The sequence below is a fragment of the Neorhizobium sp. JUb45 genome, from assembly GCF_004343585.1.
Classification (GTDB): domain Bacteria; phylum Pseudomonadota; class Alphaproteobacteria; order Rhizobiales; family Rhizobiaceae; genus Neorhizobium.
Genome location: NZ_SLYW01000003.1, coordinates 692,057 through 806,848 on the forward strand (window position 1 = coordinate 692,057; position 114,792 = coordinate 806,848).

Below are 114,792 nucleotides of genomic sequence, written 5' to 3' on the forward strand. Positions count from 1 at the left end.
TCCACATAGTCGCCATCGATAAAGTGGCTGGCAATGGGTTGTGCGCGCATAAAATCATTCTCCTCGCGGGTAACGCTTGGAATCCTCGAGATTGTCGAGATTCATGTGGTTGCGCATATAGCGCTCGGATGCCTTTTGCAGAGGCTGGTGGTCCCAGGGGTAATAGGCGCCGTTGCGCAGCGCCTCATAAACCACCCAGCGGCGCGCCTGGCTTTCGCGCACGGCGGCGTCGAAGGCGCCCATGTCCCAGCGCTCCTCGCGTTTTTTGCGGAATTTTGCCACCACCTCGGCAAAGTCCGGGTTTCCCGCGAGGTTGGTCAGTTCCTGCGGGTCGCTGTCGAGATCGAACAAAAGGTCGGGGTCGAGCGTGCAGTGAACATATTTCCACTTGCCCTCGCGGATACCCACAAGCGGCGCATAGGAGGCTTCAGCGGCATATTCCATCAGAACAGGATTTTTGCGGACGCCGCCATCGATGACAGGCCGCAAACTCTCGCCATCCGTCCACGGCGCGATCTCGTCCATGGAAATACCGGCGAGGTCGCAGAGCGTCGGGGTGACATCGAGATTGGAGACCGGAGCGAGATGAAGGGCAGGGACAACGCCCGGTCCCGCAATCATCAGCGGCACGCGCGCAGACCCTTCAAAGAAGTTCATCTTGAACCACAGGCCGCGCTCGCCCAGCATGTCGCCATGGTCGGAGCAGAACAGGATCAGCGTGTCGTCCAGCTGGCGCGTGCGGGTCAGCGTGTCGATCAACTCGCCGACCTTTTCGTCGATATAGGAAATATTGGCGAAATAGGCTTGTCGCGAGCGGCGGACGTTGTCGTCGCTAATGGCGAAGCTCGCATAATCGCAGGATTTCAGGATGCGCGCCGAATGCGGATCCTGCTCCTCCAGCATGCCGACGTCCGGCATCAGGTGTTCGCAGTCGTTATAAAGATCCCAGAATTTTTTCCGCGCCACATAAGGGTCATGCGGATGCGTGAACGACACGGTCAGTGCCCAGGGCCGGCGCTCGGCATCGTCGCGCTCGCGGGAGAGATGGTAGATCTTCTGGTTGGCGAGGAAGGCGACCTCGTCGTCATATTCCATCTGGTTGGTGATTTCGGCGACGCCCGCGCCGGTCACCGATCCCATATTATGATACCACCAGTCGATGCGTTCGCCCGGCTTGCGATAGTCCGGCGTCCAGCCGAAGTCGGCCGGGTAGATGTCGGTGGTCAGCCGTTCCTCGAAACCATGCATCTGGTCCGGTCCGACAAAATGCATTTTTCCCGAAAGTGCGGTGTAATAACCGGCGCGGCGCAGATGGTGTGCATAGGTCGGGATGGAGGACACATATTCGGCGGCGTTGTCGTAAACCCGCGTGCGGCTCGGCAACTGCCCGGCCATGAAGGAAGCGCGGGCGGGCGCGCAAAGCGGTGACGAGGTGTAATTGTTGACGAACCGGGCCGAACGAGCGGCCAGCGCCTTCAGGTGCGGCGCATGCAGCCAGTCGGCCGGGCCGTCGGGAAAAAAAGTCCCATTCAGCTGGTCGACCATGATGATGAGAATGTTCGGGCGGGTCTGGCTCACGGCGTATCGGTGTCCTTCAGAAAGGGCTTGAGCTGCATGTCGATATAATCTTCGGTGAGCCCGATCGGTGCCGCATGTTGAAGCGGTGCGGCGTTCAGGCTCTGGCGGATATACAAGCCATCGATCATCGCCGCCACGCCTTCGGCAATCTTCGCCGCATCGTCCGGCGGGCACAGATGCTTGAGCGCATGCATGAGATTGGAGCGCAGCCGTCGCGTATAGATCACCAGCAGGCGGCGTACCTCGTCGGACCGTTGCGCTTCGACATAAAAGGCCAGCCACGCCGCCACCGTCTCGGCATCGAACTGATCGGCATGGAAGGACACGCGGATGATGGCCGACAGTCTTGCACGCGGCGTATCCGTGCTCCGCAGCGCCGCGACCAGATCGGCGCGCAGCCGTGTGAGCAGCGCCTGAATGGTGGCGATCACCAGCTGCTGCTTGCTGCCGAAATAATGATGCGCCAGTGCCGCCGAAACACCGGCCTCACGGGCGATTTCCGACATGGTCACGTCCAGCGAGCCATGGCTGCCGATCGTGCGCAACGCGGCATCGACAAGCGCCTTTCGGCGCAATGGCTCCATCCCGATCCGTGGCATCCGGCCTCCCGTTTTGCGAAAAGTCTATTTTTGATTGAGTGATCAATCAATATCCGGACGCGACATTTGTTGTTGTGTTTGGCGCGGTGAGGACTGATGTCACAAAGAGGTTCCGCATGTGCGTGCACTTCTCCGGGTTCATAATGCCGTAAACCACGAGCAGGGATGTGGCGCGAACGCAGATGCTTGGCCTCCGTCAAGTCCCTGAGCCATTTTAGAGAATCCTAGAATACCCTTTGAATAAAAACGGTTTTTACTGTCACAAAAGCTTCATAAAACCTTCATGTAAGGCTAAGCCATTCTTGACCATTTGCTGCGACCGTCCGGCCAGATTATTTTAGTGGTAATGCAGTGGAGATGCCGATGTCGGCAGCGACGTCACTCGAACCGGATATGTTCCGGCGTTATGCCAATGACCAGCTGGTCACGCTCGGCAAACTCGTTCTTGAAAATGCCTTCCAGCCCATTGTCGAGGTCGGCACCGGTACCGTTTTCGGTTATGAATCGCTGATGCGCGGTTGCGATCGGCTCGGGTTCGAAACGCCTTTGCAATTGCTCGATCAGGCGGCCGATACCGGGCAGCTTCTGCCGCTCGAGCAGATGATGGCCAGCCGCGCGCTTGCCAAATTCGCCACGCTGCCGGATTTTGCCTCCGCCACGCTGTTCCTCAATCTCGATGTCCGCCTCATTCAGCATGGTGAGGAATTTGTCGAAAAGCTCATCCAGCATTTGCGCAATGCGCATGTGCCGCCGTCTTCCGTCTGTTTTGAACTGTCGGAACGGTTCGACAATACCAGCGTGCCGGAATTCGCGACGCTGATGACCACCATGCGCAAGGCCGGTTTCAAGATCGCCATCGACGATTTCGGCGTCGGCCATAGCGAAATGAAGCTGCTCAGCGATTATCAGGTCGATTACCTGAAGATCGACCGCCATTTCATCGCCGGTTTCGACAAGAGTTCCCGCAAGCGTCATCTGGTCAAGAACATCGTCAGCATCGCCCATGTGCTGGGCGTGCGGGTCATCGCCGAAGGCGTGGAAACCGAAGCGGAATTCCTGTCCTGCCGCGAACTCGGCGTCGATCTCATTCAGGGCTGGTTCGTCGCCAAGCCCACCACCTTCATCAACGAGCTGCAGCCGTCCTTCGCGCATCTGGCCGATCTTGGTCGCACACGCCGCACCACCCAGTCGCTCGACGAAATCCTGATCCGCAAGCAGATCGAACGCCTGCCGACCGTTTACGAGCACGAATCCATCGACAGCGTTTTTGAACTGTTTCGCCGCAATCCGCGCCAGCCGTTCTTTCCGGTACTGAACGCCAATGGCGAGCCGCGCGGCATCATCCACGAATACCACCTGAAGGAATTCATCTACCAGCCGTTCGGCCGCGATCTGCTGAAGAACAAGGTTTATGAGCGCACGATCTCGCATTTCGTCGATCACGCCCCGACTGTCGGCCTCGATGCCAATGCCGAGCGGCTGATGTCGATCTTTGCCAATATGGATGGCAGCGATTGTGTCATCCTCACCGAAAACATGCGCTATGCCGGTATCGTGTCGGCGGCCTCGCTGATCAAGATCATCAATGAAAAGCGCCTGAAAAGCGCGCAGGACCAGAACCCGCTCACCGGCCTGCCGGGCAATCTCGCCATCCGCGATTTCATGCAGAGCGCCGGCCGCGACGACGAGCAGACGCGTTTCTTCTGTTATTGCGACTTCGACAACTTCAAGCCGTTCAACGACCATTACGGCTTTCAGATCGGCGACCATGCCATCTCGCTGTTTGCGGCGCTGATGAAGCGGTATTTCTTCTCCGAAGGTGATTTCCTAGGCCATGTCGGCGGCGATGATTTTTTCATCGGTGTCAGTGGCTGGACGATCGACGAGATCTCCGAGATTCTCGAGCGGCTGCTGAGCGATTTCCACGATGATGTCGTGCAGTTCTATTCACCGCAGGAACGCGCCGAAGGCCGCATCAAGGGCCATGACCGTTCGGGCATGGAGCGGTTTTTCCCGCTGCTGCGCTGCTCGATCGGTGCCATCGAACTGCCGGAAGGCCTGCTGCTCGATGATGTCGGTCGCGTCAGCGCCGAAATCGCCGCCATCAAGGCCTCGTCCAAGGAAAGTGAAGGCGGGCTGGTGTTCCGCGTGTTCGGTGGCGGTGAGCCGGACCTGCTCTCGACACTGCGCGGGGGAGCGACGTAACGCCACCTTCCCATATTTCAGTGACTGCTCTAATTCGGTGGTCGAGATGAATGGGAGAGCCTCCGATGCTGCCGAACCAGATGCGCTATATCGACTTGCCCTCCTTTGGTGGGCCCGAAGTCATGACCATTGCGACCGGGCCTCTGCCCGTCGCCCGCGCCGGTGAAATTCTCGTCAAGGTCGAGGCCGCAGGCGTCAACCGCCCGGATGTGCAGCAACGCAAGGGCGCCTATCCGCCGCCGAAGGATGCCAGCCCCATTCTCGGCCTGGAAATTGCCGGCGAAGTGGTGAGCGTCGGTGAAGGCGTTTCCGAATTCAAGGTCGGCGACAAGGTCTGCGCGCTCGCCAATGGCGGTGCCTATGCTGAGTATTGCGCGGTGCCTGCCGGTCAGGCGCTACCGTGGCCCAAGGAATATGATGCCGTCAAGGCCGCAGCGCTCTGCGAAACCTTCTTCACCGTCTGGGCCAACCTTTTCCAGATGGCGGGCCTCACCGAAGGCGAAAGCGTCCTCATCCATGGCGGCTCCAGCGGCATCGGCACGACGGCGATCCAGCTCGCCAAGGCTTTTGGCGCCACCGTCTACACCACGGTCGGCACGGAAGAAAAACGCATCGCCTGCGAAAAGCTCGGCGCCAAGCGGGCGATCAACTACAAGACGGAAGACTTTGCCGAAGTGGTGAAGGCCGAAACCGATGGCGCCGGCGTCGATGCCGTGCTGGACATGATCGGCGCCGACTATCTGGAAAAGAACCTTTCGGTTCTGGCCAAGGATGGCTGCCTATCGATCATCGCCTTCCTCGGCGGCAATGTCGCCGAAAAGGTCAATCTGGCACCGATCATGGTCAAGCGCCTGACCGTGACCGGCTCGACCATGCGCCCGCGCACGGCCGAAGAAAAACGCGCCATCCGCGATGATCTCAAAAGCCAGGTCTGGCCGCTTCTGGAAGCCGGCACCGTCGCCCCAGTCATCCATTCCGTACTGCCGTTCGATCAGGTGGCAGAAGCGCACCGGCTGATGGAAACCAGCAGCCATATCGGCAAGATCGTGCTGACGGTCTGATGTTCTTCGCAAGGGAAAATCGGGGAGCCTGAAGGAACGATCATCCTCAGGCTCGCGAATGCTAAGCCTAGCCGGCTCATTTTGCAACGCACATATATTCGCATCGCGTTACATAACTTGCCTTGCAGTGCACGCGGTTCGCACCTACCTTTTAATCATCATCAACGTAGTGAAAGGAAGGTGGTCCAATGTCTAATGAGATTTCGGTCTGTGTTACGGGCAATGGAAAGGTGGCGGTTTTGACGGGGCAGCCCTCGAACTGAACCACATCTTCCTTCGGACCGCAGCGATGCGGCCCGGGTTCGTTAAACCGGACCAAACCTCATGGAAGGGTCGCGCAAGCGGCCCTTTTTGCATTTCCGCATCGGCTTCTTCTCCTCTCTATGCAAACTTCACGGCATTCATTGATCTCCCGCAAGCACACCCATGCAAATATGCATGGGTGAGGTGATTATTGCGCGCTTTCAGTGCATCTTTTTCGGGCGTATATAAGGGTCATCGAAGACAAGAGAGCGCCAATCACCGGCAGCTAGGCTTCGAAAACCCACGGAAAGGGGATCATCATGAACGTCGTACGCACACTGAACAACTGGCGCAAATTCCGTCAGACCGTAACTGAGCTGGGCCGTATGTCCCCGCGCGAACTGGAAGACCTCGGCATCGAGCGTCACAATATCCGCCGCTTCGCAGGCACGGCCAACGGCCTCTAAGCCAAAATACTTTCAAGACCGTTCAACGCCCGCTCGTCCGCGGGAGTTTTGCGTTTCGTGCATGGCTCATGCGGCTATATACCGATCCGGCCGATGGCCGGCACCTTGATGCCCGGATCGTTTATGTCGATGCCGGCCACGAGCCCCAGAAAATGCAGTTCGAAGCCGCTGCGCATTCCGGCGGAAAAGCCGAGCAGGCCGCGCAGTGTCACATGCAGATCGCGGCCATCGGCATCGAGATGCCAGAAATCGCCATCCGGCAGATAGTCGCGGCCAACCGCATGCGGTGGTAAGACGGCGCCGAGTTCCGGCACATTGCGCAGCACGTAAGCCACAAAGGTGTTGGAGTTCGGTCCGGGCCAGATCGTATAACCGCCCGGTTCCGAATAGGGATAGGCGGCAATCGCCCCTTCAATCTTGGGGATCAGCAGTTCGGCTTGCGCCCCCTTCGCCTGCACCACCAATTGCGGCGGGTTGGAATACCAGTAGGCATCCGGCGGACGGTGGTTGCGGCGGATCGGGCTGCCCCAGCCGACCTTGTCATAACGAATATAGCCGCTTGCTCCCTTTTCCTTGGTGACGATCCAGGCATGGCTTGCGACGGATCCTTTGAGGCCGCCGGTGGCCGCCGAAAAGATATAGACGGCGGCCTCTTCGCTCTCACCGGCCTCCGGCAAAATGTGGGCGGAGCCCCAATTGGCTTCGCTCCACCGGCCCGGCCGTTCCTTGATCGCCCAGAAACCGGCCGATGCGAAGGTCGGCAACAGATATACGACGAAGATCAAAAGCAACATTCGCTTCAGATATTTCACCTAGTCTCCCCATCCGTTAGTGGAGTATGCGGATTTCAACAGTTCGTCCGCTCCGGGAGGATGACAGCAGCAAATGAGCGAGAGAGAAATGCAAAACCCCGTTACCGTCGAAGTCACCCGCGGCGATCGTGTCGAAAGTGTTCATCGCGGCCTGGCAGCCATTGTCGATGGCGATGGCAAGGTTGTGTTCTCCATGGGCGATATCGATTCTGCGGTTTTCCCGCGTTCGGCCTGCAAGGCCATGCAGGCGCTGCCGCTGATCGAAAGCGGTGCGGCCGATGCCTTTGGCCTGACCAACCGCGAGCTCGCACTCGCCTGCTCGTCGCATTCCGGCGAGGATGGCCATGTGGAAACGGCGGCCGGCATGCTGGCCAAGGCCGGTCATGATCTTTCCGTGCTCGAATGTGGTGCTCACTGGTCGAGTGATCAGCAGACGCTGATCCATCAGGCCCGTACACTGAGCGCACCGACGGCGCTGCACAACAATTGTTCCGGCAAACATTCCGGCTTCATCTGCACCTGCGTTCAGATGGGTTTCGATCCCAAGGGGTATGTCGGTTACGACCATCCGCTGCAGGCGGAAATTCGCGGAGTGATGGAAAATCTGACGGGCGCCGCGCTGGGCCATGAAAACTGCGGCACCGATGGCTGCTCGATCCCGACTTACGCCGCGCCGCTGAAAGGTCTTGCACACGGTTTTGCAAAAATGCTGACCGGCAATGGCCTCGGTGCCGAGCGCGCCAAGGCATCAAAACGTCTGTTCGATGCCTGCATGGCCGAGCCGTTTTACGTTGCCGGCACCAACCGCGCCTGCACGAAACTGATGGCGCTTGCGCCGGGTCGCATCTTTGCCAAGACCGGTGCGGAGGGCGTGTTCGTTGCCGCCCTGCCGGAAAAGGGTGTGGCGATCGCCACGAAATGCGAGGACGGCACCACACGCGCCGCTGAAGCCATGGTGTTTGCGCTGATTGCCCGCTGCCTCGACAAGAGCGACCCGCTGCGTGAGCAGCTCATGAGCATGGCCAACCGGCCGATGAAGAACTGGAACGGCATCCATGTCGGCGATGTGCGTGTGACCGACGCGCTGTTTGCCTGATCGCATGTGACGGCTTCTGCTCCTGTTGTGGCGGTGCTAAAACCATCGCGACAACAGGAGGGTTTTCATGTTCACGCTTCATCTTTCGCCGGGCGCCTGCTCACGCGCCAGCCATATCGCGCTGGCCGAGTCCGGGCTTGCCTATACGCTGAAACGGGTGAAGTTTGCGGAAGCTGAGCAACGCTCTGAAGCATTCCTGAAGGTCAATCCCAAGGGGCGGGTGCCGGCCTTGGAAACCGAGCATGGCGTTCTGACGGAAAACGTCGCCATCCTTGCCTATATTGCAGACACTGCCTCGAAAGCCGGTGCCTTGCTTGCGCCGGCGGATCCGTTCGCCTTTGCCCGCATGCAGGCCTTCAATGCCTATCTGGCATCCACGGTCCATGTCGCCCACGCTCATGGCCGCCGCGGCGCCCGTTGGGCCGATCAGGCTTCCTCGCATGCGGACATGCTGGCAAGGGTGCCGGGAAACATGCGCGACGGTTTCCGCCTGATCGAGGATGAGTTTCTCGCCGGCCCCTATGCCATGGGGGAGCAATATACCGTCGCGGACGCCTATCTGTTCGTGATGTCCGGCTGGTTGAAAAGCGACAATGTCGATATCGCCGAATTCCCGCGGGTCGCCGAGCATTTCGTCCGGATCGGTGCGCGGCCGGCGGTCAAGCGCGCACTGGAGGAAGAGGCGTCGCTTTGACGCCGCTTCTTTTCAGCCAACAGAATGCTGCAATCTAGCCCGGACAGACTCTAGGCCGGTTCCTTGTTGCGTGCATCCCACATGGCCTTGAAGCCCGGTCGGCTCTGGCATCTTTCCAGCCATGCCTTCAGCGCCGGGCGATCGTCCAGAAGCGGCGCGTGGCCCTGACCATAACGAACGCATTCGGCCACATTGATATCGGCAACCGTAAAGCGCTCGCCGACCATGAAGCTGTTGCTTGAAAGATGCTTTTCGAGCACGTCGAATGGCCGTTTCAGGCGACGTGCCGCGACGTCGATCACCGTCCTGCCTTCTTCGCTCTCCTGCTGCCCGCGGGCAATCGTGCCGGAAATATCCAGAGCCGGGGTTTCGATGCTGGTTGCGGCAAACAGCGACCATTGCACCGTCAGCGCTTCTTCGTCGATGTCCTTCGGGCCGAGATCGCCACCATATTTGCGTGCGATATAGATGCTGATGGCAAGCGATTCATGCAGAACAAAACCATCGTCATCCATTGAAGGGATCGAACCCATCGGGTTGACGGCCAGAAAATCCGGCGAAAGCGTGTTGAGTGGCGCTTCCGGCTGCAATGGCTCGCTGATGCGATAGGCCTGGATGACCGGGGCGAGGCGAAAGGGAAGGTCGAGTTCGGTGAGGAGCCAGAGCGGGCGCGTGGCGCGCGAGCGATAGACACCATAGATCGTCAGCATGCGAATCCTCCATGATTGCAGATGCTCAAGCTATGGGGCCAATGCCGCCAGGGGAAGATCAATCGGCGTGCGCAAACCATGAAATCTTGCGATGGTTTCGATATCGAGATGCGATATGATGGGCCTGACAGGAGAGCGCCATGAGCAAGATGCAGTCCATTACTGTAAGTCTTCCGATGGATATTGCGGAGCAGTTGCACGAGAAGGTTTCTTCCGGCGAGTATGCGACGGAGAGTGAGGCCGTCACCGAAGGCCTCAGGGAGCTGTTCGCCGAGGATCCGGCGATCCAAAAATGGATCGAGGACGACGTTCTACCCACCTTTGACCGTCTGCAGGCGGGAACTGAAAAGACGTTTACCGTGGATGAAGTTCGGGAGCGCCTTAATGCCCGTATGGAAGCATTGGTCGCCAAACACGCATGACGCACAAGGTGTTGTTCTCTGAAGCCGCGGATAATGACATTGCCGAGATAACGGCCTATCTGCTCCCCCTGGCAGGGGTGCGTGTAACGGATAGGTATGTGAAGCGCCTGCTGGACTATTGTCAGTCGCTCAACCTGTTTCCAAATCGAGGCGTAGCGATAGATGCGCGGTCTGGTCTCAGGCTGCTTGGATATCGCAAGCAAGCGACGATCGCCTTTTCTGTCGAGGGAGGATGCGTCACAATTGTCAGGATATTTCACCACGGCCGAAACATCGATTTCGACCTGGAGTGAGAGGGCGCCTACACCACCCTGTTGCCCATCACGGTCAGTTGCGGAAAGCCGGCTGCCTCCAGCGCCAGTTCGCGGCTGGCGACATCATGCCAGCGATAACCGATCACGCCGCCGCCCGGAACCTGCGCGAACAGGTTGTTGGTGATCACCGCACTGCCGGCACCTTCGGCCACCGAGACGGCACATCCGGTCTTTGCCTGCCGCACCACGTTTCCGGTAACGACGACATTGCGCAGATATGGTCCCCAGCCGAGAAGCAGCCCGAAACGCGGCGCGTTTTCAATGACGTTTCCCGACACCGCCGTATCCGCCTCCACGCTGATCCCGAGCCCGAAGAATGTATCGGACTGTTCGTAAGGCGCGGTCAGTGAGAGGTTGCGCACGACATTGCCGCTGACGGTTGCCAACCGGCCGCCCTCATTGAAATTGACGATCGAAATGCCGTTTGCGGCGCCATCCACCACATTGCCGTTGACGATAGCGCCTTCGAAACCGAATTCGGAATAGATGGCCGTCTCCCCGGATGCCAGGCACTGGTTGCCGGCGATCTGGACGTTCGACCCGGCATTCGACCGGATCGCAGAAAAGGCGGAACGGGCAATGTGGTTGCCGGTCACCTGCACATTGTCGGCGCGGTAGATGTTGATGGCATTGCCGTATTGTCCGGTGCCGCCGTTGGTGGCGCGCGTGCCGGTTATCCGGTTGCCGCTCACAAGCGTGCCGTCCGGCCCTTTGGTCCAGCGATGCACCAGAATGCCGCCATTTCCGCAATCGGTTACCGTATTGTTGGTGATGGCAAGACCGTTGCTTTCGATGGCAAGCAGGGCGTAGTCGGCAGCGTCGGCAATGCGGCACCGGTCGATCCGGCCCCCACACCGTTCCAGCTGGATGCCGGTCTTCGCCGAACCCAGGATCTCGCAATTGTCGATAATGACGTCGCCGACGTTGCGCATATGGACGATGGCTGCCGCGTTTTCGCCAAGCCCACGACCGGCGCCATCAAGCACGAGGTTGGACATCTCGATGCGGCGTGCACCGTCAGCGCGGAAAAGATGACCGCCGCCACCATACACAAGCCGTGTGGCGCCGCTGACGCCATGAAGCCGGGTGCCGTCCGGCAGGTTCATATTGGCGATGTTGTAAGTACCGGGCGGCAGAAAGACCGGCTGGTTGCTGCCGGCAGCTTTGGCGATGATCGAGGCCAGCTTTCTGCCCTGATCGTTAGCAACGCCGGGCGCCAGTCCCTCCGACCCGGCGTTGAGGCCGCCGCGCAGGTCTGCGGAGCCGATAACCGGTGGTGATGCAGCCATGGCGATTCGCCCACCCAGCATTCCGCCGGCTGCAGCCAGCGTCACGGCAAGCGCCTTTCTGCGAGACATTACTAAATTTGGGTTCATAACTTCCCGCCCGATCTCCGGCTGCCGTTTTCCGTATCAGTTCGATACACCCATAGGCCGATATTAAATTCGTTAGCCCGCAAAAGTTTCGAAATGTTCCGATCTTCTTAATTAAGGATAAGGACTTGTCGCCCATCATCTTCACGTTGGTGGTGGGACTTCCCGATAAAGATGGGTAGAAGGAGAAGCATGGATGAGCAGTGCCATGTTGCGGGAGGTCGTCTCGGAGGACCATCTCGATGGGCTGGATGAACTCCGCTATCAACTGCTCCGAATTTCCACCTCCGGTGAACTGGATGATGATCAAAGAGAACTTCTGAAGCGTGCGCTCGAAGCCGCCAGCATCCTCGATGATTTTCCTGAATATTTCTATATCAAGGACCGTCGCAGCCGTTATGTTTATGTGAACGCGGCGACAGCTGCGGCCAGCAGCAGTTATGCCAATGGTGGCATGCTCGGCACCACGATCTTCGATCATATCCGGCTGGAAAAGGCCGAAGAAATCTTCATGCTCGAGCAGCAGCTGATGTCGGTCGGAACCGGCGTCGTCGAGCGTGAAGAATTCATCGAAGTGCTGGATCGCGATCCCGTCTGGCTGCTGACCACAAAGACGCCGCTGCATAACGCGGCGGGCGAGGTGATCGGCCTGATCGGCGTGTCGCGCGATATCACCGAGCGGAAACGGCAGGAGGAGTTGCGGCGCTGTCATGCCACGCTTCTGGAAATGATTGCCCGCGGGCAGCCCCTTCCCAAAGTGCTGGATGCGCTGACCCATCTGGTCGAGCAGCAACTGAGTGATGTCTGCGCCTCCGTTCTCCTGATCGAGGAAGGTTCGGACCGGCTGCGCCATGGCGCAGCGCCAAGCCTGCCGGATACCTATGTGAAACTGATCGACGGCATAGAAATCGGCCCCCGTACCGGCTCCTGTGGAACTGCCGCCTGGCGCCAGTCACGTGTCGTCGTCAGTGATATCGAGAATGATCCGCTCTGGCATTCGTTTGCCGATCTGGCGCTTGTCTTCGGTTTTCGCGCCTGCTGGTCCAATCCGATCATGGCGCCCGATGGCGAGGTGCTCGGCACTGTTGCGCTCTATGCCCGTACCGTGCGCGAACCGACCGCTGTGGAACTGGAGCTGATGGCGGTTGCCACCGATATTGCCGGCATTGCCATCGAGCGCGCCCGCAGCGAGGAGCGTATTCGTCACATGGCGCATCACGACGCGCTGACGGGCTTGCCGAACCGCGCTTTGTTCTGGACGCAGTTCAATCGGGTGCTTCTGGAGGCCAAACGGACAAAAGCCAAGGTCACCGTCGCCTATATCGATCTCGACAATTTCAAGCAGATCAATGACCGGTTTGGTCATGCCGCCGGTGATGAAGTGCTGAAAGTGCTGGCGGGCCGCATGGCGGCTTGCGTGCGTGCCAGTGATCTTCTGGTGCGCCTGGGGGGAGACGAATTCGCCATCGTGTTCCCCAACAGCTTTCAGGATGAACCGGGCATCGTTCGCCGTTTGCAGGAATTGCGCATGGCTGTCTCATCTCCCGTGACCGTCGAGGACCATACGATCCGGCCGAGCTGCAGCATGGGTGCGGCGTTCTTCCCGCAGGACGGCGATACGCCGGAAGCGCTGCTGGCGAGCGCCGATCGGGCCATGTACGAGGCCAAGGAACTCGGTCGCGACAGGCTGCGCGTGTCGCATTCGCTGTTGATGGATGGATCGGGGATCTGAAGCGGGCACAATCCTTTGGATAGGTTCGCGGCGCTTCAGCCAGACACGATCTTTTCCGGGCCGGGCGGCAAGCCTGCCGGCTCACCGGTCTTGTCCGTCGACTGATAGATTTCTTCGAACCCGTCGACGAAGCGTGCAAACAGCCGCGCAAAGGCCTGCTGGTCCTCGTCGCTCCAGTCAGCGGTCATCTGCTCGATCAGGCCATGCTTGACGCTGCGGATTTCGTTCAACAGCTTTTCACCGAGTTCCGTCGGGGCGATCAGCGAGCGGCGGCCGTCTTCCTGTGAGGCGTCACGGCGCAGGATTCCGCGTGAGACCAGATCCGCCACCAGCCGGCTGCCGCGCGAAGGGTCGATGCGCATCGCATCGGCGATGGCGCCCACTGTGACCTCGCCTCCGGCTTGCGCAATACGTCGGCTGACGTCGAGCACATCGAGATCCGTCAGTTCCAGCCCCGGCGCCACATTGGCGATTGCGATGCGGCCGACGATACGCCGACCGATCAGAAAGCGCATGCGCGTCAGCGTCTGGCCAATGTCCAGGATCGCGGCATCATGCACCGGGCGCTCGGCCGGTGGTTTCGGTGAGGACGTGGTTGGTCGTATCGGCTTGGTCATGGCGGTCTTGTAGCAAACCCGTGCGTGCGGGAAAACATGTAAATGCGAAATGCAAAAGCATGCTGTTGACCATTATATGCAAATGGCACATGATTTGGAAAGTCACACGAAAGTTTTTCCATGGACATGTCCCAGCCGGCGTTTCAGCCGCTCGTCGCCGATCCCCGCCGGCGCCTGTTGCTTTTCTTCTTCCTGATGTTTTCCATGTTCATGGCGACGCTGGACAACCAGATCGTCTCGACCGCGCTGCCCACCATCGTCGGTGAGTTCGGACAGCTTGAGCGGTTTGGCTGGATCGGGTCGTCATACCTGCTTGCCAGCAGTGCCGTCATGCCGCTTTACGGCAAGCTCGGTGACCTCTTTGGCCGCAAATACGTAATGATCGCGGCGATCATGCTTTTCACCGTCGGCTCGCTGATCTGCGGCCTTGCGTGGTCGATGGAGTCATTGATTGCCGCCCGTGTTTTTCAGGGACTTGGCGGCGGCGGCATTCTGGTGTCGATCTTTTCGGTGAATGCCGATCTGTTCGAACCCCGCGAAAGGGCAAAATATCAGAGCTACACCAGCCTCGTGATCATGGCATCGGGCAGCGTCGGGCCGCTGCTTGGCGGCACGATGAGCGACCTGTTCGGCTGGCGCTCCATCTTTCTGATCAACCTGCCGATCGGCATCATCGTGTTGACCGGGCTGATCATTCTTCTGCCCTACAAGCGCCCGGAGCGTCAGCCGAAGATCGATTATCCCGGCGCCATTCTTCTGGCTGCCGCCATCTCGTGTTTCGTGCTGTTTGCCGATAGCGGCGAGCTTTTCGGGTCGATAATTTCCATCGAAAGCGCCATCGTCGTTGCCGTTTGCGCAGTCTGCATCGCGGCCTGGATCGCCGTGGAAAAACGGGCGGCAGAACCGATCGTGCCGCTGCGCCTGTTCAGGGATTCGACCTTCACGCTGTCGCTGGTCATTTCCGCCACCAGCGGCTCGGTGGCGATCGGCATGGTCAATTATTTCGCGCTGTTCCTGCAGACCACGACTGGTCTTTCGCCGACGGCGGCTGGCCTGTTTTTCGTTGCCGTCACGGTCGGTCTGGTCATCGGTTCCATCTCGGCCGGGCGTCTGATTGCCCTGACAGGGCGCTACAAACCTTTCCTCGTGCTCGGACTGTCGCTGAACTGCATTTCGCTTGGCATCTTCTCGCAGCTTCATCCCGGTACATCACTCTATGTGATTGCACTGGTCATGCTGTTTCAGGGCCTTGCCGTCGGGTTTGGCCAGCAGGCACCGGTCATCGCGGTTCAGAATTCGGTGCCTAGAGGCGATATCGGTACGGCTACGGGTACGGTCACACTGATGCGCATGGGCGGTGCGGCGATCGCGATTTCCATCTACGGCGCCATCATCGCGGCCGGGCTTAGAGGCGTGCAGATCAACATTCCCGGTATTTCCGACATCCATTCGCTGACACCGAAACTGATGGCCGCACTTCCGGAGGCATCACGCGCGGCCGTTGCCGAGATCTATGCGGGTGCCTTCACCAATATGTTCCTGACCGCGTCCGGCATTGCTGCACTTGGTCTGATCGCCGCCATCGCCATGAAGAATGTGCGGCTGCCGTTTCGCGGCTGAACCGCGCTTGACAAACCCTCGCCAAAACCTCGGGTTCGCCCTATCTCGTCATGATGAAACCCGAGGCCCTGCTTCATCCCACCCCCGCCGGGCTGTTCTGTCCGATTGGCGGTTTTCACATCGATCCGGTACGTCCCGTCGAAAGGGCGTTGATCACGCACGGTCATTCCGATCACGCCCGCGCCGGCCACAGACACGTTCTGGCGACGCGCCAGACGCTCGATATCATGCGCATCCGCTACGGCGAGGATTTTTGCGAGAGTGAGCAGGCCGCCGAGTTCGGTGAGGTTCTCGAAGTCGGCGGCGTGACGGTCAGCTTTCATCCGGCCGGCCATGTGCTGGGATCGGCGCAGATCGCCGTCGAAAAGGGCGGGCTTCGCATCGTTGCCTCGGGTGATTACAAGCGTGGTATCGACCCGACCTGTGCATCGTTCATGCCGGTCAAATGCGACGTCTTCATCACCGAGGCGACCTTTGGCCTGCCGGTGTTTCACCATCCCGAGCCGCGCGGTGAAATCGCCAAACTGCTGCGATCGATCGAACAGTTTCCCGATCGTACCCATCTGGTCGGCGCCTATTCGCTGGGCAAGGCACAGCGGGTGATCCGGCTGATCCGCGATTGCGGTTGGGAGGAGCCAATCTATATCCACGGCGCGCTGGCGAAGCTCTGTGATTATTATGTCGGGCAAGGGATCGAACTCGGCGATCTGCGCCCTGCGACGATCGACAAGAGTACGCCCGATCTCTTCAAGGGCGCCATCGTCGTCGGCCCGCCCTCGGCCTTTCAGGATCGCTGGGCAAGACGTTTCAACGAGCCGCTGATTTCGTTCGCTTCCGGCTGGATGATGGTGCGACAGCGGGCAAAACAGGGCGGCGTCGAGCTGCCGCTGGTGATTTCGGATCATTGCGACTGGCCGGAGCTGCTGGAAACCATCAGGGAGATTGCGCCCTCGGAAGTGTGGGTGACGCATGGCCGCGAGGAGGCGCTGGTGCGCTGGTGCGAGCTGCAGGGCCTGCCGGCCAAGCCGCTGCATCTGGTGGGCTATGAGGATGAGGGGGATTGATGGTGAGCGGCGTTGGTGATTGTGGCTTTACCCCCCTCTGCCCTGCCGGGCATCTCCCCCTCAAGGGGGGAGATCGCAGGGGGCATGACCTCCGCTCCATTGAGAAGACCGCTTTTTCGGAAACGCTTGTGAGTGAGGATGGACGGTGCGTCTATCCGATCTCCCCCCTTAAGGGGGAGATGCCCGGCAGGGCAGAGGGGGGGGGCTCGGCGCCGACCTATATGGCGGTGGCGCCATGAAACCATTCGCAACACTCCTCGATCGCCTCGTCCTCACCCCGTCGCGCAACGGCAAGCTCAAGCTTCTCGCCGATTATTTCCGCACGACACCCGATCCCGACCGTGGATATGGCCTTGCCGCCATTGCCGGTACGCTGGACCTCAAAAGCGTCAAGCCGGCCATGCTGCGCGAACTCGTGATGGAGCGCATGGACGAGGTGCTGTTCCGGTATTCCTACGACTATGTCGGCGACCTTGCCGAAACGATTGCGCTGGTCTGGGATGGCGGCGCCAAGGAGCGTGTCGATGATGCGAAACAACCGCATCTCGGCGAGGTCGTCACCCGCATGAATGCGCTTGGCCGCACCGAAGTCCGCTCCGCCGTTCGCGATCTGCTCGACCATCTCGATCCGTCCGCCCGTTTCGCCTTCCTGAAACTGGCGACCGGCGGACTGCGGATCGGCGTCTCCGCCCGCCTCGCCAAACAGGCACTGTCGGACATGTCGGGCAAGGATGTCACCGAAATCGAGACGCTCTGGCACGGTCTGACGCCGCCTTACGAACCACTGTTCGCCTGGCTGGAGGGCAAGGCGGAAAAGCCGGTTCTCGCCACGCCCGCCATCTTTCATTCGGTGATGCTGGCCAATCCGGTCGAGGACGGAGATCTCGAAAAGCTCGATCCCGCCGATTATGCCGCCGAATGGAAATGGGATGGCATTCGCGTGCAGATGTCGAGTTATGGCGGCACGAAAAAGCTCTATTCGCGTTCGGGTGACGATATTACCGGTGCCTTTCCCGATATCGTCGATGCCATCAATTTCGATGGCGTCATCGACGGCGAATTGCTAGTCGGCGGCACTGCCCGTTCCAACAACCCGACGCGCACCTTTTCCGACCTGCAGCAGCGCCTCAACCGCAAGACGGTGACTGCGAAAATGCTGGACGATTACCCCGCTTTCGTGCGCGCCTATGATCTCCTGTTCGAAGCCGATGAAGATATCCGCGCCCAGACTTTTCTCGAACGCCGTGGCCGGCTCGGCGACATCATCGACCGCGCCCCGCACGACCGGTTCGACCTCTCCGACCTCGTGCCGTTCAAGACCTGGGACGAGCTTGATGCCGTGCGCCGTGATCCGCCCGATCCCGTCATCGAAGGCGTCATGATCAAGCGGAAGGACAGCGTCTATCAGGCCGGGCGTCTCAAGGGGCCGTGGTTCAAGTGGAAGCGCGATCCGTTCAATATCGATGCCGTCATGCTCTATGCCCAGCGCGGCCACGGCAAGCGCTCCAGCTATTATTCCGATTTCACCTTTGGTGTCTGGGCCGACGGGCCGGATGGCGAACAACTGGTGCCGGTCGGAAAAGCCTATTTCGGCTTCACCGATGCGGAGCTTGAAGTACTCGACAAGTTCGTGCGCGACAACACGACCGAGCGCTTCGGGCCGGTGCGGGCCGTGAAGGCGCAGCCCGATTTCGGTTTCGTGCTGGAGGTGGCGTTCGAAGGCATCAATCGCTCCAGCCGCCACAAGTCGGGCGTCGCCATGCGGTTTCCGCGCATCGCTCGTCTGCGGCAGGACAAGCTGCCACGCGATGCCGACCGGCTATCGACGCTGACGGCGATGATCGATGCCCGCGAAGGCTCGGCACGGTAAAAACCGCAGACGCTAATCTATGGGTTGTCGATTTCGGCAGGCGCGCTATTTTGGCGCGTGGCTATTCTGCCGCTCCCCAATCGGGATGCCGTCGTTTTCCTGCCCGGTATCCCATCCCCGTCATTGGCAGTTCTGCCATCGCCCGCATTCCCGCACTTGCTGTGCGCATCCGAGACGTATCATGACCTTTTCCGAAATTCCGTTTCCCGACCGCCCGCTGGCCATAAAGGCTTCGTCGATCACCACGCCACGCAATTATGGCTGGGCGGCACCCTTCATGTTCGTGCTCTGCGGGCTGTTCCTCTACTGGCAGGTGCCCGATCTGTGGCGTGACTACGTGATCAGCCAGAATCCCGTCATCGTGGAAAATGGCCAGTTGCGTGATGGTGAGTGCCGCGTCAGCAAGGGTGTGCTGACCATTTGCGATGCCGAACTCGCCTACAGCTATAACGGCCGTTCCTATGAGGGCAAAACCACCTTCTTTTTCGTGGATTTCCACGCCGGCGCCTATGAAACGGATCTGGTGATCTCCGCCGATCATCCCGAATTGTCGACGGTCAGCCTTGGCATCGAAAAGATGTGGAACCGCGTCATCTCCTTCGCGGTGGTGGTGGCAGTACTGGCCGGCCTCTGCGTTACCTCGGTCTTTCTCGGCTTTCGTGTCGCCTGGGTGCGCAGCCGGCTGACCACACCTGAGCCGCTGAAGCCGATCCCGGTTGAAATCGTTACCTTCAAAAGCAGTTTCGGGCGTCTGTACGTCACCTATGCCGACAAGATTGCCGACGACAAGACCAAGCGCACCGCTTACACGACCTTCGGCAAGGGGCAGGAGCCTATCATCCTTGGCGAGGCCGATGGTTCCGCCGTGGCCCTTGCCGTCCGTCATGGCACGACATCACTGCCTGTTCTCCTGGATACGGGGCTGGAGCGCATCAAGATGACGGACGAGGAACGCGCTTCGGTTCTCGCCTCGATCACGGCTGTTCAGGCGACGGTGGAAGGGCCGCAATCCATACGCGAACCGGCAAAGAAGGGCAGGTTCCTGCGCACCATTCTTGGCTTCCTGGCCATCATCCTCGTCATCGTCGGTTTGGTGCTCGGTTACTGGTACTGGTATGTGACGGCCGGCTATACGCAGTTCATGCAGGCCGGCATGGAGATCAACAACATGCTGCCGGCGCTGATGAACGAATGGGGCTGCGACCAGCTGCAGAAACGTTTTGGTGACCAGAACGCGCCTTACGGCTGCACGGCCAGCGATTTCAAAAGCTGGAAATAAAAACTATGCCGCGCGGGTCCCCGGGGAAGGACCCGCGCGGCAGATCGGGGCTGGCTTCACGTCATTGCGGCAGACAATGAGGTGACCCCGACCGGGAAGCAGCTGTTACTCCGCTGGAGAGAGAGCGGGAGCTGCCTCCGAAGCGTGATGATCCTGATGCGGCGGCTCGTCCTTGTGCTGGATGAGCGGCCGGTTTCCGGTCACTGCACGTGCCAGCATGTAGAAGACCGGGGTCATGAAGATGCCGAAGAAAGTCACCCCGATCATGCCGGAGAACACTGCGACACCCATGGCGGCGCGCATTTCCGCACCCGCACCGGTGGAGATGACCAGCGGCACGACACCCATGATGAAGGCCATGGAAGTCATCAGGATCGGGCGCAGACGCAGACGGCTGGCTTCGACCGCGGCCTGCCATGGCGTTCGTCCTTCGAACTCCAGCTCGCGGGCGAATTCCACGATCAGGATCGCGTTTTTCGCCGATAGCCCCACCAGCACCACCAACCCGATCTGGGTGAAGATGTTGTTGTCGCCACCCGTCAGCCACACGCCGGTGAGTGCTGCCAGCACGCCCATCGGCACGATCATGATGATGGCAAGCGGCAGTGTCAGGCTCTCATATTGTGCCGCCAGCACGAGGTAGACCAAAAGCAGCGCCAGCGGGAAAACGATGATGCTCGAATTGCCTGCAAGGATCTGCTGGTAGGTCAGGTCCGTCCATTCATAATCCACGCCCGAAGGCAGGGTTTCGGCAAGGATCTTTTCGATTGCCGCCTGCGCCTGGCCGGATGAGAAGCCCGGTGCCGGTGCGCCGTTGATATCGGCCGCCAGAAAACCGTTGTAACGCGTGGTGCGTTCCGGGCCTGCCGTCTCGTCCACCTTCAGCAGCGCCGAAAGCGGGATCATCTGACCCGATTGCGAACGAACCTTCAGGTTGCCGATATCATCTGCCTTGGCGCGGAATTTGGCATCGGCCTGAACGCGGACGCTGTAGGTGCGGCCGAATGCGTTGAAGTCGTTAACATAAAGCGAGCCGAGATAGATCTGCAGCGTTTCGAAAACATCGGTTACCGATACGCCCAGCTGTTCGGCCTTGGCACGGTCGAGATCGGCGTAAAGCTGCGGCACGTTGATCTGGAAGCTCGAAAAGATGCCGGTGAGTTCAGGCGCCTGGTATGCCTTGGCGATCACCGCCTTGGTGGCTTCGTCCAGCGTCTGGTAGCCGTAGCCGGCACGGTCCTCGATCTGCAGCTTGAAGCCGCCGGTGGTGCCGAGACCGTTGACCGGCGGCGGCGAGAAGATGGCGATGAACGCATCCTTGATGCCGGCATATTGCCCGTTCAAGGCCATGGCGATGCCGTCGCCGGACAGTTCCGGCGTCTTGCGGTTTTCAAAGTCGTCCAGCACGGCAAACACGACGCCGGCATTGGAGCCATTGGTGAAACCGTTGATGTTGAGGCCCGGGAACGCGATCGCGTGTTTCACGCCCGGCTGTTTCAAGGCGATGTCGCTCATCTGCTTGACGACGTCTTCGGTGCGGTCAAGCGTTGCGCCATCCGGCAGCTGGGCAAAACCGACGAGATACTGCTTGTCCTGGCTCGGTACGAAACCGCCCGGAACCGCATTGAACATGCTGTAGGTGAGACCGACCAAAGCCACATAGATGACCATGACGAGGCTCTTGCGCGACAGAAGCCCGCCGACGGTGCGGCCGTAGCCATTCGATGCCCTGCCGAACACCCGGTTGAAGCCACGGAAGAACCAGCCGAAGGCAAAGTCCATGCCGCGGGTCAGCCTGTCCTTCGGGGCGTGATGGCCCTTCAGAAGCAGGGCAGCCAGTGCCGGGGACAGGGTCAGCGAGTTGATCGCCGAGATAACCGTGGAGATGGCGATCGTCAGCGCGAACTGCCGGTAGAACTGTCCCGACAGGCCGGAGATGAAGGCAAGCGGCACGAACACGGCGACCAGAACCAACGCAATTGCGATGATCGGGCCGGAGACTTCCTTCATGGCGCGATAGGTCGCCTCACGAGGATTGTAACCGTTCTCGATATTTCTCTCGACGTTCTCCACCACCACGATCGCATCGTCCACGACGATACCGATCGCCAGCACGAGCCCGAACAGCGTCAGCGCGTTGATGGAGAAGCCGAACATGTACATGACGGCGAACGTACCGATGACCGACACCGGAACGGCGATCAGCGGAATGATCGAGGCGCGCCATGTCTGCAGGAAGATGATGACCACGAGAACGACCAGCGCCACGGCTTCAAGCAGCGTGTCGATGACCTTTTCGATCGAGGAACGCACGAATTCAGTCGTGTCGTAGACGATCTCGTATTTCACGCCGTCCGGCATCGCCTTTTGCAGCTCGTCCATGGTGGCGCGAACCGTGTTGGCAATCTCGATCGAGTTGGAGCCCGGCGCCTGAAGGACCGGGATGGCGACGGCCGGCTGGCCATCGAGCAGCGAGCGCAGCGTGTAGTCGGACGCGCCGAGTTCGATGCGGGCAACGTCACGCAGGCGGGTGATTTCGCCGTTCTCGCCGGTCTTGACGATGATGTTGCCGAATTCTTCCGGTGTCTGCAGGCGTCCCTGTGCATTGACGTTCAACTGAAGGTCGACGCCCGGCAGGCTTGGCGACGCACCGATGATGCCGGCGGCGGCCTGCACGTTCTGGCCGCGGACGGCATTGGTGATGTCGCTGGCGGCCAGCGAATGTTCGGCGGCCTTCTGCGGATCGATCCAGATGCGCATCGAATAATCGCCGGAGCCGAATACCTGTACCTGGCCGACACCCTGGATACGCGCGAGGCGGTCCTTGATGTTGAGCGTTGCATAGTTACGCAGGTAGGTCAGGTCATAACGGTCGGTGGCCGACACGAGGTTGACCACCATGATGAAGTCCGGCGAGGCCTTGATTGTGGTGATGCCGAGCGAGCGCACTTCCGTCGGAAGGCGTGGTTCGGCCTGCGACACACGGTTCTGCACCAGCTGCTGCGCCTTGTCCGGGTCGGTGCCCAGCTTGAAGGTGACGGTCAGTGTCAGCACGCCGTCGGATGTCGCCTGGCTGGACATGTAGAGCATGTCTTCGACGCCGTTAATCTGTTCTTCGAGCGGTGTTGCCACCGTCTCCGCGATCACAGTCGGGTTGGCACCGGGATAGGTTGCGCGCACCACCACGGATGGCGGCACGACTTCGGGATATTCGGAAATCGGCAGCGCGCGCATGCCAAGCAGGCCGGCCACCACGATCAGCACCGACAGCACGCCGGCAAACACCGGTCGGTCGATGAAAAATCTGGAAATGTTCATGACGGAACCCTCTCTCCAGGGGTAAAGCGAGGCATAGAGGTCTCCATCCCGCAGTCAGGTGACAGCGGGCGACCAAAGCCTCGAGGGTGAAAATCCGACCGGACTGCCGCCGGTCGGAATGGTGTTATTTCGATGCCACTTTCGCTTCGTCCTCAGGTGCCACGACGGCACCGGGGCGAATGCGCTGCAGGCCGCTGGTGACAATGCGATCACCGGGCTTCAAGCCATCTTCGACGATACGCATGCCATCCACGGCTGAGCCGAGCTGGACAGGGCGATAGGCGACGGTATTGGCCTGATCGACCACGAAGACGAACTTCTTGTCCTGATCGGTACCGATGGCCTTTTCGCTGATCAGCAGACGATCCTCGGCCTTGGGCTGGCCCATGCGAACACGCACGAACTGACCGGCGATGAGGCGACCGTCACCATTGCCGAACTCGGCGCGCACACGGATCGTGCCACTTGCCGTATTCACCTGGTTGTCGATCAGCTGCAGCTTGCCGCGGATCGGCTCGGCATTGGTGGCAAGTGTCGTCACCTCCACCGGAACCTTGTCGAGTGCCGGAAGACCGTTTTCGACCGGCACTTCCGACAGGATACGGGCGATCAGTTCCTCGCCGGCGTCAAAGCTGGCATAGATCGGATCGATCGACACGATCGTCGTCAGCGGTGTCGAGGCGGAACCCTGTGCAACGAGGTTGCCGACGGTCACCTCGATCCGGCCGGCACGGCCGGAAATCGGCGCGCGGATCTGGGTATAGTCGAGATTGAGCTGGGCGACCTTCAGCGCTGCCTTGGCTGACTGAAGGCTTGCCAGCGTATCCTGCTGGGTGCTCTGGCGTTGGGCATAATCACTCTGCGAAATGGTGTTTTTCGCCGAAAGCGTCCGGCCGCGTTCCAGTTCGGTATTGGCCAGTTCCAGCTTGGCCTCTGCGGAAGCGACAAGGCCCTGTGCCTCGGATACGGCAGCCTCGTAAGGTGCAGGATCGATGCTGAACAGCAGGTCGCCCGCCTTTACCAGGCCACCTTCACGAAAATGCACCGACTGGATGGCGCCGGCGACGCGCGGACGCAGCTGCACCCGGTCGACGGCTTCCAGGCGGCCGGAAAATTCCTGCCATGTGGTGACGCTGCGTGGCTCGACGGCGGCAACCTTGACCGGCACGGCGGGTGCGGCTGATGTCGCAGGGGCCGCGATCGCACCTTTCGGCATGTCGAGGTAGAAGGATGCGCCTGCAATGAGCGCAGCCACGCTCAGTCCGGAACCCCACAGGGCCCAGTTCTTGATCTTCGATGTCATTTTTCTCTCCTGGCGGACGCGAGCCGCCTTTTTGTTCAATTCAAAATCGCGATGAGACCCCGAACCGGCAAAGACCAAGCGTCGGCGGCATGACGTGCCTCCGTGATTTCGTTGTCTTCGATGCCGGGATAGACCTGATGAAAGATCAGGGCCTCATGTTAAAATTCAAAATTCCGCACTGTTCATATGGGTCTCCTTCGACCTTGGAATTTTCACTGCCTGTATGGAATGGGTGCCGAAACTGCGTCAGTGCAGCGTTTCGACAAACCCGGTAAACTCTGAGCAAAGAGAAGGAAGCCATTTGCCGGTTCCCTCCTTGTAGACACTTGTCCAGCCGCAATCGGCCGAAAAGACATGCTGGCGCACCGTGACGCCGCTGGCTTTCAGACGATCGGAATAAGCGATCACCTCGTCACGCAGCGGATCGTCCTCGGATGTGACGATCAACGCCGGCGCCAGATTGTTGAGGCGCGAACACAGACAGGGTGCAGCGTAAGGGTGCTGGAAGAAGGAACCGATATAATGGCTCCATCCATCTGACCATTGTTCGCGCATGCCAACCTTGTCGGCCTCGCGAAACGACGCCGACGTCATCTTCGGATCGATCATCGGCGAGAACAGCATCTGGCCTTTCAATTCGCCGGGCAAAAGATCACGTGCCTTCAGCGCCACGCCGGCCGCCACGTTGCCACCGGCTTCGTCGCCGGCCACGAAAAGTGGTGACTTGGCGCTACCGAACTGTTTGCGCTTGCCCGAAAGGCAGGCCAGCGCCTGAAAGGCGCAGTCCATCGCCTTCGGAAACATGTTCTGCGAGGCAATCGCATAGTCTGCCTCCAGCACCACGGCACCGGTTTCCGCCAGCGCCTTGGCAATCGGTCGCTCGGCTTCGCCACGGTCGCGATCCAGAAAGGCGCGGCCGCGCAGGTAAAGCACGATCGGCGCAGCCTTGCCGGCGCGGGTCCCGTCATAAAGGCGCATGGGTACAGGCGGCGTCACCGACCTGTCGAAAACGATGTTTTCCCATTGCGCAGTCATGATTGCCTCGAGCCGCAAAACCAGGAATGCGGATTGGGTTGCCGAAAATTCTGTGTCTGATATTATTATCCCATTCAAACCGCACAAGCATGCGTTTTGCGGCATCACTATTCCGATTTCATGGATAATGCTGCGACGCACTCGGAGGAATGCTCATGGATCAGCTATCGGCAATGCGCGTTTTCGTCCGGGTCGTCGAAACCGGCAATTTTACCAGAGCCGCCACCGCACTCGACATGCCGAAAACGACGGTGACCAATATGGTCCAGTCGCTGGAGGCGCATCTGCGCACCACGCTTCTCAATCGTACCACCCGGCGCGTCATGGTGACAACTGACGGCGCACTCTATTACGAACGTGCCATCCAGATCCTGTCTGAAATCGACGAACTCGACGGCTCGATGTCGAATTCGCAGGCTCAGCCTTCCGGTCGGTTGCGCGTCGAAATGGCCGGAGCCTTCGCGGATCTGATCGTCATTCCCAACCTGTGCGATTTCTACAAACGTTATCCGCAGATCCAGCTGGATATCGGTGTCGGAGACCGGCTTGTCGATTATATCGCAGAAAACGTCGACTGCGCATTGCGCGGCGGCACGCCGACCGACCAGTCGCTGATCGCCCGCAAGGTCGGCGAGCTCAAGCTGCGCACCTTCGCCGCGCCCTTCTATCTTGAAAATTTCGGCGAGCCGACGCATCCGCACGAGTTGGAAGCCAAGCATTTTTCCGTGGGGTATCTCAATGCGACGCTCGGCCGGGTGATGAGCATGGAATTCTGCCGTGGCGACGAGACCATCGAGATCAATCCGCGTTATATCATTTCGGTCAACGATGCCCGATCCTATCTCAACGCGATAATTTCCGGGATCGGCGTCGGCCAGTCGCTTGGCTTTATGGTGAATGATGCTGTCGAGCGTGGCGAACTGGTCGAGATCATGACCGACTGGGATTGCGAGACCCTGCCGCTCTACATCGTCTATCCGCAGACACGCCACCTCAGCAACAAGGTGCGGGTGTTCGTCGATTGGCTGGCCAAGCTGGTACAGGGTCTGAAGGATGGCGATCAGGCACTGCCGCCGATGCGAAAGGCCGGCTAAAGCGGTTCGGGTACATTTGGCGAAGTGAGTAGATGCATGACATACGCTGTCGAAAAAACAGGCCTCGATGTCCCGCGCGATTGGGTCATTGCCGCGACGGTCAGTGCCGCGCGTGCCGCCTTTTCCGGCCTCCAAGCACTGAGCGATGTGGAAATTGCTCAAGGTGCCCGGTTCCTGCGATCCGAGGATGGTGAGCGTTACCGCGCGGCGCATCTTCTGAAGCGTCATCTGCTTGGGGCGACAACCGGAGAACGGCCGCAAGAATTGCAGTTCGATCGCGAGGTTAACGGCAAGCCGGTGCTGCGAGGCATCACGCCGCTTGATTTCAACCTGTCGCATAGTGATGACTGGGTGATTGCCGGTGTCTCGTTGACCGGCCGTATCGGTGTCGATGTCGAAGCAGAACGGCCCGAACCTTTCTGGCGAGAGATTGCCGGATCATTCCTGACGCCGGCCGAGCTGGTCGCTGCGCGCGACAGTGATTTTCTGAAATTCTGGACGGCGAAGGAAGCTGGGTTGAAGGCGCATGGCGCAGGTTTTGCCATCATGCCGAATGGCGTCACCGTTGCCGAAGACGGAGATGGCTTTGCGATGCAGGTGGAGAGCATGGTCTTGCGCTGCTCGTGGCAGGGGTTGGACGAGACGCATATGCTGGCTGTGGCAACGACAGGCGACATGCCGGAAATCGCCATCTGCCGGAATGCCGCAGAACTGACGGCGGCATTGGAGCGTATCAGCGTTCCCGTTTCGGCAGCGGCTTCAGGCTGACAAACCTCCTGCAGGCAGGAAAGGCCTGTCGGGCGTCAATGCCCGGCCATGCCGCCTCACGCCAGCTTGGCCACGGCATCTTTCAAGCCGACGCCGCTGACGCGGGTTCTGATGGCGGATTCGACCAGATCGGTGATCGCCTGCGCCGCAATCTCGCAGGACAGGCCGCCATCGCGGATGTTGGAGATGCAATTGCGCTTTGAATCCGGCGTGCCGATCAGCGGGTCATAGGTGATATAGGCGCCAAGACTGTCGGCGGCGGAGAGACCGGGGCGCTCGCCAATCAGCACGATCGTCAATCTTGCACCAAGCGCCTCGCCGATCGGATCGCCAAGCGCCACCCGTCCCTGTTCCGCAAGAACGATCGGCGCAAGAGCAAGGCCCAGCGCGCGAAGGCGGGCCGCCAGAGGCTCGATCAGCGCTACCGCATTCGTCTCGACGGCGCTGGAAGACAGGCCGTCCGCCACCACAATGGCGATGTCCGCGGTCGTTTCGCCGCGCAGTGTTTCAAGGCTGTTGCGCGAAGCCTCCGACAACTGGCGTCCAAGATCGGGCCTGCGCACATAGATGCTGCGATCGGTGGCGCAGCTTTCCACCGAAACGGAGGGCAGGCCGAGTTCCTGCAGCCGCTGCGCAAGATTTTCGCGATCGACCAGCGACCACACGGCTTCGCGGGCGCGGGCATGATCGAGCAGAAAGGACTGCGTGGCGCGGGTCGGCAGGCCGGCACCGAAGCGGCCGAGCGCCACGCGGGCATCGGTCATCTCCTTCAGATCGATCGGTGGTGCGATTTCCACCTCATCGGCCGGCGTCATGATGGCAGCGGTCTTGGACATGTCAGGCTCCGATGAGATTGGAATTCTGCAGATAGCCGGTCAGGGCCGGTGGTGCGCCCACCAGCGTGCCATGGGCATTGGTGAGGCCGACATTCATCAGCCATTGTTCGAATTCCGGTGCCGGCGGACGGCTCAGCGTTTCGCGACAATACACGGCGTCATGGTGCGACAGCGATTGATAGTTCAGCATGATGTCGTCGGCGCCAGGAACGGTGATGACGAAATTGACATTGGCGGCGCAGAGAAGCGTCAGCAGCGCGTCCATGTCTTCCTGATCGGCATCGGCATGGTTGGTGTAGCAGACGTCGACGCCCATAGGCAGGCCGAGAAGCTTGCCGCAGAAATGGTCTTCCAGTCCGGCGCGGATGATCTGCTTGCCGTTGAAGAGATATTCAGGGCCGATGAACCCGACCACGGTGTTGACCAGCAGCGGTGAGAATTCGCGGGCAACGGCATAGGCGCGCACTTCCATCGTCTGCTGGTCGACACCGAAATGTGCATCGGCGGAAAGCGCCGCACCCTGACCGGTTTCGAAATACATCACATTGGCGCCGGGCATGCCGCGCTTCAGTGAGCGGCCCGCATCATAGGCTTCGCGCAGCAGCGCGAGATCGACACCAAAACCGGAATTGGCCTTTTGCGATCCCGCCACCGATTGAAAGACGAGATCGACCGGCGCGCCCGCCTCGATCGCCTTGATTGCCGTCGTTACGTGGCCGAGGCAGCAGGTCTGGGTGGGAATGGCCAACCGCTCGCGCAACTCATCGAGAAGCGAGACGATGCGGATATAATCCTCGGTGCTGTCGGTTGCCGGGTTCACCCCGATCACCGCGTCACCCGATCCCATCAGCAAGCCGTCGATGGCGGAGGCTGCGATGCCGCGGCTGTCGTCGGTCGGGTGGTTGGGCTGGTTGCGGGTGGAAAGACGTCCGGTAATGCCGATCGTGTTGCGGAAGCGGGTGACCACTTCGCGCTTGGCGGCAACCGAAATCAGGTCCTGCAGCCGCATGATTTTTGATACAGCCGCCACCATTTCCGGCGTGAGACCATATGTGACCGCCTCCAACTGACGCTGACCGGTTTCGGGCCTGAGCAGCCATTCGCGAAAATCGCCCACCGTCATCGAGGAAATGGGGGCAAAAGCGCGGGCATCGTGCTGGTCGGCGATCAGTTGAGAAACCTCGTCGGTTTCGCAGGGGATCAGCTCTTCCGACAGAAACGTTTTCAGCGGCAGGTCGGCCAGCGCCATCTGCGCCGCCAGCCGTTCCACCGGCCCATCGGCGGCGATGCCGGCCAGCTGATCGCCCGATTTTTCCGGCGTCGCCTTGGCCATCAGCTGCTTGAGGTCATCAAAGCGGAAGACGGTATTTTCGATCGTGGTGCGATAGGACATGAGCTGCTTACTGGTTCAGGAATGCCAAGGCTTCGTCATGAAGCTTGGGTGTGGCGCTGGCCAGCACCCGGCCTTCCGAGTGGATCGAAAGCGGTTTTCCCTCCCAATCGGTAATGCAGCCTCCTGAACCCTGCACCACCGGCACCAATGCCATGTAATCGTACGGCTGCAGCCCGGTTTCAAGCACCAAGTCGCAATGACCGGATGCCAGCAGGCCATAAATATAACAATCGCCACCGAAACGTCGCAGTTTTGCCCCCCGCGACAGTGTTTCGAATTTTTGTGCCTCGTCGTCTGCAAACATGTCGGGTGAGGTCGTGTAGAAACGCGCCTCTGGAATGCTCTGGCATTCGCTGGTGCGCGCCGGCTTGCCCGCAAACACGGTTCCATCAGGTCCGCCCTGCCAGCGCTCGCCGGTGGCCGGCATGTCGATCATGCCGCAGAACGGCTTTTCCTCGAATGTCAGCGAGATCAGCGTGCCGAACAGCGGAAAGCCGGTGATGAAACTTTTCGTGCCGTCGATCGGATCGAGCACCCAGGTAAATGCATTGCCGGGCTTGATGCCCATTTCCTCGCCATAGATACCGTGTTCGGGAAAGCGTGCCTCAATCATATCCCGCAGATGTTTTTCGATCGTGCGATCGGCGATCGTCACCGGGCTTTCGTCGAGTTTCGAAATGATGTCGAGCGGCGTGCGAAAATAGGAAAGCGCCAACGGTCTTGCCGCATCGGCAAGCTCGGCTGCGAAGGCCAGATAGGTTTTCGCATCAGTCGCGGTGAGGTCTGACAGAGGCATTACAGGGCTTTCAAAAAGAGCGGCCAGCGCGGATCGTGAATGATCGAGCGTGCCCGCATGTGTTTCCAGATGCCGTATTTGTAGAAATCGAAATCGAGCGTGGAGATGCGGTTCTGCACCATCGCCCAGGTGCTCCACTTGATATCGGCCAGCGCCTTGTGGACGATGAAGCGGGCATGCTGGCCCTTGTCGTAGCGGCCGAAATATTCCTCGATGATCTCACAGTCGATATCCTCGCTGAAGAACATCTCGCCGCTCCAGATCGCGAGATCGTACAGCCGCTCGTTGTTGGAGGCATATTCGAAATCGATCAGCTTGATCGACTTGTCGTTGCCGACGAGAAAATTGCCGGGCATCGGGTCGTTGAAACAGGGCACGAGATCGAGGCCGGCGGCTTCCAGCGCTGCGCGGGCCTGTTTGTAGGAGCGGTAGAGCCAGTCATGATCGAGCGGCCAGTGTCCGCCGAGTTCGCGCACCTGCGCGTAATGCTCCTCGATCATGTCGAACACGGTTTTCGTCAGCGGCAGAGCAGGGGCCTCGTGAAACCGGCGATAGACCCGCACGGCCTCGGCGCGGATATGCGGGTCGGCAAAATCGCGATGGGTGGAGGGGCGCCGGCCATCGATGAATTCGGCGATCTCGATATCCATGTGGTCGAGATAATCGAAGGTTTTCGGCCCGACTCCGATCGTTTCCGCCTGTTTGCTGGCGGCGGCCGCTGCCTTGCGGTCGATGAACATTTCCGTGCCGCGGCCGGGGATTTTCAGGAAATAGCCGAGCGCGTCGCCCTCGACCTCGATGCGAAAATTGGTGTTGCTGATGCCGCCGGTGACAGGGCGATATCTCAGACGGCGTCCCTTCCAGGCTTGCACCTGAACGATGGCCGTCTCGACCGCCCGTTCGGCGTCGGACTTTGCCATTCCCAGTTCGTTCATGTCGTCGTTCCCATTTTTTGTTTTTGTGGGTCGTTTCAGAGATTGCGCAGCCGCCCTTCGAAATCGGGATGGCCGAGTGCCATGCGGCAGCGCAGGAAACGCCAGCCGGCATATTTCAGGAATTCTATGCCGCGCGGCGGCGAACGCATTTCGAGGATCAGGCTGCGCAAGGCCCAGTAGAAATCGTCGGCTGCGGCATAGATGCGGCAGCGGTTGAAGGCCTTTTCGCTGAAGGCACCGTCGTGGATTTCCAGAAGCGGCTTCATGGCGGTCTCGAACTGGTAGAGTTCGTTCATCTGCACGCCGAGCTGATAATAGGGGTCCATATCGCCGGCCATGTCGAAATCGACCAGTTGAAGCGCGCCGTCCGGTCCCAGCATGATATTGGAGGAATGCGGATCGCCATGCGCCGGGCGAATATCGACGCCTGCCGCCTGGATCGCCTCACGCATCGGCTTCATCCATGAGAGCATCCAGTCCGCATCGCCGGGCAGCGGGACCGGGCCGGTGGAAACGATGTGCCAGAGCAGGTCGATACCATCGAAGACGGACCAGCGCCGTCCGAACAGCTCACCGCCGGCAATGGTCTTCTGCATTTCGACAAGTTGCGCCGCTCGGTCGGGATGCATCAGGTCGTCTATCTTGGCCGAGCGCCAGTTTTCATCGAGACGGGCAAACAGGATGCTTTGCGTCTCATTGTCGTAATCGACGGGCTCGGGCGAAAAACCCAGCTGGTGAAGGCGATCCGCCGCCGCAAAGGCAATGTCGTCATCCACGAGTTCCTTCACCTCGTCTATCCCGAAGCGCAGGAAATAGGCGGGCGCCGCGCCATCCACGGCAACCTCGAAGGAGCAGGATTCCACCGCCTGGTAGGATGGAGAGGCAACGGCCGGCATGGCCGGCCGGTAGGTGACGCTGCCGTTTTCGAGGACGGAAAAGGCGCGCAGCGCCTGTTCCGCCCGGATTTCGAAAACATTGCTGGGAGTGCCCGGTGTCTTCATTCAGCCGCCTCTTTTATCTGCGCGACATTCACGCCCTCGCAGGCCATCCTGTAGAGCATGTCGGCAACGATCTGGGTTCCGAGGGCATGGTCCTCGGGACTGGTGAATTCGGTGGGGTGATGGATGACGCCGTCCCGGCTGTGCACGGCCAGCACGACAGACGGGCAGACGTCGTTGACGGCAACCGCATCATGGCCGCCGATCGTATCGAGATGTCGGGCGCTCTCGCCATGGCTCGCCGCTGCCTCTTCGGCCATGGCGATCAGATCGGCGGAAAAGCGGCCGGCCCGACGGCGGTCGATGGATCGCACTTCGTAGGAGACTTCTGCTTTCGCGGCAGCTTCCTCGATTTTGACCTTCATCTTGCGTTCGGCCTCGGCCAACACCTCCGGCGAGCCTGAACGCAATTCGATGAAAAGAACGGCTTCGGAAGGGACGGTGTTGGGTGAGTTCGGAAATACTTCCAGACGACCGACGGACGTATGCAGGTCCAGCCCATGTTCGCCGGCCATCTGCTTCAGGTCGGCGATCAGATAGGCAGCGCCCAGAACCGCATCCTTGCGCTGCGCCATCGGGGTGGCGCCGGTATGGGCCTGCCGCCCGAGGAAGGCGAGGCGGTATTTGGTGGCGCCCCAGTGGCGGGTAAAGATGCCGAACCGTTCGCCGACGCTGGAAAGCGTGCTGTCGCCCTCGATATGCAATTCGATCAAGGCATCGGGGATTTCCACCTTGTCCGTGCCGGCATAACCGATCGCTTCGAGCGACTGCCGCACGGTGATGCCATCGCCATCGGCGCGGTCAAGCGCCCAGTCCAGTTTCGCCGCACCGGTGAAGACGCTGCTGCCGAGCAGGCTCGGCTGGAAACGCGCGCCTTCCTCGTTGGTCCAGTTGACCACCTGGAAATTGCAGGCGGAAAGCCGGCCCTCCGCCTTCAAGCGTTCGGTCACGGCAAGGATCGCCTCGCAGGCGGAAATCACGCCAAGCGCGCCATCGAAGCGGCCGCCATTCGGCTGGCTGTCGATATGGGAGCCGACCATCACCACCGGCGCGTTGGCGCCGGCCAGCGTCATCTTGCCGAACTGGTTGCCGATCGCATCGACCTGCTGCACGAAACCGTTCTGCGCAAACCATTGGCCCAGCCAGTCGCGGGCCTCGCCATCGACCTTGGAGAGTGTCAGGCGGGTCATCGAACCGTCCGGCCCGCCGCCGAAGGTGGAGACGGTCTCCATCATCGTCTGCAGACGGTCGGTATTGATCGGGGCATTGGGGGATAAGGCGTCAGGCATGGATGACTTCCACATTCGATTGAGAAAACTGGTCTGAGAATTCGCGGCCGATGACGCCGCTGGTGATCACGGCATCGATCTCGTTGAGACCGAGCGTGTGAATGGAGCCGAGACGGCCGAATTTCGAACTGTCGGCGACGATCACCGACTTTTTGGCCTGCGTGCGGGCGATGCGGCGCAGCACCGCTTCGTCCTCGCCGAAATCCATGAAACCGCGCTCGATATGGATGGCGCTGATGGCGATGATGGCGAGGTCGAAAAAATGCTCCTTCAGCGCCGCAACCGTTTCATGGCCGTAGGTGGCCTGATAATCGGAGCGCATGCGGCCGCCGAGAACCCGCACGCTGGTTTCCGGCGCCGTGAAGAAATGCGATGCAACGGCAATCGAATTGCTGACGACGGTGAGGTCCTTGCGGTTTTCCAGATGCCTCAGGCAGGCAATCGTGGTCGTGCCGGTGTCGATGAAGATCTTCATCCCATCCTTGACCAGCGATGCCGCGGCCTCGCCGATGCGAGCCTTTTCCCTGGCGCCTACCCTCAAACGTTCGGCGAATGGCTGGTCGCTCTCGTGCTGATCGACCACGGCGCCACCATAGACACGCCGTGCATAACCGCGCGTCTCCAGTTCCTTCAGGTCGCGCCGGATCGATTCCTGGCTGACCTGCAACTGGTCCGCCAGTTCCTTCACATTGACCCGCTGCTGCTGCTTCAGCATGTCGAGGATCAGCTTGAGGCGGTGTTCGGTAAAACTCATCGGTGTTTCCTGCTTTTTTATAGCAAGGCCGGCAGTCCCAAGACGGCCGACCTCGCGCCTTTAATGCGCCACTGCCTGCCTGCCGCCGGCGATGGTCGTCAGCACCGGCGTCACCAGATGACAGGCGGCAAAATCCTGATTGCCGCGCACCGTCAGGCTTGGGTGGATGCTCGAACATTTGTCCATGGCACGCGGACAACGCGACTTGAAGCTGCAACCGGGCGGGATATCGATCGGGCTTGGCGGCTCGCCTTCCAGCAGGCAGTCTTCCGGCTGGTAACGGCGTGTCTCCAGCGTCGGCATGGCGCTCAGAAGCGCCATCGTATAGGGGTGACCCGGATCGAAGAACAGGCGCTCGTTTTCCGCCAGTTCGAACACCTCGCCGAGATACATCACCGCCACGCGGTTGCAGACCTTCCGCACCATCGCGAGATCGTGGGAGATGAAGATGTAGGTGAGGTCGTATTCTTTCTGCAGCTTCTGGAACAGGTCGAGCAGCTTGAACTGTTCGGTCTGGTCTAGCGCCGACAGCGTCTCGTCCATGATGAGGATTTCCGGTTCCAGCACCAGCGCCCGCGCCACGTTGATGCGTTGTCGCTGACCGGCACTGAGCCCATGCGGCAGTTCCTCGTAAAGCTCGGCGGCAAGGCCCACTTCATCCATGACTTTCAGAACCCGCTCGCGGATCTTGCCGCTGTCCTTCCAGCCATGCGTGCGCAAAGGTCCTTCCAGCATCTTGCCGATGGCGGTGCGCGGTGGCAGCGAACCGAAGGGGTCCTGCAGCACCATCTGCAGTTTCTTGCGGAATGCCAGAAGATTGCCGCCGGAAAGACGTGAAATGTCGTCTTCCCCGCACAGGACCTGTCCCGAGCTTGGCAGTTCCAGCCGGCTCAGCAGGCGCATCAGTGTGGACTTGCCGCAACCGGATTCGCCGACAATGGCAAAGCTGTCGCCGCGATGCACGTCGAAGGTGACGTTGCGCACGGCGCGGACCTGATTGAAGCCGCCGAAACCGGTCTTCTTCTTGACCTTGTAGATCTGCGAGGCGTCGCGCAGGCTGAGCACCACGTCGCGCTTCTCGTTGAGACGCGGCATCTCGGTCTTTTCCATCCAGATTTTTGGGGTCTGGGCAACGAGATCCCGCGTATAGGCGTAAGCGGGAGAGGCGATCAGCTGCTCGGTTTCCTGTTCCTCGACGATGCGGCCCTGTTCCATCACCAGAATGCGGCTGCAGGCTTCCCGGGCGACGGGCAGCGAGGAGGAAACGAACAGCACGGCGGTGTCGAATTGTTGCGTCAGCTCCTTCATCAGCCGGATGACCTGGGCAGCGACGGTAACGTCGAGCGGCTGGGTGACATTGTCGGCGATCAGCAGGGCTGGGTTGGTCACCAGCGCATCGACGATCAACGCACGCTGCATCATGCCGCCGGAAAACTGTGACGGGTAATCGTGGAAGCGGCTGCGGGCAGACGGAATGCGCACGGCTTCCAGCAGTTCGATCGTGCGTTTTTCCGCCTCCTGACGCGCGGTGCCCGGCACGACGGCGCGCAGTTTTTCGACGATCTGGGCACCGACCGGCAGTGTCGGGTCGAGCGCGCCCATCGGGTTGGCGCCGACATAGGCCACACGGCGGCGCAATGTGCGCATGTCGCCTTCGCCGAGCTGGTAAATGTCTTTGCCTTCGAACAGCACGGAACCGGAGCGCAGATGCAGCGGTGCATCCAGCCAGTTGACAACCGTTTTGGACAGCACCGTCTTGCCGGCACCACTGGCCCCGACCACGCCGACGATTTCGCGCGGTGCAAGCTGGAAGGACAGGTTGTCGAGCACGACCTTGGCGTTATCGGAACGGCCGGCGGTGACGCTGACATTCTTCAGTTCGAGAAGCGGCTGGTTCATCATTCGGACCCTCCGTGAATGGTGTTGCGGGCACGTTCGAGCGAGGCGCCGATGAGGTTGATGCTGGTGAGGGTCAGGCCGAGAAAAATGCCGGGCATGGTGGCGATCCACCAGGCATTCAGCAGGTATTTGCGACCATCGGCGATGATGTTGCCGAAGGTCGGCGTCGGCGGCTGCACGCCGAGACCGAGGAAGCCGAGAGTGGATTCGAAGATCATCATGCGGGCCACATCGAGCACCGAGGTAAAGATCACCGGCGGCAGCAGCAGCGGCAGAAGCAGGCCGACGATGATGCGGATATCGGTCGAGCCGCCGAGCTTTGCGGCCCGCACATATTCGCGCTGCCGCTCGGTCATCACGATGCTGCGCATGATACGGGCATAGACCGGCCAGCTGGACATGCCGAGCACCAGCACGATGGCGGGAATGGTGGGGCGCGACACGCCGAGGACGGCGATGGCCAGAATGATCATCGGGATCGACAGCTGCGCATCGGTAAGGCGCATGATCAGCGTGTCGGTGCGGCCACCGAAATAGCCGGCAATGGTGCCGAGCGCGCAGCCGATGACGAGCGTGACGGCGACGGAGGCAATGCCGATCAGGAAGGAATAACGCAGCCCGACGAGCGAGCGGACCAGCATGTCGCGGCCGATCTGGTCGGTGCCGAGCGGATGCGCAAAACTCCAGTTGTCGCCGGCAAAAAGCGGCGGCAGCAGGCGTGCGCGCACATCCATCTTGGTCGGATCGATACCGCTGATCTCCGGATAGAGTGCGGCGGCAAGCACCAGCAGCATGAAGATGCCGAGGCCGATGCGGAAGCCGGGTGTGGCAGCGGCACGATCGAAAATGCGGCGCGGAATGGAGCGTGGCACCGTCTTTTTCGGCAGGGGCGTATCGAGTGCGGAAGTCATGGACATCAGTATTCGAGCCTCGGATCGATGGTGGTTGCGGCGAGATCGACGATGATGTTGATCAGGACGAAAATGGCGCTGGTGACGATGGCGATGCCCTGGATCAGCGGGAAATCGCGCTGCAGGACAGCGTTGATGGTCAGAAGACCGAGGCCGGGGTAGTCAAAAATGTATTCGACGATGATGACGCCGCCGAGCAGGCTGGAGAACTGCACGCCGAGCAGGTTGAGAAGCGGCACGGAGGCATTGCGCAGCGCGTGGTTGGCAATGATCCGCTGGCGGCTGAGACCACGCACGCGGCCGACCGAGACGTAGGATTCCATCATCTGCCCGGACACGGAGCTGACCAGCGTGCGGATCAGCACCGGCGACAGTTCGACGGCGAGCACAATCGCCGGCAGGATCGTATAGGCAAAGCCCTTGTAGCCGATCGCCGGCAGCCAGCCGAGCTTGACGGAAAACAATAGCGCCAGAACGATGCCGAGCCAGAAATTCGGCAGTGAAATGAAGATCGACGATATGTAGAAGGCGAGCTTGTCCGGCCATCTGCCGATCGCAAGGCCCCCGGCAATGCCGACGATTGCGGAAAAGATCAGCGCGATTACCAGAGTCACGGCAGCAAGCTGCAATGTCATAGGCAGGGCTTCGAAAATCAGGTCGAAGACTTTTGCGCGTTCGCCGCGTGTGCTGTCGTTGAAGCTTGAGCCGCCGGTGGCCGCGCCATTGGCGGGCCGCACGAACGACTGGCCGAGATCGCCCTGCACGACGCCGCCCATGTAACGGCCGAACTGCACCAGGATCGGGTCGCGCAGGCCCATGTCGGTGGCGATCTTCTCGATCAGCGCCTCGGGCGCCATGCCGCCCGCCATCAGGCGAACCGGATCACCGGGCACGACACGCAGCAGCGTGAAGATCAGCAGCGATACCAAGAAGATGATGACGACACCCTGCATCAGGCGCCGCATCAGGAAATTGACGGCAAACATCGCACATACTCCGCTTCGAAACGTCGGTAGAAGATCCGCGCGCCGCCCGGTTGGGGTGAGGCGGCGCGCGGGTGATCACGTCAGGCAGCGGCCTTCGAGGCATCCATCGACCCATCGGGGAAGATGTACATGCCCTCGAAATCCTTCTGCATGGCGTGGATCATCACCGAAGTGAACAGCGAAAGGGCCGGCATCTTGGAGGCGATGAGCGGCATGGTTTCGGTCTGCAGGATCTTCTGGCGCTCCTCCAGCGTCGGTGCGCTGCGCTCCTTGTCGAGGCTGGCGTCGATATCCTTGTCCTCGATGCCGCAGATGCGGTGCGAGGAGGAGTGGAAGTGGGTGCGCAGGATCAGGTCCGGTTCGGGAGACGCGGTCGACCAGCCGCAATCCACCATGTGGCCAGGGCCACCGCCGGGGCGGTGGTAAAGCCGCTCGTTCCAGGCTGCCGGCTCAAGCACGGTCAGGCTGACATTGAAACCCTGCTCATTGAGCATGGCGGTGATGATCTCGCCATATTCCTTGGTCTTCGGGTAGAAACCGACCGAGGTGATGTATTCCAGCGGCGGCAGGCCTTCACCCTTCGGAAAACCGGCCTCGGCGAGCAGCGCCTGGCATTTTTCCGGATCGTATTTCGGATAGTTTTCGAGATCGACGTAGCCGAACTTGACCGGCGAGACGAAGTTCGAAGACGCGTGTCCGGCCGAGCCGAGCACTTCGAGCAGCATGTCGCGGTCGATGGCGTGGCATGCGGCCATGCGCAGACGCTGGTCGTTGAAGGGTTCCTTCGAGCAGCGGAACCACAGATATTTGTTCTCGACCGAAACGACTTCGTTGACGAAGATCGCCGGATTGCCCTTCACGGTATCCACCTGTTCCGGCTCAAGGCGCTCGACGATCGAAGCCTGGCCGTTCATCAGCGACAGCATGCGGGTGGTGGAATCGCCGGTGAAGGTGAAGTTGATGGCGGGAATGGCCGGCTTGCCTTTGAAATAGCCGTCGAAGGCTTCCATCACCGTGTCATTGCCGCGCTGGGCGACGAACTTGAACGGACCTGTCCCGTTGAGGCGCTGCGATAGCGGGCCGCCGGGGCCGCCGGCAATGTCCTTTGCCGACATGATCGGCAGGAAGGAGGCAAGGAACATGAACAGGTGAGCGGGATAACCGCCCTTGGATGTGTCGACGATGACGGTGTAATCGTCCGGCGTCTCGATGGTCAGCGTTTCCGTCGGGCCGGGATACCACTGCGCCGGGCGATCTGCCTGGGCGCCGTATTCGAAGGTCGCCTTGACGTCCTCGGCCTTGAACGGCTTGCCATCATGGAAAACGATGCCTTCGCGCAGCTTGATCTGCAGGCGGTTCGGATCGAGCAGCTTGATGTCGGTGGCAAGCTCGTAAACGACCTCGCCCGGATTATCGAGCTTCATCGGCGTGCGGGTGAGGAAACCCATCACGAAACCTTCGATATTCTTCTGCGAAAGCGTCGTGTGGGCGGTCGGGTCCCAGTTGCCCGTGATGTTTTCTGCCGAAAGGAAGGTCATCGTCTTTCCGCTTTGGGCATAAGCGGAGGAGAAGAAGAAATCGGGATTGATCTGCATGTAGCCGGCGGTGGCAGCAGCGCCTGCGGCTCCCTGCAGGAAACGGCGGCGGTTGAGGTCTGAGCGCATTGTGTTCCCCTATTGCTTTTTTGAACCACAAAACCGTCAAAACGGTCAGAATGGTCAAATGCAAAGGGTGTGCCAAGTGCGGGATGACCGGCTTTGTCGGCCGGTCATCCCTCGAAAAATGTGGTTTCTGACTAATTTGTAGCCGAGTGAAAATCTTTTGGGCGCCGGAATGCCTTCAACCTGATGGCGTCAGCAGGTAGTGGCCGACACCCCAGACCTCGCCATTGTCGTGACCGAAAAGGCCAGCGGTCGCCAGAAAGAACAACCGCCAGCGACGCTGCCACAGCACGGCATCCTTGCCGTAGACCTGGCGGAAGATCGGACGGATGTGATCGATCTCCCGGTCGAAATTGGCAAGCCAGTCCATGGCGGTGCGCTGGTAATGAGTGCCGGACCAGCGCCATTCATCCTCGACCTGAAACAGGTCGCCGAACCGATGCGGCAGGTCGTGTGCCGGCATGATGCCGCCGGTGAAGAAATGATGGGCGATCCAGTCGGCCGGATCGTCGCGGTCGAAGCGGTAGGAGCGGGTCTTGTGGGTGAAGACGTGGAGGAACAGCTTGCCGTCCGGCTTCACCCAGCCGCGCACCCGCGCCAGAAGATCACGCCAGTTCGACATGTGCTCGAACATTTCCACGGAAACCACACGATCGTAGCGCTCTTCTGCGGAAAAATCGTTCATGTCGCAGGTGATCACGGTCAGGTTGGTGAGGCCGCGCTGCTGGGCAAGGCCGAGAATATAGGCGCGCTGCGAGGCGGAATTTGACACGGACGTGATGCGCGAATTCGGAAAGTGCTGGGCCAGATACAGCGACAACGAACCCCAGCCACAGCCAAGTTCGAGAATGTTCATGCCATCCTCGATCGCGGCATGTTGGACTGTCTCGGCCAGCGCGTGGGTTTCCGCTTCGCTCAGCGTGGTATCGGCAGCCGGATAAAGGCAGCAGGAATATTTGCGCTGCGGCCCCAACGCCAATGAAAAGAACTCGGCCGGCACTTCGTAATGCTGGCGGTTTGCCTCGTCGGTATGCGTGGCAATCGGAAAATGCCCCATCGTTCCGGCAAAGGCACGTTCAGCCGATGCCGGCGTGGCAGAGAGCCGCCGTTTCGTGCGGCCGCAGAGGAAGTCGATGCCCGCAAGGGTGACGCTGTCGGAAAGCGGCGCGCGCTCGGCGGCGTTGATGGCGAAGGCCAGCATGTTCAAGGGCGTGTCTCCTCACGGTGTTCATGATCGGGTTTGCGGGGGCCGGGAAAGAAGGCGTTGACGCGGGCCTGCAGGGCGCGGAATTTTTCGCCGCGCGAGCGCAGCATGTGTTGCTCAAGCGGCGGGATGCCGGAAACATGCACCAGCAACCAGTACATCATCAGCGGCGCCAGAGCCGCGAGCCAGCTCCAGGCTGATCCCTGCAGGGCGAACAGAAGCCAGCTGCACCAGAACAGCCATTCGAAAAAATAGTTCGGATGCCGAGAATAGCGCCAGAAACCGGTCTCGCAAACCTCGGTTTTGGCCTGTGGCGTCTTGCGGAAACGGGCGAGCTGAAAGTCGGACAGTGCTTCGCCACCAAGCGCGACGGCAGCGATGATCATCGCGACGATATCGAGGCCATTGGCAAAGGGCGCGTCGTTTGTTGCGGCGAGATAGACGCTAAGAACCAGCACGAATGCGGCCAGTGCCTGGATCTGCAAAAAAAGGAAAAGCCGCAATGCGGCGCTGTCACCCCATTCTTCCGCCAGCTTGGCATAACGCGGGTCTTCATCATCACCGCGCGTGCGTGCGCCGATATGGCTGCCAAGCCGCAGCGCCCAGGCGGATATGACGACCAGAACGACCATGCGCCGGTCAAAATTTCCGTTGGCGAACAGGGCGGCAATCACACCGCCGAGACCGACCGCAAAAGACCAGATCGTGTCGATCCAGCCGCTGCGTCCCGTCCACCGCTGTATGGCCCAGGCACCAGCCATGGCCAGCGACAGCCAGAGCGCGATCACGATCAGAAGAACACTATCCATTGAGCCGCCTGCATTCGGGTGCGCATTATTTGCGCCATCAAGGCAAGTACGCGGAACGGCTTGAATTGGTTTCGCGTTGTCGCACAAAAATCTGCATCAAGCCGACAAAAGACGGTTGCGTGAAACTTATTGCGACCGGACCTCGTCAGTCTTTCAAAGCAGCATGAGTAGCAGTGTAAGTCGGCGAGGATTCTATGAGAGTTGAAGGGCGCGCAACGGGCGGCGATCGATTGAACATAGCCGTGGTGGGAAGCGGCATTTCCGGCCTTTCTGCCGCGTGGCTGCTATCGCAGCATCACGATGTGACCGTTTTCGAGGCGGGCGACCGGATCGGCGGCCACAGTAACACCGTCGCTTTCGAAAGTGCCGGCGGCCCGGTCGCGGTCGATACCGGCTTCATCGTTTATAACGAAGTCACCTATCCCAACCTGACAGCGCTTTTCTCTCTGCTCGCTGTTCCGACAGTCGCCTCCAGCATGTCGTTTGCCGTATCGCTCAACGAAGGGGCGTTCGAATATTCCGGCGGCACCGGCCTTGGCCTGTTTGCGCAGCGTTCCAACATCGTCAGCCCGCGTTTCTGGTCGATGATGCGGGACCTTCTGCGTTTCTATCGCAATGCGCCGCGCGATATCGAAAACATGGGCGGCATTTCGCTCGACGATTACCTGAACCGCAATGGTTATGGTCGCGGTTTCCGCGAGGATCATCTTTATCCGATGGCGGCCGCCATCTGGTCCACGCCGGCGGTCAAGGTCGGCGAGTATCCGGCGGCAAGCTTTGTGCGGTTCTGCTGCAATCACGGACTGCTGGAGCTTTGGAACCGTCCCATCTGGCGCACGGTGAACGGCGGCAGCCGCGAATATGTCTCCCGCCTCACACGACATTTTGCCGACAGGATCAGGCTCTCGACGCCGGTCGTGCAAATCCGCCGTGGAGACCAACAGGTCGAAATCCGCGATGTACACGGTCAGTTGCACATGTTCGACGATGTGGTGATCGCCACCCATGCGGATCAGGCGCTGCGCATGCTGGCGGATGCCAGCGAGCGCGAGAAACGCATCCTCGGTGCTTTCCGTTATTCTCGCAATGAGGCCGTTCTGCACGGCGATACCAGCCTGATGCCAAAACGCCGCGCCGCATGGTCCAGCTGGAATTATGTCTCCGATACGCGCGTCAGAACCGGCGAAGACGTGCAGCAGCCGTCGATCACCTATTGGATGAACCGGCTGCAGCCGCTGGGTTCGGCACCGGCAACATTCGTGACGCTCAACCCAAGCCAGCAGCCGCGCGAGGAAACGGTGATTCGCCGCGAGGTCTATGAACATCCGATCTTCGACCTTGAGACGGACCGGGCACAGCAGGAAATCTGGTCTCTGCAGGGCGTGCGCAACACATGGTTCTGCGGCGCGCATTTCGGCTCCGGTTTCCACGAGGATGGATTGCAGGCGGGTCTCGCGGTGGCCGAAGATCTGGGCGGTGTTGGCCGTCCGTGGCAGGTGGAGCAGGAAAGCGCGCGTATCGTCCGCAAGCCGGTGACCAGGCCTCTGCGCCAGCGTCTGTCCGAGGTGCCGGCATGAGCGCCGGATTAAAATCCGCACTGTTTCCCGGCCACGTCACCCATGCGCGACTGAAGCCGAAGGAGCACAGGCTCGCCTATCGCATCTATTCGCTGCTGATCGATCTCGATGAACTCGATGTTCTCGACCAGAGGCTGAAGGTGTTTTCGGTCGACCGGTTCAATCTGTTTTCCTTCTATCGCAAGGATCGGGGTGATCGTTCCGGTTCGGATCTGAGGGCGCAGGTGGAAGAGGCGATGAACGCCGCCGGGTTGCAGCCGGATGGCGGGCCGATCCGGCTCCTGACCATGCCGCGTCTGCTGGGCTGGGCTTTCAATCCGCTCAGCGTCTTCTTCTGCTACGGCAATGATGGTGCCTTGCGGGCAATCCTCTGGGAAGTCGACAACACGTTCGGCGAACGCCATGGCTACATGATCCCCGTCGCGGAGGGCGCCGGCAACGAGATCGTCCAGCATTGCGACAAGGCGTTTTATGTCTCGCCCTTCATGGACATGGACCTTCGCTACACATTTCGCGTTTCGCCGCCCACCGACAAGCTTTCCATCCGCATCGAAACACGGGACGACAAGGGGCTGGTGCTGACGGCCCGGCATCTTGCCAAGCGAACGGAACTGACCGACGGCGCGCTGTTGAAAGCCTTCTTCGCCATCCCCTTCCTGACGCTGCGTGTTGTCGGCGGCATCCATTGGGAAGCGCTGAAAATCTGGGTGAAGGGCGTGGGTTTGCGCGTTCGTCCCAAGCCGCCTGAAATGCCCGTTTCCCATATCCACGCCATTGCCTCCAGTCACAACGCATCTGCTAAAAAGGTCGATCTGAATGAGCCAGTCTGACGATTTCTCCGAGGTGATGTTTTCCGCACCGTCAGAAACCGCAAAGCTGGGCTTTGGCGGACGTGTCGCAGAAAAACTGATCCGCAATTTGCGCCATGGCCATCTGAAAGTGGTGTTGCCCTCCGGCACCGTGGTGGAGAAGATCGGCCCGGAGCCGGGGCCCGAGGCAACCATCGTCATGCGGCGCTGGCGGGCACTCCGCCGGGTCGTTGCTGCCGGTGATATCGGTTTTGCGGAAGGATTTATCGAAGGTGACTGGACGACGCCGGATCTGACGGCGCTGATCCGGCTGGCCGCCCGCAATGACGAGGCGCTGGCACCGGCGATCGACGGCAATGTCGCGCTGCGGCTCGTCAACCGCATCCGGCATATGCTGAATGCCAATACCAAACGCGGAAGCCGGCGCAATATCGAAGCGCATTACGATCTCGGCAACGATTTCTACAAGGAATGGCTCGACGGCTCGATGCTCTATTCCTCCGGCATATTCGACGATGACACGGCAACGCTGGAAGCCTCCCAGCGCAAAAAACTCGATCGCATTCGCGAAAAGCTCGATCTTGAGGGCGGCGAAAGCGTGCTGGAAATCGGCTGCGGCTGGGGTGCGCTCGCCCTCGATCTGGCAGCCCAAGCTGATGCGAATGTCGTCGGCCTGACACTGTCGCCGTCACAGCTGGGCTGGGCGCAAAATGTCGTTGCGGCGAACGGCAAATCGCAACAGGTCGACCTGCGTTTGCAGGATTACCGCGATGTTCAGGGCCAGTTCGACCGTATCGTGTCGATCGAAATGTTCGAGGCGGTGGGAGAAGCCTACTGGCCGGGTTATTTCGAGACCCTGAAACGCTGCATGAAGGCCGATGGCCGCGCGGTCCTACAGATCATTTCCATCGAGCAGGCGCGTTATGAAGCCTATCGCGGCAAGGCCGATTTCATCCAGAAATACGTCTTTCCGGGCGGTTTCCTGCCGTCCGACAAAGCGCTCGAGGCGGCAGTTGCGGCTGCCGGCCTGAAACTTCGCGAGGTCGAGCATTTTGGCAAATCCTATGCCCGCACGCTTCTTGAGTGGCGCATCCGCTTTCAGGCGCGTTGGCCGGCAATTGCCAGCCAGGGGTTTGACGAGCGCTTCCGCCGCCTCTGGCACTACTACCTCTGCTACTGCGAGGCCGGTTTCGAGGAAGGAAGCATCAATGTCGGGCTTTATACGATCGAGCACGCCTGAAGGCAGATCACCGGGGAGATCCGAAATGAAATCCAACCTCATCCTGTCCGGGCTGATTTTTCTCGGTTTTGCCGGCGCCTCCCAAGCGGCGGATGTTGATGGTGAATGGGCAAGGGGTGACGGCAATGCGCGGGTGATCGTGGCGCCCTGCGGATCGGACATTTGCGCCGTCAACACCTGGATCAAACCCGGTACGCCTAAGGAAAAGAAGGGCGACAAGCTCGTCATGTCCGTCAAGCCGAGTGGCGATGGTATCTATTCCGGCACTGCTTTCGATCCGCAACGGGACATGACCTACAAGATCACGGTGACGGTGAATGGCGACAAGATGACCACGAAAGGCTGCATCGTCGCCGGCCTTCTGTGCAAGGGCGTCGACTGGTCGAGGATCAACTGACCGGGCGGCTTCCGGTCAAAAGGAGTATTTCATGAAAACCTATGCCACCGCCTATGCCGTCACGCTGATCGTTTTTGTCGTGGTCGATTTTATCTGGCTCAGCGTCATGGCCGATCGCCTCTACCGGCCGGTCATGGGCGACATGCTGGCGCCGAAATTCCGGCTGGCACCGGCGATCGTGTTCTACATTATCTTCATTGCCGGCATGACTTTTCTGGCGGTGCGTCCGGGGATTCTGGCCCAATCTGTCTGGGTCGGCCTCATCCACGGTGCAGTTCTGGGCTTTACCGCTTACGCCACCTACGATCTGACCAGCCAGGCCGTGCTGAAAAACTGGTCTACGGCTCTGACGGTGGCCGACCTGATCTGGGGCACGTTCGTTTCTGCCATCGCAGCGGGTGCGGGAACATGGGCCGCGCTGTTCGTGAAAGCGAGATCGGGGGGCTGAAACGTCGACTGAAAGGCGCAGGCGTCAGAGGCTGATGGTGATGCCGCCATCGACATAGAGCGTGTGCCCGTTGACGAATGACGAGCCCTTACCGGACAGAAACACGGCGGCGCCGACCAGTTCATCGACATTGCCCCAGCGGGCAGCCGGCGTGCGCTTTTCCAGCCAGGCGGAAAATTCCGGATTGTCGACCAGCGCCTGATTGAGCGGCGTCTTGAAGTAGCCGGGAGCAATGGCATTGACCTGCAGGCCGTGTTTGGCCCAATCGGTGGACATGCCCCTGGTGAGATTTTTGACCGCACCTTTCGTGGCCGTGTAGGGCGCGATGCCGGGCCGCGCCAGTTCGCTCTGCACCGAGGCGATGTTGATGATCTTGCCGTGACCGCGGGCGATCATGTGGCGGGCCACCGCCTGGCCGACGTAAAACACGCTGGAAATATTGGTGGTCAGAAGCTGTTGCCACTTGTCGATCGGAAAATCCTCCAGCGGCGCGCGATGCTGCATGCCGGCATTGTTGATGAGGATGTCGATTGCGCCGATCTCGGCTTCGATGCGCGTGATGCCCGCCGCGACCGAGGCGGGATCGGTGGCGTCGAAGGCGACGGCTCGGGCGTTAAAACCGTCATCGGCCAACTGTCTGACCGCGGCATCGAGCTTGGTTTCGTCGCGGCCGTTGAGAATGACGCTGGCGCCATGTTCGGCAAGCCCACGCGCCAGCGCCAGACCAATGCCCTGGCTGGAACCGGTGATCAGCGCGGTTTTGCTCGTCAGATCGAACAGCGGAAACGACATCAAGGAACTCTCCCGGTTCAAAAATTTCATGGCGTTGACGCGCGGATGACAGCCTGTTGATCGGCTCAGGTCAAGCGCCGAGGCGAAAGGACGGTGCCGTTGTCAGGATGTCTGATTTTGGTCGGAGCTGGCCCGGTTCTGAAAATAATCCGCCTGCTGGCCGGTCAGTCGCTGGCGGTACCGGTCCTTTGCCGCAACCAGATGCGCGCGCATGGCATCGCGGGCGGCATCCGCATCGCCCAGCGAAATCGCCTGCAGGATGGCAAGATGTTCGCGCTGCAGGCCGTTCAGATAATCCGCCGACAGAACCTCCACCGAATACCATGGCGAACTGCGATCACACGGAATGGTGCGATCGCCCAGCGCATCGAGAATCTCGACATAAAACTCGTTATTGGTGGCAGCCGCGATCTCGCGGTGAAAGGCAAAATCCGCCTTGCCGGTCGGCTCGCCCTGTTTCAGTAGCGCCTCGAACTCGAAAAACGCCTCCTGTATGCGCGCTTCCTGCGATGGGCTGCGGCGCTGGGCGGCAAGACCGGCGCTTTCGATCTCGATGCCCATGCGCACTTCCAGTACATTGACGGCGCGGCTGATACGGTTGCCCATGTCGGCGGTGATCGCGCTGATCTTTAGCGTCGGGTGATCCACCACGAACACGCCGGCGCCGTGCCGCACCTCCACCATGCCATCGCCGGCAAGCGAGGCGACTGCCTCGCGCACGACAGTGCGGCTGACGCCGAACAATTCGGTCATGCGGGTTTCCGTCGGCAGTCTCTCGCCGACACCGAAGTCGCCGGCGAGAATTTGTGTGCGCAATTGCTGCGCAACATTTTCGAAGAGTTTTGGTCTTCGCTCGACACGCATATCCGAAGGGGTGGCAGGCATGTCCATCCTCCTATCGGAAGACGCTCGGCAGCCACAGCGACAGAGCCGGGATGTAGGTGACCATCAGCAGCACTACGAGGCCGGCGCCATAGAATGGCCAGATCGAGCGCATGGCCTCCCACACGGATATCTTGCCGACCGCGCAGGCGACGAACTGCACGGCTCCCACCGGCGGGGTGTTGAGGCCGATGCCGTAGTTGAGGATCATGATCACGCCGAAATGCACCGGATCGACACCATAAGCGACGGCGATGGGCAGAAAGATCGGGGTGGTGATGATGATGGTTGGGCCCATGTCCATGAACGTGCCGAGGATCAGCATGATCACGTTGAGCAGAAGCAGGATCATGATCGGGTTGTCGGACAGAGCCTGCAACCAGACGACCAGCGTCGCCGGCACGCGCAGGAAAGCCATCAGCCACGAGAAGGATGCGGCACAGCCGATGATCAGCAGCACCATGGCGGTGGTGCGCACCGCGCCCATGGTTGCATGCACAAAATCCTTCCAGCTCAGCTGACGATAAACCAGCGTGGTGATCAGCAGCGCATAGATGACGGCGATGCAGGAGCTTTCGGTGGCTGTGAAGATGCCGGAACGCACGCCGCCGAAAATGATGGCGATCAGCAGCAGGCCGGGAATGGCGACGGCGAGAAGATGCAGCGCCACCATCAGGCCCGGAAACGGCTCGGTCGGATAACCGCGTTTGCTGGCGACGAAATAGGCGGTCACCATCAGCACGGCGGCAAACAGCAGGCCGGGAATGACACCGGCGGTAAACAGGTCGGCGATGGAAATCTTGCCGCCGGCCGAGATCGAGTAGATGATCATGTTGTGCGAGGGCGGCAGAAGCAGGGCAATCAGCGCTGCCATCGAGGTGACGTTGACTGCGTAATCGGCGCCGTAACCACGCGCCTTCATCTGCGGGATCATCAACCCGCCAACGGCTGCCGCTTCCGCCACGGCCGAGCCGGAAATGCCGCCGAACAGGGTTGAGGTCAGAATGTTGACCTGCCCCAACCCGCCGCGAAGATGCCCGACGATGGAAGCGGCAAAGGCGACGATACGGCCGGCAATGCCGCCGCGCACCATCAGGTCACCGGAATAGATGAAGAAGGGAATGGCGAGCATGGAAAACACGCTCATGCCGGAGTTCATGCGCTGGAACACCACCAGTGGCGGCAGGCCCATGTAGATGACGGTGGCAAGGCTCGAAACGCCGAGACAAAAGGCGATCGGCGTGCCGATCAGCATGAGCAGCGTAAAGCTGCCGAACAGGATCCAGAGTTCCATTCTTCTATTCCCCCCTGGCCGTGCCGGCTGCGTTCCTGCGCGCCGCATCGGCCGCGTCCTTGCGGACGTCTTCGATGTTTTCGAGTTCGACTGCGATTTCCGGTGGTGCCATTTCGTCCAGCACTTCGTCGATCGGTGCGCCGCTGAGGCGGGCAACGATGCGTTCCAGCGAAAACAGCGAGATCAGCACACCGCCGCCGATCAGCGGCACGTAATCCCATGCGCCGGATATGCCGAGCGCCGGCATGGTGGTGGCGATGGTCAGCTGCACCAGGCTGGTGCCGTACCAGATCATGCCGATGCCGAAGGCGAAGATGACGATGTCGGAAATCATCCGCAGCCATTTCTTGGCGGCTGTCGGCAGCACGTAAAGCAGGACGTCGAAACCCATATGGTTGTTTTCGCGCACGCCGACGGCAGCACCGAGAAAGATGAACCAGCTCATCAGGATCACCGCGCCGGGTTCGGTCCAGCTGGGTGAATCGTTGAGAACGTAGCGGCAGAAAACCTGCCAGGCGACGATCGCCGTCATGACGACGAGCCCGACACCGGCAAGGTAGAGCACCAGCGTGTTGAGTTTGGTGAGAATGGGCAGGCCAGTTCTTAAGTGCGCATTCATGGGTAAGCGTCTCCTGACCTTTCCGGCAGCCGGAAGGGTTGGACGAAGGTCCTTGGGTCTTGGATTTCTCGGAAACGGCGATCCCACCCCGGCCTGAAGGACGGGGTGGGGCTGAAACTTACTTGGCGGCCTGAACGTCGGCGACGAGCTTTTTCAACACGTCGTCCTTGACGTGCTTAGCGTAGACCGGCTTCATCGCGTCGATAAAGCCCTGCTTCTCGACCTCGTTGATCTGGGCCCCGGCCTTTTCGACCGTGGCACGAGATTCTGCGGTCTTTTTCGCCCACAGCTCACGCTGCTTGGCAACGCTGTCTTTTGCCGCCTGCTTGAACAGAGCCTGATCCTCGGGTGTCAGCTTGTCGAAGGCGGCCTTGTTCATGACGAACACTTCCGGCAGGATGGTGTGCTGATCGAGCGAGAGAAATTTGGCGACTTCGAAATGCTTGGCGGTGTCATAGCTCGGAAAGTTGTTTTCCGCGCCGTCGATGACGCCGGTTTCAACCGAGGAATAGACTTCGCCATAGGGCATCGGCGTGGCGTTTGCGCCAAGCGCCGCAGTCATGTCGACAAAGATGTCGGACTGGATGACGCGGAATTTCAGGCCTTTCATGTCGGCCACGGTCTTGATCGGCTTTTTCGAATTGTAGAAGGAGCGTGAACCGGCGTCATAAAAGGCCAGTGCCACCAGTCCTGCCGGTTCGAACGCCGCCTTGATCTGGTCGCCGATCGGGCCGTCCATCACCGCGTGCATGTGTTCTTCCGAGCGGAAAATGTAGGGCAAAGCCGGAACGATGGTTTCCTTCACGGTACCGTTGAATGGCGCCATGGACACGCGGTTGAGTTCGATCACGCCGGAGCGAACCTGCTCGATCGTGTCCTTTTCCTCGCCCAGCTGCGCCGAGTGGTAAACCTCGACGCCATAACGGCCGGCGGTACGTTCCTTGATCAGTTCGCCGAAATATTTGACGCCTTCGACGGTCGGATAACCATCGGGATGGGTGTCGGACGATTTCAGCACGGTCTGTGCCGCCGCCGTTCCGAGCATCAGCAGCGACGCGAGCGCCACGCCGGACAACAATTTGGAAATATGCAACATTTTCTCCTCCCAGATCGCGGACGAGCGTCCGCTGTTGCGCTTTTGGAAAATCACACGACCAGACGCCATCGCGACTTGTCTGTCGCGATGCCTTTACGCATCAGCAGTGGATTGTTTCAGCCGTTCCTCCTACGGTTGAATGCAATTGGTAAAATGCAAAATTGATCATGTCAACATATCAAAAAGTATCAGATGTATGATGACTTTTCGGTCGCATGGGCACTGCGGCGCCGATAGTGTAGGCACTGACTGAAGCGACAAAGGGGAGGTTGTCTGTGTCCGGTTCCACCAAATTGCGCACCGCCATCATCGGTCTCGGCATGGCTTCGCCGCAGCATGCGCTGAGCCTGCTCGACCTGAAGGACGAGGTTGAGGTCGCCGCCGCATTCAGCCCCAGCGAGGCCCGGCGGGCGGCCTTTGCCGAGCGGTTCGGCCTGCCGGTGGTGGACAATGCCGATGCGATCTTCGAGGATGCCTCGATCGATTACGTCATCATTCTCACGCCACCCAACACGCATCTGGAACTGGTGCAGCGCGCCGCCGCCGCCGGCAAACATGTGCTGCTGGAAAAGCCGCTGGATGTCACATTCGAGCGGTCGCAGCAGATCGTCGCGGTGGCCGACAGGGCCAATGTCAGGCTCGGCGTGGTGTTCCAGCGCCGCTTTCGCCCGACATTTATCGAAACGGCCCGGTTGCTGGCAGAGGGTGCCTTGGGCGATATCATCTCTGTCTCGATGCGCCTCAACAACTGGCGGCCGCAAAGTTATTACGACGAGCCGGGACGCGGCACGATTGCGCGCGATGGCGGCGGCGTGTTGTTGACGCAGGCGATCCACACGATCGACCAGATGATCACGCTGGCCGGCTCGCCGGTGCAGGTCAGCGGCTTTGCCGTGACAAGCCCGGTTCACCGCATGGAAACCGAGGACCTCGTGCATGCCGCCATGCGCTTTGAAAACGGTGCGATCGGCTCACTCAGCGCCACCACCGCGGCCTATCCGGGTTATCCCGACGAGATCGAAATTCTCGGCACGAAAGGTTCGGCGCGGCTGAGCAGCGATAGCGGGGTGATTGCGCTGATGGATGGCCGCAGGATCGCGCTTGATGATGGGGCTGAGGGGGGCGGAACGGGCGATGACCCGATGGCATTCTCGCACAAAAATCATCTGGCGCTGCACAGAGCGTTTATCGACGCACTTCGTCAAAAGCGCCAACCGATGGCCTCGGGAGAGGAGGCGCTGAAAGCCCACCGGCTGATCGACGCCATCCTGCGGGCAGCAGATGAGGGCGTGACAGTCACGCTCTGATCGCCGCCCACGTCCTGCACCATCTCAGTCGGCGAATTCCGGTTCGGTGCGCATCAGCTGGCGGCGGATGCTTTCCATGTGCAGGCGTGCGCTTTCCGGATCGCCCTCGCGCATTTCCAGATAGGTTTTCCGGGCAATCTCCGGTGGCACCGCCTTGAGCTGGCGGCCGGTGGACATGGCGAGCAACTGCACTTCGGCGGCACGTTCCAGATAATAGAGATCATCATAGGCTTCGGCGATGGTCGGCCCAAGCACCATCACGCCGTGGTTTTTCAGGAATACGATATCGGCATCGCCCATGGCGCGGGCAATGCGGAGGCCTTCGTTATCGTCGAGCGCCAGGCCATTGTAGTTCTCGTCGATCGCCGTGCGGCCGTAAAATTTCAGCGCCGTCTGCCCGGCCCAGACCAGCGGTTCTCCCTCCAGCATGGAAAGCGCCGTTGCATAGGGCATATGGGTATGGAAGGCGGCGGTGGCGCGCGGCAGGGTCTTGTGAAGCTGGGCGTGAATGTAGAAGGCTGTCGCCTCCGGCTTACCGCTGCCGGCCACGACATTGCCGTTGAAATCGCAAACCAGAAGCTGCGACGCGGTGATTTCGGCGAATGCCCAACCGTAAGGGTTCACCAGAAACAGGTCGTCATGGCCGGGCAGGAGCGCGGAAAAATGGTTGCAGATGCCTTCCTGCAATCCGAGTTTTGCCGCCATGCGGAAAGAGGCGGCGAGATCGATGCGCGCCTCGCGGATGGCGTTGCTCTCAAGCGAGGCATGACGCAGGACAGAAGGGGCCGCGGAGACGCTTTTCAATTCATGGGCCATGACATTCTCCTTTTGCTTAAAGGGGGGATTTCTTGTCACCGGTGAACGGCGAGTGCGTTGTCGTAGAGGGAACAGAATTCGGCAGAAACATCCGATGCGATCGATGCGATCAGTGGCGCAAGTCGCGACGACGGATTGTCGAGATAGACGGCAAAATAGTCGGTTGCCGGAAAGGGATGGCGAACGTTCAAGACTTTCAGCGTGCCGAGCCGCAACTCGTTCTGAATGACGATCGGCGGCAGAACGGCAATGCCGATGCCGGCCGCGACCATGCTGATCGTCGTTGCCAGCGAGTTGGAATAATGCACCACACCCTGACCCAGCGAATTGGTCGGCAGATATTCGACCATGCGCTTGTAGGCCTGTGTGCCCACCTCATAGGAAATGATCGGGTTCAGCATCAGGTCGGCGCGGGTCATCGCCTCCTCGTCGGAGGGAAAGGCGCTGTTGGCGATCCAGAACATGCCGAGCGTACAGAGATCGACGACCCGGAATTTTTCCACCTGTGGGCCATGAAAACCGAGAATGATGTCGAGTTCGCGCTTTTCCAGCTTGGAAAGGATGGTGAGCGACGCATCGGTGGTGACGGACACACGTACACGCGGAAACCGCTGCCTCAGTGTTTCCATGATGCCGGGAAGGATCGCCAGCGCCATGGAGGGTACGAGGCCGATGCGCACCGTGCCCTCCACCGTTTCAGGGGGCGCGACATCGGCGACAAGGCGATTGTAGCGGGCGATGATATCGCGGGCACCGGAAACGAAGGAGCGGCCCTCGCGCGTCAGGTGCACGTCGCGGGTGTCACGCTCGAAAAGGCGGATGCCGAGTTCCTGCTCGATGGCCGAGATGCGGTTGGAAATGGCGGCAGGAGTGATGTTCATGCGGTCGGCGGTGACACGAAAACTTCGAAGTTCCGCAAGCCAGACCACGGTTTCAAGGAAACGAATATTCATCGCGTGAACGCGCCTCACCGTTTTGTCGACCAATCCTGCGCATTATTCGCGTCCAGATTGTCGTAAGCTGCTGTTTTTCACAGACTATGTTCCCTGCTGCCACGTTACACCGTGAAGATGATATGGCAACGGCGGGTCGGTTGAGTTTGCGTTTCATCGCAAAAATAAGGTCCGGGCTGATGCCCGGACCCTGGGTCGTCAGTGTCAAGCGAGCTTGGCCAGGACCTTGGCGGTCGCGCCGGTCATGTCACCCAGCTTCTGCACCTTGTCACGTACGCTGGCTTCGCGCTTCTTGCCGGTTTCCTGGCGCTTCAGGGCTTCCTCGGAAACGGCCCGCACTTCATCACGCGGGATGACCAGCACGCCGCTTTCGTCGGCAAGGATGGCATCACCCGGCATCACCACGGCACCGCCGCAGCTGACCGGAATGTTGAAACCACCGCCGAGATCGTAAAGCCGTGTGGTGATTGGCGAGAGACCGCGCGACCACATCGGGAAATCCGAATCCTGGATTTCCGTGAGGTCGGTGCAGGGGCCATCGACGATGCCGGCAACCGCGCCGGCAGCTTTTGCCGCAACGGTAACACCGCCGCCCCAGCAGGCGTATTTGTCATCGCCGAGACGGTCGACAACGAGGATGTCGCCGGGGCGCAACTGGCCGGTGGCGTGGTGCAGGAGCGTCGAGTCCGGGCCGGCGATCGCCAGCGTCACGGCGGTGCCGACAACGCGGCGGCCGGGAAGCAGCGGCTGGATCTGCCTGTCCATGAAACCGAACAGGCGCCAATGGCCGACGGTTGCCGTTTCGACACCGGAGAGAAGATCTAGATCTTCCTGCGGGATCTGCTCGGGCATGTCCTTGATGACGTACATGATAAAGCTCCTTATGCGCAGGCGATGCGACGATGCTGCGTCATCGGGATGAGGTTGCGCACGCGCTTGATCTCCTTGGCGTCGATGCGGGCGGTGACATAACCGACCGGATCGGAAGCGCGGGCGATCGTGTGGCCCCACGGGTCGCAGACCAGCGAGTGGCCGTAGCAGGCGCGCTTTTCACCGTTGACGGTGACGCTGCCGGTCTGGCCGCATGCGACGAAATAGGTCTGGGTCTCGATGGCGCGGGCGCGGGCCAGCACTTCCCAATGGTCCTTGCCGGTCTGCAGCGTGAAGGCGGCAGGCAGGACGATGATGTCGCAACCGGCCTTTTCGAGCTGCAGGAACAGTTCGAAGAAACGAATGTCGTAGCAGATGGCGCAACCGACCTTCATGCCGTCGATCTCATAGGTGACGATGTCCTCACCCGGCTTGACGGTGGCGGATTCCTTGTAGGCCGTGCCATCCGGGGCAACGATGTCGAACATGTGGATCTTGCGATAGGCGGCAACTTCCTTGCCTTCGCGGTCGAACACGAAGGAGGTGTTGTAGATGCGGTTTTCGCCCTCGACCTTTTCCATGATCGTGCCGGCATGGACAAACACCTTGTTCTCGCGGGCAAAATCCTGCGCCATCGTGTAGGCGGCGCCGCCGGCGGGTTCGGCCAGCGCCAGCTTTTCTTCGGTCGTCGTGCCGTAGACTTCAAAGTATTCCGGCAGGACGATCAGGTCCGGCTGATCGGTCTTCAGGGCTTCCGCCATCAGATCACGGGTGATCTTCAGGTTGGCGTCGCGGTCTTTCTGCGGGTTGGTCTGGATCAGGCTGATTTTCATGGGTAATCCCTCCAAATTGCGATGTCGCTCAGGCGACGATCTTTTCCTGCTTGAGTGCGTTGATGGTGGACATGATGCCGGCGCGCAGCGCCATGTTCTGGGTGGCGACGACCAGCATTTCGGCGCCTTCCTCCAGTGCGAATGTGCGCTCGGCCGGTGTCCAGGCCGGCATGATCCACTTCTTGCCGGCGTCACGGGCGGCCTTGGCGATGCGGGAAAGGTCGCGACGGTCTTCATCGTTGAAGGCGTAGGCGCCGCGGCCGCAGGCGAGCGCCAGATCGGATGGGCCGGGGAACAGACCATCGACCGTGTCGAGTGCGATGATCTTTTCGACATCGGCCAGGCTCTCGGCCGTCTCGATCATCGCGTAGCACTTGGTGCGCTTGTTTTCCTTTTCAAAGGCATCGGAGGACGGGCGGGAATAACCGAACACGCGACCACCTGCATAGGAGCGGATGCCGAGCAGCGGATATTTGGCCGCTTTCGTCACTTCGCGGGCGTGATCGACACCGAGAATGTGTGGCAGGATGACGCCGTCAGCCCCGAAGTCGAGAGCCTGCTGGATGGCTTCGGTGGTCGGCGCGATCACCTTGGTCAGGGCCGGGATGCCGAGCGACTTGGAAAAGGCCAGGAACTGGTCGAGCGTGGCGAGATCGAACGTGCCGTGCTCAAGCTCGATGACGAGCTGGCTGACGCCGCAGGTCTTGGCGATTTCCAGAAAGCCGAAATGCGGCTGCGACATCCAGAGCGCGATATTGTCCATTTCAGTAGTCTCCATTGCAATTTCAGTCACTTGCCGATGGTCTTCGAGAGGCCAAGCGTGCGTTCGATGAGAAAGATGATGAGAAGGGTGGCGACGACGAGGACGACGGATACGGCAGCCGTCATCGGGTCGGTCTGGCTTTCGACGTAGTCGAAGATTTCCACCGGCAGGGTGCGCAGGCGAGGGCCCGTGATGAACAGCGAGATCACCACTTCGTCGAAGGACAGAAGGAAGGAGAGGGCAGCGCTGGCGATGAAGCCCGGCATCATCAGCGGCAGGGTGATGCGGCGGACCACCGTGAAGGGTGACGCGCCGAGCATGGTGGCTGCATCCTCCACCGATGGCGGTATCGTGGAAAATGCCGTCAGCATGATGCGGATCACGTAAGGAGTGGTGATGATCAGATGGGCGATGATCAGACCCGTATAAGTGCCGAGCAGCCGTGCCTGGACGAAGACCAGAAGAATGGCGAGGCCGAGCACGATCGACGGCAGAAGGAGAGGCGCCGTGAACAGGTTAAGCAGGAATTCGCGACCGATGAATTTGCGGCGGCGGATGGCGAAGGCGGCGGGCACACCGGCAGCAAGGCCCAGCACCGTCACCGTGATGGCGATGACGAAACTGATCCACAGCGCCTGGGCAAAACCGGCATGCGAGAACATCGCGGCATACCAGCGAAGGCCCCAGCTTTCCGGCGGGAAGGTGATGTAGCTGTCATTGCTGAAGGACAAGGGCAGCACGATCAGGATGGGGGCGAGCAGGAAGAGATAGATGCAGGCGACGAGGAGCCTGAACGGAATGGTCAATTGGCCGATCATGTCAGGGTTCCTCCTTAATCGAAGCGCTTGACGACGCGGGAATAGACCGCGAGCGCAAGGCCGAAGATGATGAGCACGATGACGGAGATTGCCGCGGCCGTCGGCCATTCCAGCTGGATGACGGCCTGGTCGTAGATCTCGGTCGCCAGCAGGAACACGCGTCCGCCGCCCAGAAGCTTGGGAGTGATGAACGAGCTGATGGAGAGCACGAAGCAGAGCAGGCAACCGAGTGCGATGCCGGGTGCCGTCAGCGGCAGGATCACGCGGCGAAACCGCGTCCAGCGGTTGGCGCCGAGCGATGCGGCGGCTTCCTCGTAAACGTTTTCGAGACGACCAAAACCGGCGATCAGCGAAAGCGCCATATAAGGGATCAGCACTTCCACCATGCCGATGAAGACACCGAGCGTGTTGTTGGTGAGGCGCAGCGGGCTGTCGATAATGCCGGACGACATCAGGATGCCGTTGACCACGCCCTGATCACCGAGGATGACCATCCAGCCATAGGTGCGCACGACGCTGCTGACGAGAAGCGGCGATACGGTGATGACGAACAGCATGTTGCGCCATTTCGGCGAGACCCGGTGCAGGAAAAGCGCGATCGGATAAGCGCAGCACAGCGTGATCAGCGTGACGCCAAAGCCCAGGGTCAGCGAGTTGGCGACCAGTTCGAAACTGAAACTGTCAGTGAAGAAGCTGACATAGTTTTCCAGCGTGTAATTGTTGGTCAGCACGCCGCCGCTGCGGCTTTCGATAAAGGAAATCATGCCCAGCCGGACGACCGGCAGGACGAAGGCGATGAAATTGATGATCGCCATCGGCAGAAGCAGCGCAATCAGCAGAAAGGGAAACTTTCGGCGAGTTTGAGGCGCATCGGCAAGAGGGACGGATGAGGTGATCGCTGCCATGGTTCAGCTCCCTGAACCTTGGGCGAAAACCTGCATGTCCTGCGGCTTCCACTCACAGAGAAGCTTTTCACCGCTCTGGAAACTGTGGCCGGCGCTGGCGGTGTGCACTTCGGTGGTGAGCGTATTGCCGCCGATATCGATGTCGTATTGCACGACGTCGCCGATATAGGTGACGCGTGTGACTTTCCCGTGAGCAGCATTGGTGGCCATGCTGACGAGGCTGCGGTCGCGGCTCGGCGTCAGGCTGATACGGTGCGGGCGGATGGCGGCTTTCGCCTTGCCTGATGTCAGGCCGCGGGTGTCGCAGGGGTAAACGGAAGCACCGATGCGTACACGGTCAAGTGCTTCGATCTCGCAACCGAGAACATTGGTGCGACCGACGAAGTCGGCGACGAACAGGTCGGCCGGGCGCTCATAGATGTCTTCCGGCGTGCCGAGCTGGGCAAGCTTGCCCTTGTGCATGACGCCGACGAGGTCGCACATGGTCAGCGCTTCCACCTGATCGTGGGTGACGAACACGGTGGTGATCTGCAGGCGCTGCTGGATTTCGCGGATTTCAATGCGCATGTCGTCGCGCAGTTTTGCGTCGAGGTTGGACAGCGGTTCGTCGAGAAGTAGAAGACGAGGACGGATGACGAGAGCGCGGGCAAGCGCCACGCGCTGCTGCTGGCCGCCGGACATTTCCTTGGGCTTGCGCTCGCCGTAACCGGGCAGCCGCACCATTTCGAGCGCTTCTTCCACGCGGTCGCGGGCTTCCACGCGGTTGACGCCGCGCATTTCCAGACCGAAGGCCACGTTCTGCGCCACCGTCATATGCGGGAACAGCGCGTAGTTCTGGAACACGAGGCCGATATCGCGCTTGTGCGGCGGCTTGTGGGAAATGTCGTCACCATCGATGGTGATCTTGCCCTTGGTGATATCCAGAAGGCCGGCGATCATGCGCAGCGTCGTGGTTTTGCCGCAGCCGGAGGGACCAAGCAAACCAAGCAGCTTTCCCTTCGGTACATCGATGTCGAGATCGTCAACAGCCATGTAATCGGCGCCGTAGCGCTTGGTTATGCCTTTCAGCTTGAGAAAGGCCTGATCGCCGGGATTGGTTTCGGCGGCCAGAGGTTCCTGGCGCAGTTCCTGAGTTTGCATGTCGTCACCATGTGCGGATTTGAGGTCGTCGAGGGCAACGGGAGCAAAGCCCCGTCACGATGGCGTGCGTGCTCGATCACGCGCGCTGGGCGCGTGCCGCTGGGTATTTTTCTGGAAAGGGACGGAGCCCGGGCCTTTTCAGGCCCGGAACGTCGTGCTTAGCGTCCGGCCGGGATAATCTTGCGGCGCCAGGGCTGCAGGATGTCTTCGCGCATGGCGCCGATCGTCATCCAGTCGACGGGGATCAGCTTTTCGCGCTGAACCGGGTCCATCATCGGAATGCGCTTGGCGGTGGCTTCATCCACGACCGCCTTGGTGTTGACCGGGGCATAGAACATCGCCTTGGCAAAGGCTGCCTGTGCTTCCGGGCTGATCGCATAATTGATGAAGGTCTGGGTTGCCTCCGCCTCGGACGCCTTTTCGATGGCGCTGATGACGTTGATCTGCGAAGCGGTCCCTTCCGTCGGGCCGACCGAGCTCATGCGGCCTTCCGTCTGGTCGAAATAGAACTGCGAACGGGCGTTCCAGCCGATCGAAACCGTGGCCGTGCCGTTGGCAACCAGTGTATAGGCGTCTGGCTTCGGTTCCCAAGTCTGCACGCGCGGTGCCACTTCCACCAGCTTTTCGACGCCCGGATCAATGGTCTTCTTATAATCGTTTTCGCCGGCCATGCGGTTGGCGATGATCGTCAGAAGAATGGCCTGGATGTCACCGCCGCCCTGCGCCGGCAAAACGACCTTGCCGTCCTGCTTCTTGTCCCACAGCGCTTCCCAGCTGGTCGGCGCCGTCGGGAATGCCTTGGCGTTATAGATCAGCGACAGCGTGTCGTAGGTCAGCGGGATGGCGGCGCCACCGAGATCCTTGCCGATCTCGGAAACATCGGCGTAGTTCGACAGCTTGGATGTGTCGAGATCGGCGACAAGGCCTTCTTCCTTGGCGATCTTGGCGACCGAAAGGTCATAGATGACCGCGTTGACCTGCGGTGCGTCACGCTGGGCGCGCATGTTGCCGAGCGAATTTGCAGCGTTCTGAACGCCGTAATAGGTCACCTTGATGTCGGGATGGGCCTTCATGAAGGGCTGGATGACAGCCTTCGTGTAGTTTTCCTCGAACGGACCGCGATACCCCATGACGGTGATATCGGCGGCGTTCGCGTAAGCTCCCGACAGCATTGTCGCTGCGAAAAGCGTTGCAGAAAGGACTCGTGTGGAAATGCGTTTCATATCGGTATTCCCCTTTCGCCTTTTTGGCCTTGCTTGTTGTTAGGTGAACGATATGCAGCGTGCCGGTAGGGGTCCAACGACTAAAATCTACCGAGTGTTTAGAAATTCTTTCTGATAAAAATAATGTCTGCAGCGGCAATAAATCGCCATGCAAATCGATTTTGGAATAAAATTTTTCCATAAACATGCTCTTCCGGCATCGTATCTGCATCATTTTTCCTAAAGTCAGGCTGTGGTCATCCTTTGCTGAATACTCCTATAGGTAATCATCTATGCACTTATAGTGTCCATGGGTTGTTGCCCTTCGCAGTCGCGGCAAGAAATACCTTGAGAAGGAAAGTACGCACGATAGCATGAGGCATCGCAGTTCGACTGCACGCATTTGCGGAGTGCTTCATGACCACCAAATACATGCTTCTCACCGGCGCCAGCCGTGGCATTGGCCATGCCACGGTCAAGCTTTTCCAGGAACATGGGTGGCGGATTTTGACGGTTTCGCGGCAGCCTTTTTCAGAGGAATGCCGCTGGCCCTCCGCACGTGAAAGCCATATTCAGGCTGATCTCGAAGATATCGACAGCATTGATGCACTGGCCGCAACGGTGCGCGAGCGTCTGCCGGATGGCAAGCTTGCAGCGCTGGTCAACAATGCCGGCATTTCTCCTAAAGGTCCTGGTGGTTCCCGTCTCGGTGTTGCCGATACCGATGCCGCCACATGGATGCGGGTGCTGAACGTCAACCTGATCTCGACTGCCCTTCTGGCGCGCGCCCTGTTGCCGGAGCTGAAGGCGGCCCAAGGTTCGATCGTCAACGTCACCTCCATTGTCGGCTCGCGTGTGCATCCGTTTGCAGGTGTGGCCTATGCGGCATCGAAGGCGGGGCTTGCCGCGCTGACCCGCGAACTCGCCCATGAATATGGTCCGATGGGCATCCGCGCCAACGCCATCGCACCCGGCGAGATCGATACCGCCATCCTGTCTCCTGGCACGGCGGATCTCGTCAGTGCGCAGGTGCCGATGAACCGGCTGGGTACGACGCGCGAAGTGGCAGAGACGATCTACTTCCTCTGCAACGAAACGTCGTCCTATATCAACGGCGCGGAAATCCATATCAATGGTGGCCAGCACGTCTGATGGACTGGGCATCGGGCCGGCGCTAAAAATTGGGAAATCAACCTCGAAATTCGGGGTTGCAATAACAAGGGAACGAAGGAGCAGCATATGACCATCCAGCCGAACTCGGCGGAAGCCCGCGACATGGCCTACCAGATGCACCCGATGGTGAATCTCCGGAAATATGAAAAGACCGGCGGTCTGGTGATCGAAAGCGGCGACGGCATCTACGTCACCGATAATACCGGCAAGCGTTATATCGAGGGACTGGCCGGCCTTTGGTCGGTGGCGCTCGGTTTTGGCGAGAAGCGTCTTTCGGATGTGGCCAAGGCGCAGATGGACAAGCTGCCCTATTATCACAGTTTCGCCTACAAGAGCAGCGGCCCGTCGATCGATCTCGCCGAGATGCTGGTCAAGATGGCACCTGTTCCGATGTCTAAGGTGCATTTCACCTCGTCCGGTTCCGAAGCCAACGATCTTGCCTGCAAAATGGTCTGGTACCGCTCCAATGCGCTGGGCAAAAAGGACAAGAAGAAGATCATCGGCCGCATCAAGGGCTATCATGGTGTGACCATCGCGTCCGGCTCGATCACCGGCCTGCCGCGCAACCACGAGAGTTTTGATCTTCCGCTGGACCGGATGGTGCATACGTCCTGCCCGTCCTACACGCATTTTGGTCTTGAAGGCGAAAGCGAAGCCGATTTCACGACGCGCATGCTGAAGGACCTCGAAGACCTGATCCTCAAGGAAGGACCGGAAACGGTTGCCGCCTTTTGGGGCGAGCCGGTGATGGGTGCCGGCGGCGTGCTGGTGCCGCCTGCCGGTTATTGGGCGGGTGTCCAGAAGATTCTCAGGAAATACGACATCCTGCTGGTTGCCGACGAAGTCATCTGCGGCTTCGGCCGCACCGGTAAAATGTTCGCTTGCGAGACCTATGGCATCGAGCCCGACGTGCTGGTTCTCTCCAAGCAGATTTCGTCGTCCTACATGCCGCTCTCGGCAATCCTGATGAACGACAATTTCTATCAGCCTATCGCCGATGAGAGCGACCGTATCGGCGTGTTCGGTCACGGCTTTACCGCCTCCGGTCATCCGGTGGCGACCGCCGTCGGGCTGGAAAACCTGAAGATCATTCAGGAGCGCGATCTGGTGGGCAATGCGGCCCGGCTGGAGGAAAAATTCCTCGGCGGTCTGGCGGAACTTGCAAAACATCCGCTTGCCCAATCATCGCGCGGTGTCGGCCTGCTCGGCGCGCTGGAAATCAAGCCATGGGCGGATGCCAATCCCGGTGATGCCGCTGCCGCGATCAATGCCGTCCTGCAGGACGAGGGCGTCATCGTCCGCAATATCGGCGAGGCGATCTGCTTCTGCCCGCCGCTGATCATCACCGCCGAACAGATCGACGATATGTTTGCGGCGCTGAAGCGGGCACTCGACATCGTGCAGCAGGCCCGAGCCTGACAGGAACCGATGCGGGAAGACGTCTGACGTTTTCCCGCTCAGGCCCGGCGCTTTCTCCTGTGGGTATCGCCACGGGAGATCGCATGGCCGTGCCGGCGTAACAGCGAAAACGGAATATTGCCGTCATGACAAAGACTGCTGCATCAAGAGTCCTCGGTGCCGAACTGGAAACCGGCGCGGTCGCCGTGCCGCCGGATCAGGCAGAGATGATCGCCCGCGAACATTATGGTCTCGTCGGCCGGGCCGAATGGCTGTGGGGCGAAAAGGACAGCAATTATCGGCTCACACTCGAGGATGGCACGGCCTATCTGCTGAAGATCCTCAACCCGGCCGAGGATCCACAAGTCACGGCCATGCACAGTCAGGCATTGCTGCATGTGGAAGCCAGAGACCCCGGCATTCCGGTCCAGCGCATTATCAAAACACGGGAAGGCGCGGCTGACTTTCGTTTCGTAGCCGATGACGGCGGCGAACGTGGTGTGCGCATGGTGACCTTTGTGCCCGGCATGGCGCAACGCACGTCACCGCATTCGACGTTGCAGCGCCAAAAAATAGGCGCGCTGCTCGGGCGCATGCAAAAGGCCTTGAAAAGCTTTGTCCACGAGGCAGCATCCCACCGCATCACCTGGGACATGAAACATGCAATGGGCATGCGCGACCTCATGCCGGCCTTCACCGACATCAGCCAGCGGACACGGCTGGAAAAGGTGATCGACGATTTCGAGAGGGAGATCGTACCGGTGATGGCGTCGCTGCCATCGCAGGTGATCCATAACGACTTCAACATGGAAAACATTCTGGTCGATCCCGACAGGCCCGACGAGATTACCGGCATCATCGATTTCGGCGATATGGTGCATGCGCCTGTTCTTTTCGATGTCGGCGTGGCGGCCGCCTATCAGATCGGGTCCGAACCCGATCCGGTGGAAGCCATGTGTGATCTGATCAGGGGCTATCGTAGCGAATGCACCCTCTCCGATACGGAAATCGACCTCGTCTATACGGCCGCCGTCATGCGGCTGGTGATGCGGCTTGCCATCCCGCAATGGCGGGCAAAACTGTTTCCGGAGGATGCCGAACGTCTGACGATCCGAAGCGCCAGTGTCTGGGAACAGCTGGCGCGGCTTGACGCTATCCCGAAGCACAAGGCAATCGAACGCCTGCGCGCCGCCAATCGACAAGGATGAAGACCATGAACAAGCCCGTTTCCGGCAAGCCGACCGCAACCATGGTCAACGGTTTCGATGCCGCCCGGCTCGGCAGCCTGCCGGAGCGCGAGCGAAAGCTGATAGAGCGGCGGCAGGCGCTGCTCGGTCCGTCCTATCGGCTGTTTTACGAAACGCCGGTGCATGTCACGCGGGCTGAAGGCGTGTGGCTGTATGGACCGGATGGCGAGGCCTATCTCGATGCCTATAACAACGTGCCCTCGGTCGGCCATTGCCATCCGCATGTCACGCAGGCAATCGCCCGGCAGGCGGCCGAACTCAACACCCATACCCGCTATCTCGGCGAACAGATCCTCGATTACTCCGAACGCTTGCTGGCGACGTTTCCGGCCGAACTCGACCGCGTCATGTATACCTGCACCGGCAGCGAGGCGGTGGATCTCGCCTTGCGGCTGGCGCGCTATTACACCGGCGGCACTGGCCTCATCATCACCGAAAACGCTTATCACGGGGTAACCGCCTCGGCTGCGGAAATCTCGCCGTCGCTCGGGCCAAATATGCCGCTCGGCCAGCATGTGCTGACGGTTCCGGCACCCGATACCTATCGCGCCGAAGGCCGTGATGTCGGGCAGGCACTGGCGGAAGATGTGGCGAAGGCGATTGCCCATATGCGTCGGCGCGGCATCGTTCCCGCCGCCTTCATCGCCGATGGCATCTTTTCCACCGATGGCATTTTTGCCGATCCTGCCGGTTTGCTGAAACCCGTTGCCGATCTGCTGAAAGGCGAAGGCGTTCTCTACATTGCCGATGAAGTGCAGCCCGGTTTCGGACGTCTGGGATCGCATATGTGGGGTTTCATGCGCCATGGCGTCGTGCCCGATATCGTCGTCATGGGCAAGCCGATGGGCAACGGCATGCCGATCGCCGCCGCCGTGATGAAATCGGAGATACAGGAAAAATTCGGACAGGATATCCGCTACTTCAACACGTTCGGCGCCAACAACGTCTCGATTGCTGCAGCTTCCGCGGTGCTGGATGTGATCGAGGGTGAAGGTCTGATGCAGAACGCGCAGGTGACCGGTGATTACATGCTGGCCGGCATGCGCCGTCTGCAGGATCGGTTCGAACAGATCGGCGATATCAGGGGCGCCGGTCTGTTCCTCGGGCTGGAATTCGTGAAGGACCGGCAAAGCCGTGAGCCGGATGGCGCACTGTCTCTCAAGGTGGTCAACGCCTTGCGGGATCGGCGTGTGCTGATCAGCGCATCCGGCAGCGGGGGCAACGTGCTGAAAATCCGGCCACCGCTTCCCTTTATACAAGACAATGCCGATGTGTTTCTCGGCGCACTCGAGGAAGTGCTGTCCGAGATCGGCTCTAGCTGATGATGTTCTCGTCGCCCTGCGACAGCGGAAACCGTATGTCGCAGATCAGGCCTGTTGTGGCATAATCCAGCGTGGTTTCGCCGCGCAATTCGTAGCGGATGCTGCGCTGGATCAACGTCGTGCCAAAACCGTCTTCCTGTGGCGGCTCCACGGCCGGGCCGTCGATCTCGCGCCAATGCAGGGCAAGCCACGGCTCGCCATCGATCTCCTCGCGCGACCATTCAATGCCGACACGGCCGTCTGCATTGGAAAGCGCGCCGTATTTGATCGCGTTGGTCATCAACTCGTTGAAGGCAAGGCTCAGCGCCAGCGCGGCCTTGGGGTCGAGATGAATGACCGGGCCGGCAACGATCTCAAAACGGTTGCCCTGTTCATGCGGCGTGATCGTCCGTTCCAGCACCTGCAGCAGTTCGGCATCGGTCCAGTTGCTTTCAAACAGCAAGGCATGTGCATCCGCCATCGCGCGCAGGCGACCGCTGAGGTTCTCGACGTAACTTTCCACCGTGCCGCTGTTGCGGGCCGTTCGTCGCACGATCGACATCACCATCGCCATGGTGTTTTTCACCCGGTGGCTCAGCTCACGGACCAGCAGCTCTTTCTGGTGCTCGGCGCGGCGGCGCTCGGTGCGTTCGCGTGCCTCGGCCAGTGCCCGTTCGACCGCGGCCGGCAGGCGGATCAGCCGCTGCTTCAGCACATAATCGGTCGCGCCGCGGCGGAAAGATTCGATCGCCACTTCCTCGCCCAGCACGCCGGACACGAAGATGAACGGCACATCCGGCACCTGCGCGGCGGCCAGTTCCAGTGCCGACATGCCGTCGAAATCCGGCAGCGAAAAATCAGACAGGATCACGTCGAAGTCACGCTCGCCCAAGGCCTTCACATAGGCCGCACGCGAAGCCGCCCGGCGGATTTCCGGCACCGGCGAGATCTTCTCCAGATATTCGGCGATCAGTTCGGCGTCGAGCGGGCTATCCTCGAGCAGAAGAATACGTGGGCGCGCGGGGGCATGTTCAAGGGGCATTATCTGGATCCCGGTGGCGGTTCGTTGAGGATGGCCCAGAAGACGCCGAGGTCCTGGATCGCCTTGAAAAATTCGTTGAACTCGACCGGCTTCACCACGAAGGCGTTGACGCCGAGTTCGTAGGAGCGAACGAGATCCTGCTCCTCTCGCGAAGACGTCAGCATCACCACCGGAATGTGGCGCAGCTTCTGGTCCTTCTTGATCTTTTCAAGCACTTCCAGCCCGTCGATCTTGGGCAGTTTCAGGTCCAGCAGCACCACGGTCGGGTTGCCACCGTCCTTACCGGCATGGGGACCCTGGCCAAGCAGGTAATCCATCGCCTCGGCACCATCACGGGCAATGACGATCTCGTTGGCCAGCTGGCATTTTTCCAGCGCCGCAAGCGTCAGTTCAAGGTCGCGCGGGTTGTCTTCGACAAGCAATATCGGGCGCAGTTCAGGCAAGGATCTTTCCTTTCCCCTCTTTCGGTAAAACAAATAGGAAGGTGGCACCTTTATCGACTTCACCCTCACCACGAATGGTGCCGAAGTGTCGTTCGATGATTCGACGTACAAGGGCAAGGCCGATGCCCGTACCCTCGAAATCCTCCACCCGCTGCAGCCGCTGGAACACGCCGAACAGCTTGTCCACATAGGCCATGTCGAAACCGACGCCGTTGTCGGTCAGGGTGTAGGTCGTGCGGTCGTCTGCACTGCTGCCGGTGACGGAAATCTTTGCAGGCTGACGTGGGCGGGAATATTTGACGGCGTTTTCAACGAGGTTGAACCAGACCTGCCGCAGCAGCGTCGCATCGCCCCAGGCGGGCGGCAACACGCCGATCGACCATTCGATATCGCGGTCCTGATTGGTCAGCATGACGCTTCGCACCACTTCGGCGACCAGCTTGTTCATGTCCACCGTCTTGTGCGCAATCGCGGCACGGCCGAGCTGTGAAAAATTCAGGAGGTCATCGACCAGCCGGCCGGCCGCAAGCGCCGCATCGGAGATCGTTTCCAGATAGTGTTTCGACTTGGCATCCAGCGTGTTTTCCCGCTCGCGCAGCAACTGGGCAAAACCGACGATATGGCGAAACGGCGCACGCAGATCGTGCGAGACGGAATAGGAAAACGCCTCCAGCTCCTTGTTGGAACGCTGCAACTCGCTGCTCAGCTGTGCCAGTTCCTCGGCCTTGCGCAGCACGATGCCGACGATTGCGGCGCGCAGGTCGCGGGCGGCGGTGATTTCGGCATCGACCCATGCGACAGAATGCAGGCGCACCTGCTCGCTCCAGCGCTCGAAGGAAACGCGCGGATGAATGCGGCCCTGCTCGTGCACCACCTTGTGCGGATTGCCGCCCCATTCGACGGTGCTGAGCACTTCCGGACGGAACCAGATCAGCCAGCTTTCATGCAGTTCGGAAATGCGGATGGCGATGATGCCGCTGGCCACCGTGGCAAAATCCGTCGCCTCTGGCATTTCCGCCGGCAGCGTGTCGGTGGAATAGAGTTCGGTTTCGGCGCGATCCGCCAGCCAGTCGATGATCTGGCGGACCTCGTCCTCTGCAGGCGTCTCTCCGACGCTGTGGTAATCGCCGCCGCTGATGATGGCGGCCCCGGAGGCAGAAACCTGCGCCAGCAGGTCTTCCGGGTTGGAAATCAAACCATCCAGCCAATAGTGGCTTGCACTCATGGTACCCAGCAACCGGCCCTGAATGCGTGCAAGCGTCACGCTGTGGGCAGCGCTGCCGGCATGTTCCTGCGCGGCAATGCGCATGGCCAGCGTCTGGACAATGAAATCGCAGGCCTCGCGGGTGACGACAGACACGTTGTGCGGCTCATGACTGTGGCAGGCGATCAGGCCCCATAACTGGCCATCGACCATGATCGAGACCGACATCGAGGCCGATGTCCCCATGTTGCGCATGTATTCGAGATGGATCGGCGAAACGCTGCGCAGTTGCGCCGAACTCATGTCGAGCGGCGCACTTGTCTGCGGATTGACGGCTGGCTCCACCGCCACCGGGTTATAGTCCACATCCGGGATCATGCGGACGTGGTTGGAGGCGTATAACGCGCGCGCCTGCGCCGGAATGTCGCCGGCCGGAAAACGCAGGTCCATGTAGGACGGCAGACGCCCATTGCCGGCTTCCGCCACCACATGGCCGTTCCAGTCCCTGTCGAAACGATAGGCCAGCACCCGATCGAACCCGGTCAGTTTCTCGATCAGCCGGACGGTGGTTGAGAGCGCACCGGACAAGTCCTGCTGGCCGGCCAGTTGCTGGGCAAAACCGCGAAAGCGTAGGAAAACATGGTCGGCGAGACCGTCCGGCAGCTTTTCCACCTCGACAATGATCATGTCGCCGGAGCGATGAAAATCGAGGCTGAGATTGTCGGTCTGGATCTGCAGCCGCGGTTCTTCCGAGGCATGCCAGGCAAGAATGTCAGCGCGATGCGTGCTGATCACGCCACCGATTGTCTTGCCGGCTTCAATCGGATGGTCGAGAAAATCAGCAACATTGACGCTCGCCTGCAGCACGAGCATGTCGGACGCGCGCAGCACGATCATCGCACCGTGCGGCTGTATCGCTCCGGGGATGTGTATCGGTTCCTGCGCACAGGTCTCAAGATCAAGATCCGGCAGGTTCACACTGGTACTCCGAAGTTGGCGAAAGTTTCGCTTTGACCGGCCGCTTGATAATCATCAATTTTCCGGCGTCGTCAGGCCAACATAGGCAGGACGCGCTTGATGTAAACGCCCGAACCCGATTTCGGTTCAATGCTCCGCCACCACAACAGGCAAGGGCGCAGGTCTCCCTGCGCCCGTCATTCACATTTGATAATTGCCAGGTCAGAATTCTTCCCAATTGTCCTGAGCAAGTGCCGCATTGCCGTGGAAGGCGGGGGTAGCAGCGCGCTTCGGTGCCTGCTTCGGCATTGCCGGAGCGACGGCGCGCGGCTGTGCCGGTCTGGCTGCAGATCTTGCCGCCGGTGCTGCGGAGCGGCTGAACGATGCTTCCACGGCCTGTCTCTGTCCATGCACGGCATTGCCGACATTGAACTGGGCGATCAGCCTGAACAGGTCTTCCGCCTCGGCGGCGAGTGCCTGGGCTGCGGCGTTGGACTGTTCGACCATGGCCGCGTTCTGCTGCGTGCCCTGGTCGATCGTGTTGACCGCCTTGTTGATCTCGATGAGCCCAGTCGACTGTTCGCGGGCGGATTCGACGATTGCTGCGACATTGCCGCTGATCTGCTGTACCTGGATGACGATCTGGTCGAGAGCGGCGCCTGTGCGGTCCACAAGGGTCACCCCTTCCTTCACCTGGGCTGCCGAAGCGGTAATCAATCCCTTGATTTCCTTGGCGGCCTTCGCCGAACGCTGTGCCAGTTCGCGCACTTCCTGGGCAACCACGGCAAAACCTTTGCCCGCCTCGCCGGCACGTGCGGCCTCGACGCCGGCATTCAGCGCCAGAAGGTTGGTCTGGAATGCGATCTCGTCGATAACGCTGATGATGTTGGAAATCTCGCGCGACGAGTTTTCGATGGCACCCATGGCGGAGATCGCCTCACGCACGACCACGCCGGATTGTTCGGCATTAGTGCGGGTGGTTTCCACCAGTTTGCCGGCCTCATGGGCGCGGCGGCTGCTGTCGGCAACGGTGGTGGTGATCTCTTCAAGTGCGGCGGCCGTCTCTTCCACGGATGCGGCCTGATCGTCGGTGCGCCTGGAAAGATCGTCGGAAGCGCTGCGAACTTCGGCGGAAGCGGCGGCAATGCCACTTGCATTGCGGGCAACGGTCGTCATCGCTTCGCACAGGCGCTGTGCCGTCAGATTGAAATCCACCCGCAGGCGTTCCAGAGAGGGAATGAACGGCTGCTCAAGCCTGCTGGCCAGATCGCCGGCGGCCAGATGGTTAAGGCCGTCCGCAAGAATATCGACATTGTTGACGCGACCGGTAATGTCGGTCGCGAATTTCACGACCTTGAACACCTTGCCATTCATGTCGAAAATCGGGTTGTAAGACGCCTGAATATGGATGATGCGTCCGCCCTTGCCGACGCGCTTAAATTCGGAGGCGAGAAATTCGCCGCCCTGCAGCCGGGTCCAGAAACCTCGGTATTCATTTCCATGAATGTAATCGTTGTCGCAGAACATCGCGTGATGCTGGCCGATGATCTCGCTCAGCTGGTAACCCACTGTCTGCAGGAAGTTCTCGTTGGCACTGAGGATCTTGCCCTCGGGCGTGAACTCGATCACGGCCTGCGCGCGGGAAACAGCGGCAATCTTGCCGGCATCGTCGGCAGCCTTCAGCTTGGCCTCGGTAATGTCGGTCGCGAACTTGACGACCTTGTAGACCTTGTCGCCACGAAGGACCGGATTGTAGGAAGCCTCGATCCAGACTTCACGTCCGCCCTTGCCGATGCGCTTGTACTGGCGGCGATCGAAATCACCGCGACCGAGCTTTGCCCAGAACTGCCGATAGTCTTCGCTTGCCGCTTCTTCCGGCGGCACGAACAGCTTGTGATGCTGGCCGACGATTTCTGATGCGGCATAACCCATCGCGGCGCAAAAATTCTCGTTAGCCGCCAGCACACGTCCACTCGGATCAAACTCGATGATGGCCTGCGAACGGCTCATGGCCTTGAGGATGCGCGCGGCATCCGACGATATGGAAAGAGGCATGTGTGAGCTCCAGATAATTGTTCCAGCTCAAGTCACAGCCGTCCGGGTTCGTGCGAAATGATTGTTTTCGCAACCGGAAGCTTAGTGTGTTGATCTGGGACCCCCTAATTGCAATTCTGAATTTCGATATTCCGCAATATACGCGAAACTAATTTCGAAGCAGTGAAGCCGAATTGCTGAATTAAAATTGTCCGACTAGGAGGTTTTACTGTCTGAAATTGTGATTTTATATCACTGATGGAGAAATGCATTATCGCACCGCCTCGTGGTGACGCTGCATTATTGTTCTGGACGTTAAGGTGTTGCCGATAATTTCCTGTCGAACCAAATAGATCTATTTCGCTACGGCCTCGAACACATCGTTCAGCAGCAGATCAAGCTTCTGCGGGTTCCATGGTTTTGCCAGCAAGGGCAATCCGGTCAGCTTCTGTTTCAGTTCGGGAAGCTCGGCATAGCCGCTGCAAACGATCACCGGCACGCCACGTTGCCGCAACAGATCGATAACCGGCAACGATGTTTCGCCATGTAGGTTGAGATCAACGACCGCACCATCGAGATGCATGCTCTCCGCAGCCTCCAGCGCCTGGTCCACCCGTCCATAAGGGCCTGCGATACGATAACCCCGATCGTCGAGAAAATCTTCCATATCCATCGCCAGAAGCAGATCGTCTTCGAGAAGGAGGATGGTCGGTTTTGCTGCGGTCTTTCGGGCTATCTGCACTGCGTCGTCCTGCTTGTCATCCAATAATGTGTCGTGCGGGAGGTGTTAGGTGCGGCACAAAGAACAGAATTCAAGAGTTTTATGCCGTTCTAAAGTATTCGTGATTGCCGCTGCCAAACTCTGCGATGACGGCTTGAAAGCGTTTCGCATAGGTGCGCGGACGATGATCCGTCACGCGGGCAAAACCTTCAGGATACGAATTCTGTCGCCGGGGGCAAACGCCAGGATGCCATCCTGCTCCAGTGCCGACAGAACCGCGAGTATCTCGTCACGTGCATATCCCGCGGCATTCAGCGGCGTGCTGATGTCCACGAGATTGATGGTCTTTTCCGGTTTGGCCTTGAGGACGCGAAGCCGCTCGACAAGTGCGATCTCGATCTCGTTGAATCTGCTCATGCGCCAATTTTATCCGGGATGTGGTTGGTCTGGTATCGTCTGCTTCGAGCGAACGCGGCGGAAAGCGTAAAATTTCCAGGCGGTCCTATCACATTCCTTCATCCGGAATGTTGAGGATGTGGCCGCAGGCCTTGCAGTGGACGGCGTCTGCATCATGACGCTGCAAACCGCATTCCGGGCAAGGAAATGTGACCTTGTAGGGCCGCACCACCGCCTGCGCGAGGCGCACGAACAGCGATATGCCGATGATCATGGTCAATACCGAGGTCAGCTTGCCGATCGTGCCGGGCAGGGTGATGTCGCCGAACCCGGTGGTCGTCACGGTTGCAACAGTAAAGTATAGCGCATCGACAAACCCCTCGCCGCCCGGCCGATCGTAAAAGAAGCTCGTATAAACGAAGCCGGTCATGACGAAGAGAAAGACGAGGAAGTTGATGACGGCCCTGATGACGTCGTGAACATCGGCGCAGCCGGCTTTTCTCAGGATCGTCTTGAACAATGCACTGTTGCTGATCGCCCAGAGCCGCATGATGCGCAGGAAGGCAAAGTTGAACAGCGCGGTGGGAAACAACAGCGTCGCCAGAATGAACAGGTCGATCCAGGTCATCGGCCGTTTGGCGAATGTCCAGAACGATGGCGCGGCAATCGCGCGTGCCGTGAGTTCGCCGGCGATCCACACCGCGATCATGTAATCGATAATCAGGTAGCTCGGGCCGCTTCTCAAATACGGGCCGAGCAGGAAGAAGGCGAGAATGGCGAGGTCGATACAGGCCAGCAGCGCCTGCCAGCGTAGCGCCCAGTTATCGCGCCCACGTTCTATACGCTGCAGGTTCTCCCGCAGGTGGCGGGAGCGGGACGTGACATTCTGGCCGGATTTGCTGGTGCTCATGCCGCCCAGATAGAGACTTCTCGTATGCGGTCAAGCGGCCATGCAAAAGCTGTCAGGTTGCCACTTTTTCCAGCTCCGATGCGCGGTCCATCGAACCGAGAATACGGCTCTTGCCGACATCGATGACATGCTGCATGGCGGCGATCGCCTTGGCCGGATCGCGCGAGGCGATTGCATGGGCAATACGCAAGTGGTTGCTCGCCACTTCGTCGATCTTTTCCGGTGATGCGGCAGGCGACGAAAGCTGGAACGAGATCGCCAGCGCCGCCTCGATCAGCGCGCTGGCGGAGCGCATGAACGGGTTGCCGGACATGCGGGCGACGGCGAGATGGAATTCGAGATCGACCTTGGCGATGGTTTCCGGCGTGTGAGACAGATCGTCGAAGCGCGCTGCAATGGCATAAAGCGCAACGATGTCGTCGCTGGTTGCGCGCACAGCGGCGGCGGCGGCTGCCGCAGGTTCCAGCGCGTTGCGCATCTCGGCGATGTAATCGATGAATGCGTGATCAATGCCGGCATCGCAGCGCCAGCCCAGTACATCAGGATCGAAGAAATTCCAGCTGTCGCGCGGCAAAACGCGGGTGCCGACGCGTGCCTTCGGCTCGATCAGCCGTTTGGCGGTCAGCGTCTTCATCGCTTCGCGCAGCACGGTGCGTGATACGCCGAAGCGGGCGGACAGATCGTTGTCGCCCGGCAGGATGGAACCCTCCGGAATTTCGCCGGAAACGATGGCGCTGCCGAGGCCGGCAACCACATGCGCGTGGCTGCTGCGTCTTTTGCGTCCGCTAATCGTCGTTTCCAGCAGTCCCAATTCATACCCCCTTCAGGCGTGCGATATCGATGCGCCTGTTTGAATACCAGATGATGCCGCGCTGCAACACGATGAACACAAAGAGCAGGATTCCAATGACGATTTTCGTCCACCATGAGGACAAAGTGCCGTCGAAAACGATGTAGGTCTGGATCAGGCCCTGGATGAGAATGCCGATGAACGTGCCGGCGATCAGCCCGGTGCCGCCGGTCAGCAGCGTGCCGCCGATGACAACCGCGGCGATCGCGTCGAGTTCCACGCCCACCGTCGCCAGCGAATACCCGGAGGAGGTGTAGAGCGTGTAGGCAATGCCGGCGAGCCCGGACAGAAAACCGGATGTCGCATAGATGCCGATCGTGGTGCGCCCGACCGGCACGCCCATCAGTTCGGCAGATTGCGGATTGCCCCCGAGCGCATAGACATTGGCGCCAAAACGGGTGCGCGCCGCGATGATGCCGCCGATGATGAAAACCGCGATCATCAGCATCGACATCGCCGTCAGTCGTCCACCGCCGGGAAAGCGGAAATAAAAACCCTGGATCGTATCGAGGAACGGGTGCGAGATCGGCACGGACTGGGTCGAGATCAGATAGGCGGCGCCGCGTGCGAGAAACATGCCGGCCAGCGTCACCACGAAGGGCGGGATCTGCAAGTAACGGATCATCGCGCCCATGGCGCTGCCGAACGCGGTGGAGATGACCAGAACCAGTGCGAAGGCGGTGAGCGGATGCAGGCCGAGTGTGCCGACCGTGACGGCCACGAAGACGCTGGTGAAGGCGATGACGGAGCCGATCGACAGATCGATGCCGCCCGACAGGATGACAAAAGTCATGCCGACCGCCGCAATGCCGAGAAAGGCGTTGTCGACAAGCAGATTGCCGATCACGCGGGTCGACAGCATGGCCGGAAACTGTATGGCGCAAAGCGCGTAGGCGATGATGAAGATGGCAAGCGTGGTGACGAAGGGAAGGTTGCGGCTGTGGATCATCGTGCAGTTCCCTTCACGTCGGTATCATTGACCTCGCTTCGTTTGGTCGGAGGCATGATTTCTGGCCGCTTGCGCCAGAAGCGCAGGAAAGCGGTCAGCGTCAGCAGTGCCGGCGATTGCAGGGTCAGCACGATGACGATGATGACGGCCTTGATGATCAGGTTGAATTCCGGCGGAAAGCCCGAAACCAGAATGCCGGTATTGATCGACTGGATGATCAGCGCGCCCAGGAGCGAGGCGGTGATGGAAAATCGTCCGCCATTCAGCGAGGTGCCGCCGATCACGACAGCAAGGATGGCATCCAGTTCCAGCCACAGGCCTGCATTGTTGGCATCGGCACCGCGGATGTCGGCGGTGACGATCAGGCCGGCAACGGCGGCCATCAGGCCGGAAATGGCGTAGACGAAAAAGATCAGGAATTTGGCCCGCACGCCGGCAAGCGTCGCGGCGCGGCGGTTGATGCCGGTCGCCTCGATCAGAAAACCGAGTGCCGAGCGCCGCACCAGCAGACCGACCACCATCGCCATCGCCAGCCAGATCAGGATCGGCAACGGCACGCCTGCAAAGGAGCCGGAGCCGAGGGCGGCAAATGTGTCGTCGTTGAAGGTGAGGATGGCGCCCTCGGTGATCAGCTGGGCGATGCCGCGACCGGCCACCATCAGGATCAGCGTGGCGATGATCGGCTGGATGTCGAGAAGCGCCACCAGCATGCCGTTCCACAGGCCGCAGATCAGGCCGACGCCGAGCGACACGAGAATGACGACGGGCAGACTGTAGCCCTGTGTCACAAGGCTGGCCGCGACCGCGCCACAGATGGCGATGACTGCACCGATCGACAGGTCGATACCACGCGTGGCGATGACCAGCGTCATGCCGATCGTCAGCAATGCCACAGGGGCTGCGCGGACCAGCACGTCGATCAGGCTGCCATAGATGCGGCCATTGGCGATGGAGAGATTGAGAAAGCCGGGGGCGACGGCGGTGATCATTGCCAGAATGACGACAAGCGCGATCAGTTGCGGGGCAAGGCGTCGCAGGCGGCGGGTGACGCTGTTCATCATGCGGCCTCCGTCCGGTTCGGGGCGGCAATGGCGTGCATGATGTTGTCGGCCGTCACGTCTGCGCCGGAAAGCTCGGCAATGTGCTTGCGGTCGGAAAGAACGATGACGCGGTGGGCAATCGCCGTCAGTTCCTCCAGTTCGGATGAGATGACGACGAGCGACATGCCCTCGGTGCAGAGTTTTTCGATCATTTTCAGAATTTCCGCATGCGCACCGATATCGATGCCGCGCGTCGGTTCGTCGAGGATCAGCAGGCGTGGATTTGTGGCAAGCCAGCGGGCGAGGATCGCCTTCTGCTGGTTGCCGCCGGAGAGGAATTTGATCGGCCGGTCGGGATCGGCGGGGCGGATATCCAGCGAGCGGATGAATTCGGCGGCAAGCGCCTGCCGCTGGCGCGAGGGGATCGGTTTTGCCCAGCCCTGCCGCGCCTGAAGCGCCAGCGCGATGTTCTCGGCCACGGAAAAATCGCCGATAATGCCGTCGCTCTTGCGTTCTTCGGGACAGAAACCGAAACCGTTGGCGATCGCGGCTTCCGGCGAGGTGAGCGAGATCTCGCTGCCATCCACCGTCGCCGTGCCGCTGTCGGCGCGGTCGATGCCGAACAGAAGGAAGGCGGTTTCGCTGCGGCCTGAACCCAGAAGCCCGGCAATGCCGACCACTTCACCGGGCCGAATGGCGAGATCGAAGGGCGAGATGCTGCCGCGCTTGCCATAGTCGTTGAAATGGATCGCGGCCTCGCCGGTCGGCACATCGCCTTCGCTGGCCTGATGGTCGCGCGTCACATGCTGCAGCTCGCGGCCGAGCATCATCGAGATCAGCTCCATGCGCGGCAGACCGTCGATATCGCGGCTGCCGACCAATCGGCCGTTGCGCAGCACGGTCACGCGGTCGGCCACCGCATAGACCTGATTGAGAAAATGGGTAATCAGAATGATACCGAGCCCGTCTGCCTTCAACTTGCGCAGCACGGAAAACAGGACTTCCACCTCCTGCGCATCGAGGCTGGCGGTCGGCTCATCGAGCACCAGGACCTTGCCGGACAGGTCGACGGCGCGGGCAATGGCGATGATCTGGCGGATGGCGACGGAATAGGTGGAGAGCAGCGCATCGACATCGATATCCAGCCCGTAACGGGCCAGCAGGTCACGCGATCGGCGGCGCATTTCGCGGCGGTCGGTGAGGCCGAAACGGCGCGGCTGACGGCCGAGAAACAGGTTTTCCGCCACCGTCAGGTTTTCCAGAAGATTGACCTCCTGATAGACGGTGCCGATGCCAAGCACCTGCGCTTCGCCGACATTGGCGGGAGACACGTCCTCGCCATCCAGACGGATCGTGCCGCTGTCGCGGCTGTAGACGCCGGTAAGGATCTTGATCAGGGTCGATTTGCCAGCGCCGTTTTCGCCCAGCAGCGCATGGATCTCTCCACGTCGCAGCGAAAAATCGACATTGTCGAGCGCGACATTGCCGAGAAAGCTCTTGGCAATGGCTTTCGCTTCCAGAATGTTTTGGGGGTCTGACATGCTCACCTGTCCGCACGGTTTTCGGGCGAGCGGCACGTGGTCAAACGCGCCGCCCGTCTTGCGTCAGTGATGCGGGCAATTCAGCGAATGCCCGCTTTCGTTATGCCTTGAGGGCAGGGATCAGTAACCGAGGCCCTTCTTGGACTCGTACACCTTCATCGGGTCGTCCTTTTGGGTGTAGAGCTTGGATTCGGTCTGGATCCATTTTTTCGGCTCCTTCTTGTCCTTCAGATACGCATCGAGCGCATCGAAGGCGGGGCCGGCCATGTTCGGGGTCAGTTCAACGGTGGCGTTGGCCTCACCCTTTGCCATGGCCTGAAAAATGTCCGGCACGGCGTCGATCGAAACGATCTTGATGTCGGTACCCGGTTTCAGGCCGGCTTCCTTGATCGCCTGGATGGCGCCGACGGCCATGTCGTCATTGTGCGCGTAAACGGCACAGATATCCTTGCCGCCGCCTTCCGCCTTGATGAAGCTTTCCATGACTTCCTTGCCCTTGGTGCGGGTGAAGTCACCGGTCTGCGAGCGCACGATCTTGATGTTCGAAGCGGCCTTGATGCCTTCTTCAAAACCCTTCTTGCGGTTGATGGCCGGCGAAGAACCGGTCGTGCCCTGCAGTTCCACGACCTTGCAGTCCTTGGAACCGACATCCTTGGCAAGCCATTCGCCGGCAACCTTGCCTTCATGCACCTGATCGGAGGTGACGGCTGTCAGGTAAAGATCCTTTGGCGACTCGATTTCGCGGTCGAGCAGGATCACCGGGATCTTCTCTTCCTTGGCTTCCTTCAGGACTGCATCCCAGCCGGTGGCGACCACCGGTGCGATCAGGATCGCATCGACGCCCTGGGCAATGAAGCCGCGGATCGCCTTGATCTGGTTTTCCTGCTTCTGCTGCGCGTCGGCGAATTTCAGCGTCACGCCGCGTTTTTCGGCTTCCTGCTTGGTCACTGTCGTTTCGGCCGCACGCCAGCCCGATTCGGAGCCGATCTGCGAAAAGCCGACCGTCAGCGAGGCTGCGGAAACACTGGTTGCAAGGGAAAGTGTGAATGCGACGCCAAGCGCCGCGAATGCTGTTCTCATCTTAAATCCTCCCAGAGATGAAACTTAGCAAGTGCAAAGCTAACTGAGCATATAGTCATACTTTTGCAAGCGGAATTTTCTCAAAAAAGTAGCATTTTGCAGGGCGTCCCTACTCATGCGGGATATAAACGTTTGAAATCGCCTATAATATCAGCGATGGCTTGATCAATTTCGATGCTTATTGCCAATTTCCGCTGCTTGACAATCCGAGCCTCCATCCAATAGTCATATTTATCGGCGACGCGTCACTATGGCGCAGATGCCGGGGAGTGTTCGGCCCTGAGGAGGCGCCGGGCGGGAGTGAAACACCTACAGGTGATTTGTTTATGCTGCGAATTCTTCAGGTTGCGGATGAAACCGGCACGGTGCGTGTCGTTGCGTGGGATGGTGAAGGCGAGGCGCGTGTGGTGACGGGTGCCGCCTCCACATACGAACTGGCCCGACAGGCCATCGCGGCTGGAAAGTCCCTGGCTGAACAGATCAAGACGTCCGGTTTCGGCGACGCGGTCGATCTCGAAAAGGCAGCCGCCGAAAAGCGTATTCGTCTCCCAATCACGCATCCCGATCCAGCCCATTTCATCGTCGCCGGCACCGGCCTGACGCATCTCGGTTCGGCCGATGGTCGCGACAAGATGCACAAGGCGGCGCAATCGGCGGAAAAGCCGACCGATTCCATGCGCATGTTCCTGATGGGCGTCGAAGGCGGCAAGCCGAAAGCCGGTCAGGAAGGCGTGCAGCCGGAATGGTTCTACAAGGGTGACGGCTCGCAGTTGCGTGCCACCGGGGAGGATTTGCAATCGCCTGCCTTCGCGCTTGATGGCGGCGAAGAACCGGAACTGGCCGGCATCTATCTGATCGGCGATGACGGCGTCACCTACCGCGTCGGTTTCTGCCTCGCCAACGAGTTTTCAGATCACGTCACCGAAAAGGGCAATTACCTCTGGCTTGCCCATTCCAAGCTGCGTCAGGCAGGCCTTGGCCCGGAACTGCTGGTCGGCGATCTGCCGGAGCATGTGGAAGGTACGTCGCGCATTCTGCGGGATGGCAAGACCGTGTTCGAAAAGCCTTTCCTGTCGGGCGAGGCGAACATGTCGCACACGATTGCCAATCTCGAACACCACAATTTCAAGTACGATATTTTCCGCCGACCGGGCGATCTGCATGTGCATTTCTTCGGCACTGCAACGCTGTCCTTCTCCGAAGGCATCAAGACCGAACCGGGCGACGTTTTTGAAATCTCGGCAGCGCCGTTCAAGCTTCCCCTCGTCAATCGCTTGTCCGTCGCCGCGGCGACGTCGGTCGACGTGCGCAAGCTTTAAAGGAAGACTGGAATGGGTAATATTCGTCTCGGCATCGTCGGGCTCGGCAAGATCGCAAGGGATCAGCACCTCGGTGCCATCGCTGCGACCGACGGTATCGAACTGACGGCGGTGGCCAGTCGCAACGCCGCACTGGATGGTGTTCACTGTTTCCGCGACATCGAGGAAATGCTGGCATCGGGTGTCGAACTCGATGCGGTCTCTCTGTGCACGCCGCCGCAGGGCCGTTTCGCGCAGGCCAAGGCCGCCATCGAAGCCGGCAAGCACCTGATGCTGGAAAAACCGCCGGGCACGACCCTGTCGGAAGTCTATGCGCTGGAGCGCCTGGCGCGTGACAAGGGCGTGAGCCTCTACACGACATGGCATTCGCGTGCCGCCGCCGCCGTCGAGCCGGTCCGTGACATGCTGGCAACGCGCACCATTCGCTCCGTTGCCGTCGAATGGAAGGAAGACGTGCGTCACTGGCATCCGGGTCAGGCCTGGATCTGGGAACCGGGTGGCCTCGGCGTGTTCGACCCGGGCATCAATGCGCTGTCCATCGTCACCCGCATCATGCCGGACAGTTTTCACCTGACGTCATCCGATCTGTCCTTCCCGGCCAACCGGGCAGCGCCGATCGCCGCCAGTCTCGCATTCGAAACCGCCGGCGGCATTCCGCTGACGGCCGAATTCGACTGGCGCCAGACCGGACCGCAGACCTGGGATATCCGCATCGACACGGCGGAAGGCTCCATCGTCATGACGCATGGCGGCAGTCGCCTGATCGTTGATGGCAAGCCGCAGATCGTCGAGGAAGACCACGAATATCGCCGTCTTTATGAGCGTTTCGTCGAACTCGTGCCCAATGCCGGCATCGATGCCGATCTTTCACCGCTGGTGCATGTGGCCGACGCCTTCATGCTTGGCCGTCGCCTCACCGTCGAAGCGTTCGAGGATTGAGATGAACACTCGATCCGCCCCATCTTTCAATTCGAGAACCGCATCATGAGCAATTCCGAAAACCACGATCCGAAAGCCATCGTCGAAGCTGCAAAGGGCCGCAAGCTGCGCTCGCGCGCCTGGTTCGACAATCCCGACAATGTCGACATGACGGCGCTTTATCTCGAGCGTTACATGAACTTTGGCCTCAGCCAGGCAGAGCTGCAGTCGGATCGCCCGATCATCGGCATCGCCCAGACCGGTTCGGATCTTTCGCCCTGCAACCGTCACCATCTGGAACTGGCACATCGCCTGCGCGAAGGCATTCGTGAAGCCGGTGGCATCGCCATCGAATTCCCGGTCCACCCGATCCAGGAAACGGGAAAACGCCCGACGGCGGGCCTCGACCGTAACCTCGCCTATCTCGGCCTCGTCGAAGTGCTCTATGGCTACCCGCTCGATGGCGTCGTGCTGACCATCGGCTGCGACAAGACCACGCCGGCCTGTCTGATGGCGGCGGCCACCGTCAACATCCCGGCCATTGCGCTTTCCGTCGGCCCGATGCTGAACGGCTGGTTCCGTGGCGAGCGTACCGGTTCCGGCACCATCGTCTGGAAGGCGCGCGAACTGCTGGCCAAGGGCGAGATCGATTATGCCGGCTTCGTCAAGCTGGTCGCTTCCTCGGCGCCGTCCACCGGTTATTGCAACACGATGGGCACGGCAACGACCATGAACTCGCTTGCCGAAGCGCTCGGCATGCAGCTTCCCGGTTCGGCTGCCATCCCGGCGCCGTATCGCGACCGTCAGGAAGTTTCCTATCTCACCGGCCTGCGCATCGTCGACATGGTCCGGGAAGACCTGAAGCCTTCCGACATCATGACCAAGGAAGCTTTCATCAACGCAATCCGCGTCAACTCGGCGATCGGCGGCTCCACCAATGCGCCGATCCACCTCAACGGTCTCGCCCGCCATATCGGCGTGGAACTGACGGTCGATGACTGGCAGCATTACGGCGAGGAAGTGCCGCTGCTGGTCAACCTGCAGCCGGCCGGCGAATATCTCGGCGAAGACTATTACCATGCCGGCGGTGTTCCGGCCGTCGTCAACCAGCTGATGACGCAGGGTCTCATCCACGAGGATGCGATGACGGTCAACGGCAAGACGATCGGTGAAAACTGTCGCGGCGCGGTGATCGAGGACGACAAGGTCATCCGCACCTACGACAATCCGCTGAAGCCGCATGCCGGTTTCCGCGTCCTGCGCGGCAACCTGTTCAACTCGGCCATCATGAAAAAGAGCGTGATCTCGGAAGAATTCCGCAATCGCTACCTGTCCAATCCGAACGACCCGGAAGCCTTCGAGGGCCGTGCTGTGGTGTTCGATGGACCGGAAGATTACCATCACCGCATCGACGATCCGTCGCTCGCCATCGACGGCACGACGGTGCTGTTCATGCGCGGTGCCGGCCCGATCGGTTATCCGGGTGCTGCCGAAGTCGTCAACATGCGTGCCCCGGATTATCTGCTCAAGGAAGGCATCAGCTCGCTGCCTTGCGTTGGTGATGGTCGCCAGTCCGGTACATCCGGCAGCCCGTCCATCCTCAATGCCTCGCCGGAAGCGGCGGCAGGCGGCGGTCTCGCCATCCTGCGCACCGGCGACCGCGTGCGCATCGATGTCGGCCGCGGTACGGCGGATATCCTGATTTCGCCGGAGGAACTGGAAGCGCGTCACAAGGCACTCGCGGCCGATGGTGGCTACCAGTACCCCAAGCATCAGACGCCATGGCAGGAAATCCAGCGTGGCATCGTCGGGCAGATGGAATCCGGTGCGGTTCTCGAGCCGGCGATCAAATACCAGCGCATCGCCCAGACTGCAGGTCTGCCGCGCGACAACCACTAGCATTCCCACTGAAAATCAGGGGTGGTTTTCGGGCGATGCTGCACACAGACTGATTGAACGGCGGCGTCTCGCGCGCCGCCGAGGAGCACGAGGAATTGGTGACGGCCGCCGGCCGTCATCTGGAGGATCAAGCGGCTCGTTGGGAGCACGCTTTTTTTGGGAGAGAAGCCATGACTATATTCAAATATCTGTCGACGGTGGCGATCGCTGCTGCCGTCGCCTTTGCCGCACCGGCATTTGCGGCCGACAAGGGCCTCGTCGGCGTTGCCATGCCGACCAAGTCCTCGGCGCGCTGGATCGCCGACGGCGACAACATGATCAAGGTTCTGCAGGAGCGCGGTTACCAGACCGATCTCCAGTACGCCGAAGACGATATCCCGAACCAGCTTTCGCAGATCGAAAACATGATCACCAAGGGCGCCAAGGTGCTCGTGGTCGCCTCGATCGACGGCACGACGCTGTCGGACGTCCTTGCCCAGGCCCATACGGCCGGCATCAAGGTCATCGCTTATGACCGCCTGATCCGCGACACGCCGAATGTCGACTATTACGCGACCTTCGATAACTTCCAGGTTGGCGTTCTGCAGGCAACCACGCTGGTCAAGGCCCTCAAGGCCGACACCGAAAAGGGCCCGTTCAACATCGAACTGTTCGGCGGTTCGCCGGACGATAACAACGCCTACTTCTTCTATGACGGCGCCATGAGCGTTCTTCAGCCGCTGATCGACAAGGGCACGCTCGTTGTCGGCTCCGGCCAGACCGGCATGGACAAGGTCGCCACCCTGCGTTGGGACCCGGCAACCGCACAGGCTCGTATGGACGCCATCCTGTCCTCGACCTATTCCGACAAGAAGCTGAACGCTGTTCTGTCGCCTTACGACGGTATCTCGATCGGCATCCTGTCGTCGGTCAAGGGCGTTGGTTACGGCTCCGGCGACTCGCCGATGCCTTTCGTTTCCGGTCAGGACGCTGAAGTGCCTTCGGTCAAGTCGATCATCGCCGGCGAACAGTATTCGACCATCTTCAAGGACACCCGTGACCTTGCAAAGGTCACCGTCGACATGGTCGATGCCGTCATGAACGGCAAGGAACCGCAGGTTAACGACACCAAGACCTACAATAACGGCAACAAGGTCGTACCGTCCTACCTGCTGAAGCCGGTTGCCATCGACAAGACCAATGTCGATCTTCTGGTCAAGAGCGGTTACTACACCGAAGCACAGATCAAGTAATTCGATAATGCCGCGCGGCGTTTTAGCCGCGCGGTTCCTTTATATTGGGAGTTGTCATGCTTGATCCCGTAATATCTGCTGCGGAAAAGCCGCCTATTCTTGAAATGCGCGCCATTTCGAAAAGTTTTGGCGCCGTGAAGGCGCTCTCCGATGTCAGTTTTGATGTCAGGGAAGGCGAGATCCACGCGCTCGTCGGCGAAAATGGCGCCGGCAAGTCCACCTTGATGAAGGTCCTTTCGGGCGTTTACCCGCACGGTTCCTACGAGGGCTCTATCCTTTTCGGCGGCGAAGAACGGCATTTTCGCGATATCAACGACAGCGAAAAGCTCGGCATCATCATCATCCATCAGGAACTTGCGCTGATCCCGCTGATGTCGATTGCGGAGAATATCTTTCTCGCCAAGGCGCCGGCAAAATTCGGCGTCATCGATCGCGATACCCGCTATCGGCGCACCCGCGAATTGCTCGCCAAGGTGGGGCTGACCGAAGCGCCGGAAACGCTGATCACCAATCTCGGCGTCGGCAAGCAGCAGCTGGTGGAAATCGCCAAGGCGCTGTCGAAAGACGTACGCCTGCTGATCCTCGACGAGCCGACGGCCTCGCTTAACGAGACCGATAGCGCCGCCCTTCTGGAGCTTCTGAAGGAATTCCGTCGCGCCGGCATCACCTCGATCATGATCAGCCACAAGCTGAACGAGATCACCGAAGTCGCCGACCGCATTACGGTTCTGCGCGATGGTCGCACCGTTGGCACGCTCGATTGTCACGAGGGTGCGGTCGATGAGGACGAGATCGTCCGCCGCATGGTCGACCGCGATCTCGAAAGCCGCTATCCGGCCCGCACGCCGAAAATCGGCGAGGTGATCTTCGAGGTCGAGAACTGGTCCGTATACCATCCGCAGCATTCCAGCCGGCAGATGGTCAAGAATGTCTCGATGAAGGTTCGGGCCGGCGAAGTCGTCGGCATTTCGGGCCTGATGGGCGCCGGACGCACCGAATTCGCCATGAGCGTGTTCGGCCGCGCCTATGGCCGCGATATCACCGGCACCGTGAAAATCCACGGCAAGGAAGTGGATACGTCCGACGTTCACAAGGCCATCAAGGCGGGCCTTGCCTATGTCACCGAAGACCGCAAGCATCTGGGCCTGATCCTGGCGGAGGATATCCGCAAGAATGTCTCGCTTGCGCATCTCGGCGGTGTTTCGAGCTCGGGCGTGATCGACGACATCAAGGAAATGAAGGTGGCGCAGGAATTCCGCACCCGCATGCGGATACGCAGCCATAACGTCTATCAGGAAACCGGAAAACTTTCGGGCGGCAACCAGCAGAAGGTGGTGCTGTCGAAATGGCTGTTCACCAGCCCGGATATCCTCATCCTCGACGAGCCGACACGCGGTATCGATGTCGGCGCGAAATACGAAATCTATTCCATCATCAACGAACTTGCGGATGCCGGTAAGGCCGTCGTCGTGATCTCGTCGGAAATGCCCGAGCTTATCGGCACATGCGACCGGATCATGGTGATGCACGAGGGCGAATTTGTCGGCGAAGTGGCCGGCGAAGAGGCTACGCAGGAAAATATCATGCGCGCCATCATGCGCCGCAAGGGGAGATAAACCCATGAGCACTCCACAGGAAGCAACTATCGCTCCCAAAGCGGCGACCGGTTTCTGGAAGGAAAACCTTCGCGACTACGGCATGCTGATCTCGCTGGTCGTCATCGTCATCTTCTTCCAGTTCGCCACCGACGGCATTCTTTTGAAGCCGCTCAACGTCACCAACATCATCCTGCAGAACTCCTATATCGTCATCATGGCGCTGGGCATGCTGATGGTCATCGTCACCGGCCATATCGACCTTTCGGTCGGCTCTGTGGCTGGCTTTATCGGCGGCCTTGCCGGCCTGTTGATGGTCCGCTGGGGCGTCGATATCTGGCTCTCGATCATCGCCTGCCTTGTGGTTGGTGGTGTGATCGGCGGCGTCCAGGGGTATTTTGTCGCCTATTTCAAGATCCCGTCCTTCATCGTCACGCTCGCCGGCATGCTGGTCTTCCGTGGTCTGATGATCGCCATCCTCGGCAGCCAGGCCATCGGCCCGTTCCCGCCGATCTTCCAGAAACTGTCCTCCGGCTACGTCGTCGAACTGATCTCGTCGGATGGCGGCATCTATCTGACCTCGTTGCTTATCGGCCTCATTCTCGCAGCCCTGCTCGTCTGGCAGAATGTTCGCAGCCGCTCGCGCCGCGTCATGCATGAGGTCGAAAGCGAGCCTTTCGGTTTCTTCATCGGCAAGAACATTCTCGTTCTCGCCGCCGTCGGTTACGTCGCCTACCTGATCTCCTCGCATCGCGGCCTGCCCAACGTGCTGATCATCATGGCCGTGCTGATCGTCGCCTATGGCTTCTTCACCAACCGCACCATTCTCGGCCGGCAGATCTATGCCGTCGGCGGCAATGCCCGCGCAGCCGAACTGTCGGGTATCAAGACCACGCGTCTGGTGTTCTGGACCTTCGTCAACATGGGCGTTCTGGCAGCGCTTGCCGGCCTCGTTGTTGCCGCGCGTTTGAACAGCGCCACGCCAAAAGCCGGTACCGGCTTCGAGCTTGACGTCATCGCGGCCTGCTTCATCGGCGGCGCCTCGGCTTATGGTGGTGTCGGCAAGGTTACCGGCGCGGTCATCGGCGCCTTCCTGATGGGCGTCATGAACAACGGCATGTCCATTCTCGGCATCGGCATCGATTACCAGCAGGTCATCAAGGGGCTTGTTCTGCTCGGCGCTGTCTGCGTGGATGTCTACAACCAGCGTCGCTGATCGTTTCCGATCGTCACGACATCGATACCGGCGCCGTCATCTCGAAGACGGCGCCGTTTTCGTTTCGCAGTGTATGGGTACCGTGCAACTGCTTCACGAAACTGCCGATCAGCTTGCTGCCCATGCCGACGCGCCGCTCGGTTTCCACGACAAGTCCCGGTCCGTCATCACGGATGCTCAGGCTGAATTCGTCGCCCTGTTCCTGCAGTGAAACAGTCAATGTTCCGGCATTTCGTCCGGCAAAGGCATATTTGAATGCGTTGGATACGACCTCGTTGATGATCATGCCGAGTGGCAGCGCCTGCTCCCGGTCGACCGTTACAGCCTGCAGATCGAGATCCAGCTTAACCGGTGTGTCATATGCCGAAGCAACATCCTTGATCAGCTTCTCCGCATAGGCTGCGACGTCGACCCGTTCGAACTGGTCGTTCTGGTAGATCTGTTCATGCACGGCAATCATCGCGCCCACCCGGCGGCTCATGTCGCTGCGTGCTTCCGGCGGCAGCGGCTGCAGGCGCACCAGCGCCAGCACCGCCTGCAGATTGTTCTTCACGCGGTGGTGGATCTCGCGCAGCAGAAAGCGGTTGCGCTCGAGCGCCTGTTCCAGTTCCTCGTTGCGCGCGGCGTAACGATAGAGCAGCCGCGTGATCCAGAACGATGCCAGCACCAGCACGAACATCAGCGGCACGGCAAACAGCGCGTCGGACCAGACATTGTTCCAGAACTGGTCCAGCACTTCCTGTCGCTCGATGGCGGTCAGCGAGATCAGCGGCCAGCCATTGACCTTCCAGAAGCCGACAATGCGGGAATAACCGTCGATCGGCGAAACCGGGCTGTGATAGACGCCCGACTGCGCGGTGCGCGTCATCGGGTACCATTCGGTGGTGCTGAGATCGACCGCCTTTGCGGAGACCGGGCGGCGCGCCACCAGCCAGCCGTCGTCGCGCACGGCAGAAACGGTGGAATGCGGACCAAGCCCCATCGAAGCCCAGAAACGGTCCATTGTCTCGTTCGGAATGGCGATCGTGGCAACGCCGACGAATTGCGCATTGCGGGTGATCCGGCGTGCGATCATGAAGGCCGGCTTGGAGGTGCGCTCGTCCTCGAACAGCCGCGATACGGTCATCGGTTCGCCGTCGCGCAGGCGCTGGAAATAACCGCGATCGCCATGGTTCAGCGGCGCGGCATTCGGAATGCTTGAAAGGCGCTGCAGGCCGTTTGCATCGAAAACCGAATATTCGAAGCCGGAAGGCAGGTCTCCGACCGCTTCGGCAATGTTGGCCAGCGCGTTTTCAGGTGAAGCGATCGGATCGTCGCCCAGCGCGGAATCGATACGGCGTAGCGCCTGGTTGCTGGCTTCCATCATCCATTCGACATGGGCTGCCACAACATGTGCAGAGGATATCGCCCGTGCTTCGCCGGCGGCCAGCGAACTCTTGTAGTTCTCCAGCAGGATCAGGCCGGTGACGGTGGTAATGGCGAGGAGGAAAATGCCCGTCAGCCACAGGGGCAGCGTCGGCATGGCGCGAAGCGAACGCGGCGATGCGGGCATTGATTCGTCAGACACGACCGCGATTCCCCTTCTTGTCCCGCAGTCGTATCATGTTGGTGCGGAAGTCAAAACGCCATTCCATTCAATGCTTAACCAAATTTTAACCGCAGGAGTCAAAGGGCCATGCAATTTATGATTGCATGGCCCTTTGGTGTCATCCATAGCGAATATGGTCGGCAAATACGAGCGTTTTCCAACGAATGCTCATATTCCACGGTGCGTCAGTTCACCCCATGCGTTCCGACGCGTAGCTGCCGGGGCTTGGCGGAAACACGATCGTGCGGTTGCCGTTGATGAACACGCGGTGATGGATATGTGCATGGATGGCACGGGCCAGAACCTGCGCCTCGACGTCACGCCCCAGCGAGACGTAATCTTCCGGGCTCTGGGCATGGGTCACGCGCACCGTGTCCTGCTCGATGATCGGACCTTCGTCGAGATCGGCGGTGACGTAATGCGCCGTGGCACCGATCAGTTTGACGCCGCGCGTATAGGCCTGCTTGTAGGGGTTGGCGCCCTTGAAGCTCGGCAGGAAGGAATGGTGGATGTTGATGATCCGGCCCGACATCTTCTTGCAGAGCGCGTCCGACAGCACCTGCATGTAGCGCGCCAGAACCACCAGCTCGGTGCCGGAATTTTCCACCACTTCCAGAAGTTGCGCTTCGGCCTGCGGCTTGTTTTCCTTCGTCACCTTGATGTGGTGGAAGGGAATGTCGTGGTTGACCACCAGTTTCTGGTAATCGAAATGGTTGGAGACAACGCCGACGATATCGATCGGCAGCGCGCCGATCTTCGAACGGTAGAGAAGGTCATTCAGGCAATGGCCGAAACGCGACACCATCAGCAGCACTTTCATGCGCTCCGATGCGTCGAAGATTTCCGCTTCCATCGCGAATTTTTCCGCAACCGGCGCAAATCCATCGAGCAGGGCCTGACGGTCGACGCCTTCCTCAGAAATGAAGCTGATGCGCATGAAGAAGCGCTTTGCGTCCAGGTCGTCGAACTGCGAACTGTCGACGATATTGCAGCCTTTTTCCGCCAGATAGCCGGAAATCGCCGCAACAATGCCGCGGCTGGTGGGGCAGGACACGGTCAGGACATAGCTGCTCATGATCAATTCCTCGTTCGCTGGGCACGCATCATGCTGCGGCGCACCCGGTATGGTGACTGGCGGCGGACCATATCGATGGCCCCGCCGGAATGGAAACAGGTTTTTTGACCCTGCAGCGAATTTTGCCGGCAAGACATTGCTGCCCATGTCCCGACGCCTGACGAATGTAAGGTGGCGGCGTGGCGATGCCGTTCTCAAAGCGTCGTCTGTCCGCAGATCAGCGCCAAGCCGGTTGCGCAACCACCGGCGATCGGACAATAACGGCTTCATAAGGCTCGGCTGATATCAGCAATGCCGCAGCGCAAAAACGGGGAAGCGGTTTCATGGCAGATCTGCAGGCGATCCTGGATGATATTCACGCGGAGCTGAAGCCGCGGCTGGGCGAGGGCAAGGTCGCCGATTACATTCCCCAGCTTGCCCATGTCGATCCGAAAAAATTCGGCATGTCGCTGATTACCGTCGATGGCACCGTCCACAAGGTCGGTGATTGCGATGAGCCGTTTTCCATCCAGAGTATTTCCAAGGTTTTCACGCTGACCATGGCGCTTGGCAAGCATGGCGAAACCACCTGGAACCGGGTCGGCCGAGAACCGTCCGGCTCGGCCTTCAACTCCATCGTCCAGCTGGAAAACGAAGGCGGCAAGCCGCGCAATCCGTTCATCAACGCCGGTGCAATCGCGGTCAGCGACCTCGTGCTCGCCGGCCATACGCCGCGCGAGGCGATCGGCGAAATCGTCCGGTTCGTGCGTTATCTCGCCGATGACGAAACGATCGCCATCGATCCGGCCGTTGCAAAATCGGAGGAGGCGACCGGGTTCCGCAATGCGGCGCTGGCCAATTTCATGCGCGCCTTCGGCAAGCTCACCCATCCGGTCGAACACGTGCTCGGCGTTTATTTCCACCACTGCGCGCTCGCCATGACCTGCACGCAGTTGGCCCATGCCGGCCTGTTTCTGGCGGCCGGCGGCACCAATCCGCTCACCGGCCATTCGGTCGTTTCCAGCCAGCGGGCCCGCCGTATCAACGCGTTGATGCTCACCTGTGGCCATTATGACGGCTCGGGCGAATTCGCCTATCGTGTCGGCCTGCCGGGAAAAAGCGGTGTCGGCGGCGGCATTCTCGCCGTCGCACCCGGCAAGGCTGCCGTCACCGTGTGGTCGCCGGGCCTCAATGAAAACGGCAATTCGCAGCTGGGTTCGCTGGCGCTGGAAATGCTCGCCGCCCGCACCGGCTGGTCCGTGTTCGGCCCGGCGTGAAGCGGGCGTAGATCAGGCCTTGCGTCCGGCCTCCATTCCCGCAGCAATGCCGGCGCCGAGATAACGCGTGTCGCTGCCCAGGATGAAAAATGTCATGCCGGCCTCGGCCCATTTGCCGACATCCCCCGTGGTCGGGCGAAAAATACCTGCCACCTTGCCGGCGCGGCGTGTTGCCTTGGCAATGGTCATGATCGCCGCATCCAGTCGATCGGCATCGGCGGGCGTGGTGGCGCCCAGTGATGCCGCCAGATCGGACGGCCCGACAAAGATCACGTCGATACCGTCCACCGCGACGATCTCGTCGATATTGGCCAGCCCTTCGGCTGTTTCCACCTGAATGGCCAGCACCAGTCGCTCATTGGCGGAGGCCAGATAATCGGGGATTTGATAGCCATAGGATGTGGCCCGGCCCGGTCCCAGCCCTCGCTCGCCGATCGGCGGAAAACGTGTGGCCTTCACCGCCGCCCGTGCCTGTTCGGCATTGGAAATGCGCGGCACCAAAACGCCGGCCGCTCCCGCATCCAGCACGGCGGCCGTCCATTCCGAAGCGTGGCCCGGCACGCGCACCATGGCCGGCACCTGCCGCACATCGGCGGCGCGCACCAGATCCTCGATCCGTTCACGGCTGATCTGCGCATGCTCCCAGTCGATGCAGAGAAAATCGGGGCCTGCGGCCGCCGACACCTCGATCGCGACCGGATGCGGAATGGCGCAAAAAATGCCGACAACGCGATCCTGTGCAACGCAACGCTTACGAAAATCAGTCATGCTTTCCCTCATGCGATATCGGCATCTGCTGCACCAGGCATGCCGTCGCAGATCCTGAGCGCCGAGTATGCGCACAAAGGTCAGAACGACAAGCCGTGATTGCCGGCTATTGCGCTTTCTGCCGCGGACGATAGGTATGGAATGCGCAGCCGTGGTCGCGTGCATGTGGAATGGGATTTGGAGTTGGAATGACGCCGGAAGAGGATGCAGAGACCGCAAGACTGGCCTTTCGTGATGCCATGTCGCGCCTTGCCGCCGCCGTGCATGTGGTCACCACCGATGGTCCTGCCGGTCGTGCCGGCTTTACCGCATCCGCGGTCACCAGCGTTACCGACAGGCCGCCGACGCTGCTCGTCTGTCTCAACCGGGCAAGCTCGGTCGCCGGCCTGTTCGAAAAGAACGATGTGCTTTGCGTCAACACACTGACATCGGCACAGGAAGAGATTTCCCGCGCATTCGGTGGCTCCACCCCGCAGGCAGACCGTTTTGCCGCCGGCGAATGGACAACGGGTGATACCGGCGCACCGATATTGAAGGACGCGCTCGTTTCCTTTGATTGTCGTATCGAAAGCGCTGTCGCCAGCGGCACACATCATGTGCTGTTCTGTCAGGTGCTGGGCATGCAGACCGGTGCGGATGAGGATGAGGCGCTGGTCTATTTCCGCCGCCGTTATCACCGTATCGGCTGAATTTTTCCCAACGACAGTGCGTGCGGTCTTGCCAGTGCTGCGGCAAACGGCAAGATTGGCTGGATGGTGTTTTGGCACCGCTTCTCGCCCACGAAAACGCGCCGGGGAATTTCATGACCGACATCGCAATGATCAGAGCCGCCCGTGATCGGATCGGCAACCATGCCCGCCGCACGCCCTTTCTGTCCTCGCCCTTTCTCGACGAAATCGCCGGGCGCCGCCTGTTCGTGAAAGCGGAATGCCTGCAGCTGACCGGGTCGTTCAAGTTTCGTGGTGCATGGTCTGCCATCTCGGTTCTGGACGAGGAAACGCGGGCGCGCGGCGTCATCGCCTTTTCCTCCGGCAACCATGCGCAGGGCGTGGCACTTGCGGCGCGCATGCACGGCGTGCCGGCCGTCATCATCATGCCGGCGGATGCACCGCGCATGAAGATCGAAAATACCCGTGCCTATGGCGCCGAGGTCGTTCTCTATGATCGCCAGAAGGAAGATCGCGATGCCATCGGCGAACGTCTGTCGGCAGAGCGCAATCTCACCCTCATCCGCCCCTTCGATGAGCCTTATGTCGTGGCCGGTCAGGGCACGGTCGGTCTGGAAATCGCCGAGCAGGCGAAGGAGCACGGCATCACCCGCGCCGAGGTTCTGGTGCCCTGCGGCGGCGGCGGCCTGACATCCGGCATCGCGCTGGCGCTGGAAGCCGAAGCGCCCGATTTTCTGGTTCGCCCGGCCGAGCCACAGGGTTTTGACGATACCGCGCGATCACTCGTTTCGGGCCGGATCGAGCGCAATCCGGCCATGGGCGGATCGATCTGCGATGCCATCCTGACGCCCGCTCCCGGCAACGTCACCTTCCCCATCACCTCGCGCCTGTGCGGCCCCGGCCTCGTGGTCAGCGATGATGAAGCTCTGAAGGCGATGGTGCTGGCATTCACCCGCCTCAAGATCGTTGTCGAACCCGGCGCTGCCGTGGCGCTCGCCGCCGCGCTTTTCCGCAAGGACGAGGTGAAGGGCGATACGGTCATCGCCGTCACGTCGGGCGGCAATGTCGATGCCGATCTGTTCGCCGAAGCGCTGCGCCGGTTTGGTTGAAGCCAAGCTGCGATGAGCTGGGTCGAAGGACGGGCGAGTATTTGCTCGCCCTGAATATATTTGCCCGGGATATTTTGCGCTGCAAGTAAAAATGCTGCGACGCACAATATAAATTGGCTGAAATCTACCACTTGTCCCCGCAATCATTAGGGGAAATTTAGTCAATATTGAACATTCATTTTGCAATGCGAGATCGCCACGGTCGCGCGGAGGATATCGGGTCGACGCACGCAATGGGGATTGCGTCCCGTCGGTCCCTTTGGGGGCGTTGCAATGAAGTTTTCGGTTCGCAATATTCTGGTCACCGTTTTTGCGGTTCTCAGTCTGACGGTCATGGGCTTGATGGGGCAGCAATTGCTGCGCCAGATCGACGCCCAGCACACATCCAGCCAGCTGGCGGGTCTCGCATCACTGGACAAGGCTCTGTTCGATGCGCTGCTCGGCATGCGCGGCGAGCGTGGTGCCATCAACTCGGCGGTCAAGCTGGAACCGGTCGACATGGCCTCCACCCGCAAAAATATCGATGACGGTCGCCGTGATCTCGATGCCGCCTTCAAGGATGCCAAATCGGTTATCGACACGGTCGAACCCGCAAGTCTGAAGACCAGCGTTGGACCGGTTCTCGACAATTACGCCAAGTGGCTGGATCTGCGTCCGAAGATGGATGCGGCGCTCGCCCTGCCGGTCAAGGATCGCGATGCGAGCGTCGGCAAGAGCGCGCTGACCCTCGCCGACCAGATGCTGGTCGATCTCGAAAAGGCTTCCTATCAGGTCGAAGCGGTCATCAATGCCCGCGGCCCGGCGATGATCATGTTCACACAGCTGCGCTCGCTGGCATGGACCTCGCGCACGCAACTCGGCACCGCCAATTCGTCCATCGTCGGCGCCATCATTTCCAAGCAGCCGCTGCCGGCCGAAAAGCTTGCCGAAATCGCCGTGCAGGATGCGCGCGTGTTTCTGGCCTGGGATGTGATCTCGCAGATCGTTGCCAGCGATACCACGCCGGCTGCCATTCGCGATCTGCACAAGGTGGCGCAGAATACCTATTTCTCCGGCGCCTATGCCGAACAGAAGGCCACTGCCATCAAGCAGTTCCAGGCCGGCCAGCCGTTTGCCATGAATGTCGATGACTGGCGCAAGCCCGCAGGTCCCGCACAGGCCTCGCTTGCCGATATCGCCTCGGCGTCCCTGAAGGAAATGACGGCGATCACCGCCGCCAACAATGCCGCCTCGCTTCGGTCGATCATCGTTTACGGCGTCGCCACGCTTCTCGCTCTCGCGCTGTCGATCGTCGGCTTCACCACCATCATCTTCCGCATCGCCAACCCGATCACCGCGCTGACCGGTGCCATGCGAAAACTCGCCGCCGGTGACCTGTCGGTCACGATTGCCGGATCGAACCGCAAGGACGAGATCGGCGACATGGCGCGTGCGGTCGAAGTGTTCCGCGAGGCATCGGTCCACAATCGCCAGCTGGAAGAAGACGCCGTCCGCTCGCGCCAGAGTGCGGAAGCCGAACGGATCGCGTTCCAGAAACGCGCCGAAAGCGAAGCGGAAGAACGCCTGACGCAGGCGACTTCGGGCCTCGCCACCGGTCTGCGTCGCCTCGCTTCGGGTGATCTGCTCTGCGAAGTCGAAGAGGTGTTTTCCGAACAGTTCGAGGCATTGCGCCACGATTTCAACAGTTCCGTCCGCCACCTGCGTGATGCGCTGGAAGGTGTCGCCAAGTCGGCGCTGACGGTGCGCAGCGGCAGTGGTGAGATTTCCACGGCTTCCGACCAGTTGGCCAAACGCACGGAACAGCAGGCCGCTTCGCTGGAGGAAACGGCTGCGGCTCTGGAAGAGGTCACCACCAACGTCAAGCAGACCTCTGAACGTGCCGCCGAAGCCCGCGAAATGGTGCGCCATGCCAGCACCCGCGCCGGCACGTCCAGCTCGGTAGTTTCGAACGCTATCGATGCCATGGGCCGGATCGAACAGGCCTCGGCCCAGATCGGCCAGATCATCGGCGTCATCAACGACATCGCTTTCCAGACCAACCTTCTCGCGCTGAATGCCGGTGTCGAAGCCGCGCGTGCAGGAGAGGCGGGCAAGGGCTTTGCCGTGGTTGCGCAGGAAGTGCGTGAACTCGCCCAGCGATCTGCCAATGCCGCCAAGGAGATCAAGGTCCTAATCGGCAATTCCGAGGCAGCGGTGACGCAGGGCGTGACGCTGGTCAACGATACCGGCAATGGCCTGAAGGAAATCGCCGATCTCGTTGCCGCCATCAACCAGCATATGGATGCCATTGCGGTCGGCGCGAAGGAACAGGCGTCGGGTCTCACCGAGATCAACACCTCGGTCAACCATATGGATCAGGTGACACAGCAGAACGCCGCCATGGTGGAGGAGATGAATGCAGCCGGCGCCGGTCTCGCGGATGAAAGCGCGCGCCTGTCGGAACTGCTCTCGCGCTTCGAGATGCGGCAGGCCACGCCTGCCGGCCATTATGGACGGCGCGCCGCCTGATCGAGACACAAGACTGCGCAGTCAATTGAAGGCCCCGGACAACAGTGTCCGGGGCCTTCATGCGCTGCGGTGGATCAGTTTGTTTCTGCGCTCGCCACATCCGTGCCGCTCTGGGCAACGTCGATGCTGGCGATGACCGACATGCCGGGCACCAGCTTTTCCGAAAGCGGCTGCTGTGCATCGACGGCCACCCGCACCGGCACGCGCTGCGCCACCTTGGTGAAGTTGCCGGTGGCATTGTCGGCCTTGATGATGGTGAATTCGGAGCCGGTTGCCGGCGCAAACCGCTCTATACGGCCGGTAAATTCCTTGTGGCCGAGTGAATCGACGGTGAAGGTCACCTTTTGGCCGACGCTCATGCCGGCCAGCTGGGTTTCCTTGAAATTGGCGACGACCCATGTGTGGTTCGGCACGATCGAGGTCAGCTGCGTGCCGGCCGAGACATACTGGCCAAGACGGCCGGAGACTTCGCCAAGTGTGCCGTCCTGCGGCGCGGTGATGCGGGTGTTCTGCAGGTCGATATCGGCCAGCTCGACGGCGGCCTTGGCGCCCTCGACGGTTGCCTCCAGCGAACGGCGGCTGACGATGACGGTATTGAGATCCTGCTCGGCCACCTGTTCGGCGGCTTGCGCCTGATGTACGGCGGCGACCGCCTGATTGTAGGTGGCGCGGTTCTTTTCCGCTTCGCTCTGGCTGGCGATGTTCTTTTCCAGAAGCGCTGTCGTGCGATCATTGGCCATGCGGGCGGCATCGAGCGCAGCCTGTGCGCTTTCGACGGCGGCCTTGGCGGAAACGATCTTGGCTTCCGCGGTCTTCTGGCTCTGCTGCGAATTGTCGAGTGCGGCTTCCGCCTGCGCCTCGGTCGCCTTGGCCTGTTCCAGCTTCTGGGTGAAGATGCGGTCGTCGATGCGTGCGATCAGGTCGCCCGCCTTGACCTTCTGGTAGTCCTGAACCGGTACTTCGACAAGATAACCGGCGAGCTGCGGGCTGAGCAGCGTCACCTGCCCGCGCACATAGGCGTCGTTGGTGGTTTCCACCGAATTGTGAAAGGGCGGCAGCTGCCAGGTATAGAGGATCACCAGAATACCGGCGGCGCCGATGAGCAGTGCCACATAGGTGGCGAGGGAACGGAAGGCGTTCATTGTGTTGTTCTTCTTAGCGGTTCGTTGTCTTTGAAATCAGGAGTTCACGGCCACGGGCGTTTCCGTTTCGCGCGGCTTGAAAAGTGCGTGTCGGTGTCGCCAGGCCATGTGCAGACACAGGCAGGCGAGCGCGGCGAGAGACATGGCCGAGGTCAGCAGGAAGGCGTCGTTGTAAGCCAACACATAGGCCTGGCTCTGGATCAGTTTCGAAAGCTGATTGGCGCCCTGTATGCTGCGCAGATTGCCGTCCTGCGTCGCATGACTGAAGGCTGCGGCATATTGCTGAAGTCGCGCCGTCAGCATCGGATCGGTCGGGTTCAGCCGCGAGATGATGCGGAACGAATGAAACTGTTCGCGCCATGTCACGAAGGTACCGAACAGCGCGCTGCCGAGATAACCGCCGACCTTCTGGGTGGCGAGAAACACCGCCAGAAAGCTGAGAATGTAGACGAGGCCGCGTTGCAGCGCTGCGCCAAAACCCACGGCCATGGCCGGCGGCAGGAACATGCCCATGGCAAAGCTCACCAGAAACTGGCTGAAATACATCTGTTCGGGCCGGGTCAGCACGGTCGACTGGCTGTCCATATAGCTGCCGATGGCGAGCAGAAGCAGCGAGACGGCATGGATGATTTCCTCGCGGCCCGGTCGCGACAGCCAGGCGCAGAAGGCACCGGCACCGAGCGAGCCGACGAGGATGACGATATAAAGCCCCTGCAGCTGGTCATTCAGCAGGCCAAGCTGGCGGAACATGTTGATGGCGCCACTCGATTGTTCCGACAGAAGGACGCGGAACAGCAGCAGGATGCCGGCGAAATGAATGATTTCACGCGAGGTCAGCCAGCGGATATCGATCAGGTTGTTGCGGCGGTTGAGTTCGATGACGGCGCAAATCATGCCGGAGGCGACACCGACGGCCATCATCCATCCCAGCCACGGCGCTTCCGTCCACCAGTAAAGCCGGCCAAGCGTCAGCGCGGCGGCAAAACAACCCATGCAGACGGCAAGGAAGGTGAAGCTGACATAGTCCATCCACTGCATCACTTTCATGCGCGGTGGAGAGGTCAGCGGCAGAAGGAATATCATTGCCAACGAAACCAGCGACAGGCCGAGTTCCAGCATGTTGAGCGTTGCCCAGTCGCCGAGATCAAACAGGCCGGGTGACAGAAGGCCGGCGACAGGAGTCGGCAGGGCAATGGCGGTCAGGGCGATGGCGGTGCCCACGCTGAGCTTCTGTTTGGGCGGAAAGACCTCGATCGTGTAGAGAAAGGCAAGCGACGACAAGGGTGCTGCGGCCGCGCCGGCAAAAAAGCGCAGGATCATCGCCGAGGTAAAGTCGTTCGCCCACAGATGCGCGATCGACACCAGAACATAAACGCCGATGGCAACCTCGGCAAAATTGCGGATGCCGTATTGCATGCGGATCTTGAACAGGAACAGGCCGAGGCTGGCGTTCGGGAACACATAGGCAGCCATCAGCCATGCGGCTTCATTGGTAGTCACGCCCAGAGGGCCTGCCACCTGCTGCAGGTTCACCGTCAGGAAGGAAAGACCAAGCCCCTGCGTCAGTGCCACAATGGTGGCGGCCATGATGTAGCCGAAAGCGATCAGCGGCGGTTTCGGAATGAACGCCGGAGGGGCTGCCGGTGCAGCAGCAGGGGCCGGCTTTTCCTCGGTCTGTTCCTGCTCGGATGGCTCGGTGCCATCTTTCGCCTCGGGCGCATCATCCGCCGCGCGGGCAACGGTTTCACGCGGGGACATGCTGCACCTCAAGATCGGCCACGCGGCCGGTTATGGTTTGCAAAAGCAGCGTCAGTCCGCGCAGGTCCTCCATGTCAATGTCGGCAAACACTTCCTGACGCATCTGGTCGGCAATCGAGCGCACCAGCGTTGCCTGTTCTTCACCATGCGGGGTGAGGGCAATCCGCTTCACGCGGCGGTCGTCGGCAGACTGACGGCGCTCGATCAGGCCATTTTCCTCCATCCGATCCAGCAGGCGCACCATGGTCGCCTGTTCCAGCTCCAGCTCGAAGGCAAGTTCGGTCTGCGCCATGTCCGGCCGCTCCGCAAGGCGCCACAGGGCGCGGGCGCGCGGGTAGGTCAGCCCATGCGCTGTCACCCGCTGATTGAAGGCGGTGCGGATCTTGCGGCTGGTCTTGGTCAGCGCCTCAAGAAAATCGGATTGGGCTTCGGTGCGTTTCATCTGACAGACTGATAGTTAGTGTGCTAATGGTGTGTGATAAATAGTTAGCACAGCAACTATTGCATTGCAATGAATTGATGGTTGTCATTGCGTGTCGCCAGATATGCAAAATGGGCAGGGCTGGGAGAGATGGATGACGCAGATCATCCGTTGACGACGGCGTTTTTCATCCCGATAGGGTCAGGCCGAAAAGTGTGGTAATCGCCACGCAGACAATAACCGGAGTGAAATCGTGAGCGAACCGTCAGTCACAGAAGCAACAACCCGCATTTATGAATCGCTTCAGGCGGACAATGCCGACATCGATCTGCATATCGCGAGCCTCAAGGCAGCGCTTGCGCGCGAGGGCGTGAAGGAGGCGGTCTTCGATCCGGCCAGGCTCGTACAGAACAACCGCTCCGGCCGAAAACTGATGCAGGCCTATTTTCGCCAGCGCGGCGTGACGGTGAAATTTGCCGCTGAGTGAATCTGCTGAGTTGTGACCCGAAGCGGCTCGACTATTGCAGCTAGCGCTTCTGCGCTGCGTTCGCTTCGGTTTTCACCGGCCCACTACTCGCGCAAAGTATCGGCAACAAGCGCATTGGCATGGCCATGACCCATGCCGTGCTCCTGCTTCAGCCAGTTGGCAAGCTCCATGTGTTTCTTCCCGCCTTGCCCGCGGATGAGTTCCTTCCACTCAGCGATCGGACGGCCATATTTGGCTTCGATGGAAGGGAAATAGGACGCAGGACCTTTGACCGTCTCGTTTGCCATGGCGCACCTCCGGCTGCAGCAGTTTCAGCCCGCGATATTAACAGGAAGCAATCCGCTGTCATCGTCTGCGGTCGCCCTGCAGGATAATCGGTGCATTCAGCATGCCGCATCGAGGCTCGTCCCGGTGCCGCCTTCTTTCGGCCAAAACGTTGCATCTATAAGCGCATATGGACACGTTCGACGCTTACATCCCTGAAGATATCTATTCCCTGCTGGTCATGATCGTGGTCGCGCTCGTTGCGATCTGGCTGGTGATGTTCGTCGTCCGCAAGCTGATCGGCATCGCCATTGTCGCGGGTCTGGTGATCGGCGGCTTCATGGTCTGGCAGGATCCGAGCCTGCTGCGCACGGCCCAGGACAGCGCGCTGAGTTATTATGACCAGTGGCAAAACGGCGCTCCGGCCGGTAATGAACGCGGTCAGTGGTAGCTGGCCGGCCCGCCATATTTCCTTACAACACCGTCAAACCTCTTGCCGCAAAGATCGCCCGTGCCTGTGCAACGGAATCCGGCGTCGGCGTCGGCGAATCCTTCAGCGGATATTCGATGCCCAGCTGCTCCCATTTCTGGGTGCCCATCTGGTGGAAGGGTAGAACCTCCACCCGTTTGACGATGTCGCCGAGGTCGGCGACGAAATCGGCAAGGCGGGCAATATCTTCCGCGCCATCCGTCCAGCCGGGCACCAGCACGTAGCGCAGCCACATCGGTTTTTGCAGGCGTTTCAGGCGGTGGGCGAAATCCAGCGTCGGCTGCAGCGGTTGCGCCGTCAGGCGCTTGTAGGTGTCCGGGTCGGAATGTTTGATGTCGAGCAGAACGAGGTCGACATTGTCGAAAAATGTATCCTCGACATTGCCGTGCAGAAAACCTTGCGTGTCCAGCGCGGTGTGCAGGCCAAAATCCTGCTTGATGCGGCGAAACATCTCGCCGACAAAACCTGCCTGCATCAGCGGCTCGCCGCCGGAAATCGTCACGCCACCGGCAAATTTCAGGAAACCGGCATAGGGTTTGATCTCGGCAATGGCGTCATCCAGCGTGATGCGGCGGCCGTTATGCAGTTTCCAGGTGTCCGGGTTGTGGCAATAGAGACAGCGGAACTGGCAGCCCGCCATGAAGAAGACAAAGCGCATGCCGGGACCGTCTACTGCGGCGCCGCTTTCGACCGAATGCAGAAAGCCGTGATCGAGTGGGGTGTGGTGGCCGGCGGCCGCTTTTGGCAAACCGTCCTTGATCGTGAGGATATCCATGGTGAGGCTCATGGTTTGTGGCGAATGATGTGGCTGGAGGTCCCGCGCGCAGAAACCTGCGCGCGGGATGTCATCCAGATCCGGCTTACATCTTGGCGTGGAACGTACGCGAGATGACGTCGAGCTGCTGTTCGCGGGTCAGCTTGACGAAGTTGACGGCATAGCCCGAAACACGGACCGTCAGCTGCGGGTAGAGTTCCGGGTGATCCATGGCGTCAACCAGCGTCTCGCGATTGAAGACGTTGACGTTGACATGGAAACCACCGGCCGCCGCATACCCGTCCAGGCAATTGGCGAGGTTCTGCGCGCGTTCCTCGTCGGTCTTGCCGAGCGAATCCGGGGTGGCCGAAGCCGTCCAGGAAATGCCGTCGAGAGCCGAGTCGTAGGGGATCTTGGCAACCGATGCGCCGGCAGCCACAAAACCCTTGGTGTCGCGGCCGTTCATCGGGTTTGCACCCGGCGCAAAAGGCTCGCCGGCGCGGCGTCCGTCCGGCGTATTGCCGGTCTTCTTGCCGTAGACCACGTTGGAGGTGATCGTCAGAACCGACTGCGTCGGCATCGAGTCGCGGTAGAAATACGGCTGGGCGGCGATCTTCTTCATGAAGGTCTCGGTCAGCCAAACCGCGATGTCGTCAACGCTGTCATCGTTATTGCCGTAAGCGGGGTAGGAACCCTCGATCTTGTAATCGACGGCAAGGCCTGCCTCGTTGCGGATCACATGCACCTTGGCGTGCTTGATGGCCGACAGACTGTCCGCTGCCACCGACAGGCCGGCAATGCCGCAGGCCATGGTGCGCAGAATGTCGCGGTCGTGCAGCGCCATTTCGATACGCTCGTAAGCGTATTTGTCGTGCATGTAATGGACGGTGTTGAGTGCCTTGACATAGGTCGCGGCCAGCCAGTCCATCATCTTGTCGAACTTGGCCATGACTTCGTCATAGTCCAGCACGTCGCCCTTGATCGGCTCAAAGCCCTTGGCGACGGCAACACCGCTCTTTTCATCGACGCCGCCATTGATCGCATAAAGCAAAGCTTTGGCGAGGTTGGAGCGGGCACCGAAGAACTGCATCTGCTTGCCGATGCGCATGGCCGAGACGCAGCATGCAATGCCGTAGTCGTCGCCCCATTTGGGCCGCATCAGATCGTCGTTCTCGTACTGGATGGCGCTGGTATCGGCAGACACCTTTGCGCAGAAGTTCTTGAAGCCGGTCGGCAGTTTTGTGCTCCACAGCACGGTCAGGTTCGGTTCGGGAGCCGGGCCGAGATTGTAGAGCGTGTGCAGGAAGCGGAAGCTCGACTTGGTGACGAGAGGACGACCGTCTTCGCCCATGCCGCCGATCGATTCGGTCACCCAGGTCGGGTCACCCGAAAACAGCTGGTCATACTCTGGCGTGCGCAGGAAGCGAACGATCCGGAGCTTGATGATCATGTCGTCGATCAGTTCCTGGGCCTGTTCTTCTGTGAGAAGCCCGGCATCGATATCCCGCTGGATGTAGATGTCGAGGAAGGTCGAGACACGGCCGAGCGACATGGCCGCACCGTTCTGTTCCTTCACGGCAGCCAGATAGGCGAAATAGGTCCACTGGATGGCTTCGCGCGCATTGGTCGCAGGCTTGGAAATGTCGTAGCCGTATTTCGCGGCCATTTCACGCAGCTCGTCGAGCGCACGGAACTGTTCCGAAAGCTCTTCACGCAGGCGCATCACGCTGTCGGTAAAGACCTCGTTCTCGATGGCGCGGAAATCCTTCTGGCGGAAGGCGCGCAATGCGTCCGTGCCATAAAGGGCGACACGGCGATAGTCACCGATGATACGGCCGCGACCATAGGCATCCGGCAGGCCGGTGATGACGCCGGACTTGCGGGCAGCGAGGATTTCCGGGCTGTAGACGTCGAAAATGCCCTGGTTATGGCTCTTGCGATATTTGGTCCAGACTTCCTTGACCGAAGGATCAAGCTCGAAACCAAAGGCTTCCAGGCCGTTTTCGACCATGCGCAAGCCGCCGTTCGGCATGATGGCGCGCTTCAGCGGTGCATCGGTCTGCAGGCCGACGATCAGCTCGGCTGCCTGGTCGATGTAACCGGCGTCATGGGCGGTGATGGTGGAGGCGCGGTCGGCGGAAACGTCGAGGACGCCCTTTTCACGCTCGGCCTTCAAAAGAACGCTCAGGTCTTCCCAGAGCTTCAGTGTGCGTTTTGTCGCACCGGCCAGAAATGTGCTGTCAGCGGTATAGGGCGTGTAGTTCGCCTGGATGAAATCGCGAACATCGACGCTTTCGCGCCAGGCTTCACCCTTGAAACCCGACCACGCATCGGCCGGGGTGATTTTCTCGGAAAGGATGCCCATTAATGTCTTCCTTCTGCTTTGCCTTGCGGCACTTGGTTTAGGATCCTCCCAGATCGTGATGCCTGCTCATTCGTGTGCAGGCATCCTGACTTCCATCCGCAGACTATCAACATGCGGACGGAAACCATTGATCCCGATCAACGCCGACCCTGCGACATCCCGATAAGTTCATCTCGAAAGCGCATGACGGGGGTCAGAGAGACGTCCTGCGCTTTGTGCCGCGAATGCGCGGTGTGAAGGGATGGACAATGACACAACAGAAAATTCGGGTCGCATCGATCGGCGAATGCATGATCGAGATGCAGTGCAAGCCTGATGGGTCGATCACCCAGGCTTTCGGCGGCGACACCTTTAATACGGCTGCCTATATGGCGCGCCTCGGTGCCGGGCTGGGCTCTTTCGTCTCCTACGTAACCGCCATCGGCGACGATCCGTTCAGCGATCAGATGGCCGCTTTCTGGAACGAGCAGGGCGTCGACGATCATCTCGTCCTGCGTCTGAAGGGGCGTCGCGCCGGCCTTTATTTCATCCGCACGGATGCGGCCGGCGAACGCCGCTTCTTTTACTGGCGCGGCGAGGCGGCCGCCCGGGAAACCTTTGAATCGGACGGTTCAAAGGATCTGCTGGAGGCTCTTGGAAGCTATACCAGCGTCTACCTGTCGGGCATCAGCCTGGCAGTCCTGAAGCCCGAAAGCCGCGAGCGCCTGCTGGTGCGGCTGGAGGAACTGGCCCGTGCCGGCGTCGCCGTCGATTTCGACGGTAACTACCGCCCGTTGCTCTGGGGCGGCATCGAGGCCGCGCGTGCCGCTTATGAGCGCGTCATCGGATTTTCCACCCGCGTTCTCGTCACCATTGAGGAGCTGGAAGTGCTGGGGCTGGCTCCCACCGTCCAGGCCGGCATCGATTATTTCGCCAAAATGCCGCAGCTCGAAGTGGTGATCAAGGACGGGCCGGGCGATGCCACGCTCATCCATAGCGGCAAGGTCGAAATCGTGCCTGCCACCAAGGTCGGAAAAGTCGTCGATACGACCGCGGCCGGTGACAGCTTTTCGGCCACCTACATCCTCGGACGTCTTCTCGAGCTTCTACCCGCAGAGGCTGCCGGCCGAGCGCATATCGTCGCAGGTGCCGTCGTACAGCACCACGGCGCCATCATTCCGGAGGGAGCAACGCCGGACGTTTTTTCAAACGAAATCGCTGCCCGCGGCCAACAGAAAAGTGCCGACGAATAGCGAATACGAATTTTCAGGAGGAATGCACAATGAATATCAAGAAAGCAATCGACAAAGTCCCCGGCGGGCTCATGCTGGTGCCGCTCATTCTCGGCGCACTTTGCAAGACCTTTTTCCCATGGGCCGGAAGTTACTTCGGTTCGTTCACCAACGGCCTGATCGCCGGTACGGTGCCGATCCTGGCCGTCTGGTTCTTCTGCATGGGCACGTCGATCGACCTTCGCGCAACCGGCACGGTGCTGCGCAAATCGGGTAACCTCGTCGTCGTCAAAACCCTCGTTGCCTGGGGCGCAACCTATATCGCTGCCCAGTTCCTGCCGCTCGAAGGCGTCCAGTCGGGCCTGTTCATGGGCTTTTCGGCACTCGCTATCTGCGCTGCAATGGACATGACCAATGGCGGTCTCTACGCCGCGATCATGCAGCAATACGGCACCAAGGAAGAATCGGGTGCCTTCGTGCTGATGTCGATCGAATCGGGTCCGCTGGTCTCGATGCTGATCCTCGGCGCTGCCGGCGTTGCCACTTTCGAACCGCACCTGTTCGTCGGCGCCGTCCTGCCCTTCCTGATCGGCTTCATTCTCGGCAACCTCGACAAGGACCTGCGCGCCTTCTTCAAGGGCGGCGTCACCACGCTCATCCCGTTCTTCGGTTTTGCGCTCGGTAACGGCATCGACCTCAACGTCATCCTGACCACCGGTCTGGGCGGCATTCTGCTCGGTATCATCGTCATCGTCGTCACCGGCATCCCGCTGATCTTCGCCGACAGGCTTATCGGCGGTGGTAATGGCACTGCAGGTCTCGCCGCCTCGTCGGCTGCCGGTGCGGCCGTCGCCAACCCGATGATCATCGCCGAAATGGCACCGCAGTTCAAACCCGCTGCCGCTGCCGCAACCTCGCTGGTCGCCGCTGCATGCCTGACCACGGCCATTCTGGTCCCGATCCTGACCGGCATGTACGCCAAGCACATGAAGAAGCGGGCCGGCGTGACCGAGGCTACTCCGGCTGATGCGCCTCAGGCGGGTGACGCCCTGCGCCCTGCCGAGTAAGGTTCGCCGGGGCCGGCGCTCCGTCGCCGGCCCCGCCAAAGAAAATCAAGGAATAATGTCATGTATCTTAGCCATCTCGCCACGCTCGACCGCGACGCCGCCATCCTGCCTGAGAACGTCCGCAAAGGTCTCGACTTTCTTGCCAAGACCGATATCGCATCTCTGCCAGCCGGCCGGGTCGATATCGACGGCGACACCATCTTTGCGCTCATCCAGGATTACGACACGGCACCGAAGGCTGAAAAGCGCCCGGAATCGCATGCCCGCTATATGGACATCCAGTATGTCTTTGCCGGCCGCGAAGTCATCGGCTACGCCCCGCTTGCCGGTGCCCACACGGTCGAGGAAGACCTGTTCGAAGGCCGCGATGTCCGCTTCTATTCTGATGTCACCGACGAGACCGACCTGCTGCTTGGCCCGGGCGCCTATGCGCTGTTCTACCCGACCGACATCCACCGTCCGGGTTGCGTTGCCGAGACTGCCGGCAAGGTCCGCAAGGTCGTCGTCAAGATCCTTCTCTGAGGCCTTTCCGCAGGCCCCCATTTCATAACGATACCAGTTTCTACAGGAGTTACACTCATGGACATCCGCTATTCGGCCAGTCAGAGAGATTTCAAGCGTTACACCACCGAAGAAACGCGCGCCGAATTCCTCATCGAAAAACTCTTCGTCGCTGACGAAATTCTTGCCACCTACAGCCATGTCGACCGTATGGTCGTGTTCGGCTGCATGCCCGTTGCCGAGGCCGTTCCGCTCGACAAGGGCATCGACTGCATGAAGAATTTTGGCACGAACTACGTGCTGGAGCGCCGCGAACTCGGCATCTTCAACCTCGGTGGCGAAGGTTCGATCGAAGTCGACGGCGAGGTCTATGAGACCGGCTTCAAGGATTGCCTCTATGTCACCAAGGGCACCAAACAGGTGATCTTCCGCAGCAAGGACAAGGCCAAGCCGGCCAAGTTCTACATGATCTCGGCACCGGCCCACAAAGTCTGCAAGACCACGTTCCTGTCGATCAATGACGCCAAGAAAAAGCCGGTCGGCGACAATGCCACCGCCAACAAGCGCGTCATCAACCAGTTCATCCATCCGGACGTTCTGGAAACCTGCCAGCTGTCGATGGGCCTGACCGAACTCGATCCGGGCAATGTCTGGAACACAATGCCGGCCCACACCCACGAGCGTCGTTCGGAAATCTACTATTACTTCAACATCGCCGAAGATCAGGCTGTCTTCCACATGATGGGCGAAGGCCAACAGACGCGTCACATTCTGGTTGGCAACGAGCAGGCGGTTATCTCGCCGTCGTGGTCGATCCATGCCGGCTGCGGCACCGCCAACTACACGTTCATCTGGGCAATGTGCGGTGAAAACCTCACTTTCGACGACATGGACCATATCCCGATCAACGAGCTTCGCTGATCGTCGGACGAGGGCGCGAAAGCGTGCAAGGTTTTCGCGCCCGCACCATGATTTTCAAGAACTGATCCCGCAACCGGCATCGATCGATCAGATCGCCGGCAGGGCGCGGGGTCCGGCAGCCGCGACACGGCGCTGCCGTTTTATCCTCCCTCCGTATTCAAGGATTTTTTGATTATGAGCTATCCCGACGCATTCTCGCTCAAGGGCAAGGTCGCCCTCGTCACCGGCGCCTCCTACGGCATCGGATTTGCACTGGCGAGCGCGCTGGCCGAAGCCGGCGCCACCATCGCCTTCAACGACGTCAACGAGGAATTTCTGGCCAAGGGTATCGAAGCCTACAAGGCAGCGGGCATCGACGCCAAGGGCTATATCTGCGACGTCACCGACGAGCCGGGCGTGCAGAAACTGGTCGCCGATATCGAAAAGGATCTCGGCCCGGTCGATATCCTCGTCAACAATGCCGGCATCATCCGCCGCACGCCGATGCATGAAATGGACGTCAAGGATTTCCGCCAGGTCATCGATATCGATCTGACCGCGCCCTTCATCGTCGCCAAGGCCGTCATTCCCGGCATGATCAAGAAGGGCGGCGGCAAGATCATCAACATCTGCTCGATGATGAGCGAACTCGGCCGCGAAACGGTCTCGGCCTATGCTGCTGCCAAGGGCGGCCTGAAGATGTTGACCCGCAACATCGCCTCCGAATACGGCTCGCTGAACATTCAGTGCAACGGCTTGGGCCCGGGTTATATCGAGACCCCGCAGACCGCACCGCTGCGCGAGCCGGGTCATCCGTTCAACTCCTTTATCCTGGCCAAGACGCCGGCCAATCGCTGGGGCACCACGCAGGACCTGAAAGGCCCGGCCGTCTTCCTCGCTTCGCCGGCATCGGATTTCGTCAACGGCCATGTTCTTTACGTCGATGGAGGCATTCTGGCCTATATCGGCAAGCAGCCCTGATCCTGTTCCGCCCGCGATGATGCAAGCCGGGGTTCGCGCCCCGGCTTTTTCGTGTGCGCTCGAAAATGGCGGGGATGGGCTTGCAATCTGTTCCGACGATGGAGATCGTCATTTGTACACCGGGCTCCGCAGCAAAGTGAGCGCGCAGATTTTCAGAAACGTCAAAGCCGGTATGGCCAACGTGATGCGTGGATCGCCTGGGGCGGTCTCTATGCTGTTCCCGGAGTGATTACATTTGATCGTAAAAGGCTCTAAATGCAGCGAACATCATGTCGACAAGGGATTCTGTCATGGCCATACCCGATCCGGATCAGGCGATCGAGCGCAAGCGCGGTTCAGGCGTAAAGCTTGTCTATGATCTCCTGCGTGACGAAATCCTCGATCTCAAGCTGGCGCCGGGCAGTGCCATAGACGAGGTGGCGCTGGCGGCCCGTTTCGGCATGTCGCGCACGCCGATCCGTGAGGCGCTGGTACGGCTGGTCGGCGAAGGCTTGATCGAGACGCTGCCCAATCGCTCGACCATGGTGTCGAATATCGATTTCCTCGGCATGCACGCCTATTTCGACGCCTTAGTGCTGATGTACCGGGTGACGACGCGCCTGGCGGCGCAGCATCACCGGGCGGAAGACCTGATCGACATTCGCGCCCATCAGGCCGAGTTCAGCGCTGCCGTGCGCACGCAGGACGCTCTGGCCATGATTGCCACCAACGCCGCTTTCCATTCGGCCATCGCAGCGGCCGGTCGCAATGCTTATTACGCCGGCTTTTTCGATCGCCTTCTCGGTGAAGGCCGGCGCATGCTGCGGCTTTATTACCAGTCCTATGACGATCGTCTCCCGTCCCGCTTCGTCGATGAGCACGAGGAAATCATCGCCGCCATCGAAGCCCGCGATGTCGCTGCTGCGGATCGTCTCGGCAAGGCGCATGGCGAGCAGATCGTCGAGCAGATCGGACGCCTTCTGACACGTCATGAAAGGCTCGATATCGACTTGTGAAAATCTTGTATTTTTTTTGTCGACAAAGAAAGTGGATGGAGTATTCTCCCATCTCAGAGGTGTGGGTGTGCTTGCCCACCAACGGATTTTGAGGAGTTTCGGGAATGGCAAATATCTTTTCGGGCGTTGTCCCGGCCCTGATGACCCCCGGCAAGGCTGACCGTACGCCGGATTTCGACGCGCTGGTCTCGAAGGCGAAGCAGCTGATCGAAGCCGGCATGTCGGCCGTTGTCTATTGCGGTTCGATGGGTGACTGGCCGCTTCTCACCGATGTGCAGCGCATGGAAGGCGTCGAGCGTCTGGTCAATGCGGGCATTCCGGTCATCGTCGGCACCGGCGCCATCAATTCGGCGTCTGCTGTTGCGCTTGCCGCGCATGCCCAGAAGGTCGGCGCCAACGGCCTGATGGTCATCCCGCGCGTTCTGTCGCGCGGCTCGGTGATTTCGGCCCAGAAGGCGCATTTCAAGGCCATCCTGTCGGCAGCACCTGATCTGCCGGCCGTCATCTACAACAGCCCTTATTACGGTTTCGCCACCCGCGCCGACCTGTTTTTTGCGCTGCGCGCCGAACATCCGAACCTTGTTGGATTCAAGGAATTCGGCGGCCCGCAGGACATGCGTTACGCGGCGGAAAACATCACCAGCCGCGATGACAATGTCACGCTGATGATCGGCGTCGATACCGCCGTCTACCATGGTTATGTCAATTGCGGCGCGACCGGCGCCATCACCGGCATCGGCAATGTCCTGCCGAAGGAAGTGCTGCATCTTTGCAATCTCGCCATCGCTGCGGCGAAGGGCGATGCCGATGCCCGTGTCCGCGCCAAGGAACTGGAAGAAGCCCTCGGCGTACTCTCCTCCTTCGATGAAGGCCCGGATCTGGTCCTCTACTTCAAGCATATGATGGTGCTGAAGGGCGACAAGGAATACGCGCTGAACTTCATCGAAACCGACGTGCTCTCCGACAGCCAGCGCGGTTATGTCGAGACCCAGCTTGCGCTGTTCGACAGCTGGTACGCCGACTGGAGCAAGTTGCCGGGCGCAGTCCAGAGTGCCAAGGCTTAAAATACTTCTATGAAAAACCCTCCGCTGGAGGGTTTTTCTCTATCAGGACGGGGAATGAGCGTGCCGCCACGGCATGCCGGAAAGCTGGGGAACATGAGCAGGTCGGATGTCATCGTCATCGGGGCAGGGGTGGTTGGTCTCTCCATTGCCATCGCCGCGCAGATGCGGGGTCTCAATGTCACCGTCATCGATCGCGAAGGCCCGGCAGCCGGTGCTTCCGCCGGCAATGCCGGTGCTTTTGCCTTTACCGATATCCTGCCGCTTGCCTCTCCCGGTATTCTGAAAAAAGCGCCAAAGTGGCTGCTGGATCCGCTCGGCCCGCTCTCGATTCCGCCGGCATATGCGCTGCAGATCGCGCCATGGATGTTCCGGTTTTGGCGGGCCTGCCAGCCATCGCGCGTCGCCCAGTCCACCAGCGCCCAGACGGCCTTGATGGATCTGTCCAAGGCGGAACTGGAGCCGTTCCTCGCTGCCACCGACGCGCTTTCCATGCTGCGCAAGGAAGGCAATCTGCAGGTTTATGAAAGCGGTGCCGAGTACGAGGCGTCGTTGCCGGGCTGGCAGGCGCGCGAAAAACACGGCATCGAATTCCGGCACATGCACGCCGCCGAAATGGCGGACATCCAGCCCGGCATCGCGCCACGTTTCATTCGCGGCACGTTCACACCGGGCTGGTATTCGATCGCCGATCCCAAACTCTATACGCTGGCATTGGCCGCCCAGTTTTCAGCGCGCGGTGGCGTGATTGAGATCGCTGAGGTCAAGGCGCTGAGCCCGATTGCGGATGGCGCCGAAGTGGTGGCCGTGGACGGTCGCAGACATGTTGCGGGCAAGGTGGTTCTCTCCGCCGGCGCGTTTTCGCACCGCATTGCCCGCACACTCGGCGAAAACATTCCGCTGGAAACCGAACGCGGTTACAACACAACATTGCCGGAAGGCTCCTTCGATCTGCGCACGCAGGTCACGTTCGGCGGACACGGTTTTGTCGTCACGCGCCTGACCAGCGGCATCCGCGTCGGTGGTGCCGTCGAACTCGGCGGGCTTGAGCTGCCGCCGAACTTCAAGCGCTCGGAAGCCATGCTGAAAAAGGCACAAGCCTTCCTGCCGGGTCTCAAGGCCGAGGGCGGCTCGCAATGGATGGGTTTTCGCCCATCAATGCCTGACAGCCTGCCGGCCATCGGCCGCGCGAAAACCACGGCCAATGTCGTTTACGCATTCGGCCACGGCCATCTTGGGCTCACTCAGTCGGCCGGAACTGCACGGCTGGTCGCCGATATGCTGTCGGGCAAGACGACGGCGATCGATATCGCCGCATTCTCTCCGCAGCGGTTCGGATAAGTCCGATCAGCCGAACGGTTTTTCGATGGAATGCGCCGGTTCGGTGAAGAACACCGGGCCGGTTTCCGACATGTAGATGATGTCTTCCAGCCGCACGCCGCATTCGCCGTAAACGCACAACATCGGCTCGTCGGAAAACACCATGCCGGGTTCCAGACGTGTCGTGTTGCCGCGAACGATGAACGGGTCCTCATGCAGGTCCATGCCAAGTCCGTGGCCGGTGCGGTGCGGCAGGCCCGGCACCTGATAATCTGGACCATAACCGGCATCGGTCAGCACTTTGCGCGCCGCCGCATCCACCTCTTCGCAAGGCGTGCCGATCCGTGCTGCCTCGAAGCCGGCGCGATGCGCGCTCTTTTCCAGCTCCCAAAGCTCCCGCTGACGCTCGCTCGGTGTGCCAAAGATGTAGGTGCGGGTGATGTCCGAGCAGTAACGATGGATATGGCCGCCGAGATCGATCAGCACCATGTCGTTTTTCTTCAGCGTTTGCGCATAGGGCACGCCGTGTGGATAAGCGGTCGCTTCGCCGAACTGGGCGGCAGCAAAAACATGGCGCATGCCAAGCTTCACATGCGCCGCCTGAATGAAATCGATGATCTCGGTGGTCGAGATGCCCTCGTAAAGGCCTTCCCAGACTGCCTTGTGCACACGCAGGCTGGCCGACATGGCAGTCTGGATGATGGCGATCTCGGTTGCCGACTTGATCTGCCGGCAAGCGGCGATCAGCTCCTTTGCACCGATGACCTTAAGCCGCGATTCGATATGGGCGGCGATTGGCGTGAAAAAGGCAAAGGGTGTCGCCGGGTCGAATGCCAAAGCGCTGCCCTTTGCGTCCAAGCCGCAGATCAGCTCGGCAACCAGAAGGGCCGGGTCCTCATGTTCTTCCCATGTGGCGATATCGCCTTCGATCCTGATGAGCGTGACCGTCTTCGGTTCTTCGAAGGCGGGGCTGATATAGATCGGTGCGCCGGAGGACGGGATGACGGCGCCGTGCAGGCGTTCGCTGGCGCCGAGCGTCATGCCGGTGAAATAGGTGAGGCTTGTCGATGTATCGAGATACACCGCCTTCACATCGGCCTCGGCCATCCGCGATTGCAGCTTGGCGATGCGGGCAGCGAGTTCATCGTTTGAAATCGGCGCGACAGCGTCGGCGATGTTTTCGAATTCGGACAGGGATTGTTCGAAGGATTTGTAGACTGGGGCGCTCATGCGGGACACTGCCATGATCATATGATTTCATCATCGCGCAACGGCTGAACGCCTTCGCGATTGGTTTTCACCTAACACGATCTGGCCCCTGCGCCGCAAGCCTTGCTGCGGCATGACATGCGTTTCTGACCTGCGCAAACACAAACGCCCGCGACAGCGCGGGCGTCTGGCAAGGTCCGTGTGGTGGCCGCTATTTCGCCAGCCGTTTTGGCCGCCGGTAGATCAGCCAGTAGATGCCGCCAACCAGCAGCGATCCGCCGACCCAGTTGCCGAGCGTGACGACGAGGAGGTTCATGGCAACACCGCTCAGCGGGATCGGTGCCGTATGACCTGCGACGATCGCCTGAAAACTCTCGGAGCCGCCGTAATGGATCAGCAGGCCGATCGAGAAATAATACATGTTGGCAACGCAGTGCTCGAAACCGGCGGCAACAAAGGCCGTGACGGGAAAGACGATCGCCAGAATGCGGTCGGTGGCGCTGCGGCCGGCGAGTGTCAGCCAGACGGCGAGGCAGACGAGAATGTTGCACAGGATGCCGAGCGAAAATGCTTCCAGTGGCGGAAGCACGGATTTCGCCTCGGCATAATGCAGCGCCGCGATGCCGATGGCGCCGCCGCCGAACTTGTAATGCCCGGAGAGGAAAACAAGCACGGCAACCCCGGCTGCGCCGATGAAATTGCCGAACCAGACCAGGATCCAGACTTTGACCATCTTGACGGTGCTGATGCGCTTGCTCGCCCAGGCCATCACCATCAACATGTCGCCGGTGAAAAGCTGGGCGCCACCGATCAGCACCAGAACGAGGCCGAGCGAGAAACTGAAACCGGCCAGAAGACGCGTCACGCCATAGGGCAGGATGCCATCGGCACCCGATGCGACCGTGGTCGCGAACATGGCGCCGAGGCCGATGAAGGCACCGGCGAGGATCGCCAAGGCCAGAAGCGTGATGGTGTCGCTCTTGCTTTTCTTGACACCCATTTCCTCGGCCTCGACCGCAATTTCATGCGGTGCGAGGATAAGGCCTGCATCAAGCCCGCGTATGGCGGACTTGGTGTCGTGCAGGGCTTCATCGTGATGCGGAAGCGCGCTCATGCGGTGGCAACGCTCTTCACGGCTTCTTGTTCAACGATCTTGGGCGCATCGGCCTGAATGGCCGTCAGTGCGATCGTGAAGACGATGTCATCGACAAGTGCGCCGCGCGACAGGTCGTTGACCGGCTTGCGCAGACCCTGGAGCATCGGGCCGACCGAAACCACGTCGGCAGAACGCTGCACGGCCTTGTAGGTCGTATTGCCGGTGTTGAGATCGGGGAAGACGAACACGTTGGCGCGACCGGCGACCGGGCTTTCTGGTGCCTTCGAGCGGCCGACGCTTTCGACACTTGCCGCATCGTACTGGATCGGCCCGTCGATCAGCAGGTCGGGGTTCTTGGCGCGGGCGATCTGGGTGGCCTCACGCACCTTGTCCACATCGCCACCGGTGCCGGAGACGCCGGTCGAATAGGAGATCATCGCCACCCTTGGATCGATGCCGAAGGCACGCGCGGTGTCGGACGACTGAAGCGCGATTTCGGCCAGCTGTTCGGCCGTCGGGTTCGGGTTGATGGCGCAATCGCCGTAAACGAGAACCTGATCCGGCATCAGCATGAAGAACACGGAGGAGACGATGCTCTGGCCCGGTTCGGTCTTGATCAGCTGCAGGGCAGGGCGCACCGTGCTGGCGGTCGTGTGGATAGCGCCGGAGACGAGACCATCGACTTCTCCCACGGCCAGCATCATCGTGCCGAGAACCACGGTGTCTTCCAGCTGCGCCATCGCCTGCGGAGGTGTCATGCCCTTGGATTTGCGAAGCTCCACCATGGCGTCAACATAGTTGGCGCGGATCGCCTGCGGATCGAGGAT

The 114,792-nt window shown here is 60.3% G+C and carries 105 protein-coding genes (2 of these 105 only partly in view); 44 read left to right on the top strand and 61 right to left on the bottom strand.

Going from position 1 to position 114,792, the window contains the following annotated elements; translation table 11 throughout:
- The 3 genes in view from betB to betI are tightly spaced (at most 4 nt apart) and all read right to left on the bottom strand, a layout consistent with a single transcriptional unit that may run on beyond the window.
- Positions 1-50 carry the start of a betaine-aldehyde dehydrogenase gene (betB, locus tag EDF70_RS15740; RefSeq protein ID WP_132275233.1) on the bottom strand. Its footprint begins 1,414 nt before the window's first position, so only the first 50 of its 1,464 coding nucleotides appear in the window; it begins with the start codon at positions 48-50; its stop codon lies beyond the left edge, outside the window.
- A gap of 4 nt (positions 51-54) precedes the next feature.
- Positions 55-1,578, bottom strand: a complete 1,524-nt coding sequence (gene betC / locus EDF70_RS15745) for a choline-sulfatase (RefSeq protein ID WP_132275235.1) — start codon at positions 1,576-1,578, stop codon at positions 55-57.
- Positions 1,575-2,177: a transcriptional regulator BetI gene (betI, locus tag EDF70_RS15750; RefSeq protein ID WP_132275238.1), complete on the bottom strand. Its 603-nt coding sequence runs from the start codon at positions 2,175-2,177 to the stop codon at positions 1,575-1,577. The genes betC and betI overlap by 4 nt, the downstream gene beginning before the upstream one ends.
- 363 nt (positions 2,178-2,540) lie before the next feature.
- Here betI and EDF70_RS15755 point away from each other — a divergent pair, with 363 nt between their 5' ends.
- From EDF70_RS15755 to EDF70_RS15765, 3 genes are all read left to right on the top strand, one after another.
- Positions 2,541-4,382 (top strand): GGDEF domain-containing protein, encoded by a 1,842-nt coding sequence (locus EDF70_RS15755; protein ID WP_132275240.1) that lies wholly within the window; start codon positions 2,541-2,543, stop codon positions 4,380-4,382.
- A gap of 65 nt (positions 4,383-4,447) precedes the next feature.
- Positions 4,448-5,443 (top strand): NAD(P)H-quinone oxidoreductase, encoded by a 996-nt coding sequence (locus EDF70_RS15760; protein WP_245519190.1) that lies wholly within the window; start codon positions 4,448-4,450, stop codon positions 5,441-5,443.
- A 563-nt stretch (positions 5,444-6,006) separates the two neighbouring features.
- A complete protein-coding gene (locus EDF70_RS15765) occupies positions 6,007-6,153 on the top strand; it encodes a DUF1127 domain-containing protein (protein WP_132275246.1) in 147 nt (48 codons plus the stop codon).
- 74 nt (positions 6,154-6,227) lie between these two features.
- Here the strand turns inward: EDF70_RS15765 and EDF70_RS15770 are convergent, their stop codons facing one another.
- Positions 6,228-6,965, bottom strand: a complete 738-nt coding sequence (locus EDF70_RS15770; RefSeq protein ID WP_132275249.1) for a DUF3750 domain-containing protein — start codon at positions 6,963-6,965, stop codon at positions 6,228-6,230.
- An 88-nt stretch (positions 6,966-7,053) separates the two neighbouring features.
- On the opposite strand from EDF70_RS15770, the gene EDF70_RS15775 reads away from it, so the two are divergent.
- Together EDF70_RS15775 and EDF70_RS15780 are read left to right on the top strand one after the other, a co-directional pair.
- The gene (locus tag EDF70_RS15775) at positions 7,054-8,061 is read left to right on the top strand and encodes an asparaginase (RefSeq protein ID WP_132275897.1); all 1,008 of its coding nucleotides are present in this window, start codon (positions 7,054-7,056) and stop codon (positions 8,059-8,061) included.
- 67 nt (positions 8,062-8,128) lie between these two features.
- Positions 8,129-8,755: a glutathione S-transferase N-terminal domain-containing protein gene (locus EDF70_RS15780; protein ID WP_132275252.1), complete on the top strand. Its 627-nt coding sequence runs from the start codon at positions 8,129-8,131 to the stop codon at positions 8,753-8,755.
- Between the two features lie 50 nt (positions 8,756-8,805).
- Here the strand turns inward: EDF70_RS15780 and EDF70_RS15785 are convergent, their stop codons facing one another.
- A complete protein-coding gene (locus EDF70_RS15785) occupies positions 8,806-9,465 on the bottom strand; it encodes a glutathione S-transferase family protein (RefSeq protein WP_132275255.1) in 660 nt (219 codons plus the stop codon).
- Positions 9,466-9,605: 140 nt separating this feature from the next.
- On the opposite strand from EDF70_RS15785, the gene EDF70_RS15790 reads away from it, so the two are divergent.
- Both EDF70_RS15790 and EDF70_RS15795 read left to right on the top strand, forming a co-directional pair.
- A complete protein-coding gene (locus EDF70_RS15790) occupies positions 9,606-9,887 on the top strand; it encodes a type II toxin-antitoxin system ParD family antitoxin (protein WP_132275258.1) in 282 nt (93 codons plus the stop codon).
- Entirely contained in the window at positions 9,884-10,180 is a 297-nt protein-coding gene (locus EDF70_RS15795; RefSeq protein WP_132275261.1) for a type II toxin-antitoxin system RelE/ParE family toxin, read from the top strand. Before EDF70_RS15790 ends, EDF70_RS15795 begins: the two co-directional genes overlap by 4 nt.
- 8 nt (positions 10,181-10,188) lie before the next feature.
- On the opposite strand, the gene EDF70_RS15800 is transcribed toward EDF70_RS15795, so the two are convergent.
- Entirely contained in the window at positions 10,189-11,559 is a 1,371-nt protein-coding gene (locus tag EDF70_RS15800; RefSeq protein ID WP_132275264.1) for a TIGR03808 family TAT-translocated repetitive protein, read from the bottom strand.
- Between the two features lie 211 nt (positions 11,560-11,770).
- Here EDF70_RS15800 and EDF70_RS15805 point away from each other — a divergent pair, with 211 nt between their 5' ends.
- Positions 11,771-13,306, top strand: a complete 1,536-nt coding sequence (locus tag EDF70_RS15805; protein WP_132275267.1) for a diguanylate cyclase — start codon at positions 11,771-11,773, stop codon at positions 13,304-13,306.
- A 35-nt stretch (positions 13,307-13,341) separates the two neighbouring features.
- On the opposite strand, the gene EDF70_RS15810 is transcribed toward EDF70_RS15805, so the two are convergent.
- Entirely contained in the window at positions 13,342-13,923 is a 582-nt protein-coding gene (locus tag EDF70_RS15810) for a MarR family transcriptional regulator (protein WP_132275270.1), read from the bottom strand.
- 120 nt (positions 13,924-14,043) lie between these two features.
- Here EDF70_RS15810 and EDF70_RS15815 point away from each other — a divergent pair, with 120 nt between their 5' ends.
- The 4 genes from EDF70_RS15815 (at position 14,044) to EDF70_RS15835 (ending at position 19,756) form a co-directional block, all read left to right on the top strand.
- A complete protein-coding gene (locus EDF70_RS15815; RefSeq protein WP_165932043.1) occupies positions 14,044-15,543 on the top strand; it encodes an MDR family MFS transporter in 1,500 nt (499 codons plus the stop codon).
- 53 nt (positions 15,544-15,596) lie between these two features.
- Positions 15,597-16,607, top strand: coding sequence for a ligase-associated DNA damage response exonuclease (locus EDF70_RS15820; protein ID WP_165932051.1), 1,011 nt, complete (start codon positions 15,597-15,599; stop codon positions 16,605-16,607).
- A 235-nt stretch (positions 16,608-16,842) separates the two neighbouring features.
- Positions 16,843-18,477, top strand: a complete 1,635-nt coding sequence (locus EDF70_RS15830) for a cisplatin damage response ATP-dependent DNA ligase (RefSeq protein ID WP_132275276.1) — start codon at positions 16,843-16,845, stop codon at positions 18,475-18,477.
- A 181-nt stretch (positions 18,478-18,658) separates the two neighbouring features.
- Positions 18,659-19,756, top strand: coding sequence for a hypothetical protein (locus EDF70_RS15835; RefSeq protein ID WP_132275279.1), 1,098 nt, complete (start codon positions 18,659-18,661; stop codon positions 19,754-19,756).
- 105 nt (positions 19,757-19,861) lie between these two features.
- Here EDF70_RS15835 and EDF70_RS15840 read toward each other — a convergent pair whose 3' ends face one another.
- The 3 genes from EDF70_RS15840 to EDF70_RS15850 form a co-directional block, all read right to left on the bottom strand.
- Complete coding sequence (locus EDF70_RS15840; RefSeq protein ID WP_132275282.1) at positions 19,862-23,074, bottom strand: multidrug efflux RND transporter permease subunit; 3,213 nt, start codon at positions 23,072-23,074, stop codon at positions 19,862-19,864.
- Between the two features lie 124 nt (positions 23,075-23,198).
- Entirely contained in the window at positions 23,199-24,377 is a 1,179-nt protein-coding gene (locus tag EDF70_RS15845) for an efflux RND transporter periplasmic adaptor subunit (protein WP_132275285.1), read from the bottom strand.
- Between the two features lie 246 nt (positions 24,378-24,623).
- On the bottom strand, positions 24,624-25,412 hold the full coding sequence (locus tag EDF70_RS15850; protein ID WP_132275287.1) for an alpha/beta hydrolase: 789 nt from the start codon (positions 25,410-25,412) through the stop codon (positions 24,624-24,626).
- A gap of 155 nt (positions 25,413-25,567) precedes the next feature.
- Here EDF70_RS15850 and EDF70_RS15855 point away from each other — a divergent pair, with 155 nt between their 5' ends.
- Positions 25,568-26,506: a LysR family transcriptional regulator gene (locus EDF70_RS15855; RefSeq protein ID WP_132275290.1), complete on the top strand. Its 939-nt coding sequence runs from the start codon at positions 25,568-25,570 to the stop codon at positions 26,504-26,506.
- A 36-nt stretch (positions 26,507-26,542) separates the two neighbouring features.
- Positions 26,543-27,274: a 4'-phosphopantetheinyl transferase superfamily protein gene (locus tag EDF70_RS15860; protein WP_132275293.1), complete on the top strand. Its 732-nt coding sequence runs from the start codon at positions 26,543-26,545 to the stop codon at positions 27,272-27,274.
- A 56-nt stretch (positions 27,275-27,330) separates the two neighbouring features.
- On the opposite strand, the gene eutC is transcribed toward EDF70_RS15860, so the two are convergent.
- The 13 genes from eutC to EDF70_RS15925 all read right to left on the bottom strand — a co-directional run bounded on the left by eutC (position 27,331) and on the right by EDF70_RS15925 (position 41,745).
- Positions 27,331-28,110 carry an ethanolamine ammonia-lyase subunit EutC gene (eutC, locus tag EDF70_RS15865; protein ID WP_245519191.1) on the bottom strand — a complete coding sequence of 260 codons (780 nt, stop codon included), beginning with the start codon at positions 28,108-28,110 and terminating at the stop codon, positions 27,331-27,333.
- A gap of 1 nt (position 28,111) precedes the next feature.
- Positions 28,112-29,503, bottom strand: a complete 1,392-nt coding sequence (locus tag EDF70_RS15870) for an ethanolamine ammonia-lyase subunit EutB (protein WP_132275296.1) — start codon at positions 29,501-29,503, stop codon at positions 28,112-28,114.
- A 7-nt stretch (positions 29,504-29,510) separates the two neighbouring features.
- Positions 29,511-30,299, bottom strand: coding sequence for a histidinol-phosphatase (gene hisN / locus EDF70_RS15875; RefSeq protein WP_132275299.1), 789 nt, complete (start codon positions 30,297-30,299; stop codon positions 29,511-29,513).
- Positions 30,299-31,234 carry a phosphotransferase gene (locus EDF70_RS15880; RefSeq protein WP_132275302.1) on the bottom strand — a complete coding sequence of 312 codons (936 nt, stop codon included), beginning with the start codon at positions 31,232-31,234 and terminating at the stop codon, positions 30,299-30,301. The genes hisN and EDF70_RS15880 overlap by 1 nt, the downstream gene beginning before the upstream one ends.
- Before the next feature lie 35 nt (positions 31,235-31,269).
- On the bottom strand, positions 31,270-32,235 hold the full coding sequence (locus EDF70_RS15885; RefSeq protein ID WP_132275305.1) for a phosphotransferase: 966 nt from the start codon (positions 32,233-32,235) through the stop codon (positions 31,270-31,272).
- Positions 32,232-33,521, bottom strand: coding sequence for a Zn-dependent hydrolase (locus EDF70_RS15890; RefSeq protein WP_132275308.1), 1,290 nt, complete (start codon positions 33,519-33,521; stop codon positions 32,232-32,234). The genes EDF70_RS15885 and EDF70_RS15890 overlap by 4 nt, the downstream gene beginning before the upstream one ends.
- Positions 33,514-34,275, bottom strand: a complete 762-nt coding sequence (locus EDF70_RS15895; RefSeq protein WP_132275311.1) for a DeoR/GlpR family DNA-binding transcription regulator — start codon at positions 34,273-34,275, stop codon at positions 33,514-33,516. The genes EDF70_RS15890 and EDF70_RS15895 overlap by 8 nt, the downstream gene beginning before the upstream one ends.
- A 60-nt stretch (positions 34,276-34,335) precedes the next feature.
- A complete protein-coding gene (locus EDF70_RS15900; RefSeq protein ID WP_132275905.1) occupies positions 34,336-36,174 on the bottom strand; it encodes an ABC transporter ATP-binding protein in 1,839 nt (612 codons plus the stop codon).
- Positions 36,174-37,091 carry an ABC transporter permease gene (locus EDF70_RS15905; RefSeq protein ID WP_132275314.1) on the bottom strand — a complete coding sequence of 306 codons (918 nt, stop codon included), beginning with the start codon at positions 37,089-37,091 and terminating at the stop codon, positions 36,174-36,176. Before EDF70_RS15905 ends, EDF70_RS15900 begins: the two co-directional genes overlap by 1 nt.
- The gene (locus EDF70_RS15910) at positions 37,091-38,071 is read right to left on the bottom strand and encodes an ABC transporter permease (RefSeq protein ID WP_132275317.1); all 981 of its coding nucleotides are present in this window, start codon (positions 38,069-38,071) and stop codon (positions 37,091-37,093) included. Before EDF70_RS15910 ends, EDF70_RS15905 begins: the two co-directional genes overlap by 1 nt.
- 80 nt (positions 38,072-38,151) lie before the next feature.
- Positions 38,152-39,735 carry an ABC transporter substrate-binding protein gene (locus EDF70_RS15915; RefSeq protein ID WP_132275320.1) on the bottom strand — a complete coding sequence of 528 codons (1,584 nt, stop codon included), beginning with the start codon at positions 39,733-39,735 and terminating at the stop codon, positions 38,152-38,154.
- Between the two features lie 175 nt (positions 39,736-39,910).
- Positions 39,911-40,939 carry a cyclopropane-fatty-acyl-phospholipid synthase family protein gene (locus EDF70_RS15920; RefSeq protein ID WP_132275323.1) on the bottom strand — a complete coding sequence of 343 codons (1,029 nt, stop codon included), beginning with the start codon at positions 40,937-40,939 and terminating at the stop codon, positions 39,911-39,913.
- Positions 40,936-41,745 (bottom strand): DUF1295 domain-containing protein, encoded by an 810-nt coding sequence (locus EDF70_RS15925; protein WP_132275326.1) that lies wholly within the window; start codon positions 41,743-41,745, stop codon positions 40,936-40,938. Before EDF70_RS15925 ends, EDF70_RS15920 begins: the two co-directional genes overlap by 4 nt.
- Positions 41,746-41,939: 194 nt before the next feature.
- Here EDF70_RS15925 and EDF70_RS15930 point away from each other — a divergent pair, with 194 nt between their 5' ends.
- The 5 genes from EDF70_RS15930 to EDF70_RS15950 are packed head-to-tail and all read left to right on the top strand — an operon-like array spanning position 41,940 to position 46,216.
- A complete protein-coding gene (locus tag EDF70_RS15930; protein ID WP_132275329.1) occupies positions 41,940-43,322 on the top strand; it encodes an NAD(P)/FAD-dependent oxidoreductase in 1,383 nt (460 codons plus the stop codon).
- Positions 43,319-44,152: a DUF1365 domain-containing protein gene (locus EDF70_RS15935; protein WP_132275332.1), complete on the top strand. Its 834-nt coding sequence runs from the start codon at positions 43,319-43,321 to the stop codon at positions 44,150-44,152. The genes EDF70_RS15930 and EDF70_RS15935 overlap by 4 nt, the downstream gene beginning before the upstream one ends.
- 16 nt (positions 44,153-44,168) lie before the next feature.
- Complete coding sequence (locus tag EDF70_RS15940; protein ID WP_245519213.1) at positions 44,169-45,371, top strand: cyclopropane-fatty-acyl-phospholipid synthase family protein; 1,203 nt, start codon at positions 44,169-44,171, stop codon at positions 45,369-45,371.
- Between the two features lie 25 nt (positions 45,372-45,396).
- Entirely contained in the window at positions 45,397-45,768 is a 372-nt protein-coding gene (locus tag EDF70_RS15945) for a DUF2147 domain-containing protein (RefSeq protein WP_132275338.1), read from the top strand.
- Positions 45,769-45,799: 31 nt separating this feature from the next.
- A complete protein-coding gene (locus EDF70_RS15950) occupies positions 45,800-46,216 on the top strand; it encodes a DUF2177 family protein (RefSeq protein WP_132275341.1) in 417 nt (138 codons plus the stop codon).
- A 24-nt stretch (positions 46,217-46,240) separates the two neighbouring features.
- On the opposite strand, the gene EDF70_RS15955 is transcribed toward EDF70_RS15950, so the two are convergent.
- The 5 genes from EDF70_RS15955 to EDF70_RS15975 form a co-directional block, all read right to left on the bottom strand.
- Positions 46,241-47,008, bottom strand: a complete 768-nt coding sequence (locus EDF70_RS15955) for an SDR family oxidoreductase (RefSeq protein WP_132275343.1) — start codon at positions 47,006-47,008, stop codon at positions 46,241-46,243.
- A 102-nt stretch (positions 47,009-47,110) separates the two neighbouring features.
- Positions 47,111-47,893, bottom strand: coding sequence for a FadR/GntR family transcriptional regulator (locus EDF70_RS15960; protein ID WP_165932044.1), 783 nt, complete (start codon positions 47,891-47,893; stop codon positions 47,111-47,113).
- 10 nt (positions 47,894-47,903) lie between these two features.
- Positions 47,904-49,184 carry a TRAP transporter large permease gene (locus tag EDF70_RS15965; protein WP_132275346.1) on the bottom strand — a complete coding sequence of 427 codons (1,281 nt, stop codon included), beginning with the start codon at positions 49,182-49,184 and terminating at the stop codon, positions 47,904-47,906.
- A 4-nt stretch (positions 49,185-49,188) separates the two neighbouring features.
- Positions 49,189-49,803 (bottom strand): TRAP transporter small permease, encoded by a 615-nt coding sequence (locus EDF70_RS15970; RefSeq protein WP_132275349.1) that lies wholly within the window; start codon positions 49,801-49,803, stop codon positions 49,189-49,191.
- Between the two features lie 118 nt (positions 49,804-49,921).
- Entirely contained in the window at positions 49,922-50,899 is a 978-nt protein-coding gene (locus EDF70_RS15975) for a TRAP transporter substrate-binding protein (RefSeq protein ID WP_132275352.1), read from the bottom strand.
- Positions 50,900-51,174: 275 nt separating this feature from the next.
- Between EDF70_RS15975 and EDF70_RS15980 the strand changes: the two genes are divergently transcribed.
- Positions 51,175-52,206, top strand: coding sequence for a Gfo/Idh/MocA family oxidoreductase (locus tag EDF70_RS15980; protein ID WP_132275355.1), 1,032 nt, complete (start codon positions 51,175-51,177; stop codon positions 52,204-52,206).
- Between the two features lie 24 nt (positions 52,207-52,230).
- Here EDF70_RS15980 and EDF70_RS15985 read toward each other — a convergent pair whose 3' ends face one another.
- The 9 genes from EDF70_RS15985 to EDF70_RS16025 form a co-directional block, all read right to left on the bottom strand.
- A complete protein-coding gene (locus EDF70_RS15985) occupies positions 52,231-53,022 on the bottom strand; it encodes an aldolase (RefSeq protein ID WP_132275357.1) in 792 nt (263 codons plus the stop codon).
- Between the two features lie 35 nt (positions 53,023-53,057).
- The gene (locus EDF70_RS15990) at positions 53,058-53,975 is read right to left on the bottom strand and encodes a LysR family transcriptional regulator (RefSeq protein ID WP_132275360.1); all 918 of its coding nucleotides are present in this window, start codon (positions 53,973-53,975) and stop codon (positions 53,058-53,060) included.
- A gap of 204 nt (positions 53,976-54,179) precedes the next feature.
- Positions 54,180-54,845, bottom strand: coding sequence for an RraA family protein (locus tag EDF70_RS15995; protein WP_132275363.1), 666 nt, complete (start codon positions 54,843-54,845; stop codon positions 54,180-54,182).
- Positions 54,846-54,856: 11 nt separating this feature from the next.
- Complete coding sequence (locus tag EDF70_RS16000; RefSeq protein ID WP_132275366.1) at positions 54,857-55,678, bottom strand: carbon-nitrogen hydrolase family protein; 822 nt, start codon at positions 55,676-55,678, stop codon at positions 54,857-54,859.
- Between the two features lie 28 nt (positions 55,679-55,706).
- Complete coding sequence (locus EDF70_RS16005; RefSeq protein ID WP_132275369.1) at positions 55,707-56,441, bottom strand: aldolase/citrate lyase family protein; 735 nt, start codon at positions 56,439-56,441, stop codon at positions 55,707-55,709.
- Positions 56,442-56,467: 26 nt separating this feature from the next.
- The gene (locus EDF70_RS16010; RefSeq protein ID WP_132275372.1) at positions 56,468-57,259 is read right to left on the bottom strand and encodes an ABC transporter permease; all 792 of its coding nucleotides are present in this window, start codon (positions 57,257-57,259) and stop codon (positions 56,468-56,470) included.
- A gap of 14 nt (positions 57,260-57,273) precedes the next feature.
- The gene (locus tag EDF70_RS16015; protein ID WP_132275375.1) at positions 57,274-58,164 is read right to left on the bottom strand and encodes an ABC transporter permease; all 891 of its coding nucleotides are present in this window, start codon (positions 58,162-58,164) and stop codon (positions 57,274-57,276) included.
- 3 nt (positions 58,165-58,167) lie between these two features.
- A complete protein-coding gene (locus EDF70_RS16020) occupies positions 58,168-59,304 on the bottom strand; it encodes an ABC transporter ATP-binding protein (protein ID WP_207908263.1) in 1,137 nt (378 codons plus the stop codon).
- 158 nt (positions 59,305-59,462) lie between these two features.
- A complete protein-coding gene (locus tag EDF70_RS16025; protein WP_132275378.1) occupies positions 59,463-60,527 on the bottom strand; it encodes an extracellular solute-binding protein in 1,065 nt (354 codons plus the stop codon).
- A 396-nt stretch (positions 60,528-60,923) separates the two neighbouring features.
- On the opposite strand from EDF70_RS16025, the gene EDF70_RS16030 reads away from it, so the two are divergent.
- The 4 genes from EDF70_RS16030 (at position 60,924) to EDF70_RS16045 (ending at position 65,646) form a co-directional block, all read left to right on the top strand.
- Entirely contained in the window at positions 60,924-61,658 is a 735-nt protein-coding gene (locus EDF70_RS16030; RefSeq protein WP_165932045.1) for an SDR family oxidoreductase, read from the top strand.
- A gap of 87 nt (positions 61,659-61,745) precedes the next feature.
- Entirely contained in the window at positions 61,746-63,098 is a 1,353-nt protein-coding gene (locus tag EDF70_RS16035) for an aspartate aminotransferase family protein (RefSeq protein WP_132275381.1), read from the top strand.
- A 125-nt stretch (positions 63,099-63,223) separates the two neighbouring features.
- Positions 63,224-64,285, top strand: coding sequence for a phosphotransferase (locus EDF70_RS16040; protein ID WP_132275384.1), 1,062 nt, complete (start codon positions 63,224-63,226; stop codon positions 64,283-64,285).
- Positions 64,286-64,326: 41 nt separating this feature from the next.
- The gene (locus tag EDF70_RS16045) at positions 64,327-65,646 is read left to right on the top strand and encodes an aminotransferase class III-fold pyridoxal phosphate-dependent enzyme (protein ID WP_132275913.1); all 1,320 of its coding nucleotides are present in this window, start codon (positions 64,327-64,329) and stop codon (positions 65,644-65,646) included.
- Here EDF70_RS16045 and EDF70_RS16050 read toward each other — a convergent pair.
- From EDF70_RS16050 to ytfQ, 12 genes are all read right to left on the bottom strand, one after another.
- On the bottom strand, positions 65,639-66,667 hold the full coding sequence (locus tag EDF70_RS16050; protein ID WP_132275386.1) for an HWE histidine kinase domain-containing protein: 1,029 nt from the start codon (positions 66,665-66,667) through the stop codon (positions 65,639-65,641). The two genes, EDF70_RS16045 and EDF70_RS16050, sit on opposite strands and share 8 nt — an antisense overlap.
- The gene (locus tag EDF70_RS16055; RefSeq protein WP_132275389.1) at positions 66,667-67,110 is read right to left on the bottom strand and encodes a response regulator; all 444 of its coding nucleotides are present in this window, start codon (positions 67,108-67,110) and stop codon (positions 66,667-66,669) included. Before EDF70_RS16055 ends, EDF70_RS16050 begins: the two co-directional genes overlap by 1 nt.
- Entirely contained in the window at positions 67,103-69,292 is a 2,190-nt protein-coding gene (locus EDF70_RS16060; protein ID WP_132275392.1) for an ATP-binding protein, read from the bottom strand. Before EDF70_RS16060 ends, EDF70_RS16055 begins: the two co-directional genes overlap by 8 nt.
- Positions 69,293-69,493: 201 nt before the next feature.
- Positions 69,494-71,326, bottom strand: coding sequence for a PAS domain-containing methyl-accepting chemotaxis protein (locus EDF70_RS16065; RefSeq protein WP_132275395.1), 1,833 nt, complete (start codon positions 71,324-71,326; stop codon positions 69,494-69,496).
- 334 nt (positions 71,327-71,660) lie between these two features.
- Entirely contained in the window at positions 71,661-72,047 is a 387-nt protein-coding gene (locus EDF70_RS16070; RefSeq protein ID WP_245519192.1) for a response regulator, read from the bottom strand.
- A gap of 171 nt (positions 72,048-72,218) precedes the next feature.
- Positions 72,219-72,443 (bottom strand): hypothetical protein, encoded by a 225-nt coding sequence (locus tag EDF70_RS16075; protein WP_132275398.1) that lies wholly within the window; start codon positions 72,441-72,443, stop codon positions 72,219-72,221.
- An 88-nt stretch (positions 72,444-72,531) separates the two neighbouring features.
- Positions 72,532-73,332 carry a potassium channel family protein gene (locus EDF70_RS16080; protein ID WP_132275401.1) on the bottom strand — a complete coding sequence of 267 codons (801 nt, stop codon included), beginning with the start codon at positions 73,330-73,332 and terminating at the stop codon, positions 72,532-72,534.
- 52 nt (positions 73,333-73,384) lie between these two features.
- The gene (locus EDF70_RS16085) at positions 73,385-74,143 is read right to left on the bottom strand and encodes a FadR/GntR family transcriptional regulator (protein ID WP_132275404.1); all 759 of its coding nucleotides are present in this window, start codon (positions 74,141-74,143) and stop codon (positions 73,385-73,387) included.
- Position 74,144: 1 nt separating this feature from the next.
- Complete coding sequence (gene yjfF / locus EDF70_RS16090; RefSeq protein ID WP_132275407.1) at positions 74,145-75,131, bottom strand: galactofuranose ABC transporter, permease protein YjfF; 987 nt, start codon at positions 75,129-75,131, stop codon at positions 74,145-74,147.
- Positions 75,128-76,192: an ABC transporter permease gene (locus EDF70_RS16095; protein ID WP_132275410.1), complete on the bottom strand. Its 1,065-nt coding sequence runs from the start codon at positions 76,190-76,192 to the stop codon at positions 75,128-75,130. Before EDF70_RS16095 ends, yjfF begins: the two co-directional genes overlap by 4 nt.
- Positions 76,189-77,712, bottom strand: a complete 1,524-nt coding sequence (locus EDF70_RS16100) for a sugar ABC transporter ATP-binding protein (RefSeq protein ID WP_132275413.1) — start codon at positions 77,710-77,712, stop codon at positions 76,189-76,191. The genes EDF70_RS16095 and EDF70_RS16100 overlap by 4 nt, the downstream gene beginning before the upstream one ends.
- A 120-nt stretch (positions 77,713-77,832) precedes the next feature.
- Complete coding sequence (gene ytfQ, locus EDF70_RS16105) at positions 77,833-78,792, bottom strand: galactofuranose ABC transporter, galactofuranose-binding protein YtfQ (RefSeq protein ID WP_112729724.1); 960 nt, start codon at positions 78,790-78,792, stop codon at positions 77,833-77,835.
- A 326-nt stretch (positions 78,793-79,118) separates the two neighbouring features.
- Between ytfQ and araD1 the strand changes: the two genes are divergently transcribed.
- The 6 genes from araD1 to mmsB all read left to right on the top strand — a co-directional run bounded on the left by araD1 (position 79,119) and on the right by mmsB (position 86,971).
- Positions 79,119-80,111, top strand: a complete 993-nt coding sequence (gene araD1, locus EDF70_RS16110) for an AraD1 family protein (protein ID WP_132275416.1) — start codon at positions 79,119-79,121, stop codon at positions 80,109-80,111.
- Between the two features lie 12 nt (positions 80,112-80,123).
- Positions 80,124-81,050 (top strand): Gfo/Idh/MocA family oxidoreductase, encoded by a 927-nt coding sequence (locus EDF70_RS16115; protein WP_132275419.1) that lies wholly within the window; start codon positions 80,124-80,126, stop codon positions 81,048-81,050.
- Positions 81,051-81,095: 45 nt separating this feature from the next.
- The gene (locus EDF70_RS16120; RefSeq protein WP_132275422.1) at positions 81,096-82,928 is read left to right on the top strand and encodes an IlvD/Edd family dehydratase; all 1,833 of its coding nucleotides are present in this window, start codon (positions 81,096-81,098) and stop codon (positions 82,926-82,928) included.
- A gap of 170 nt (positions 82,929-83,098) precedes the next feature.
- Positions 83,099-84,160 (top strand): multiple monosaccharide ABC transporter substrate-binding protein, encoded by a 1,062-nt coding sequence (gene chvE / locus EDF70_RS16125; protein ID WP_132275424.1) that lies wholly within the window; start codon positions 83,099-83,101, stop codon positions 84,158-84,160.
- A gap of 56 nt (positions 84,161-84,216) precedes the next feature.
- A complete protein-coding gene (mmsA, locus tag EDF70_RS16130; RefSeq protein ID WP_132275427.1) occupies positions 84,217-85,776 on the top strand; it encodes a multiple monosaccharide ABC transporter ATP-binding protein in 1,560 nt (519 codons plus the stop codon).
- Between the two features lie 4 nt (positions 85,777-85,780).
- On the top strand, positions 85,781-86,971 hold the full coding sequence (gene mmsB, locus EDF70_RS16135) for a multiple monosaccharide ABC transporter permease (RefSeq protein WP_132275430.1): 1,191 nt from the start codon (positions 85,781-85,783) through the stop codon (positions 86,969-86,971).
- A 13-nt stretch (positions 86,972-86,984) separates the two neighbouring features.
- Here the strand turns inward: mmsB and EDF70_RS16140 are convergent, their stop codons facing one another.
- Positions 86,985-88,538 (bottom strand): histidine kinase dimerization/phosphoacceptor domain -containing protein, encoded by a 1,554-nt coding sequence (locus EDF70_RS16140; RefSeq protein ID WP_132275434.1) that lies wholly within the window; start codon positions 88,536-88,538, stop codon positions 86,985-86,987.
- 211 nt (positions 88,539-88,749) lie between these two features.
- On the bottom strand, positions 88,750-89,634 hold the full coding sequence (purU, locus tag EDF70_RS16145) for a formyltetrahydrofolate deformylase (RefSeq protein WP_132275438.1): 885 nt from the start codon (positions 89,632-89,634) through the stop codon (positions 88,750-88,752).
- Between the two features lie 323 nt (positions 89,635-89,957).
- On the opposite strand from purU, the gene EDF70_RS16150 reads away from it, so the two are divergent.
- Positions 89,958-90,890 (top strand): glutaminase, encoded by a 933-nt coding sequence (locus EDF70_RS16150; RefSeq protein ID WP_132275441.1) that lies wholly within the window; start codon positions 89,958-89,960, stop codon positions 90,888-90,890.
- Between the two features lie 12 nt (positions 90,891-90,902).
- Here the strand turns inward: EDF70_RS16150 and EDF70_RS16155 are convergent, their stop codons facing one another.
- A complete protein-coding gene (locus EDF70_RS16155) occupies positions 90,903-91,658 on the bottom strand; it encodes an aldolase/citrate lyase family protein (RefSeq protein ID WP_132275444.1) in 756 nt (251 codons plus the stop codon).
- 188 nt (positions 91,659-91,846) lie between these two features.
- Here EDF70_RS16155 and EDF70_RS16160 point away from each other — a divergent pair, with 188 nt between their 5' ends.
- The 3 genes from EDF70_RS16160 to EDF70_RS16170 all read left to right on the top strand — a co-directional run bounded on the left by EDF70_RS16160 (position 91,847) and on the right by EDF70_RS16170 (position 95,943).
- Positions 91,847-92,347: a flavin reductase gene (locus tag EDF70_RS16160; RefSeq protein ID WP_207908264.1), complete on the top strand. Its 501-nt coding sequence runs from the start codon at positions 91,847-91,849 to the stop codon at positions 92,345-92,347.
- A 113-nt stretch (positions 92,348-92,460) separates the two neighbouring features.
- The gene (locus tag EDF70_RS16165; RefSeq protein WP_132275450.1) at positions 92,461-93,435 is read left to right on the top strand and encodes a threonine/serine dehydratase; all 975 of its coding nucleotides are present in this window, start codon (positions 92,461-92,463) and stop codon (positions 93,433-93,435) included.
- Between the two features lie 273 nt (positions 93,436-93,708).
- A complete protein-coding gene (locus tag EDF70_RS16170) occupies positions 93,709-95,943 on the top strand; it encodes a HAMP domain-containing methyl-accepting chemotaxis protein (RefSeq protein ID WP_132275453.1) in 2,235 nt (744 codons plus the stop codon).
- Between the two features lie 74 nt (positions 95,944-96,017).
- Here the strand turns inward: EDF70_RS16170 and EDF70_RS16175 are convergent, their stop codons facing one another.
- Genes EDF70_RS16175 through EDF70_RS16185 form a run of 3 tightly spaced genes read right to left on the bottom strand, consistent with a single transcriptional unit; the run spans position 96,018 to position 99,285 of the window.
- Complete coding sequence (locus EDF70_RS16175) at positions 96,018-97,085, bottom strand: HlyD family secretion protein (protein ID WP_132275456.1); 1,068 nt, start codon at positions 97,083-97,085, stop codon at positions 96,018-96,020.
- Positions 97,086-97,121: 36 nt separating this feature from the next.
- Positions 97,122-98,843, bottom strand: coding sequence for an MFS transporter (locus EDF70_RS16180; protein ID WP_245519193.1), 1,722 nt, complete (start codon positions 98,841-98,843; stop codon positions 97,122-97,124).
- Positions 98,830-99,285 carry a MarR family transcriptional regulator gene (locus EDF70_RS16185; protein WP_132275459.1) on the bottom strand — a complete coding sequence of 152 codons (456 nt, stop codon included), beginning with the start codon at positions 99,283-99,285 and terminating at the stop codon, positions 98,830-98,832. Before EDF70_RS16185 ends, EDF70_RS16180 begins: the two co-directional genes overlap by 14 nt.
- A 229-nt stretch (positions 99,286-99,514) precedes the next feature.
- Between EDF70_RS16185 and EDF70_RS16190 the strand changes: the two genes are divergently transcribed.
- On the top strand, positions 99,515-99,751 hold the full coding sequence (locus EDF70_RS16190) for a hypothetical protein (protein WP_132275462.1): 237 nt from the start codon (positions 99,515-99,517) through the stop codon (positions 99,749-99,751).
- Between the two features lie 83 nt (positions 99,752-99,834).
- Here EDF70_RS16190 and EDF70_RS16195 read toward each other — a convergent pair whose 3' ends face one another.
- The gene (locus EDF70_RS16195) at positions 99,835-100,038 is read right to left on the bottom strand and encodes a DUF4287 domain-containing protein (protein WP_132275465.1); all 204 of its coding nucleotides are present in this window, start codon (positions 100,036-100,038) and stop codon (positions 99,835-99,837) included.
- 167 nt (positions 100,039-100,205) lie between these two features.
- Between EDF70_RS16195 and EDF70_RS16200 the strand changes: the two genes are divergently transcribed.
- Positions 100,206-100,466 (top strand): hypothetical protein, encoded by a 261-nt coding sequence (locus EDF70_RS16200; protein WP_132275468.1) that lies wholly within the window; start codon positions 100,206-100,208, stop codon positions 100,464-100,466.
- A gap of 22 nt (positions 100,467-100,488) precedes the next feature.
- Here EDF70_RS16200 and pflA read toward each other — a convergent pair whose 3' ends face one another.
- Positions 100,489-101,280 carry a pyruvate formate-lyase-activating protein gene (gene pflA, locus EDF70_RS16205; RefSeq protein ID WP_132275471.1) on the bottom strand — a complete coding sequence of 264 codons (792 nt, stop codon included), beginning with the start codon at positions 101,278-101,280 and terminating at the stop codon, positions 100,489-100,491.
- Positions 101,281-101,365: 85 nt separating this feature from the next.
- Positions 101,366-103,624 (bottom strand): formate C-acetyltransferase, encoded by a 2,259-nt coding sequence (gene pflB / locus EDF70_RS16210; protein WP_132275474.1) that lies wholly within the window; start codon positions 103,622-103,624, stop codon positions 101,366-101,368.
- 248 nt (positions 103,625-103,872) lie between these two features.
- Here pflB and EDF70_RS16215 point away from each other — a divergent pair, with 248 nt between their 5' ends.
- From EDF70_RS16215 to EDF70_RS16250, 8 genes are all read left to right on the top strand, one after another.
- Positions 103,873-104,856: a sugar kinase gene (locus EDF70_RS16215; RefSeq protein WP_132275477.1), complete on the top strand. Its 984-nt coding sequence runs from the start codon at positions 103,873-103,875 to the stop codon at positions 104,854-104,856.
- A gap of 29 nt (positions 104,857-104,885) precedes the next feature.
- Positions 104,886-105,902 (top strand): 2-keto-3-deoxygluconate transporter, encoded by a 1,017-nt coding sequence (gene kdgT / locus EDF70_RS16220; RefSeq protein ID WP_132275480.1) that lies wholly within the window; start codon positions 104,886-104,888, stop codon positions 105,900-105,902.
- Positions 105,903-105,962: 60 nt separating this feature from the next.
- Positions 105,963-106,424 carry a YhcH/YjgK/YiaL family protein gene (locus tag EDF70_RS16225; protein ID WP_132275483.1) on the top strand — a complete coding sequence of 154 codons (462 nt, stop codon included), beginning with the start codon at positions 105,963-105,965 and terminating at the stop codon, positions 106,422-106,424.
- A 57-nt stretch (positions 106,425-106,481) separates the two neighbouring features.
- The gene (gene kduI, locus EDF70_RS16230) at positions 106,482-107,324 is read left to right on the top strand and encodes a 5-dehydro-4-deoxy-D-glucuronate isomerase (RefSeq protein ID WP_132275486.1); all 843 of its coding nucleotides are present in this window, start codon (positions 106,482-106,484) and stop codon (positions 107,322-107,324) included.
- A gap of 174 nt (positions 107,325-107,498) precedes the next feature.
- The gene (locus EDF70_RS16235) at positions 107,499-108,284 is read left to right on the top strand and encodes a gluconate 5-dehydrogenase (protein ID WP_132275489.1); all 786 of its coding nucleotides are present in this window, start codon (positions 107,499-107,501) and stop codon (positions 108,282-108,284) included.
- A gap of 296 nt (positions 108,285-108,580) precedes the next feature.
- Complete coding sequence (locus EDF70_RS16240; protein WP_207908269.1) at positions 108,581-109,279, top strand: GntR family transcriptional regulator; 699 nt, start codon at positions 108,581-108,583, stop codon at positions 109,277-109,279.
- Positions 109,280-109,383: 104 nt separating this feature from the next.
- Complete coding sequence (locus tag EDF70_RS16245) at positions 109,384-110,343, top strand: dihydrodipicolinate synthase family protein (RefSeq protein WP_132275494.1); 960 nt, start codon at positions 109,384-109,386, stop codon at positions 110,341-110,343.
- A 93-nt stretch (positions 110,344-110,436) separates the two neighbouring features.
- Positions 110,437-111,681 (top strand): FAD-dependent oxidoreductase, encoded by a 1,245-nt coding sequence (locus EDF70_RS16250; protein WP_132275497.1) that lies wholly within the window; start codon positions 110,437-110,439, stop codon positions 111,679-111,681.
- Positions 111,682-111,687: 6 nt separating this feature from the next.
- Here the strand turns inward: EDF70_RS16250 and EDF70_RS16255 are convergent, their stop codons facing one another.
- The 3 genes from EDF70_RS16255 to pta form a co-directional block, all read right to left on the bottom strand.
- Positions 111,688-112,890, bottom strand: a complete 1,203-nt coding sequence (locus EDF70_RS16255) for a Xaa-Pro peptidase family protein (RefSeq protein ID WP_132275500.1) — start codon at positions 112,888-112,890, stop codon at positions 111,688-111,690.
- Between the two features lie 190 nt (positions 112,891-113,080).
- Positions 113,081-113,983 (bottom strand): formate/nitrite transporter family protein, encoded by a 903-nt coding sequence (locus EDF70_RS16260; RefSeq protein ID WP_132275503.1) that lies wholly within the window; start codon positions 113,981-113,983, stop codon positions 113,081-113,083.
- A protein-coding gene (gene pta / locus EDF70_RS16265; RefSeq protein WP_132275506.1) for a phosphate acetyltransferase crosses the window boundary here: on the bottom strand, positions 113,980-114,792 show its 3' portion. Its footprint extends 1,329 nt past the window's final position; only the last 813 of its 2,142 coding nucleotides appear in the window; its start codon lies off the right edge, out of view; it ends in the stop codon at positions 113,980-113,982. Before pta ends, EDF70_RS16260 begins: the two co-directional genes overlap by 4 nt.

What these genes read in the sequence shown, in the direction of transcription:
- EDF70_RS15845 (WP_132275285.1), bottom strand. Translation starts at nt 24,377, where the DNA reads ATGACATCGAAGATCAAGAACTGGGCCCTGTGGGGTTCCGGACTGAGC.
- EDF70_RS15860 (WP_132275293.1), top strand. Translation starts at nt 26,543, where the DNA reads ATGACATACGCTGTCGAAAAAACAGGCCTCGATGTCCCGCGCGATTGG.
- EDF70_RS15760 (WP_245519190.1), top strand. Translation starts at nt 4,448, where the DNA reads ATGCTGCCGAACCAGATGCGCTATATCGACTTGCCCTCCTTTGGTGGG.
- EDF70_RS15885 (WP_132275305.1), bottom strand. Translation starts at nt 32,235, where the DNA reads ATGAAGACACCGGGCACTCCCAGCAATGTTTTCGAAATCCGGGCGGAA.
- EDF70_RS15880 (WP_132275302.1), bottom strand. Translation starts at nt 31,234, where the DNA reads ATGAACGAACTGGGAATGGCAAAGTCCGACGCCGAACGGGCGGTCGAG.
- EDF70_RS15955 (WP_132275343.1), bottom strand. Translation starts at nt 47,008, where the DNA reads ATGTCGTTTCCGCTGTTCGATCTGACGAGCAAAACCGCGCTGATCACC.
- EDF70_RS16025 (WP_132275378.1), bottom strand. Translation starts at nt 60,527, where the DNA reads ATGAAACGCATTTCCACACGAGTCCTTTCTGCAACGCTTTTCGCAGCG.
- EDF70_RS15780 (WP_132275252.1), top strand. Translation starts at nt 8,129, where the DNA reads ATGTTCACGCTTCATCTTTCGCCGGGCGCCTGCTCACGCGCCAGCCAT.
- EDF70_RS15940 (WP_245519213.1), top strand. Translation starts at nt 44,169, where the DNA reads ATGTTTTCCGCACCGTCAGAAACCGCAAAGCTGGGCTTTGGCGGACGT.
- EDF70_RS15890 (WP_132275308.1), bottom strand. Translation starts at nt 33,521, where the DNA reads ATGCCTGACGCCTTATCCCCCAATGCCCCGATCAATACCGACCGTCTG.
- EDF70_RS15990 (WP_132275360.1), bottom strand. Translation starts at nt 53,975, where the DNA reads ATGAATATTCGTTTCCTTGAAACCGTGGTCTGGCTTGCGGAACTTCGA.
- EDF70_RS16150 (WP_132275441.1), top strand. Translation starts at nt 89,958, where the DNA reads ATGGCAGATCTGCAGGCGATCCTGGATGATATTCACGCGGAGCTGAAG.
- EDF70_RS15970 (WP_132275349.1), bottom strand. Translation starts at nt 49,803, where the DNA reads ATGAATGCGCACTTAAGAACTGGCCTGCCCATTCTCACCAAACTCAAC.
- EDF70_RS16120 (WP_132275422.1), top strand. Translation starts at nt 81,096, where the DNA reads ATGAGCAATTCCGAAAACCACGATCCGAAAGCCATCGTCGAAGCTGCA.
- EDF70_RS16005 (WP_132275369.1), bottom strand. Translation starts at nt 56,441, where the DNA reads ATGGACAATATCGCGCTCTGGATGTCGCAGCCGCATTTCGGCTTTCTG.
- EDF70_RS15800 (WP_132275264.1), bottom strand. Translation starts at nt 11,559, where the DNA reads ATGTCTCGCAGAAAGGCGCTTGCCGTGACGCTGGCTGCAGCCGGCGGA.
- EDF70_RS15870 (WP_132275296.1), bottom strand. Translation starts at nt 29,503, where the DNA reads ATGTCCTATCGCACCACGATCGAAAATACCGTCTTCCGCTTTGATGAC.
- EDF70_RS15765 (WP_132275246.1), top strand. Translation starts at nt 6,007, where the DNA reads ATGAACGTCGTACGCACACTGAACAACTGGCGCAAATTCCGTCAGACC.
- mmsA (WP_132275427.1), top strand. Translation starts at nt 84,217, where the DNA reads ATGCTTGATCCCGTAATATCTGCTGCGGAAAAGCCGCCTATTCTTGAA.
- EDF70_RS15965 (WP_132275346.1), bottom strand. Translation starts at nt 49,184, where the DNA reads ATGGAACTCTGGATCCTGTTCGGCAGCTTTACGCTGCTCATGCTGATC.
- EDF70_RS16015 (WP_132275375.1), bottom strand. Translation starts at nt 58,164, where the DNA reads ATGGCAGCGATCACCTCATCCGTCCCTCTTGCCGATGCGCCTCAAACT.
- EDF70_RS15820 (WP_165932051.1), top strand. Translation starts at nt 15,597, where the DNA reads ATGAAACCCGAGGCCCTGCTTCATCCCACCCCCGCCGGGCTGTTCTGT.
- EDF70_RS15895 (WP_132275311.1), bottom strand. Translation starts at nt 34,275, where the DNA reads ATGAGTTTTACCGAACACCGCCTCAAGCTGATCCTCGACATGCTGAAG.
- EDF70_RS16010 (WP_132275372.1), bottom strand. Translation starts at nt 57,259, where the DNA reads ATGATCGGCCAATTGACCATTCCGTTCAGGCTCCTCGTCGCCTGCATC.
- EDF70_RS16245 (WP_132275494.1), top strand. Translation starts at nt 109,384, where the DNA reads ATGGCAAATATCTTTTCGGGCGTTGTCCCGGCCCTGATGACCCCCGGC.
- yjfF (WP_132275407.1), bottom strand. Translation starts at nt 75,131, where the DNA reads ATGATCCACAGCCGCAACCTTCCCTTCGTCACCACGCTTGCCATCTTC.
- EDF70_RS16100 (WP_132275413.1), bottom strand. Translation starts at nt 77,712, where the DNA reads ATGTCAGACCCCCAAAACATTCTGGAAGCGAAAGCCATTGCCAAGAGC.
- hisN (WP_132275299.1), bottom strand. Translation starts at nt 30,299, where the DNA reads ATGCCTCTGTCAGACCTCACCGCGACTGATGCGAAAACCTATCTGGCC.
- EDF70_RS15950 (WP_132275341.1), top strand. Translation starts at nt 45,800, where the DNA reads ATGAAAACCTATGCCACCGCCTATGCCGTCACGCTGATCGTTTTTGTC.
- EDF70_RS15790 (WP_132275258.1), top strand. Translation starts at nt 9,606, where the DNA reads ATGAGCAAGATGCAGTCCATTACTGTAAGTCTTCCGATGGATATTGCG.
- EDF70_RS15785 (WP_132275255.1), bottom strand. Translation starts at nt 9,465, where the DNA reads ATGCTGACGATCTATGGTGTCTATCGCTCGCGCGCCACGCGCCCGCTC.
- EDF70_RS15850 (WP_132275287.1), bottom strand. Translation starts at nt 25,412, where the DNA reads ATGACTGCGCAATGGGAAAACATCGTTTTCGACAGGTCGGTGACGCCG.
- EDF70_RS15930 (WP_132275329.1), top strand. Translation starts at nt 41,940, where the DNA reads ATGAGAGTTGAAGGGCGCGCAACGGGCGGCGATCGATTGAACATAGCC.
- EDF70_RS15835 (WP_132275279.1), top strand. Translation starts at nt 18,659, where the DNA reads ATGACCTTTTCCGAAATTCCGTTTCCCGACCGCCCGCTGGCCATAAAG.
- EDF70_RS15830 (WP_132275276.1), top strand. Translation starts at nt 16,843, where the DNA reads ATGAAACCATTCGCAACACTCCTCGATCGCCTCGTCCTCACCCCGTCG.
- EDF70_RS16080 (WP_132275401.1), bottom strand. Translation starts at nt 73,332, where the DNA reads ATGAGCACCAGCAAATCCGGCCAGAATGTCACGTCCCGCTCCCGCCAC.
- EDF70_RS16250 (WP_132275497.1), top strand. Translation starts at nt 110,437, where the DNA reads ATGAGCAGGTCGGATGTCATCGTCATCGGGGCAGGGGTGGTTGGTCTC.
- ytfQ (WP_112729724.1), bottom strand. Translation starts at nt 78,792, where the DNA reads ATGAGAACAGCATTCGCGGCGCTTGGCGTCGCATTCACACTTTCCCTT.
- EDF70_RS16020 (WP_207908263.1), bottom strand. Translation starts at nt 59,304, where the DNA reads ATGCAAACTCAGGAACTGCGCCAGGAACCTCTGGCCGCCGAAACCAAT.
- EDF70_RS16185 (WP_132275459.1), bottom strand. Translation starts at nt 99,285, where the DNA reads ATGAAACGCACCGAAGCCCAATCCGATTTTCTTGAGGCGCTGACCAAG.
- eutC (WP_245519191.1), bottom strand. Translation starts at nt 28,110, where the DNA reads ATGTCCAAGACCGCTGCCATCATGACGCCGGCCGATGAGGTGGAAATC.
- chvE (WP_132275424.1), top strand. Translation starts at nt 83,099, where the DNA reads ATGACTATATTCAAATATCTGTCGACGGTGGCGATCGCTGCTGCCGTC.
- EDF70_RS16255 (WP_132275500.1), bottom strand. Translation starts at nt 112,890, where the DNA reads ATGAGCGCCCCAGTCTACAAATCCTTCGAACAATCCCTGTCCGAATTC.
- EDF70_RS16170 (WP_132275453.1), top strand. Translation starts at nt 93,709, where the DNA reads ATGAAGTTTTCGGTTCGCAATATTCTGGTCACCGTTTTTGCGGTTCTC.
- EDF70_RS15755 (WP_132275240.1), top strand. Translation starts at nt 2,541, where the DNA reads ATGTCGGCAGCGACGTCACTCGAACCGGATATGTTCCGGCGTTATGCC.
- purU (WP_132275438.1), bottom strand. Translation starts at nt 89,634, where the DNA reads ATGAGCAGCTATGTCCTGACCGTGTCCTGCCCCACCAGCCGCGGCATT.
- EDF70_RS16000 (WP_132275366.1), bottom strand. Translation starts at nt 55,678, where the DNA reads ATGAAAATCAGCCTGATCCAGACCAACCCGCAGAAAGACCGCGACGCC.
- EDF70_RS16050 (WP_132275386.1), bottom strand. Translation starts at nt 66,667, where the DNA reads ATGCCCCTTGAACATGCCCCCGCGCGCCCACGTATTCTTCTGCTCGAG.
- EDF70_RS15925 (WP_132275326.1), bottom strand. Translation starts at nt 41,745, where the DNA reads ATGGATAGTGTTCTTCTGATCGTGATCGCGCTCTGGCTGTCGCTGGCC.
- EDF70_RS15795 (WP_132275261.1), top strand. Translation starts at nt 9,884, where the DNA reads ATGACGCACAAGGTGTTGTTCTCTGAAGCCGCGGATAATGACATTGCC.
- EDF70_RS15810 (WP_132275270.1), bottom strand. Translation starts at nt 13,923, where the DNA reads ATGACCAAGCCGATACGACCAACCACGTCCTCACCGAAACCACCGGCC.
- EDF70_RS15995 (WP_132275363.1), bottom strand. Translation starts at nt 54,845, where the DNA reads ATGTACGTCATCAAGGACATGCCCGAGCAGATCCCGCAGGAAGATCTA.
- mmsB (WP_132275430.1), top strand. Translation starts at nt 85,781, where the DNA reads ATGAGCACTCCACAGGAAGCAACTATCGCTCCCAAAGCGGCGACCGGT.
- EDF70_RS15910 (WP_132275317.1), bottom strand. Translation starts at nt 38,071, where the DNA reads ATGTTTGCCGTCAATTTCCTGATGCGGCGCCTGATGCAGGGTGTCGTC.
- kduI (WP_132275486.1), top strand. Translation starts at nt 106,482, where the DNA reads ATGGACATCCGCTATTCGGCCAGTCAGAGAGATTTCAAGCGTTACACC.
- EDF70_RS16165 (WP_132275450.1), top strand. Translation starts at nt 92,461, where the DNA reads ATGACCGACATCGCAATGATCAGAGCCGCCCGTGATCGGATCGGCAAC.
- EDF70_RS15905 (WP_132275314.1), bottom strand. Translation starts at nt 37,091, where the DNA reads ATGTCCATGACTTCCGCACTCGATACGCCCCTGCCGAAAAAGACGGTG.
- EDF70_RS16030 (WP_165932045.1), top strand. Translation starts at nt 60,924, where the DNA reads ATGACCACCAAATACATGCTTCTCACCGGCGCCAGCCGTGGCATTGGC.
- EDF70_RS16115 (WP_132275419.1), top strand. Translation starts at nt 80,124, where the DNA reads ATGGGTAATATTCGTCTCGGCATCGTCGGGCTCGGCAAGATCGCAAGG.
- EDF70_RS16200 (WP_132275468.1), top strand. Translation starts at nt 100,206, where the DNA reads ATGGACACGTTCGACGCTTACATCCCTGAAGATATCTATTCCCTGCTG.
- EDF70_RS16155 (WP_132275444.1), bottom strand. Translation starts at nt 91,658, where the DNA reads ATGACTGATTTTCGTAAGCGTTGCGTTGCACAGGATCGCGTTGTCGGC.
- EDF70_RS15945 (WP_132275338.1), top strand. Translation starts at nt 45,397, where the DNA reads ATGAAATCCAACCTCATCCTGTCCGGGCTGATTTTTCTCGGTTTTGCC.
- EDF70_RS15805 (WP_132275267.1), top strand. Translation starts at nt 11,771, where the DNA reads ATGAGCAGTGCCATGTTGCGGGAGGTCGTCTCGGAGGACCATCTCGAT.
- pflA (WP_132275471.1), bottom strand. Translation starts at nt 101,280, where the DNA reads ATGGATATCCTCACGATCAAGGACGGTTTGCCAAAAGCGGCCGCCGGC.
- EDF70_RS16195 (WP_132275465.1), bottom strand. Translation starts at nt 100,038, where the DNA reads ATGGCAAACGAGACGGTCAAAGGTCCTGCGTCCTATTTCCCTTCCATC.
- EDF70_RS15815 (WP_165932043.1), top strand. Translation starts at nt 14,044, where the DNA reads ATGGACATGTCCCAGCCGGCGTTTCAGCCGCTCGTCGCCGATCCCCGC.
- EDF70_RS16160 (WP_207908264.1), top strand. Translation starts at nt 91,847, where the DNA reads ATGACGCCGGAAGAGGATGCAGAGACCGCAAGACTGGCCTTTCGTGAT.
- EDF70_RS16045 (WP_132275913.1), top strand. Translation starts at nt 64,327, where the DNA reads ATGGTCAACGGTTTCGATGCCGCCCGGCTCGGCAGCCTGCCGGAGCGC.
- EDF70_RS16175 (WP_132275456.1), bottom strand. Translation starts at nt 97,085, where the DNA reads ATGAACGCCTTCCGTTCCCTCGCCACCTATGTGGCACTGCTCATCGGC.
- EDF70_RS15935 (WP_132275332.1), top strand. Translation starts at nt 43,319, where the DNA reads ATGAGCGCCGGATTAAAATCCGCACTGTTTCCCGGCCACGTCACCCAT.
- EDF70_RS16180 (WP_245519193.1), bottom strand. Translation starts at nt 98,843, where the DNA reads ATGTCCCCGCGTGAAACCGTTGCCCGCGCGGCGGATGATGCGCCCGAG.
- EDF70_RS16035 (WP_132275381.1), top strand. Translation starts at nt 61,746, where the DNA reads ATGACCATCCAGCCGAACTCGGCGGAAGCCCGCGACATGGCCTACCAG.
- araD1 (WP_132275416.1), top strand. Translation starts at nt 79,119, where the DNA reads ATGCTGCGAATTCTTCAGGTTGCGGATGAAACCGGCACGGTGCGTGTC.
- EDF70_RS15960 (WP_165932044.1), bottom strand. Translation starts at nt 47,893, where the DNA reads ATGCCTGCCACCCCTTCGGATATGCGTGTCGAGCGAAGACCAAAACTC.
- kdgT (WP_132275480.1), top strand. Translation starts at nt 104,886, where the DNA reads ATGAATATCAAGAAAGCAATCGACAAAGTCCCCGGCGGGCTCATGCTG.
- EDF70_RS16065 (WP_132275395.1), bottom strand. Translation starts at nt 71,326, where the DNA reads ATGCCTCTTTCCATATCGTCGGATGCCGCGCGCATCCTCAAGGCCATG.
- EDF70_RS15840 (WP_132275282.1), bottom strand. Translation starts at nt 23,074, where the DNA reads ATGAACATTTCCAGATTTTTCATCGACCGACCGGTGTTTGCCGGCGTG.
- EDF70_RS16095 (WP_132275410.1), bottom strand. Translation starts at nt 76,192, where the DNA reads ATGATGAACAGCGTCACCCGCCGCCTGCGACGCCTTGCCCCGCAACTG.
- EDF70_RS16260 (WP_132275503.1), bottom strand. Translation starts at nt 113,983, where the DNA reads ATGAGCGCGCTTCCGCATCACGATGAAGCCCTGCACGACACCAAGTCC.
- EDF70_RS15900 (WP_132275905.1), bottom strand. Translation starts at nt 36,174, where the DNA reads ATGAACCAGCCGCTTCTCGAACTGAAGAATGTCAGCGTCACCGCCGGC.
- EDF70_RS16075 (WP_132275398.1), bottom strand. Translation starts at nt 72,443, where the DNA reads ATGAGCAGATTCAACGAGATCGAGATCGCACTTGTCGAGCGGCTTCGC.
- EDF70_RS15775 (WP_132275897.1), top strand. Translation starts at nt 7,054, where the DNA reads ATGCAAAACCCCGTTACCGTCGAAGTCACCCGCGGCGATCGTGTCGAA.
- EDF70_RS15855 (WP_132275290.1), top strand. Translation starts at nt 25,568, where the DNA reads ATGGATCAGCTATCGGCAATGCGCGTTTTCGTCCGGGTCGTCGAAACC.
- betI (WP_132275238.1), bottom strand. Translation starts at nt 2,177, where the DNA reads ATGCCACGGATCGGGATGGAGCCATTGCGCCGAAAGGCGCTTGTCGAT.
- EDF70_RS15915 (WP_132275320.1), bottom strand. Translation starts at nt 39,735, where the DNA reads ATGCGCTCAGACCTCAACCGCCGCCGTTTCCTGCAGGGAGCCGCAGGC.
- EDF70_RS16225 (WP_132275483.1), top strand. Translation starts at nt 105,963, where the DNA reads ATGTATCTTAGCCATCTCGCCACGCTCGACCGCGACGCCGCCATCCTG.
- EDF70_RS15985 (WP_132275357.1), bottom strand. Translation starts at nt 53,022, where the DNA reads ATGGCCCATGAATTGAAAAGCGTCTCCGCGGCCCCTTCTGTCCTGCGT.
- pflB (WP_132275474.1), bottom strand. Translation starts at nt 103,624, where the DNA reads ATGGGCATCCTTTCCGAGAAAATCACCCCGGCCGATGCGTGGTCGGGT.
- EDF70_RS15975 (WP_132275352.1), bottom strand. Translation starts at nt 50,899, where the DNA reads ATGTTGCATATTTCCAAATTGTTGTCCGGCGTGGCGCTCGCGTCGCTG.
- EDF70_RS16235 (WP_132275489.1), top strand. Translation starts at nt 107,499, where the DNA reads ATGAGCTATCCCGACGCATTCTCGCTCAAGGGCAAGGTCGCCCTCGTC.
- EDF70_RS16040 (WP_132275384.1), top strand. Translation starts at nt 63,224, where the DNA reads ATGACAAAGACTGCTGCATCAAGAGTCCTCGGTGCCGAACTGGAAACC.
- EDF70_RS16215 (WP_132275477.1), top strand. Translation starts at nt 103,873, where the DNA reads ATGACACAACAGAAAATTCGGGTCGCATCGATCGGCGAATGCATGATC.